Source organism: Thermotoga sp. SG1, assembly GCF_002865985.1.
Classification (GTDB): domain Bacteria; phylum Thermotogota; class Thermotogae; order Thermotogales; family Thermotogaceae; genus Thermotoga.
In genome coordinates, this window is record NZ_LNDD01000004.1 from 57,672 (window position 1) to 173,014 (window position 115,343).

Below are 115,343 nucleotides of genomic sequence, written 5' to 3' on the forward strand. Positions count from 1 at the left end.
TCACGAACGAAAAGGGAGTTCTGGAGTTTGGTGTGAAGACCCAAGAAGGTTTTCAGGGGGTCTACGTTCTGGAGGTCATCGTGGCAGACGTGAGTCAGAGGCAGATCGAAGAGAAAAAGAATGTGAAGGTATACGCTGATGACGTTTTAATCTCTCCACAGGACAGTTTCGTTTACACATCCCCTGGAAATCAGGTGAGGATGACTGTGAAGGTAACGGATCTGTCGGGAAACCCTCTGGAAGGTGTTCTCTACGTCTTGCACGATGATTCAACGAGCACGGCGGTTGTGGAAAACGGCGAAGCAACTTTCGACTTCGTTCCATATGAAGCCAGGTGCTATAAACTGGAACTGTCTTTCAAGAAGGCAAAAACGCATGTTTACGTGTGTGCCTACCATGGTGCAAGAACGAGCAATGAGTTCGTGATCATCACAGAGAGCGATACGGTGAAACCTGGTGATAGAATACCGATTCGTCTCCTTGCCCCTGGTAGTGTGAAGGGTGTTCTGGGAATTGCTTCGAAGAGGATCTACAAAACAATTCCCGTTGTCTTCACAGGTTCCACCGAACTTCTCGTTGAAATTCCTGAAGATATCCTGGAAAAGAACATTTTCTTTGTTTTTGTTGGATTCGACGAAAAAGGTAGCATCTACCTGACCAAAAAGTTGGATGTTTCTTTGAATACCAATTTTACCGCCATGGAGATAGTGTTCGACAAAGACAAGTACGAGCCTGGAGAAATCGCACAAATCACAGTAAAATCCAGTGTGGATGAGGTTTGTATCTCGGTGGTTGATGAGGCAATATACGATCTTGTGGAAATGGAGCCTCCCCTTCTCGAAGAGTTTCTGTACCCTTCTGTGAACTATCCACAGATAAGAAATGGTTTTGCATCCAGATGGAGTCTTTACGTTTCGAGGAATTCGATCCGAAACAAACTTGCCTCGTTGCCCGAAGAGAAAACCTTTGCTGATTTCAAACAGAATGCTTTTCCCAGTAGGGTGAATGTCAGAGAATACTTTCCTGACACGGTCCTGTGGATACCTGCGGTGAAACTCCACGATGGCACGGCGAGGATAAGTTTCAAGGTGCCAGACAGTATAACGTCGTTCAAAGCAACTGCCTATGGTTTTTCAAAGGACAGGTTTTCCCAGGGAGAAGAGCGGATCGTTGTTTCCAAGAAATTCTACATAACACCACACCTTCCCTCTTTCCTGAGAGAAGGAGACATCATGAGGCTATCTGCAACTGTTTTCAACAGAACGGAGAAGGAGTTTCCCGTCGAGATCAGAATAGAACTCCCTAGTAACATAAAACTCGTTGAAGGAAATCCGTCGAGACGTTTCTTGATGGGAGCGAACTCGTCTCACACGGAGACTTGGACCGTAAAGGCGATTTCTCCTTCCGAGGAAAGTTTCGTGAAATTCTTTGCCAGTGGAGGCGATCTGAGCGATGCGATTTCACTGAAAGTTCCCGTCAAAAGGTTTGCTTTTGAGAGGGAATTTTACAGGATAGTGTTCGTAGATGGGGAAGAAACGCTGACGCTTCCAGAAGGGCCGTTTGTTTTTTCGAAGATAAGATTTTTGAGCAGCATAACACCACTCATCGAAGACAGCTTAAGGCAGCTCATAGATTTTCCGTACGGATGTGTTGAACAGACCATGAGTCGGTTCTTCCCCGCGGTGGTTGCGGCCAACCTGGGGTTGAAGGTGGAAGATCTGGATGAAATCATACAGAGAGGGTTGTTCAGAATATACTACTATCAGCACGCTGACGGTGGATGGGGATGGTTCGATACAGATGAAACCAACAATTTCATGACATGTTATGTTATGGAAGGGCTGTATTTCACAATGAAAGCAGGCTACGATGTGGCAGAAAGTGTTGTAAATAGAGGAATAGAGTACCTCAAATCCCACCCATCTGCTTATGGTTCTTACGTTCTGAATCTGTACGGTGTCGAACACAAGCCGTTCGAACCCAAAACTCCCGCAGATCTGGTCTTCCTGAGCATGAAATCGAAAGAAGCGCTGACAGAGGTATTGAAGTACGTCGTTCAGGACGATCAAAAAGCCTATTTGAAGGTGACCTCTGAAGATCCCCTCATCAGTGAGATTCAACTCAACAGTGTCTTACTCAGAGCCCTTGTGAAATGGAAAGAGTTCCCTGAGCTCAGAAAAAAACTGATGAATTACCTTCTTTTGAAGAAAGAAGGATATTTCTGGACCTCCACGAAGGACACTTCTTTTGCGATCCTTGCACTCCTTGAAGCGATGCCAGTGTACGAATCCACCTCTTTGAAGGTTTTAAACTCTGGAAAAGTGTTCGTACTGGTGCCAGGGGAGGAGAGCCAACTTGTTCCTGGATCTCTGGTTGTCTCAGGTAATGGTTTGGTGGAGGTACACGTCATATATCCAGTGGTGCCGAAAGAGTCCGTGAGCGAGGGTATGAAGATAAAAAGGAAGTTCTACAAGAGGTATGAACTTTTCATAGAAGAGGAAAGAAAACTCGTGGATGTCTTTTTGCCTCTCGGAAAAGGTTACGTTCCACACTCAATACACACAGTTGAAAAGGAAGAAAATGAAGAACTCTTCATCCTGCCCTATGAACATCGGGATAAAACGTTTGAATATTTAGGAATTACCATAAGGGTGAAAGGAAATCAGGCGGAAATAAAAGAAGAGGCGTATCCGTTTTCCAAAATAAAAACCAGAGATGGCCTGATTCTCATAGTTTCCAAAGATGAAGTACTCGTTTATGACACAAGGAAGAACGTCATCACAAGGTATCTGGAAGTTATAGATGGTGATTTTGTTGGGGATAAAATCGTCCTTTTCAAAAAAGGAAAGGTGATAGCAGGTGAAGAAGAAATCCCCGTTCCAGAGGATGTAGCGAAGCTTTCCTGTTCAGGAAACGAACTGATTCTTAAAGGACAAAACAGAATGTACTGGTATACTGGGGGAAGGTTCGTCGAACTACCGTTTGTTGCTGAGAAAGTTTTATTGTGGGATGGTAAGAAACTTGTGGCACAGGACGTACGTTTCAGCGGTTCTTCAAATGTGCTGGAGGGAACATACAAAGTAACTTTCGATGTCGAAGATGTGAGCGTTCAGGTTGGAGACATCGTCAAAACAATAATAAGCATTGAAGGTGATGGTGAATACCTGATCGTAGAAGATTTCATACCCTCCTGTGCTCAGGTGATTCCAAACTATAAAGAAAAAGGTGTCGAGGAAAACAAATTCGTGTATGGCTGGTATGGTTTCTGGGACGAGTGGTACTCTGGCAGGGAATTTCACAAGGATAGAGTGGCATTTTTCGCTATCTGGAATTACGGGAAAAGTTTCGAATATTTCTGGAGAGTGACATCGGATGGAGAGTTTCATCTTCTTCCGGCAAGGGTTTATTCGATGTATTCTCGTGACGTTTACGCTCATTCAGATCCATTCGTTTTTCGCATCGGTAAACATCCTCTCGATGGAGGAGATAGTCAACCTTGAACTGGTCTCCCTGGAAAGGTTCGTGAAGATATGCGAATTCCTCGGGGTTGAACCGGCTACAGATGTGACGATCTTTGAATGCAGTACTCTTGAAGAATACAGCAGAATAACCGGCATGCCTTACTATATAGGAGCCATTTACCAGGATGGCATCATTTACACCCAACCTTTTGAGACGCTTCGAAGGAAAGGTTGCCTCGAGGATGTTTTCATCCATGAACTTCTCCATCATGTCCTTGAGAAGTACTTTGACCTTTCGGAGTGGATGGAAGAGGGTCTGATACTTTTCCTTCTTGGTGTGAAGCCTGAGAAGATCTATGGCTATCACAGAGATTGTCTTTTGAGGATCATGAAGGTGGTTCGATATGAAGAAATACCTGATTTTATTGATCGTTACAGGCGTCCTTCTGTGGAACATCGTTGAAATAATCACGTTCGATGTGAAGGTTTTGAAGGATACTTTTGTTCTGAAAGACGTTCAGGATGTTTTTGTTCCCCTGGAGTTTAAAGGAGCGAGTGTGAACTGTTCAAAGGATTTTGTTCTTAAAGAGGGCGGTGTTGTTATAAAGAACGCAAAACCAGGTGAGGTCATAAGCATGTCCTTCAGGAGTGGAGGAATTTTCAGGGTAAAAAAAGAGTGGAAGATCACGATGAAACCGAGTGAAGAAGATTCGGATGGCGATGGATACCCGGACTCTCTGGAACTGAACAGTGAGGACAGAGAAAGGTTCAGAAACTGGTTCATCTGGATAGCACTGTCTTCGTTTAAAAACGATCCTCCCCACTGGCCCAGAAACGAGAGGGACTGTTCAGGATTTGTCAGATACTGTGTGAGAGAGGCTTTGAAGAAACACACGGCGAACTGGTTTTCTCTCTCCGGGTACGATGGGCCCATCTGGGAAGATGTGGAAAAGTACAACTATCCTAATCTTCCTCTGGTTGGTACGAAGATATTCAGAATAAAGCCTGGTCCATACAACGGCCCAGACGAGTTTGCAAACTTTGCCATCGCAAGAATACTCGTGGAATGCAGCATGGATTTCATCACAAAGGATGTTTCTCAGGCACTTCCGGGTGATATAGCGGTTTTCTTTCACCCTCAAGACGTTCAAATGCCTTACCACCTCATGATCTTTGTGGGAAACCTGAACACAGCAGAACACGAGGGATGGTTTGTGTATCACACAGGACCACTCGGTGAAAATCAGGGAGAACTCAGATTTGTCAGATACTCGGAACTCGTGAATTATGATCCATCCTGGGCTCCACTGGAGATCAACCCGCACTTTCTGGGATTCTACAGGTTTAAATTTTTGAACTAATGAAGAACCTTTTCATATATTCCCTGTTTAAACTCTTTTGCATCATGGGACGGTGAAACACCGAAAAACCTTCTGTATTCTCTGCTGAACTGAGAAAGGCTTTCGTAACCCACTTGGTAGGCTGCCGTTGTGACATCGCTCCCTGCCATGAGAAGTCTTCTTGCCTCACACAGACGGAGTTTTTTCTGGTATTGAAGGGGTGTCATACCGGTCAGGGCTTTAAAATGCTGATAGAAAGAAGACACACTCATTCCAACAAGTTCGGCAAGTTCTTTCATGTTCACTTTTTCGTTGAAATGCTCTTTTAAATAGTTCACTGCTTTCATCACGTTGGTTTTTTCAGACATCGCCATTTGAAAGAGTTTTGATCCCTGCTCGCTTGTGAGGAGTCTGTACGTGATCTCCCTTTTGATCACAGGAAGAAGAACGGGAATGTTTTCTGGTTCGTCGAGAAGATCGAGCATCCTTCTGAAGGCATCCAGAATCTGGTGAGTCACCCTTCCAAGGGACATTCCCCGGGAAGGCCTGTCTTCACGCACGCAGAACCTGCTCTCGACGATGAGTTCTGTGAGGATGTCCATGTCTATTTCCCAGACCAGACCGATGTACGGCTTTTCTCTGGAGGCTTCTATCACTTGGGCTGTGACCGGAAGATCGAGGGAAGTGAGCAGAAAGTTGTTCACATCGTAGACGTAGTATTCTTCTCCAAGAAGAACACGTTTTGCACCCTGAATAGCGATGCAGATACCAGGCGGAAGCATGTAACTGTTTGGCTCTGTGGGGGACTCTCTTCTGCTCACCGTCAAACCTGGAAGAGGGCTCACCACGGGTTGTTTTTCTGTGAGATGTAAAATCCTTTCAATGAGTTTTTTTCTCACGTATTCGAATTCATCCATGTTATCTCATCCCCCTTCCATGTGAAATTCTACTCCGCTCTGGAAAATCAGGCAAAAATTTGAAAATATCTTTCTACCTCTTGATCTGGATGAAACAGTATACTCATATTGAACCTTTCATGAGGGGGGATACCATGGCGATTCCGAAAAGAAAACTGGGAGAAAGAGGTCCTGAAGTCTCTGCCATCGGACTTGGCTGTATGAAGATGAGTTTCGGCCAGAAGAAACTTCCAGACAGAAAAGAGATGATCAAACTCATCAGAACGGCCGTGGAACTTGGCATCAACTTCTTCGATACTGCAGAAGTTTACGGTCCTTACACAAACGAAGAACTCGTTGGGGAAGCGCTGGAGCCGTTCAAAGGTGAAGTTGTGATAGCAACAAAGTTCGGATTTGAACTCTACGAAGATGGAAGACCAGGCTGGAAAGGGTTGAACAGCAGGCCAGAACACATTAAAAAAGCTGTAGAAGGTTCATTGAAGAGACTCAGGGTGGAGGCCATAGACATTCTTTATCAGCACAGAGTGGACCCGAACATTCCAATAGAAGAAGTGGCAGGGACTGTGAAGGAGCTAATAGAAGAAGGTAAGGTAAAGCACTTTGGACTGTGTGAAGCTTCTGCAGAGACGATAAGAAGGGCTCACAGAGTGTGCCCAGTCGATGTAGTTCAGTACGAATACTCCATGTGGTGGAGGAAACCAGAAGAGGAGATAATTCCTACCTGCGAGGAACTGGGGATTGGTTTTGTGGCGTACAGTCCTCTCGGAAAGGGCTTCCTCACGGGGGCAATAAACGAAAACACCACGTTCGATGAAGTGGATCTTCGAAGCAGGATTCCACGCTTCCAGAAGGAGAATTTGAAGGAAAATCTCGCACTTGTAGAGCTTCTGAAGAAGATCGCAGAGCGCAAAGGAGCCACACCCTCACAGATCGCACTTGCATGGATCCTTGCTCAAAAACCATGGATCGTTCCCATCCCAGGCACAACGAAACTGAGTCATCTTCTGGAAAACATCGGAGGAGCTTTTGTCGAACTGACACCAGAGGAACTCCAGGAGATAAACGAAGCTCTCTCGAGGATAGAGATAAAAGGTGGAAGATATCCTGAGGATCTTGAGAGGATGACCTACTTGTGAGGTGTGAGATTATATGAAGAGAATGGGAATCCTTCTTGGAATATGTCTTGGTCTCACCAGCCTATCGATACTCCAAGGATCGGTGTTTGGAGCAGTCCTTCCATCCGTTGTAGAAGAGTTCGGTGTGGACTGGAGTGCCATGGGAGTTGCAATGAGTACCTGGGCGGTCATTTCCGCCTTCTCCCCCATGTTTTTTGGGAGGTTCGTTCACGGATTGTCTCCGATGAACTCTATTGCCCTGATCATGGTGATGCTTTCAGTTCCCACCATCCTCGTTGCTTTCGTGAAAGACTTTTTCTCCCTAAATATTGTGAGAATAGTAGAAAGTCTGGCTGTTCCCTTTTCCTATCCACTCGCTGCAAAAGTGGTTGAGATGTATGTGGATCCCAGAAAAAGAGGGATCGCAACAGCAATATACAACACAGGTTCAATGATAGGACTTGCACTCGGGTACGTTGTTGTCGCACTCGTGAATGGTTCCTGGAAGAGTTCCATGATCGCTGGTGGGCTTCTCGGTGTTATCTACGTTCCAGTTGCGTACCTCTTGTGGAACGGTTTTCTGGAGGCAAAAACGCAAAGAAGAACAGAGTGGAGCGGTTCTCAAAAGAAAGCACACGCTACTTTCAGGCATGTGTTCACCATCGTGCTGTGGCTTTCCCTTGGTCATTTCTCCGCCGTTTACACCTGGAACCTGATGTTCAACTGGCTATCCACCTTCCTTGTTCGCGAAGTTCAGCTGGACTATGGTTTCATCGCACTCGTTCTTGGAATCATGGCTGTTGTATCTGGCACTCTGGAGATCTTCATAGGTCTGTGGTCTGACAGGGTGAGAGGAATACGTGGAAGAGTGATACCACTGTACGCTGGCTTGCTTCCGTCAGCAGTTCTTCTGATACTTTCCACTCTCTCCGTGAGTCCCTTTTTAACGGCCATTATGATGGGACTTTCTATTCTCTTTTGGAGACTTTCAACACCTTCTTTCTGGGCGATATTTGGTGATCTCATTTCACCGGAACACTTTGAAAGGGCAAGCAACATCTACGTGGGAGCGGTTATTTTCTCCGGTATCGTTTCTTCTCTTGTGAACGGATACATAGTCTCACTGACTGGTTCGATGAAGTACGCCATACTCCTTTCTGCCTTCATACTGATTCTTTCGCCGATCTTTTTCACAGTGGGTGCCAGGATGGGTTTAAAGGAGGAAGAACATGAAAGTTGAAGTTATCAACTTAAGGGAAGACCGTCCGGTGACGCTAACCTCCTACATCGTAAATCGCTCGAAAGAAATTTCCTGGGAAAAGAGACCCGCCGTGGTGATCTGCCCGGGTGGTGCCTTTCTTTCCACATCGGACAGGGAGGCCGAACCTGTAGCTTTGAGATTTCTTTCAAGAGGTTACAACGCGTTCGTTCTGAGGTACACCACAGCCAGTATGGGGACAGAAAAGGTGTATCCGGATGTTCTGTACGATCTTGCCAGTGCCGTTGTCACAATCAGGAGGAGAGCAGAAGACTGGAACACCGATCCTGAGAAGGTCGTGATTGTCGGCTTTTCCGCTGGAGGAGCTCTGGCCTCTCTGTACAGTATCATGTGGCACAGAAAATGGTTTTCCGAAACGCTGGACGTTTCATCCAACGTCTTGAAACCATCAGCGGTCATTCTCGCCTATCCCGGGGTGGACTATGTAAAAATGTACGAGATTTTCAAAAAACAAAGTGGTCCGGCTTCGGAGATGTTTTTCAAATCGACCATCACGGTCCTCGGTACGGAGAGTTTCTCTGTAGAATCACTCGAAGAGATCTCCGCTACCTACCACGTTGACAAAAACGTTCCGCCCACGTTCATCTGGACCACATCAGACGATGAGTATGTTCCCGTGGAGAGTGTGATCACGTACGTTCAGGCTCTTGCACAGCATGGAGTTCCTTTTGAATTCCATGTTTTTGAAAAGGGTGGGCATGGTCTATCCCTTGCAGACAAAACAACTGCTAGAACGGACGATCAGATTAACCCACACGTGGCAAAGTGGATAGATCTTGCCTTTGAGTGGCTCGAGGAGCATCTCTGGGGGTGAAATCATGTTCAGCGATCTCTTTGAAAAGGGCACAAAGGCATCGAGCGATTTCTTCACCGGAACAGTCTGGGTGAAGATGCTTGTTACAGACGAGGATGGTATTTTTGACACTCAGGTATACAACGTTGTTTTCGAACCTTCTTCCAGAACTCACTGGCATTCTCATCCAGGTGGACAGATCCTGATCGTGACAAGAGGAAAAGGCTTTTACCAGGAGAAGGGAAAACCCGCTCGACCTCTTAAACCAGGAGACGTAGTGGAGATCCCACCGAATGTGGTTCACTGGCACGGTGCTGCACCGGATGAAGAATTCGCCCACATTGGTATGAGCACCAGGGTACACCTTGGTCCTACGAAGTGGTTCGGACCTGTTACAGATGAAGAGTATAAAAGCGCAGTTGAAGAAAAATAGGAAGTGTTAATCATGATGAGATTTGAATACTACAATCCAACAAGATTCATCTTTGGTGCAGGTTCACTTGAAAGACTTGAAGAAGTAGTAAGCAAGTACGGAAAAAGGCGTTGCTTGTCATAGGTAAAGGTAGAGACAAGCTAGAAGTGGTTATGGAAGTCATCGACAGGTTTGAGAAATTTCTGCGCTCGATTGGATGTCCAACGCGTCTATCCGAGTTAGGAATTGGAGAAATCACAGAAGATATGCTCTATCACTGGACTGAGAAAACTCTTGAGGTACTCTGTGACGAAAAAGGAAGACTGCCGGGAGTTCCACCGTTCAGTAAAGACGATATCGTGGAGATACTGAAGATGGCAATACGAACTGTACAGGGGGTGATGGTATGCAAATTCCAAAAGTTACTCTGAACAACGGTGTTGAAATGCCCATTCTTGGATACGGTGTTTTTCAAATACCTCCGGAACAGACCGAAGAATGTGTGTATGAAGCTATCAAGGTAGGCTACAGGCTCATCGATACTGCAGCGGCTTATATGAATGAAGAAGCGGTGGGCAGAGCTGTAAAGAGGGCAATCGAAGAAGGAATTACAACAAGAGAAGAACTTTTCATCACCACAAAACTCTGGATACAGGATGCAGGATATGAGTCTGCAAAGAGGGCTTTTGAAAAATCCCTGAAGAAGCTTCAGCTTGAATACATCGATCTTTACTTGATTCATCAACCCTTTGGAGATGTGCACTGTGCTTGGCGAGCCATGGAAGAGCTGTACAAAAGTGGACTTGTAAGAGCCATAGGTGTGAGCAATTTCTATCCTGATCGACTCATGGATCTGATGGTTCATCACGAGATAGTTCCGGCGGTGAACCAGATCGAGATACATCCGTTTTATCAGAGACAGGAGGAGATCGAATTTATGAGAAATTACAACATTCAACCTGAAGCGTGGGGACCCTTTGCAGAAGGAAGAAACAACATATTCGAAAACGAAGTTTTAAAATCGATCGCCCAAAAGCATGGAAAAACCGTTGCACAAGTGATTTTAAGATGGTGCATCCAGAATGGGATCGTGGTCATTCCAAAGACCGTTCGAAAAGAGAGGATGATCGAAAACATCAGTGTGTTTGATTTTGAATTAGATCAGGAGGACATGGAAAAGATCTCCTCGCTGGACACCGGAAAGAGTTTGTTCTTCTCGCACAGGGATCCCGAACAGGTAAAACGATTGAGTAGTTTCAAGCTGCCAGAATGAGTCGTTTCGACATCTCGTTTTGGAGGTGGGGGATGAAGAGAAGAGCAATTACGGTATTGATAATGTTTACGATATTTCTGGTCGTTGCCCACGGTAGAAATGTTATGATTCCAGAGAAACTAAAAGAAATTCCCGATGAGTATTTTAAACCTTCGAAACAACCTGGAACGCTGACAGAGTTATATTATGACACCTATGAATCTTTTTCTTATAGCGAAAAATCAAGACCAATTAGAAAACGCGCAATTGTGTATCTTCCGTATGGATACAACGAAAACCAAAAATACGATGTGTTCTATCTTATGCATGGTGGTTGGGGTGATGAGACCTCTATGCTTGGAACTCCTGAGAAACCATCTCCCTTAAAAAATGTCATTGATAATGCAATTGCCGCAGGTGAGATCAAACCGTTGATCATAGTATGCCCAACTTATAACAACACGAACGAGAATGGATTGGATTCTGCTAATTTTTCTCTTGCAATGCAATTGACGAGGAATTATCCTAATGAATTATTGAACGATTTGATCCCTGCAGTCGAAGGAACGTACAGCACTTACGCTGAAAGTACATCTAAAGAAAATTTGATCGCCTCCCGTGATCATCGTGGATTCGGTGGATTTTCTATGGGGGCGGTTGCAACGTGGAGGATATTCCGTTACGCTCTCGATTACTTTCGCTATTTCTTGCCAATGAGTTGTGGAACAACTCTGAACGATGAAGAAATTTTTGCTTCTGCCGAAGGACGTGATCCGAATGATTATTTTGTTTTTGTGATGACAGGAACCAACGACTTTGCGTATGCCTATGATAAAGCCAGAGTGGATCGTATGAGAAAATCCCCTTATTTCATTGATTTCGATGAAAGTCCTGATGGTAATTTTGCGTTTCGCGTTAAGGATGGATATTCTCATGATATGCGAGCTGCAATGGAATACATTTATAACGGATTGAAAGTATTCTGGGGAGGTGATGAAAAGACGCAGGAAAAACAAAGAGAAAATCGGCAAGTCTCGAAAAATGATCAATCCTTTAAACCTTTCACTACAGACACAAAAATTGAAGATGTGATAAAAGATCCGTCTTTTGGAAAGTTCGGAAGGCTTCTTTTCCCGACGGATAAAAGGTATTACAGTGGAGATACCCTTGGTGAGCTCTCCCTGACATGGTATGGCAAACTTAATCCGAATAAAACAGTGGAAATCGTTAATTACTTGAAAAAACGTGTCGAGTCAGGAGATACAATTTTCTACGACATTTATTCAGATGAAGAAAAAGTCCGGGATCCTGACAAAGAGAACACGGGGTTGTTCTTCTTTCGCGGCAACAAGGGTGCAAAAACGGCCATCATCGTTGCGGGTGGTGGATTTGCGTATGTTGGTGCGATGCAGGACAGTTTTCCACATGCTCTTGAGCTCAGCAAAATGGGGTACAACGCGTTCGCTTTAATTTATCGTCCAGATCCGCAGGCAGCCTGTGAAGATCTTGCTCGGGCGATTGCTTTTTTGCATGAAAACGCCGGCGAAATCGGAATAGATATGGAGGACTATTCTCTCTGGGGAGGATCTGCCGGAGCACGTGTGGTGGCGTGGGTAGGAAGTTACGGGACCGAAAGCTTTGGAGAAAAGAGATATCCGCACCCAGCGATTGTTGTTATGCAGTATACTGCTCTGTCGGAAGTGACGGGAAGAGAACCTCCTACATTTGCAGTTGTGGGAACGAATGATGCGATCGTGCCATATAAGACGATGGTAGATAGAATCAACAAGATTAAAGCAAATGGAACCGATGCGGAAATAACGATCTTTCCAGGACTTCCACATGGATTTGGTCTTGGGGAAGGAACTATCGCTGAAGGCTGGATATATGATGCTGTAAGGTTTTGGGAAAAACACATGACACGATGATCGTTCCAAACTGAAATGGGGAGATGAAAATATGAAAGCTCTTATAGTTTACTACAGCTGGTCTGGAAATACTCGCAAAATAGCAAGGTTAATCCAGGAAATAACAGGCGGAGACATCGTTGAACTAGTTCCTGAAAGGCCCTATCCTTCTTCTTACAGGGAAACTGTCGAGCAGGCAAAAGGAGAGATAAAAACAGGCTACAAACCTCCCTTGAAGACGAAAATTGAAGGTGTCGAAAAGTATGACGTCATCTTTCTTGGAACACCGAACTGGTGGGGAACGGTGGCACCACCTGTTGCCACGTTTCTTTCCCAGTACGATCTTTCTGGAAAGAAGATTGCTCCGTTCATCAGCCATGGAGGGGGAGGAAAACAGCGAATCGTGGAGGATATAAAGAGAATGTGCCCAGGTTCAAAGGTTCTGATGGAACTTGCTGTGTATTACGATGGGGGAAGAGATCTCGAAAGGGTAGTTTCAGACTGGGTCAGAAAGGTGCTAGAATCGAACTGATGAACGCACCTGGGGGAACAAAAATGATCAAAAGAACGTTTTTTCTGATGGCCTTTGTGCTTGTTGTTTCATCTTTTGCGGGTGTTCTTCACTTTGAACACGCCGACATCGTCTATCCGAAAGGATACTACGAGAATGCCGTTCTTGTTGGAAATATCTTTGAGACGATAAGACCGAAAGTGATAGAACTCGTCGGGAACGATCCCGGGCGGATAACGATCGTTCTCAAAGACAGGGGCACAGTCTCCAACGGCTACACGATGCCGTTTTTTCACAGAACGATCGTGATCTACCCGTGGCCACCAGAGGGCTGGAAGCACTTTCAACTTCCGCTCGAAGACTGGTACACCTACGTTCTGATCCACGAGTTCTCGCACATGTGCCATCTCACCTACCAGGGTGATCTGGAGAAAACTCTCACAGAGCTCACAGGACTTCCCCTTTATCCACAACTTTTCAGTGGGTTGATCGAAGGAGTTACTCTTTTCAACGAGAGCTATTTTTCTCCCTCTTCCGGAAGACTGAACAACCCTTTCTATTCGGATGGATTGTTTTATTACTCCCTTTCGAGTTTTCCCTCTCCTTCTTACAGTGAGATAGTACCAGAAGACGACTATCGGAGAGATCTTCTCTACTACAACTTCACCGGGGGGTTTTACGAGTACCTTGTAGAAACATATGGCCTTGAAAAGGTGAAGGAGTTCTTCCGTGAGTCGTCAAAGATAGCAAGTGGTGATGCCTATAGAAAGGTTTTCGGAAAGAGTTTGAACGAGATTTACACGGACTGGATCTTCTCCCTCACAGATCTCAGCTACGATCAGGGAGATCTGATTCACACAGCAGAGAACACAAGGCTTTACAAACTTGACCTCTTCGAAAACAACCTTGTGGTTTTGAGTGAAGAGTACGGTTCTTTCACCTCTTATACGGGAATGAAAAAAGAATCGCTCAGGTTCATCGATTTTGATGGAAAGAAAGCAAAGGAGATACCTCTGGAAAACGCAATCGATGTGAAGTACGACGATGGAAGGATCTACGCCCTCTGCAAAGAACGTTCTTTTGATCGATACGAAAACGTTCTCTGGAATGTGACAGAGAAAAAGATCATCGAAAAAGGAAACATAAGCGCTTTTGCCGTTCAAAATGGCAGAGTTTATCTTTCTTTCTACGATACAGAATCGATGAAAAGCAGAATAAAAGGACCACAGTTTGAGTACGTGTTCGATGGGTTCATCAGGTACATGGACGCCTCTGAAGACTACATCGCACTTTTGACGCTCGACAACAAAATCATCGTTCTGGACAGAAAAACAAAAAGGGAAGTTTCAAAAATCAACACACCGGAGATGAAGGGACCGTACGTTCGCTTCTGGAGAGACGGTGTGATCTTCGTTCAGGTAAAAGGTGACTATACTATACCGTGCTACTACGATCTGAAGGAAAAAAGGCTGTATTCTCTGGCAGAGAAAACTCTTCTCAGTGATTTCCTGGTTGAAGGTGACACTCTTTACTACATCAGCTATGTCCCGTATGGAAAAACAGGTGGAATGGGTGTGTACAGAAAGAGCCTGAAAATGAAACCCCTGAAAACAAGCAAAGAAGATTATCACTTTTCAAAGGAAGAGACTATCTTTACCGCCTCTGACGAAACTTCGTTCAGGATAAAGAAATTTCTCAGGCCCGTTCTACACGTGTCTCTGTACTTACCAGAAGTGAGAGAGAAAGAAGTGGTTCACAACTTTTCTTTTCTTCTCGGTTTTTCCAGCGTGGAAAACGATGTTCAGTTCTTTCTCATGCCGAACGTGAACTCGAAAGACGGATTCAGCAAGTACGTCGGATTTTCTATGGTGAAGGATTCTTTCACGGCCTATGGAAGTTATGTCTATCCACACGGAATCTACAGCCTTGGACTCTCTGTAAACGCTGGAAAGTTGATGCTTTCTCCATCTTCTGAACTGGAACTTGGTCTGGGAATGAGTTTTGACTCGATCGGCTCTGGTGTTTCAAACCCGCTGGACGTCATTCCAAACGTGAAATCAAAGAACGTAGGAGCTGGTCTTGGGTTAAAAACGTATCTTTTTGATCTTCCAGTTTCTCTGAGGACTTACCTTACGTTCAGCTCGGAAGATATCGAAAATCTCTTTACACTGGACAGCCTTTACTCTTTCAACGAGCTGAAAATCGCCCTGGGGAAAGAAAGCAGTCTTTCTGTGAGATTTAACCTTCAGCTGGCAGATCTGGACACTTTAAACTATGATATATCGCTGGCACAGACACTCTTTGAAGATCGTGCAGAACTCTTCAACGGACTTGTCCTTGTGAAAAACACCGGAAACACGATCGGTATAACATCTCTTGAACTGAATGGAGGCCAGAGAGTCAACGCTCTTTACGATCACATCTTTGTGGAGACCTACACGAAGGGCTTCAAATTCTATCTAACTGCCGGGGTGTTTCTCTCCTCTTCGATGAATCCAGCCTTCTACGTCGCTTTCAGTTTCAGCCCGAACGGATTTCCCTCCTTTCCGGTTTTCATCAATCTTAAGTGATAAAATATTTATTAGAAAAGACCCACAATGTCACAACGGAAAGGAGGCGGCAGGGATGGTCATAACAAAGAGACACGCCGTCGTTCTAAAGAGGCTCTACGAAAAGGGAGAGGAGTTCAGTGTGAGTGACTGGGAAGCTTTCGATAGAGGAACGCTGTGGCATCTTGAACTTGCCGGCCTGGTCAAACCCGTTGGTGTTAAGATGTACGATCTGACGTTCTCAGGAAACATCCTCGGGGAACTCCTCACGAACATGATCAAAGAAGGCGTTCTGAAAGATCCAGAGGAATGGGACGACTCGTTCAGATGGATCGGATCTGAAGTGATCTCCATGATCAGATACTCCAAACTTGCCCAGTCGAGGGTGAAGGGAGAGATTGCCGAGGCTCTGGAAGAGCGGGGATTTGTGAAGGAAGGAACCCTTACACCTCACGCTTATACGCTAGATGAGATCTACAACGCTTCCCAACCGAGGATCGTGGTGAATTCGCAAGTAGCGGAATATTTGAGAAAAATGGTGGAGGGACCTGGTGAGTCGAGTAAACTTCCAGTGGGCGAAAACGAACTCTTTCAACTTGAATCGATGAGGATGATCGCTTTTTCCGTTCCAAAATCTGATGTATACGCTCTCACCGGGCTCGGGCAGCAGATCAGAGCTGCTCTCAGGAAAGGACTCGTTGTGACAGATGAAGTGATCCTCGATGAACTCGTTCTGGACACAGTTGCAAAAGCCTGCGAAGGAAAAGAATTGAGCGATTTCGAGAAAAACGTTCTTCTGGAAAGAGGACTCATTGACTGGACGGGAAGCCTTCATCCGATGGCAGAACACCTCTATCTTGCCTGGAAGATATACAGAAAAGGACCCTATCTGATGACTCCAGCGTTCCAGATATCCGAAGATGAAGCACGACTGCTGATGTTGATCGAGAAGCTCTGGAAAAGGAACGAGCAAGACAGGGACGTGTTCCCGGAACCAAAACAGATAGAGGAAGAAGTGGACTGGGAATGGAAAAGAAAAGATCTCACGGTGAAACTTGCACTTTACAACCTGGAGGGCTTTGGTCTTTTGAGATCCAGAGAATACAGAGACGGTGCAAGAAGAACGCTCGTGTACGAGTTAACCAGTTACGGTGAAGAGGTACTCGAGGATCAGAAAAGGAAACTGAGGAGCATTTCCGCCACCGGTGTAAAATCCATAACCATGACGAGAAAAGAATTCGCCGCGCCGAACGTGGAATGGTACGAACAGGCAAAAAAGGAAGGACTCGTCAGCGACGCTGCACCAACGTCTTCTGGCCTTCTCTACGCGAGACTTTCTGTGGAGGTGGAAAGAAAACCCCTCATAACGAATGTGGAGATGAAAGTCCTCAGGAAGGTACCTTACAAAGCGGGCATATTCGTTGAGGATCTCGATCTGTCCGAGGAAGAAAGGATCGCACTCGACAGCCTTGAAGCGAAGAATCTGGTGGAGATTCTGCCCACCGGTCTTGTCACGCTTACAGACGCTGGTCAGCTTATGAAGAGAGCTCTGTCAGCCGCTTCTGATGACGTAGAAGCTCCTGTCACACCCCTTGTGATAAGACTTCTTCAGGCTATAAGAACGCACGGTGGTCTTCAGATGAGAGAAAAGAGGATCAGGATAAACCCGGAAAGCTGGAAGGCGGTGGAAGAAGAAGTCGGAGTTGATCCGGAAACCTTCGACGATGCGTTGAACCTTGCCAGGATATCCAGGTTCATCTCGGAAAATGCTCTGACTGAGGCAGGAGTAGCACTTCTTCAGGCGGTTGATGAACTCGCAAAGAAAGAATATCCCTGGGCTGAATTTTAAAGCCCCACCGTTCGGTGGGGCTTTTTTCACGGATAGATTCCCCTCTTCCTCGTGGCGTAGGCCACTCTGTCTATGGCGAGAATGTAAGCCGCTGTTCTCATGTCGGTGCTGTACTTGTTCTTTGTTTTCATGACCTCACTGAAAGCCTCTTTCATCATCTTTTCCAGTGCGGTTCTTATCTGATCAAGATCCCAGAAGAACTCCTGAAGGTCCTGGACCCACTCGAAGTAGGAAACGGTAACACCACCGGCGTTTGCAAGGATATCCGGAACAACGAGAACTCCTCGTCTGTTCAGAATTTCATCGGCCTCAGGTGTTGTGGGCCCGTTTGCTCCCTCCACCACGATTTTTGCTTTTATCTTCTCTGCGTTTCCTTCATGAATGGCGTTCTCCAGGGCTGCAGGAACGAGAACATCAACGTCCAACTCCAGAAGTTCTTCGTTTGAGATCTTCTCACCCTTTGGATAGGTGGAAACGGTGCCTTCCTCGAGTTTGTACCTGATCAACTCTTCCACGTCAAACCCTTCTGGATTGTAAACACCACCTTTGCTGTCACTCACCGCGACGACTTTTGAGCCAAGTTCTTGAGATATCAGGAGAGCAGCGTACTGTCCAACGTTTCCAAAACCCTGAACAGCAACGGTGGCTTTCTTTGGATCTATTCCCATAACATCCATTGAAAGTCCCGCACAAACCTTCACGCCACGTCCTGTTGCCTCTTCACGACCTTTTGAACCCCCAAGATCCACAGGTTTTCCTGTAACCACACCAAGGGCGGTGTAGCCAACGTTCATACTGTAGGTGTCCATGTACCAGGCCATCACATCTGCATTCGTGTTCACGTCTGGTGCGGGAATGTCGTTGTGCGGTCCTATGATGATCTGAATCTCGGAGAAGTACCTTCTTGAGAGTCTCTCTAGTTCGCCTCTTGAAAGTTTCTTCGGATCTACCCTAACGCCCCCTTTTCCACCTCCAAATGGAAGGTTCATCACGGCCGTTTTCCAGGTCATCCAGAACGCCAGAGCTTTAACTTCGTCTAGATTGGTGTCGGGATGGTATCTAATACCGCCTTTTGCCGGACCCCGTGCGATGTTGTGCTGCACTCGATATCCGGTAAAGACCTCAATGTGGCCATCGTCCATCCTCACAGGAAACTCGACGATCAGGACTCGTTTTGGCCTTCTCAAAACCTCTGCAATGTCTGGTTCTAGATCCATGAGGGAAGCAGCACGGTTGAACTGTTCAACTGCCATTTCGTAAAGGCTCTTTTTCGACATCCTTCTCCCCCTTTCATCTCAGTATGCGAGATACACCATATCGTTACCTATTGTATCACTTTTCGAAACAAAAGCAAAATATTTTTCGGGGGAGAAGGTTCAGACGGGTAAATTAATGTTCTGTACAGGATCTGGTCCTGGCCTTGCAAAAAGAAATCCCTACATCAACTCGATACCAATCTTTTGCAAAGTTTCGTACTCTTCGGTTGTTTCAACACCTTCTGCTATCACCTGTATACCAGATTTGCTGGCAGCGGAGAACAGTGCCTCGATCATATGACGTTTCAGCCAGTCTTTATGAACGTTTCCGATAAGACTCATATCGATTTTTATAATATCCGGCCTCAATTCTGCTAATCTTTTCAAAGAGGAAAAACCAGTGCCAAAATCGTCTATGACTATCTTGAATCTTTTCTTTTTCAAATGTTCAACAACGGAAGTCTCCAGATGCTCCATTTCGCTTTCTAATTCCAGTTTATCTGCTATTCTTCTGTAAAGGAAATCTGGATCGAGGAGGACACTGGGAGAGAGTTTTCTAGAGCTTTTTCAATAGCAAGTTCGCTCAATTCGAGAAGTACATCCAGTCTTTTTGCCAGTTCAACCAGACGAACAGATGGTACCACTTGTCCATTCTAATCCACCCCCCTAGAAAGACACTCGTAGCTATATATTTCACCAGTTGAGGTGTTTACAATAGGTTGGAAGTAGGTCACAAGAGATTCGTTTTCCAGGACAAATCTCAGAATGTCAGCTTTTCTCAGATCAAGCCAATATTGGAATGTTCGCATCTTTTTCAAAGAGCGCAACGAGATCGTTTCATCCAGTTCTAGAGGGAGTATCATTATTCTTTGTTTTTCTAGTTCTGTAAATTCTTCTGAGGAAAGGGCAAGATCAATGAATTCATCGAATTTCATTTCGAAAGAGATGTTGTCTTCTGAGAAAGAAATCTCTACGTCGTGTTTAAAAACTTCCTGGAACTTATGAAGGAGGTAATTGAGATAGTCGGCGTGAGGAACGAAAACGATGATTCTTTTCGCTGAAGAGGGGAAATTAGGGACAATTGATCCCATAATCAATCACCCCCTTCAAAAAGTTCAATATACGACCTACTCTGTCAGAATCTTCTTGAAAACTGGGTCCACTATCGTGTAACCATTCTGCGTTTTTTCCACAAAGGCCATCTTTTCCAGAGTCTCAAGAATAGAGTAGAGACGAGAATCGCTGATAAAGTCGCCCTTTGCATGGAAGATGTTTTTCAACGCTGACCAGGTGTTTATTCCCTTCGCAATCTGTCTTAAAACGAACGGATATCTCTCACTTCTTCGCTTCAGTTCATCGAGTTCTTTTTCAAAAAGAGCCTTCACAGTATGAAAAACTTCCTTTATGGCTTCATCTTTGTTTTTCTTCTCCAAATACTTTATGCCGAATAAAACCAGATACCCAACGATTCCATCTATTTCCCCCACCACTTCTTCTGGATCGAAGTTTATTTTTTCTTCTAATTCTTTGAAACCCTCTATGAGAAAATCCACGGATTGCTCGAAAGAAAAAGGCCTAACGGTGAGAAAACCGATTCCTCTTCCGTGTAACGGAGAGTCGTAGCTGTCGAGTTTCAGAAAATCGTGGAGTACACCAACCTCGGATCCTGTCACTATGAAACGTACTCTTTCCAGACTATCGTAACAATAAGCGAAGAGTGCCAGTATATCTTTCCCTCCACGCGAACCGTAATACCTGAAATACTGAGCTTCATCAAAGAAGATCACCGTTTTTGTTTTTCTTTTTTTCGAAATCTCATCGAGCTTTTCTAGCAGATCCGAAAGGCTGAACTCTTTTGGATTTATCTGAAGAGAGGTCCCGCTGATGGAAATCCCGCGGACTCTTTTCAGAAGATTCAGAAGTTTCTGAGATCGGGAGATCCTGGAGAGTTCCTCTGCGAGAAATCTTGAAAGGTGTAAAGAGGTAATGTTACCACCAGAACTCTCGTAAAGTTTTCTTCCATCTATCGTTATATGTGGAAGTTTTTTTTCGTTCAAAAAAACCTTCACGAGGGAGGACTTTCCCACTCGCCTCAAACCTGTTACCACAACGAGTGGGTAGGTTTCGACGAGCTTTTCAAGTTCTTTGAGTTCTCTTTCTCTGTCGAACAGGTCTTCCTTTCTGACCTTTGGTGTGAGAGAAAAAAGCAAAGAATCCCCCCTCTCTGGTTTATTTTATCACTTCTGGTACCAGAAGTTACTTCCGGGATCAGAAGTTCATTTTCCCTCATCGGATGATGCCTTTTTCCTGCGGACTGTTGAAACGAGTATAGAGACTATAATCAGCAACATTCCCAGCAATTGCTGGATTCCCACCCTTTCTCCTCTGAACAAAACACCCGCCATCACAGAGACCACGGTTGTGAAGTTGGAAAAGAGTGTGGTGATTATGGGAGAAACTCTCTTTATAGCGTAGTTGAGAAGAAAGAAGGCGAGTGTTGATGAGAGCACACCAAGATACAAAGCACCTGTTATCACATGGAAGTTAAAAACAGGTTTGAAATCTCCTGTTACAACGCTGAATATCGTAAAAAAGATTGCACCTGTCATCATCATGAAAAAGGTGATCTCGTTCGGTGTGAACTCTTTTGAGAGCTTTCTTGATAGAACACTGTACATTGCACCGGAAAGAACTGCGAGTAACATAAAGATCTTTCCAGAAACGTTTCCAGGTGTGATGTTGAACCCAACGATCAAGGAAACACCAAAAAAACCAAGGCCAACCAGAAGGTAGTGAGGCAGATCTCCTTTTTCTTTCAGAAGGAAGATCGCAAGTACGTTCACAACGACTGGAATCAGAGCGATGATCATTCCGGCTTCCGAGGAATTTATTCTCTGAACACCGTAGGTTTCAAACAGAAAGTAAAGCACAGGCTGAAACAGAACAAGTTTCCACAGTTTCCAGTAAGGTTTTCTTTGAAGCCTTATGAAGCCAAAAGACATTAAAAAGAGATAACTTAGAAAAGCCACGATAAAACGAAGAGAAAGAAACGTTAAAGGCGAGACATGATCGAGTGCGTTCTTTGTGAACAGAAAAGAAAATCCAAAGATAGTAGAATAGAGTAGCCCGGCTATGATGACCCTCAGTGGCATACAATTCCTCCTCGCATCGTTAATTCGATTTTTCTTTCCACACTCGAAGAGTGTTTCTCTACGATTTTCTGATGCCGATGGAACTGTTTTTTCACGCTCGCTGGAGCCACCGGGATGATCGTTTTTGAACATACTTTCTCAGATTCACGTCGAGTTCTCAGGTGTTCATGATCTTTATGATAGTAGTTTTTGTGATCCTTCAGCGTCTTCTCGGCTTTCTCACAGCTGTTGAGGGCTTTGTGATGTTGAAGAAGCTCTGGCAAGTTCCATCATAGCTTTCTGGAGTCTTTCCACATCCTTCGAGAAATAAAACACCAGAGCAAAGAGCAAAACGGCACAGATGAGCCAGAAATAAGCGGAGGTCTTCAAAGCAGTCCCAAGGGAGCCAAGGGCAACAGACATCATACCACCTGCGAACTTTCCAAAGCCCGTTCCCAACGAATCTGTGAGGTTGAATATGGAAAAAATCCTTCCTCTGTCCTGTGGTTCGTTCACGTTCAAAAGCATAAACTTCACGTTTGGGCCCGTAAGACTTGCCGTGAAAGAGGCAACAAATCCAAGAATCATCAGAACTGCAAGATTTCCAGTGTAGTCCAGGGTGAACACAGTGAAAAGAACACCAAGAGCGGTTGTTACTGAACAGAACAAAGGAAGTGAAGGTTTCGCCCTTGCGTACAGGTTAGCTCCCCACATACCCCCCAGGATGATCCCAACGATGTTTCCAAGACCAAACACCAGAAAAACAAGTGTTGCGGTTTCAACGGAGAGGGCTCTTTCTCTTCTGAAGAATTCCACCAGAAAGTACGGAATGGCACCCCAGGGAATGGTTCCGGCTATTCCTTGAAGGAAGAGAAGAAGGTTCGTCTTCACTTTTACGAGTTTCGCATAATCGGAGATCTTTGGTGCTTTTGGATAAGTGTATCCAGACTGAACAAGTTCTCCAATTCCCTTCTCAAAGGCACCTCTTTTTGGCTCTTTCAGAATGAAAATGGATAAGATAGCAAGAACGATGTTGGGAACAGAAACTGCGATAAACGGAACTCTCCAGCCATACTTTGGTCCCAAAAAACCTCCAACAATCATGCCAAGTACACTTCCTATGGAGATGGCAGAGGATATGAGTGCTACGACCTTTCCTCTTTTCACCTCGTCGAACATGTCTCCGATCATGGAATACACTATGGGAAAGGATGCTCCAACACCTATCCCTGTGAGCGCTTTCCAGAAAAACAACTCTCCGTAAGAACCAGAAAAAGCGCTCATGAGACACGGAATCTCTCCGACGAGTATGGAGTATATGAGAAGGTTTTTTCTGCTGTATTTGTCTGCTAGATACCCCCACACAAGACTCACAAGAGCACCTATTATCGTGAATGAAGATGCAACAAGTCCTATCTGTGCATCGGTGATGCCAAACTCTTTTTCTATTGCACCGATGTTTGGAGACATCACCATCTGGTCCGCGTTGAGAAGAACCATGAGGATGAGAATGAAAAACACAGCCATCATCATTCCCCCTTCAGCCAGTTTATGACTGCCTTTGTAACATCCTCTTTTTCCACATCGTTGCTCAGAACATGACCGGACCTTTCAAAAACGAGGAGTTTTCTTTTTTCTGATCTGATGTTGTTGTAGATAAATTCAGCCGCCTTCATGGGAACCATATTGTCGTTTCTTGCTGCAACAACGAGCGTATCGGATGTGATCTTTGCAACACTTTTTCTTGCAAGTTTCATGAGTTTGTAGAGTTCTGCTGCCTGTTTTGGCCAGTTGTAGGACCAGTATTCTTTCCTTAAGTACTCGATATCTGGATCGTCGTATTTTTCTGTGTTTTCCCTTGGCATCTTCTTTGAAAAGAATTTCAGAAGGGGTGTGAGGGCTATCTTTTTGTCAAAAACATGTGTTGCAGCAGCAAGTGTGACCAGTTTTGGAGGGCTCATCTGAGAAGCAAGGATCAGAGCGATCACACCACCCATCGAAAGCCCCACGACGTGTACCCTCTCGCAGATCGCACTAAGATCGTAATACGCATCGAACGCCCGTCTTAACCAGTCCTTTGCGGTCGATATGAGAAAGTCCTCACCGCACGTTCCGTGCCCTGGAAGCCTCGGTACGGAAACCGTGAAACCTGCTCTGTTCACCTCTTTTGCCATGTATTCAAAATCGTGGGGAGAGCCCGTGAAACCGTGGATGAAGAGAACCCCTTCACTTCCTCCTTCAAGGAAAATGGGAAGGGATTTTTTCACGGTTTTACAGCGAGGAAAGTCCACGAGGGACACCTCCTTCGATGTTTTTGAAGACAACAATATTTTAACATTTATTTATCAAAGATGGAAAGCGATGATAAAATCTCATACGAGGTGGTAGTGTGAGAAAGATCCTTCCGTTCCTTTTGATTTCGATCTGGGTAGGACTGGTTTTTTACTTTTCTTCTCAGTCTCCCGATGTTTCTGGAAGGCAATCCAGAAGCGTTTATTTGATTCTCAAAAGACTGGACAACGCTTTGGATTTCACTCAAACGGAATGGTACAGGAATTTGAGAAATTTCCTTGAAAGATAGTGGTTCCCCGAAAAGAAACCCTCTGGAGAGGATCTTGTGAGAAAGTTTGCCCATTTTGGTTTGTACTTCATCATGGGTGTGCTTTCTTTTGTGCTCAGTTACTCCTACATCGAAAAGTACGTGTTTTCTATATTGATGGGAGTTTCTTTTCCTACGCTGATAGCCGTTCTGGACGAGTACAATCAGAGTTTCCATAACAGGGGTTCTTCTCTTTATGATGTGATCATCGACATGAACGGGGCGATGTTCGGGGTGTTTTTTTCTCTTCTGGTGTGGTTTGTCATGAAGTTGACCGTAAAGAAATAACGGTAAGGGGGAGATAGTATGAAGATGGCCGGTGTTCTGATCATCCTTGTAATAGCTGTTGCCTGTTTTTCCCAAACAGATCTTTCGCTCCTTCTTCCAGGAGAATACCCTGTTCCTGAGTGGGTCAAACCTGGCCTGGTCGTGGTCTATCAGCACGAAGGTGGCATCAGTTCTGCTTTATATCGACTGGCCAGCTATCGAAGGCTTTCCCCCTGTTTCCCAGGAAAACCACACCTACAACATTTACGTTTCTGCATATGAAATGATCACTCCCGCAGGCAGTGTCAGCTACGAACTTTTGAACGCACAGGGAAGTATTTTGATCTACAGACTCATTCAGTATTCTTCCGGGATGTCCATGCCCGCTGAGATAATGGGAGTTCCTTCTTTTGGTCCTTTCTACATACATCCAAAACTTCTGGAAAAAGATGTGATCCTGGAAATCTCGGAGATTGATTTTGTCTGGCAAAACGAGCAGGGTGAGTACGGTGTAGATAGCGTTGTTTACTTCAACGGTCAGGAGTGTTTCAGAGCCACATTGAATGAAAGAGGACTGATGATTGGAGTGCAGTACCTTCAGGGAGGCTTTGTTATCATGACGGAACTTGTCGAATCAAAAAGGGGGTGACCCCCTTTTTGATTCATTCCACCTTCAATCTGCTTACAGATTCAACGAGTCTTTCGGCCATTTCATCGAGATTTTCGGCAGTTTTTGCTATGTTCACTATAGTTTCTGCTTGCTGCCTTACAGACTCTGTTACCTCGTTCATTTGATCGACGATGTTCAGCATGGACTTACTGGCACCGTCCATTGCGCTACTCATTTCCTCAGAAGCCGCACTCTGCTCCTGAGCGCTGGCAGCAAGGCTTTCTATCATATGAGACATGTTGGTGATACTTTCGAGGATCATATTGAACTTTTCGCTCACAATCTCAGACTGCTGAGAAGCCTGCTCAACTATTTGCACTGTCTCATCTGTTGCGGATTTTGCCTGTAAACTCTCATCCATTATACCTTTGAGTATCTCTGTTATGTTCTGGGTGGCATTCCTACTTTCTTCAGCAAGTTTTCTGATTTCATCTGCAACTACCGCAAAACCTCTTCCGGCTTCTCCTGCACGTGCTGCCTCTATTGCTGCGTTCAGAGCAAGGAGATTCGTCTGTTCTGCTATGGAATTTATTGTTTCGACTATTTCACCTATGTTCTTCGCGCTTTCAGAGAGCCTGTCAACTACACTTGAGGTTGTGTTGGCTTTTTCTCTGGTCTGGGATATGATGTTCGATATGTTCTCAATGGCCTTCTGTCCTTCTTTGATCAACTCATTCACTTTGCTTGCCTCTTCGTTGAGGCGCTGAGAGGAGTTGGCAACGTTCTGAGCACTCGCTGCCACTTCTTCCACACCGCTCGTCATTTCTTCTATTGCAGCAGAAGCGTTGTTCACGTTGGAGTTCACCGTGTCTATTTGGGCAGAAAGTTCTTCTACAGTTGCGCTTGTTTCTTCAGATGCAGCCGCAACTTGTGAGGCAGTGTCCTTTAGGAGTTTGGCTTCATCGTGAATTTGAGTTACAAGTCCCTTCAAAGCACCCACCATGTGGTTCAGAGAGTTGGCCAACTTTCCTAATTCATCACGACCTTTGTAATCGATCTGGACTGTGAGATCTCCAGACGCGATTTTTTCCGAAATTTTGGCCATCTGGGATATGGGATAGGCAATATATCTTCTTGAAATCGTTATAGCAAGGATCAGAACAACTATGATGATTCCGGCAACGACAACAGATGTTGTTAAAATATCTCTGTTCACACTGGACATCAGAATATTTTCAGATACGATGTTGAAAAAGATCCAGCCGTTTTCGAGTCTTCTGAAACCCGCCATCAAATAATCCGAACTGAATTTTTCATACCTGAACCTTGAAACACCACGTTCTCCTTTTGATAACCAGTTCTTGTAGAAATCTGTGCCAGAAACATCGAGCCCAACCAGCTCTGGATTTGAGTGGAGAACAACTATTCCTCTCTCGTTTATCACACCGCTTTCATAACCGAGTCTTTTTGAATTCGCAAAAATCGTTTCGGAGAGTTTTGAGATGTCAAAGTCGATTCCAACCACGCCGACAACGTTGCCATCTGTTTTAATGGCTTTGGCAACGGTTATTATTGTCTGGCCGGTGGCAGCATCTGCGTATGGATCGGTTATCACCACTCTATCAGGATTGGAAACAGCGCTTCTGTACCATGGTCTTTGAGTTGGATCGTACCCTGCCGGGAGTTCGGTTTCTGGTATGAGGTACATTCTTTTGTCCCTATACCCAGCGTAAACAAAAGTAATGTCAGGGTAGGACTTCACAACAGATCTGAACAACTTTATCATCCACTCTTCTTCGTTGTTTACATTTTCAAAAGCGCCCTTCACGTTTTCATTGTTTGCAATCAGGTTGGCAAGCTGCGTATAGCCACGTATGAAATTCCAAAATATATCGGCACTGTTCACAGCCTGTGACAGGAGGGTGTTTTCAGATGATTTCATGGTGCGTGCTCTTTTGTCGAGGATAAAATAGGTGGAAACACCTACCAGAACAACTATGATCAGGAGTATCGAGAGAAAAATCTTCCAGAAAACCGGCATGTTTTTCATAATCGAATCACACCTCCTCTGTTGATATGTATGCCGCGACAAAAAAACATCTTCTCAAAATTAGGAAAGAAAGACAAACGACAGAATGATCATTCTACGCATAAGAATCCCCCCTCGGATGTGAGTGACTGTATTCTACTCCTTTGATAACAAAAAACAAAAGATATGTTATAATTGACCAAACTAACAGGGGGGTGTTTCCCGTGCGAAAAAATTTGTTGATCACCGTTACGGCTTTTCTGATAGTCCTTGTTGGATGTACAGGTGTTGTAGGTATAATCGTGCAAGAAGGAATTAAACAGAAAGCACAAGAGCTAATTGATCAGGCTATGTACATTCTGGAAACTAGTTCTGTTGATTACTATCATTTGAGAGAGGTTATCTACGTTCCAGATAGCGATGAAACCGATTCAGAAGTAGTAAATACGGTCCTGGATAGCAGTATGATATTGCTCTGCGGTTTCATGGTACCTTCCACACTCACTAGTTGCAACGTAGTTTCTGTGAACGAACTGAACAGCAAAGCCATTCCCTGGGATTTGACTAACAAACCTGATTTCGTGGAGAATGTTTACGCGCTGACGATCGAAGGAACAACAGAAGATGGAAAAAAGACGTTCTTTTCTCTTCCAATGATAGAGGTTTCTGGACAGGAGTACTTCTGGTCAGTCTATATCTACATGGCAAAAGATGTCGTTATAGCGCCCGCTACTGAGGTCAGGATGTACCCGCAGTTTTTGTTTTACTGAACACTCCTTCACTGTTTTTGAGAGCAGGTCAATTTTCACTCTTGAGATTGACTCATCAGTCAATTTATGATACAATATGACTGACCAGTCAGTCAGGAGGTGTGAACGATGTCTGTCATTGAAACAGAAAATCTCACCAAGTACTACGGAAAATCTCGTGGTATTGAAGATGTGACGTTTTCGGTTGAAGAAGGAGAGATCTTCGGTTTTATCGGACCAAACGGTGCCGGGAAGACCACGACGATAAGGTTACTCCTTGGTTTGATCTTTCCAACCTCCGGTCGAGCACGCATATTTGGGAAAGACGTTTTGAAAGAAGGCAAAGAAATCAGAAAGAAAGTGGGTTACATCCCTGGAGAAGTGAGTTTTTATTCTGAGGTAACGGTGGAAGAGTTTCTCAGATATTCTTCGAATTTCTACGAAAAGGTGGATGAAAACTACGTGAGGAAGTTATGCAGTCTTTTCTCTCTTGATACGAAAAAACGTATCAGAGAACTCTCCATGGGGAACAAAAAGAAGGTAGCAATTGTTCAAGCCTTGATGCACAGACCAAAACTTCTCATTCTGGACGAGCCAACGAACGGGCTCGACCCTATTGTTCAGAACATGTTCTTTGAGATTTTGAAAAATGAAAAGGATAGGGGAACTACGATCTTCTTCTCTTCCCATATCCTGAGTGAGGTGGAAAGACTCTGCGATCGGGTTGCGATGATAAAGGACGGTAGGATACTCAGGGTGGAGAGTGTGGAAGGTCTAAAAAAAGAAAAGTACAAGATAGTGCGGGTCAGAGGGAAAAAGCTTGAAGCGTTGAAAAAGCTACCTGAAGTGAGTCGTTTGAAGTTCGAAAATGGAATGGCTGAGTTTCTCTTCTCTGGACCAACCGAAAGGCTCATTGAAATCCTTCACGAGCTGAAACCATCTGATTTCTGGGTGGAGGAACCTTCTCTTGAAGAGATCTTCATGTCCTATTACAGGGAGGGAGAAAAAATGAATGTCCTCAGATGGGATTTGAAGAGATACATAAAAAGTACACTCGCATGGACAATTGTCTTGATACTTCTTCAGTTCATGTACGCTGCGTTCTATCCAAGCATGGCAAAAGAAACAGAACTCATAACCAAGTGGATGAAAGTCATGCCGAAGGCCTTTGTGAAACTTTTCGGACTGGAGGATATGGACTTTTCCAACATCATGAACTATCTTGCGATGGTTTCCAGTATCTATGTGACACTCGTTGGAGGAGTTTTTGCATCTCTGACCGGGGTGAGAAGTATCTCAAGAGAGGAAAGCGAGAAAACCATTGAATTTCTGCTTTCAAAACCGGTCTCAAGATCTGAGGTTGTTTTTTCGAAATTTCTCTCGTCATTGATTCATGTTCTCATCTTCGACGCACTTTTGTTTGTGAGTTTATTCTTCTTTGCGAACGTCTACAGTTCATCTCCCATTGAAATGGATAAATTCATCGTGTTCGCTCTCAGTCAGACTGTCCTTCACATCACTCTCATGAACATTTCTTTTCTTGTGGGCACCCTGAGATCAGACAGTGCTCTCTCGTTTGGTCTTGGTACAACCTTCGTTCTGTATGTACTGAATATGATATCAAAACTCACAGATTCTGCGGAGTTTCTGAAGTACTTCACACCTTTTTCTTACACAGATCCTTCAAATATCATAAGGCACGGGTTTCCGGAGTACTCTGGACTTTTCTTTGTGTTGGTGAATGCATCACTTCTGATCGTCTCGATCGTTTCGTTCTCACGAAAAGACATTCTTGTTTGATGGAGGGATCGTGTTGACGAAAAAAGAAGCGATATTGAAAGCGGCGATAGAAGTGTTTGGGAAAAAAGGGTACGAAAGAGCCACAACGGATGAGATAGCAGAGAAGGCCAGGGTGGCTAAGGGATTGATCTTTCATTACTTCAGGAACAAAGAAGGACTTTACTACCAAGCCTACTGTAAGGTGGTGGAAAAACTTCAGAGAGAGTTTGAAAACTTCATGAGAAAGAACAAAAACAGAGATATCTTCGATTTCATGGAAAGGTGGTTGGAGAAAAAACTTGAGTATTCCATAAATCATCCTGAAGAAACTAGCTTTCTGGTGACGCTCGTTGGTGTAAAAGAGGACCTGAGAAGAAGGATCCTCACTGATCTTGAAAAGACACAGGGAAAATTTTTCAATTTTGTGAGAGAGAAGCTGAAGGAGCTGAAACTGGCAGAAGGTGTGAATGAGGAAACGGCACTGAAGTTTCTAATGTGGTTCTTCAAGGGGTTCGAAGAGATGTACATCAGAACCTATCAGGGAAGGCCGGATCAGTTGAAGAAGGATGCCCAAAACCTCGTTGAAGAAGTGAAGGTGATGCTGAAGATCGTAAAGAGGGGTATGTTGAAAGAGTGAAGCGGGGATGCCCCCGCTTCTTCAGGATATTCCAAGGAGTCTGTCGATCTTTGCTTTGTCGAATCCGATGACTATTTTGTTTCCAATTTCGATCACGGGAACTCCCATCTGTCCGGTCTTTTTCACCATTAGTTCTGCCTCTTTTGGATTTTTCGTCACATCTACCTCTTTGAATTTCAATCCCAGGGATCTGAAGTATTCTTTCGCCTTTCTGCAGTATGGACAGGTCGGTGTTGTGTAGATTTTGATTTTCAGGTGCTGCACCTTCTCACCTCCATTTTCTACCTATTTGGTCTAAATTTATTCTACTACAAACTGGAGATACTTTCAACTGTTTCTCACAGAATCGAAAGGTTCTGAATGCGAATTATCATGCTACAATCTTTCCTGTGCAAGGAGGGATTCTGTGAGATACAGACTCATGTCGATAGAATTTCTCGTGTACGGATCGATGGCGGTTTATTCGCTTTTGAGTCAATTTCTTGCAAGTGAGGGACTTACAAAATCCCAGATCGGTCTTTTGATGGCAATCATGCCCATCTCTTCTCTTTATGCAAACCATTTGAACTTCGAGATCGCCTCCGCTGCTGGAAGGGTGAACTGGTTGAAGAAGGTGGTTTTCTTTGCTGGATTTCTTCTGTGGGGGCTGTTTCTTTTCGAAGATTTCTATGTGAAACTTCTCTTCATGGCGGTTTTTGCCTTTTTCTTTTCAGCGACGGCACCTCTTGCAGAGTCTGTGATCGTGGACATCACACACCAGTCGAGGATGAACTACGGCAGGATCAGACTCTTTGGAACGTTTGGTTTTTCCTTCACGGCACTGTTGATGAGTGCCCTGATCAGGATTGGATACGTCATGATATTCATGGTCTTCACTTTGCTCATGATACTCACATTTTTCACCCTGAAGAAGGTAGATGAGGTTGAGCTGGGAGATGAGGAAAAGAGCAGGAGCAGAAAGCCCCTGCCGGTCTTCTTCTGGTTACTTCTTCCGGTGGTGATCTTTGGTATAGCTGTGAACAATTTCAACTTCGTTTTTCTGCCCGTTCTAATAGAAGAGAGAGGTTACGACATTTCTCTTGCGAGTCTGGCACTCTCTTTGATGGCTATCACAGAGACACCGTTTCTTCTCTGGGCCGATGAGATCGTGGGAAAATTCGGTGTGGGGGTTTTGCTTTCGTCGGGAGTGTTTGTTGTTGGCCTTAGAAATCTACTCGTGACCATGGCAGATTCTCCGTTTTCTCTTTTGCTGGTTCAGTTGCTTCAGGGCTGGACCTACATCGTGATCTATTACTCCATGATGTCGCTCATTCGTATGTTCGGCCCTGCAAGAATCAGAGCACAAAAATACTTCTGGGTCGCTATGGGAATAGGACCGTTCGTTGGATCGTCCATCGGTGGAATTTTTGCAGAGAGCCTCGGTCTCATCAACACTTACAGAATCTTTGGTCTGGTTCCGATGATCGTCTCTCTTTTCGTCTTTCTCTTTCTCAGGAGGTACGAAAGAGCTTCCTGACAACTTCTCTCACCTTCTGTGCGTGTTCTTCTTTGCAGATCAGTATCCCATTGGGAGAATCGATCACGATCACATCTGAAAGTCCCACGATGGCTACTGGTTTGTCGTGTATCTTCACAAAAACACGTTCACTGTCCACAAGTACCACATTCTCTGATTCTTCTGTGTAACCCTCTATCTCTCTCACCGAAGACCAGTTCCCAACGTCGGACCACTCAAAATTTGCTTTCACAACGCGAACCTTTCTTGACCTTTCCATGACCGCATAATCTACACTGATCGACGGGACTTTCTCGTAGGCTTTCTTCATCGCTTCGAAATCCCTCGGATCCACATCCTTCAGGTGTTCGTATATGGCAGGCTCACAAACCTTTACCTCCTCGATGAATTCTTTTGCCTTCCAGAGAAACATCCCACTGTTCCAGAGGAATCTTCCACTTTCCAGGAATCTCTTTGCAGTATTAAGATCGGGCTTTTCCCTGAACTGAACAACCTCGTGCACACCATCTTCCAGTTCTTCCCCAGCTTCTATGTATCCGTAACCTGTCTCTGGCCTTGTCGGAACGATACCGAACGTGAAAAGACCACCGTACTTTTCCAGAGCATTGAGAGCTTTCTTAACCGTGTTCCAGAATTCTTCCACATCTGGTATTCTGTGATCTGCCGGCAGGACCAGAACAGGCTCATCATCTTCGGCAAGTTTTGTTCCAACAAAGCACGCAGGGGCGGTGTTTTTCTTCTGTGGTTCTGCGATGATGTTCTCCGGTGGAAGTTCTGGAAGTTCTTCCTTTGTTCTTTCAACGTAATCTCTGTGGGTTACAACGATCACGTCTTTCGGGTTGAGCCTTTTCAAAACGCGCTCGAAGGTCCACCTTATGAGACTTTTGTCATCAAAGAGTTTGAGGAACTGTTTTGGAGTTTCCGGTGTGGAAAACGGCCAGAATCTTTCTCCAGATCCCCCAGCCAGGATCAGTGCTTTCATCGTTTCACCTCCTCGTGTACAATTTTAACAGGAGGTGTAGAATGTGATCAGAGTTCTCAGCATCTTCGGCACAAGACCCGAGGCAATAAAGATGGCCCCACTGGTGAAAAGACTCGAGGAAGAAACGAGCGTGGAGAGCGTGGTCTGTGTGACGGCCCAGCACAGAGAGATGCTCGATCAGGTGCTTGAGGTCTTCAACATAAAACCAGACTACGACCTGAACATCATGAAAGAAAGGCAGACCCTCTCCGATATAACGGTGAACGCTCTTTCTGGTCTCTACAATCTGATCGAAAAAGTAAAACCCGATATCGTTCTGGTTCAGGGAGACACAACGACCACGTTCGTTGGGGCGCTTGCAGCCTTCTACCACAGAATACCTGTTGGCCATGTCGAAGCAGGACTGAGAACGAACGACAGGTACTCACCTTTTCCGGAGGAGATCAACAGAAGGCTCACCGGTGTCCTCGCGACCCTTCATTTTGCTCCCACAAAGAGGAACAGAGAGAATCTTTTGAAGGAAAACGTTATGGGAAAGATCTACGTGACGGGAAACACGGTGATCGATGCCCTCAGATACACCGTGAAGAACGATTACGTCTTTGAAAATCCTGTTCTCAGAAATGAGGATTTCTCTTCCGCAAGGTACATTCTCCTTACCTCACACAGAAGAGAAAACATAGGAGAGCCCCTGAAAAACATATGCAAGGCGGTGAAGAGGATCGTTGAGAGGTTCGACGACGTGAAGGTGATCTATCTGGTTCACATGAACCCCGCCGTCAGGGAGATCGTGTTCCCAATCCTCGAAGACACGGAAAGGGTGCTTTTGATCGACCCGGTGAACGTGATAGACATGCATAACCTGATGGCAAGGTGCTATCTCATCATGACAGATTCTGGTGGAATACAGGAAGAAGCCCCGGCCCTTGGAAAGCCGGTCATCGTACTTCGAAGAGAGACAGAAAGGCCCGAAGCCATAGAGGCAGGTGTTGCCGTCCTCGGTGGTGTAGAAGAAGAAGGGATATTCGAAATCACAGAACAACTCCTCACCGATGAAAAACTCTACCAGAAGATGGCACGGGCGGTGAACCCTTTTGGGGACGGAAAAGCCTCAGATCGTATCGTGAAGGCGATTTTGCACGAGTTTGGACTTTCCGATCCTCCGGAAGAGTTCGGCTGATCACTTTCTTCTCTTTTCCAGTTCCTTCATCACATCCTGAACGGTGATCCCCGCCTCGACCATGAGGACTGTGAGATGATAGATCATATCGGCTATCTCCCAGACGAGATTTTCCCTGTCGTCTTGAAGATAGCCAGTTATCACCTCGACTGCTTCTTCTCCGAACTTTTTTGCGATCTTTCCCTTTCCTTCTTTAAAGAGTTTTGCGGTGTAGGATCCCTCTGGCATCTCTTCTTTTCTTTTTCTCACCAGCCTGTACAGTTCGAGCCAGAAGGTGGGAGAGCCTGTTTCTTCGAATCTGTGTTCCACCTTGAAGAAACAAGATCTGTTTCCCGTGTGACACGCCACCTTTTCTTTTGGAAAGTCGACGATATAAAGGTACGCATCGTCATCGCAGTCTCTCCTTATTTCCACAACCTTCATGGTGTTTCCCGAGGTTTCTCCCTTTTTCCAGATCTTTTGTCTTTCTCTGGAGAAAAAGTGAGCGTATCCCGTTTTCTTTGTGAGTTCCAGTGCTTCTTTGTTCGCGTAGGCCAGCATCAACACCTCGCCGGTTGTTCTCTCCTGAACCACCACGGGATAGAGCTCCATCACATTCCCTCCAATCTCACGTTCACACCCTTTTCTTTGAGAAATCTTTTGAGTTCCATCACATCGATCTCTCTGAAATGAAACACAGATGCCGCGAGGGCAGCATCTGCTCCAGCTTGGAACGCTTCAAGAAAGTGTTCCATCTTTCCTGCACCACCAGAGGCAATGATGGGAAGGTTCGTCAGCGGTCTTACGAATCTGATCATCTCCGTGTCGTATCCCATTTTCGTGCCGTCTCTGTCGATGCTGGTGAGAAGTATCTCTCCGGCTCCCCTCCTTTCCACCTCGTGAACCCAGTCCGAGAGGAGAATACCGGTGTTTTTCTTCCCTGAGTAGGTGAAGACGATAAATTCACCGTCCACCCTCTTTGCATCTATCGCCACAACGACCGCCTGACTTCCAAAGGTTTCGGCGATCCTGGTGATGAGATCTGGTTTTTCCACCGCAGCGGTGTTGATACTCACTTTGTCTGCGCCTCTGAGGATGAGTTCCGATGCCGTTTCGAAATCGTGTATTCCGCCACCCACGGTGAAGGGGATGTCGATCTGTTCTGCTACCTTCTCCACCAGTTCGAGCATCGTTTTTCTCTTTTCCACAGATGCGGTGATGTCCAGAAAAACGAGTTCGTCTATTCCTATCTCGGAGTAGAGCTTTCCGAGTTCGACGGGATCTCCACTGTCTCTGAGGTTTTCAAAGTTCGTACCCTTCACCACTCGACCGTCTTTCACATCAAGACACGCTATTATTCTTTTGGCAAGCATACCTTTTCATCACCTCGACTGTGAGGGTGCCTCCCAAAAACGCCCTTCCCACGATCACACCCTTCAAAAGACCGTTCGTTCTTCTGTGAACCTCAAGGGCCTCCTTCAGGGAACGCTCTGAAGAAATGCCACCCGCTGCTATTACCTTCACACCCGTTCCCAGGGCGATCCTTTCTGTCAGAGAAAAATCGTGCTCTTCGAGGGTGCCGTCCTTTTCTATCTCTGTATGGATGATCTCTTCAAGGCCAAACTCCTTCAGTTTGTTCACAAGAAAAACAGGATCGATATCTTTTTCATCCAGCCAGCCCCTGAACGCTACCTTTCCTTCTCTTGTGTCGAGACTGAAGACTGGGCTCACTCCGATTTCTTTTAAGCTCTTCAGGAAGGAGGGATCTTCCAGCACCTTTGAGCTCACGATCTGTCTTCTGAACCCCATTCCGAGGAGTCTTTTTGCATACTCCAGTGTCCTTATTCCACCGCCGATTTGAATGTGATCGGCGTAAGACGAGAGTTTCTCCAGAACCGCCAGGTTTTCATCGCTTTCTTCTATGGCTCTTGAAAGATCCACCACGTGGATGAGGGGAAAGCCTTCTTCGACGAGTTTTTTTACCAGCTCGAAAGGATCTTTTTCATAGAATATCGTGTTTTCCTTTTTGCCCTTGACCATCCTCACGACTTTTTTTCTGTACAGATCTATGGCAGGGATAACGAGCATTCAATCACCTTCCTGAGGAGTTTTTTTCCTACCTTCGAACTCTTTTCTGGGTGGAACTGAAAACCGAGTATCCTTCCTTTTCTGACGGATGAGGGGAAGATCTCCCCATCGTACTCTGTCGTTCCCAAAACGCAGTCCTCTTCACACACGACCCTGTAAGTGTGAACGAAGTAATAATATCCGCTCGGGAAGGTATCCTTGAAGATCACCTCGTTCCATCCCATGTGGGGAAGCCTTTTGCTTTTCAACTTCACAACGTTTCCTTCTATCAGGGAAAGACCTTTCACGCCCGGTGCCTCTTCGCTTTCTTCGAACAGAAGCTGCATTCCAAGACAAACTCCGACAACGTACTTTCCGCTTTCCACGTGTTCTTCTATGAAGTCGATCAGGCCACTTTCTTTCAGTCTTTTCATTCCCTCACCGAAGTGTCCCACACCGGGAATGAAAAGAAGATCATACAGGTCTTTCTGAGGGTTTTCTACCAGAACTATGGAGACGTTTTCAAGGCCCTCGGCCGCTCTTTTCACTCCACGGTAGAGGTTCATGATGTTGCCAGGACCAACGGCTATTATTCCGACCCTCAATCTATCACTCCCTTGGTGGTTTTGGTGTCCGATCTTTCCAGTGCACGGGCGATTGCAAGCCCGAAGGACTTCATGGCAGATTCAGAGATGTGGTGGTCGTTCTTTCCAAAGAACTTGAAGAAGTGAACGGTAATCCTTGCGTGGTTGACAAAGCCGTTCATGAACTCTTCGAAACCTTCAACTGGCATGTCCTCTATATTCTCCACGGAGAATTCGAAATTCTTCTGAAAGAAAGGCCTTCCAGAAAGATCCACATAGCATCCGATGAGCGCCTCGTTCATAGGAACGGTGGCCTCACCGAACCTTCTCACCTTCGTGTAGTCGAAGAGCTCCCTGAACGCCTGTCCCAGGGAGATTCCAAAGTCCTCTATCAGATGGTGAAGGATACCATCTTTGCTCTCACAGGTGCTTACCCTGAGGCCCAGTCCCGAGTAGTGACAGAAAGTGTTCAGGAGATGATCGAAGAAGTTCACACCGGTGCTTCCTTCGAGTTTTCCGTGAACCGTGTCCAGTGTTATGGAAATCTCTATCTCCTTCGTGTTTCTTTGAACGATAACGCCGTTTTCTATCCTTTCCACCGTCATCTGAACACCTCCAGTTCCTTCAGAATGGTTTCGTTCTCTTCTCTTTTTCCGATAGTGATTCTAACACCTTCTCTGAAACTTCGAACTGCTATGTTCTTCCATCGAAGTTGCTCTACCAGTCTGTCCCGTTCTCTTTTGTCCATGAAGATGAAAACGAAGTTTCCACGCGAGTCGGAAATGGAGTAGTTCAGCTCCTTCAGTGCTTTTTTCATTCTCTCTCTCTCCGAGACGATGTATTCTATCCGCTCTTTGAAAATACCGATGTGTTCCAGTGCCACCTTGGCAAAAGTCTGAGAAACGTAACTCACGTTGAACGGCAGTCTCACTCTGTTGTACGCGTCGATGAACTTTTCAGAGGAGATGACGTATCCGATTCTCTGAGCAGCGAGAGAAAACGCCTTGGAAAATGTCCTGATGATGGCAAGATTTTCGTACTCTTTCAAAAGATCGATGTAGCTTTCTCCGTGGAATTCGTAGTAGGCTTCGTCCAAAGCAACGAACGCCCCTTTTTTCAGGATTTTTTTGATCTCCTCTTTTTCGAAGATATGACCCGTCGGGTTGTTGGGATTTGGGATGAAGACAACGTCTCCTTCTCCAACTTCGATTTCGGGTATTTTCAGATCCTTTGTGAGAGGAACCTCGAGGTACTTTGCACCAACCGCCTTCGCGAAGATCCTATAGCAACTGTAGGTGGGGGGGAAGAAAACTGCTCGATCGAACATGATCATCATCACGTATATGATCTCGTCAGCACCGTTTCCGATCGACACGTTATTCTCTCTCAAAAAATCGGTGTCGAGATATTCAAGGATCTTTTCGATGAGTTCTTTGTCCGGAGAGTCGTAGTATATTCTCATCTTGTCGCCGTCAAGTCTTCTGAAGACTTCCTTTGTGAGTTCTTCCGGAAAAGGGAATGGATTTTCGTTCAGGGCGAGGTAGATCCTGTCTCTCTTCTCTGTTTCGTACGGGTAAGCCCTCCTTATGATCAGATCAACGGGATTCACAGCGACTCCCTCCTCACGTCCACGGCCCTCGCGTGCGCCTCAAAGCCTTCCCATCGTGCCATTTTGGAGTAGAGCACACCTTTCTTTTTGAAGTCTTCTTCAGAAAAGTGGGTGATGAAGATCTTCTTTGTGAAATCAGAAACCCTGAGTCCAGAGGAGAACCTTGCGGATCTGAACGTGGGAAGCACATGGTTCGGCCCCACACCGTAGTCTCCCACGGATTCGCAGGTGTATTTTCCAAGGAACACGGAACCTGCGTTCTTTACATAACCCAGAACTTCGAAGGGTTTTTCCACGAGTATTTCCAGGTGTTCGGGGGCAATGAGATTGGAGATCTCAAAGGCCCTCTTCAGATTCTCAATGAGTATGATGGTTCCGAAGTTGCTCGTGGATATCTCAGCGGTTTTCCGTCTCTCATCGGGAAGAGATCGAAGATGTTCTTCTATGACCTCCGGAAGTTTCTCGAAAACTTCTTTCGAGGTCGTTATGACCACGCTCATGGCGTTTTCATCGTGTTCTGCCTGAGACAGGAAATCCGCCGCCACAAAGTCCAAAGGAACGCTTCCGTCCGTGATTATCGTGATCTCACTTGGTCCCGCTATGGAATCGATCCCCACGTCTCCGTAAACGAGTTTCTTTGCGAGGGTAACAAAAACTCCACCCGGTCCCACGATCTTGTCAACAGGTCTCACCGTCTCTGTTCCGTAGGAGAGAGCGGCAATCGCATGTGCTCCTCCCATCTTGTAGATCTCTTTCAGACCAAGCATTTCACACACCTTCAGAATGTAGGGGGATACTTTTCCGTTCTCATCGGGTGGAGTGGTGACGACGATCCTTTCAACGCCTGCCACGATGGCTGGAACGGCACACATGAGAAGGGTGGAAAAGTACGGAACTTTTCCTCCAGGAACGTATATTCCAACGCTCTCAAGAGGGACCACCATCTCACCAAGAAAACTTCCACCATCGGTTGTGAAGAAAAAGGAAGTCTCTTTCTGCCTCTGATGGAACTCTTTTAGATCCTCTATCACGACTTTCACGGTTTCGATGAAATCCCTCTCTACGCTCGCTTGTGCTATTTCTTCTTCCGAAACAAGAAGATCTTTCACACTCAGGGGGTATTTTTCAAAGCGCTTCAGATACTCTTCAAGAGCCCTGTCCCCCTCACTTTTTACCCTTTTGATGATCTCCTTGACAGCCTCTTCCACTTTTGAGGCGGCCTTCATTCTTCTTTCAAGGAGTTTCAGAACGTCCTCATCGGCTGGATTTCTCATGATTATCATCTTTCATCACCTCCTGGAGTTTTTCCAGAAAGGAGATTACCTCTTCTCTTTTCGTTCTGTAACTCACGGGATTCACCACAACGTGGGTTCTTATGACGAATATCTCATCGAGGACTTCAAGATCGTTCTCCCGGAGAGTTCTTCCTGTTTCTGTGATATCGACGATGAGATCGGAAAGCCCGGCTATTGGTGCAAGTTCCACGGATCCCTTCAACGGTATGATCTTGCAGTGCCAACCCTTGGATTCGCAGTACCTTCTTGTGATGTTTGGAAACTTGGTGGCTATTCTCTTTTCTCCCTCTGGAATCTTCTTTCCTCTCGGCCCTGCCAGCACCATCCTGCTCACGTTCGTTGGGATGAAAAACGGCTGTATGAGGTTTGTTTCCTTCTCAAGGAGCACGTCTGTGCCACAAAACCCCACGTCCGCCACTCCGTAGACGAGATACGTTGGAACATCAAACGGTCTCACCATGAAGCAGGTTACGTCTTCTCCTTCACGAAGGATGGAGGACTCTTTTTTGAAGGTGTATCCTGCTTTTTTGAGTAACTCCATTACCTTTTCTTCAAGTCTCCCTTTTGGAATCACGAGTTTCAACATGTTTTCCCCTCCAGAAAGATGGATCCTCCCACACCCTTTTCTCCGTTTATCGAGTACTCACCACCAGCTGCTACGAGTTTGGAGTCTGACGTGTCGTAGATAGTGAAGATCACACCGCTGTACTCTTCTATGGTTCTTGCCAGAGTGAGGTCCACTTCAACAAGAACATCTGGAAATCTTCCCTGAAGGAAGGAAGAAACGGAAAGAAGATCTTCTTTCACAGAAGAGGGAAGATTCATTCCCTCTAGGTTTTCGGGAGATCGTCTGTATATGCTGTCCTCTATGATCTTTTCTATTCGAGAAAGATCGATCCCTTTCATTCGAGAGAGGAACTCTATCTCCGCAAGATTTTTCGTGTCGATCAGATTAAGCACCTTCTCATGGATATCCTTTGGGACGGATCTCAGCAGATCTTCGTAAACCTTCGTGTGGCCTATTTCCACTATCAGTGGTCCGGTGAACATCTCAAGCACACTTTCTGTTATGATCTCGAGCACCTCGAACGTATCGTTGAGGGATTCTCTTGGAATGTTTTCAAGGCCGAGTTGATACTCCGCCACCATCTCTTCTCCGAAATATCTGTAGACGAAGTCCGCATACCACACTTTCATTTTGGAAGTGAAGGCCTGCTTTTTTCTATGATTTAAAACAGATTTCGTGAAATCACTTCGCACACGATAGAGATTTCCTTTTCTGTCAAGGAAAAAATCTCTCTCACCGGACACATCTTCCATTTTTTCAAAAGCAGGAGAGAAAAAGGGTGTGTAACCAGCTTTTGATGCTCTTCTGTAGAAGGAAACTACCTTTTCGAAATCCAAGAAGTCCACCTCCTTCGAATAAACAAAAGGGCCACGTCTTTTCGACGTGGCCCGTACGATTTCTCACCGCCAAACTCCCGGTGGAGAAACCGCCGGGCCAAAGCGGTGATGATGGTGTATAGAAACAAACATTTTTATGATTCTCTTTTGAATCCTCATGCCTCTTCGCTCCCTTGAGTCTTATTCTACCATCTTTGTTAGGAAATTCACCGTTTTGAATAATTCTTTTAAAAAAACCGGTGCTAGAATAATCCCATGTCAAGGAGGCGAAGAAGATGAACGAAGCATTACTTGTGCTAATGTTCGCGATTCTTGCCTATTATTTCATCATATTCGGGAAAGTTGCCAGATCCGTTGTGACCTTCCTTATAGCGCTCGTTCTCATGGCCATACGCATTGTTGAGGGCCTGGATCTTCGAAACATAGGCGAAGTCGTCGATTTCAACACACTGGGACTCCTTCTTGGCATGATGATCATCGTTCACATCCTGAAAGGAACAGGATTTTTCGAGTACCTGGCCATCTCCGCCATCAGGATCTCGAGGGGAAGGTTCTGGCTTTTGTTTACCTTTCTCATGATACTCACCGCCCTGACATCCGCCTTCCTCGACAATCTGATCACCATCATCCTTCTTTCACCTGTTCTTTTCTTGATCCTCGACACGATGGAAGTGAACCCTGTTCCGTTCTTCCTCTTTGCGATATTCGTTGACAACATCGGTGGGATGTCCACGCTCATTGGTAGCCCACTGAACATCGTCCTTGGATCGATCAGTGGTTTGAGCTTCAACGATTTTCTGAAGAACATGGGGCCTGTTGCTGTCTTTGTTTTTGTGATCGTTTTCTTCCTGTTCAAAAGGTACACACACATCGATGAAAAGGCAAAAGAGAAACTGAAAAACCTCATGAACGTCGATCCAAAGAGGTCGATAACAGATCCTGCGGTTCTTAAAAAATCTTTGATCGTCTTTCTTGCAACTCTTGTTATGTTCGGACTACACTCCGTTGTAGAGGTGGAGCTTTCCCTGATCGCTCTCATCGCTGCCTGTGTCCTTCTTCTTCTACTTGGGAAGAATTTTGAAAAGGTATCTGAGGGTGTGGACTGGGATTCACTATTTTTCTACGTGGGACTTTTCATCATCTCTTACTCTCTGGAGAAGATAGGAGCCATGGAAGCGCTGGCCAATTTCTTCAAAATCTTTTCCTTCAACAAGTATCTCTTCGTTCTCGTTGCAGTCTGGCTTTCCATTTTCGCCAACGCTTTCTTGAGTGCCGTTCCCGCCACTCTGATCCTTGCCCCCACGTTGAAAATCCTCATCTCGCAGGGATTTCCCGCATCGCTTTGGTGGGTGTACGCCATTGCGGCAAACCTTGGAACGAACCTGACCCCCCTCGGAGCCGTCCAGAACATAGTCGGACTTTCTCTTCTAGAAAGGTACACGCACCATACTGTGGGTTTCAAGGAGTTTTTGAAGACGGCGTGGGGTTACATGTTCATACCTTTCATCGTTGCAACACTTTACTCATTCATCATCTTTTAAAAAGCGAACCACTTTCCTTGCGATGTATCGTCTGAAAAAGTAAGAACTCTTGTGACCTGCCGGCAGAAAGACGGTCCTCTTGTTTCTCAGAAGACTGTGAAGAGTCGCATAAGACCGATACGGTATCACACGATCAAACAGCGCCCAGAAAAAGAGAACTTTTTGGTCAACAAAGGGAGCGAAAGAAGCAGGATCGTAGAAGTAACAGGAAACGGGGGGCTTCCTCCTGATGTCTTCGATGGATTCAAAACTTTTTATCACTTCCAGGGCATTTCCCCTGTTTTTGATGCAGTCTTTCTCGGATCTGCAACCAAACTCGTTTCCCTTCCCTCTGTAAAGTTCTCTCAGTTTTTTCGTGTACGGAGAGTACCAGTTTATCCAGCGCCAGTCTCCGCCGGAGCAGCAGATGATACCTTTTTCTATGCGCTTTTCCCGTGCAAGGGCAATGGTTGCTATCATACCACCGAAACTGAATCCCATCGTTGATATGGGTCTGTCGTTTTCTTTCCTTATCAGGTTCACCAGATCGATTACATCCTGGACTGCCTCATCGAACCTCTCAACACAGTAGGCCGGTGATGGATGATAGAAAGGTTCACCACCGGTCCACTCCTTCGGTGCTCTCTTTTCGTGATAGGGAAGAACGAGGAACCAGGTCTTTATGCCGTGTTCCTTGAACCTTTCTCCAAACCAGAGAAGATACGGAATGTTTCCGTTTCCGATGCCGTGAAGAAAGATCAGGTTGTGATCTACCCTTTCTGGCTCGAAAACATAAACCCGCACGGTTTTGCTTTCTTCAACAACGGGATTGTAAGAAGCTTGGAACGTGACGAGTTTCACGTTTCAACACCTCCGATTAATATTTTAAACGTGATAGAATCTAAAGATGAGGTGAGAGCATGATAGATTTCAAGATGACGAAAGAAGGGCTCATCCTCCTGATCAGAGATTATCAGAATCTCGAAGAGGTACTGAACGAAATCACCTCGCGCGTCACCCAGATGGGGGGGTTCTTTGCGAAAGGAGACAGAATATCCCTCATGATCGAAAACCACAGCAAACACTCTCAGGACATACCGAAGATCGTTTCTTGCCTCAGAGAACTCGGCCTTGAGGTCTCACAAATACTGGTCGGAAGCACCGTTGAGGGAAAAGAGAACGATGTTAGGGTAGAGTCCAGGACCACCGTGGAGAGTACGGGAAAGGTGATAAAAAGAAACATCAGATCCGGCCAAACAGTTGTTCACTCCGGTGATGTGATCGTGTTCGGAAATGTCAACAAAGGAGCAGAGATCCTCGCCGGTGGCTCTGTGGTGGTCTTCGGAAAAGCTCAAGGTAACATAAGGGCCGGCCTGAACGAGGGAGAACAGGCGGTTGTTGCTGCTCTTGATCTTCAGACCTCTCTCATCCAGATAGCGGGTTTCATCACCCACTCAAAAGGTGAAGAAAACGTTCCATCTATCGCCCATGTGAAAGGAAACCGTATCGTGATTGAACCGTTCGATAGAGTGGATTTTGAAAGGAGTGAATGAGTTGACGACGAAGGAACTTTTGATGAAACTCTCGGATCTCGATGGTCCTTCGGGTTACGAAGACAGTGTTGTTTCCTACATCGAATCACTCATAAAACCCTTTGTGGATGAGACGAAAATCACAGGACATGGGAGTCTGGTTGGATACAAAAAGGGAGAAGGAAAGGGGAAACTTGCCTTTTTTGCACACGTCGATGAGATAGGTTTTGTTGTTTCGAAGGTAGAGGGAGAGTTTGCACGTCTTGAGCCGGTTGGTGGGATCGATCCAAAAGTGGTCTGTGCTTCGAGGGTGCGCGTTCATACCAGGGAAGGTGTTACTTTAGGTGTGATCGGAATGCTTGCACCACATCTTCAGTCACCAGATTCCAGAGGGAAGGTTCCATCCTTCGATGAACTTTTCCTCGATCTTTCCCTTTCCGATCGCGCCGTTCGAATCGGTGATGTAGCGGTGATAGACCAGAAATCCTTCGAAGCCGCTGGGAAAGTGGTCGGGAAAGCACTTGACAACAGGGCAAGCTGTGCTTCTTTGATAAAAACGCTGGAGTTTCTCAAAAGGTATTCCCATCCGTGGGATGTTTACTTTGTTTTCTCCGTTCAGGAGGAAACGGGATGTCTTGGGGCGCTCACGGAGGCTTACAGAATAAACCCGGATGTTGCCGTTGTGATGGACGTCACGTTCGCTTCAGAACCGCCCTCTCATGATCACATAGAACTCGGGAAGGGACCGGTAATTGGTCTTGGGCCAGTTGTGGACAAGAGCCTTGTTCAGAAGATTTTGCAGATCGCAAAGAAGCACAACGTTACTCTTCAGAATGAAGTAGTGGGAGGAAGATCGGGAACGGAAACAGACTTTGCTCAACTTGTGCGGGCAGGTGTGAGGACCGCTCTGATCTCGATTCCTCTTAAATACATGCACACACCGGTGGAGATGGTTGATCCAAGAGATGTCGAAGAACTGGCAAGATTGCTTTCCATCATCGCAGTCGAACTGGAGGTGTAGGTGATGTACCTCAGAGAACTTTCCACCATACCCGGAGTTTCCGGAGACGAAGAAAGAGTCAGAGAGTTCATAAGGTCAAAGATAGAAAACTTCGTGGACGATCTCTTCGGCGATAGGATGGGAAACCTCATCGCTTTCAAAAAAGGGAAGGATTCTTCCAGAAGACTTCTTGTTTCTGCCCACATGGACGAAGTGGGACTGATCGTGAGCAAGATAGAGAAAGATGGAAAAGCGGCGTTTCTACCCGTTGGTGGTGTGGATCCTCGAATCCTCCCAGGAAAGGTCGTTCAGGTGAAAGATCTGAAGGGAGTCATAGGCTACAAACCTGTACACCTTCAGGACAGGGAAGGAAAAACACCCCCCAAATTTGAGAATCTGAGGATCGATTTTGGATTTTCTTCGAAGGAAGAGGCAGAAAAACACATCTCTGTGGGAGATTACGTTTCTTTCGTGAGTGATTATGTGGAGGGAAACGGAAGGGTAGCGGGGAAGGCCTTCGATGACAGGGCAGGTTGTTCTCTTCTCATTGACGTTCTTGAAGAGGGAGTAGAACCTGCTTATGACACTTACTTTGCCTTCACTGTCCAGGAGGAGACGGGTCTTCGCGGAAGTGCCGTGGTGGTGGAACAGATAAATCCAAATTGTGCCTTGGTCGTGGAAACGACAACGGCTGGGGACAACCCGGAACTGGAAAAGCAAAGGTGGGCAACCCACCTGGGTGACGGTCCTGCGATCACCTTCTACCACAGAGGCTATGTGATACCGGGAAAGATCTTCCGGACCATCGTGGACACAGCGAAGGCAATGGGGATTCCATTCCAGATGAAGAGAAGAAGTGCCGGTGGAACGGATGCTGCTCGCTATGCAAGAACCGCCTATGGGGTTCCAGCCGGTGTCGTGTCCGTTCCGGCAAGGTACATTCACAGTCCACAGTCGGTTTTGGATCTGAACGATTACAGAAACACCATGAAACTCGTGAAGGTTCTTGTCGAAGAAGGAAAGATCGTGGAGGTGATTCGATGAAGGATCTGATCAAAAGGTTAACGGAGGCATTTGGACCAAGTGGACGAGAAGAAGAAGTGAAAAAGATCTTGCTGGAAGAACTCGAAGGGTACATAGATGGTTACAGGGAGGACGGACTTGGAAACCTCATCGTCTGGAAAGGATCAGGGGAGAAGAAGGTGATTCTTGACGCACACATCGATGAAATAGGTGTGGCAGTCACGAACATAGATGAGAAGGGCTTTCTGATGATAGAACCCGTTGGAGGCCTTTCTCCCTACATGCTTCTTGGAAAGAGGATCCGTTTCGAAAGCGGTGCCGTTGGTGTCGTTGGTATGGAAGGAGAGACTCTCGAGGAAAGACAGGAAAACGTGAAGAAGCTCTCTTTCGACAAACTCTTCGTGGACGTTGGAGCAAAATCTCGGGAGGATGCAGAGAGGATCTGTCCGATAGGTAGTTTTGGAGTCTATGACAGTGGATTTGCAGAAGTATCCGGAAAGTACGTCTCAAAAGCAATGGATGACAGGATAGGGTGTGCGGTTATCGTGGAGGTTTTCAGAAGGATCAAGCCGTCTGTTACCCTCTACGGGGTTTTCAGCGTCCAGGAAGAAGATGGTATCGTTGGTGCCTCCGTTGCCGGATACAACATACCAGCAAGCGAAGCCATCGTCGTAGACGTAACCGATTCTGCAGACACTCCAAAAGCGATGAAAAGACACGCCATGAAACTCTCTGGAGGACCTGCTCTGAAGGTGAAAGACAGAGCGTCCATAAGCAACAGAAAGATCCTTGAAAAACTCGTTGAGACCGCTGAAAGATTCAACATAAAATACCAGATGGAAGTTCTGACCTTTGGAGGAACGAACGCCATGGGATATCAGAGAACAAGAGAAGGTATCCCTTCAGTGACCGTATCCATTCCCACACGGTACGTTCATTCACCGAGCGAGATGGTCTGTCCAGAAGATGTGGAGGGGACGGTGGAACTTCTGATCAGATATCTGGGGGAGTGAAAGATGGCAAGGGTAACCCTCTCTGAGGGACAGTCCCGGTTTCTCTTCTGGCTCATAGTTGTGATATTTTCCGCCGTCATAGCCCTTATATCTTACAACCTGTATCTGAAGTGGCAACTCAAAAACGTGAAGGTGGAGATCGTAGAGATAAAGCCCGTTGAGGTGAACATACCGGAAGAACTCAAGGTACCGGTTGAAGTCACACCCCCACCCACTCCTCTTCTTGTGGAATTCGAAGAATTCGACTACGAGAAATTGAGAAACGAAATGGCCGATTTCGTCTCCGAGGACCAGACCGTTTCCTCCTTTGTTGTGAAGAAAGACGACGCCCTGAGGATAATCAGAAGGGCAAAACTTCCCTATCTGATCACTCCTGTGTCCACAGACACGTACTCTGTGGTTCTCCTCGGAGAGTTCGACGACTTTTCCCAGGTTGCCCAAAAATCCCTCTACGGAGTTTTTGTGATAACGACCGTATCAGAAAATCTCTCAAAGGAACTCGCCTACGACCTGAGAGTGGCGGGGTATCCCTCTTACGTTTATGCCTTCACGAAGGGCGGAAAGAACTATTACTCCGTCGTGATGGGGGCGTTTCCTACTCGCAGACTGGCAATGGAGTACTTTGAAAAACTCAACTGGGATGACATCATGAAAAGGATCGGGACAAACAGCCCTGGATACGCCGGGGGGTTGATCTCTCCTTGAAGATCAAACGAGAACACCAGAGGATGGCACTGCTTCTGACACTCGTGTTCTTCATCCTTCTGGGAATAGTCGTGGAACGAAACAGAGCACCAGAAGAAAAAGATGTTCCGCCTCAAAAGGTTACATCCTTTCCTATTGACCTGAACAGTGCGTCCATTGAGGATCTTATGAGCATTCCGGGGATAGGCCCTGTGAAAGCTCAAAGGATCGTTGAGTACAGAGAATCACATGGAAGATTTTCGACCGTCGAGGAATTAACAAACGTTTCCGGCATCGGTGAAAAGACGTTGGAGAAGATCTCAAAGTACGTGATCGTCGAGGGAGTTGAACAACCTTCCAGAAATGAAGTCACAAAACTGAATGTCAACACGGCGTCTCTGGAAGAACTGAAAACATTGCCCTACATCGGAGAGGTAAAGGCAAGAGCCATAATCGAATATCGCGAAGAACACGGCCCATTCTCTTCTCCCGAGGACCTTTTGAACGTTCCCGGAATCGGTGAGAAAACGCTGGAAAAAATCAGAGGAAAAATCACATTTTGAAAGGAGGAAAAGGTATGAAGAAGCTGTTTTTGCCTTTTGTCCTGGTGGGAGTTCTTCTTGCGACACTCCTTGTTTCCCAAAGTTCCACAGGATCTCTCAGAGTGGCGTACGTGGATATTGAAAAGGCAACCGAGAACTACCAGAAGTGGAAGGATCTGAACGAGAAATACAGGCGCGATTACTCTTTCTATCAGAATAAACTCAAGGAGATGGAAAGCGAACTGAAAAAGATGCAGGAAGAAGGAAGATCCCAGGAGGAAATCCAGGCGAAACAGAAAGAAATCCTCGCAAAAAAGACTGAGTACGAGAACCTCCTCAAGTCGGAGTACCAGCCAAAAATCCAGGAAATCATGAACGAAGTCGTCAAAAAGATCCAGGAGTACGCAAGCGTCATGGGGTATGACCTTGTCTTCACGAATCAGGTGGTCGTTTACGGAAATCCTGCCCTCGACATCACGGAACAGGTGATCGCTTACATAAACCAGCAATGATTTTGAGATGCGTGAATCTCACAAAGAGGTTTGGAAGAAGAGTTGTGGTCGATCGGGTGAACCTTGAGTTCAATCAGGGTGAGGTCACTGGTCTTCTCGGACCAAATGGTGCCGGGAAGACCACTATTTTCAACATGATACTCGGTGTTGTGGTCCCATCGTCTGGAAAGATCCTCTTTGAAGACACGGACATAACGAGATTTCCGGTCTACAAGAGAGCAAGACTTGGAATCACGTACCTTCAGCAGGAAACGTCTGTTTTCGGTGGGCTCACCGTCAGGGAGAACATAGAACTTGTACTTCGGTTCTTCGAAAAAGACAGTGAAAAGAGAGAAGAAAAGATCGAGCAGCTCCTCCACGAGTTCCATCTGAAACCCCTTGAAAACCAGCCGGCGAGTTTTCTTTCCGGTGGTGAAAAGAGAAAATTGGAACTTGCAAGGATGATGTGTCTGAACCCATCTTTTGTCCTTCTGGACGAGCCCTTCAGCGGGATAGATCCAAAGACCGTCAAGGAAATACAGAAGATGGTTCTTGAACTGAAACAAAGGAATTTTGGAGTGGTTGTCACCGATCACAACGTGGACGAACTTGCAGAGATCGCGGACAGGATATACGTCATCTACAAGGGAAAGATCCTCGCTGAGGGAAGACCGGAGGAGGTTCTGGAAGACGAAACTGTGAAGGAGGTGTACCTCGGATCGTGAAACGAGTCGGTGTGGTGGGATACTCCGGTCCTATCGACAGACCTCCCGTGTCGGATCTCAGAGAGCTCTGTCTTGACCTTGGAATGAAACTCGCTGAAAAGGGCTTTTTGATCTTCAACGGTGGAAGAGACGGTGTGATGGAACTGGTGTCTCAGGGTGCCAGAGAATCGGGCGGCACGGTGGTGGGAATACTTCCTGATGAAGAAACGGGAAATCCTCATCTGTCCGTTGCTGTAAAGACGGGGCTTGATTTTCAGATGAGGTCTTTCGTTCTTTTAAGAAACGTGGACGTTGTTGCTTCGATCGGTGGGGAAATAGGAACGGCGATAGAGATACTGGGTGCCTACGCCCTTGGAAAGCCTGTGATCCTGCTTAGGGGAACTGGTGGCTGGACGGACAGGATCGCTCAGGTGCTGATAGAAGGAAAATACCTGGACAACAGGAAAATCGTGGAGGTCCACCAGGCCTGGACGGTGGAGGAAGCCGTAAGGATCATCGAACAGATTCTGTAAGCCAGTTCAGATATTCGGGAAGAACGTTTTCTACCTTCAGTGTGAATATCGCTGGAACTTCATAAGGGTGAAGTTTTTTCAGTTCCTCGTAAACCTTTTTTTCGTTCTCCTCAGTGGTCTTGAAGAGGGCTGCCCATTCTCTGTCTTCAACGATCTCACCCTTCCACCAGTACCCTGATCTGATCTCAAACGCGTTGAAACAGGCGATCAGTTTCTTTTCAAGGAGTTTTCTTCCAATCTCAAGGGCTTTTTCTTCGCTTGGAAAGGTGGAGTACACGATCACCATGCTATCCCTCCTCGATCAGCTTGTGGAGTTTTTCAAAGTGATCGCTCTTTCCAACCACCATCAGTCTGTCTTCGGGAAGTATCCTCGTGTCTCCAGTTGGGTTGAAGATCACTTCTCCACCACGCCTTATCGCTATGACGATGGTGCCGGCTCTTTTTGAGAGGTTTATCTCTCCGAGCGTCTTGCCCGCTATGGGACTCTCAGGGGGAATCATCACTTCTTCTATTCTGAAAGACTCTTCACCGAACGAGAGAATGTCCAGAAAACTTATGGTGGTGGGATTGAGTGCCATCTGAGCAAGCCTCACTCCTGCAAGTTCCGAGGTGGCTATTACCTTGTCAGCTCCGGCGTAGACGAGCTTGCTGAGGGCCTTCATATCAGAAACCCTCGAGACGATCTCGAGGTTGGGATTCAGAGATTTTGCGGTGAGGACAACAAAAGTGCTCTTTGCATCGTCGGGAAGAGTGACGATAAGAGACCTTGCCCTCTCCACACCTGCTCTCATGAGCACCTCTTCTTCCACGGCATCTCCCACAACGTAGGGGAATTCTTCCCCAAGGAAATCTTCCAGCCTTTTGATTGCTTCTTCAGAAACGTCTATCACGACAAAAGGTCTTCTGGATTTCATTATCTCGAGGGTTGTGTGTCTTCCAGTTCTTCCTGCCCCCACCACTATGAAATGATCTCTCAGTTTGTCTATCATTTTCTTTATCCTCCTGTTTTTGAAGTATTCTCGGACATGCCCTTCGATTATCAAAGACGTGATCGAGGTGAATCCATAAAGTACGATCGTCACGCCAGCTCCTATGAGAATAGAGGCGATCACCTTCCCTACAGGAGAGATACCCTCTGGAAGAGAATATCCCACTGTGGAAATGGTGATCAGGGTGAAGAAAAACGAGTCAAAAAGATTCCATCCTTCTGTCAGATGAAACGCCACGGTCCCAAACACAAAGATAAAAGCTATTGCAGACACCAGAACGGTGATGTTCTTTCTTATCACTTCATACCACCTCAGGATAAATATTACACCATATTTCATCGTTTTTTATCAGTTGGTTTTTGATATAATAACCTATGAATATTCCATAAATAAGCATAAAAATACCTGACAAGGGGGGATTGTTGTGGGAAACCTGAGAAGGCCGAATGCAAACGAGGCAACCGGAACATTCAACCGTTCGAGGGATGTTGTTCCTGTATCTGGAATATGTTCCAGATGTATCGATGGCTGCACAGGAGGCTGTGAGATCTGGCTTGCGTCGTTCAGAGGAAGGGAAGTACTCTATCCGGGGCCGTTCGGTGAGATCACAGCGGGAGCAGTTAAGGATTATCCTGTAGATTACTCTCATCTGAACATTCTTGGATACGCCCACGGCGCAGAGGGCCTTCCCGAGGGTGTGGAACCGGGACCTGATACAGCGGTGTTCACAAACGTTGATACAACCACCGAGTACGGCTGGGACATCAAAGTGAAAATGAAAGTTCCTATCTTCACCGGTGCACTCGGATCAACAGAGATAGCCAGGAAAAACTGGGAACACATAGCTGTGGGAGCTGCCATCAGTGGGATAACGGTTGTCTGCGGAGAGAACGTGGCTGGAGTCGATCCGGATCTGGAACTGGACAGCAACGGAAAGGTGAAGAAATCTCCGGAACTGGACAGGAGGATAGAGATCTACAAAAGATATCACGATGGAGAATACGGCGAGATACTGATCCAGATGAACGTCGAGGACACCAGATTGGGAGTGGCTGAGTACGTGATAAACAAACACGGTATTGAAACGATAGAACTCAAGTGGGGCCAGGGTGCTAAGAGCATCGGTGGTGAAATAAAGGTGAGATCCCTTGAGGATGCTCTTGAGTTGAAGAGAAGAGGTTATATTGTCCTGCCAGATCCCGAGCTTCCTGAGGTTCAGCAGGCCTTCAAAGAAGGCGAGATCAGAGAATTCGAAAGGCACTCAAGACTTGGTTTCGTTTCAAAGGAATCTTTCCTGAAGGAAGTAGAGAGATTGAGAAGTCTTGGTTTCAAGAGGATCACATTGAAGACGGGTGCGTACTCTGCTGTGGATCTTGCGATGGCTCTCAGATACGGAGCCGAAGCGAAGGTGGATCTGATCACCGTGGATGGTGCACCGGGTGGAACGGGTATGAGCCCCTGGCCGATGATGAACGAGTGGGGCATTCCGACGTTCTATCTTGAATCTCTGACTTATCAATTCGCTGAAAAACTCAGCAAGAGAGGAATTCGGGTTCCCGATATTGCCATAGCCGGTGGTTTTTCCACGGAGGACGCCGTTCTCAAAGCATTGATGATGGGATCTCCTTATGTGAAGGCAGTTTGTATGGGAAGAGCTTTGATGATACCAGCGATGGTGGGAAAGAACATAGGAGAATGGCTCAAAAAGGGAGAACTTCCCAGAACGGTTTCAAAGTACGGAAAAACGGTGGAAGAGATCTTCATCACCTACGAAGAGCTGAAGAACAGATTCGGAGCAGAAGAGGTAAAGAAACTACCACTCGGTGCCATAGGTGTCTACACGTTCGTTCAGAAGTTCAAAACGGGTCTGCAACAACTCATGGCAGGTGCGAGAAAGTTCAGTCTGTCTGTTCTCTCCAGAAGAGATCTCATCGCACTCACGAAGGAAGCGGCGGAGATTTCTGGTATTCCATATGTTATGGAATCCTACAGAGAAGAAGCAGAGAAAATTCTCGAAGAATGAAGAACAAAGGGGAGCTCTTGCTCCCCTTCAGCTTTTTGGGAAGACAATGAACTTGATGGCGGTTCTCTTTTCGTTTTCGATCTCCACATCTGTGAAGGCAGGAACAAATACGAGGTCGATACCACTCGGTGCGAGATACCCCCGAGCGATGGCAATGGCCTTCACTGCCTGGTTCACTGCACCTGCTCCAATGGCCTGAATCTCCGCCCTTCCGTGTTCCCTCACCACACCAGCGATGGCTCCAGCAACTTTGTTGGGATCTGACTTCGACGATACCTTAAGTACTTCCATGTGACTTACCCCCTTCGTTGTATGATCTCAATCGTATTTTACCATGTATCAACGCTTCCTTTTGAAAATGTTCAGAGTGTTCAGCCTTTCTCTTAACCATGGAACAACACTCGTGAAGAAGGATTCCCTGACCATCTGAACCAGGCTGACTTTCTGAGGGGTTCCAAGATCCATTCTGGAAATCCTGTACGCTGCAAAAGCCCTCAGGAAGAAAGAAATGATCATTGTGAGCCTTATGGCAGATATTCCAAAGGGGAGGGTGATGTTTTCAAGAACGGAGACGATGACACCTGAAATCAGAGAACCTGCAAACAGCATGAGATTGGATAGACTATTGAACACGGAAAACGCCTCCGCACTGAGTGAAGAAGGAACGCTGTACATGAGCGTGTAGAAAATGAGTTGACTCGTTCCTGCTGTCACGAAGATACCGATGATAACCTGAAGGAAGAAAACGTACAAGAAGGATCTGGGAGTGAGTGCCCAGAGCAGGATGATAGCTGCATGAACCCACAGACAGACTTTGAGAAAGTACTGAAAACCGTACTTGTCACCCAGTTTTCCCCAGAACGGTTGAAAGAGCGTGCCTATAAACATCCCAACCGCGTTCAGAACACTTATCTGAAAGTAACTGAACTGAACCTCCTTCAGGAGCATGACGTTTATGTAGACAGTTCCAACACCAACAGCAAAGTTCCAGAGGGCAAAGCCCAGAAGAAGATTCTTATAATGTTCTTCTTTCAGCAAGATCCTAATCACTTTTGTTAACCCAAGAGAAGCCTCTCTTGGTTTGTAAGGAGGTTCGTACTGGATTTTCAAGAAGTATCCGTTTAGAAACCCTAGAGCACCTGCTATGAGAAACAGCGTGCTGAAACCTTTCCAGTTTTCCCCCAAAGAATCCAGAATCGCTCCCGCAGCGAACATGGCAGGTATCTGAACCACTCCGTGAATCAAATTTCTGAAACCAAAATAGCTTCCTATCATGTTTTTGGGTACAAGGTCTGACATCCAGCTTTGCCAGAGTGGAGCAGACAGAGCACCGGCGATCTGTATGTAAAAGTACAGAATGTACGCCAGAAACAGCCCGTGTTTGATGAGAGGAAACAGAGCAAACAGCATGATCGATGTTCTAGCAATCCACATCAAAGGAACTATCAGCTGTTTTCTGCTTTTCAGTCTGTTTGAGAAATAAACGGTAACGATCTGGAGGGCATTCGCCAGAAAGGGAATGGATCCAAAAAGTCCTATGAAGAAGCTGGAAGCTCCTATCCAGAGAAAGTATCCCGTCAGGTAAGGTCCTCCGAAGAACTGGTTGATGAGGACAGCGAGTGCTCCCTCTATTATGGAAATGTTCAGGGCTTTTTTTACCTTCGGATCCAACCACATTTCCTCCTTGTGATGTTTTCGACTTCAGACATAGTATCACTGAGAAATTAATGGATTTATTCTGTGGGTTTTAATGTGTGTTAATCTTCCAACGCCCTGTCCGAGTGTATATCCTCTCCTTCCCACACCTTTTTACTCGTCCACTTTTCACAGGGCTCTTTCCAAAAAGGATCAGAGGGTGGAAAGAGATGGCTGAGAGCCTATCAGTCCTATTCTCAATCAGCCGTTTTCGTTGAAAGTAGTGGGATATTCAAAGATTCTTTTGAGAACGGCAGTGAGGGCACATCTGACCTGGGCAGGAGAAAGCACTGGTGGAAGTAGGCGAAGAAGAGAAAGCTGGCTCAAGAGATGGAAAACTCCTGTCTTGTATAAGAATCCTCCCCGAATTTTCCAGTCGATCGGAGGCGCAAAGTTCTAGAGGTTTTTCACAGATCTTTTGAAGAAGCAAAATCCAGTAACGGCGAACATCGAACATTTCAAATTTCACCCCACAACTTCTTCAACACATGAGCGACCAGTTTTGGTTGTCTGTCTCTTGTGAAAACACCTTTGTAGTTGAGAATAGGTCTTCTCACATTCTGAGGAGTCTTGAAGTCTGCAAACGCCCAAACGTGCATTCCTACAATGTAATCTTTTTTCATCAAAAGTTTTATCGTTTTTTCGACGAGTTCAGCCTGGTACTCTTCGGAGAACATCTGGGGTGGATCGTAGTGGAGGCCTGCTATCGCATCCGCTCCAAACTCCGTAACGAAGATGGGTTTTCTGTGCCTTCTGTAGAGTTCCTCCAAGTCCTCTTCTAGCGCCTTCAATCCCTCGTCTATCCTTCCCTGGTAGATGTACCAGCCATAGTACCTGTTCACACAAACGATGTCGAAGTAATTCAAAGCCACATCTCTTGTCCTCTCGTCCGGCATGTCCATCATGCTCACCATGACAACAGGACGTGTTCTGTCCATCTTCTTTGCCGTCTCATAGAGGGCCTTGAAGAACCCTTCAGCATCGGGATGGTTGGATTCCGGTTCGTTCGCCACACTCCACATGATCACACTGGGATGGTTCTTGTCTCTGTCTATCATCTTTTTCACGTTTTCTTCAGCGATTTTCTGTGTCTGTGGATTGTAATGGTATTTTGTGATACCAACGTGGGGAGCTTCGTCTATCACAAGAATTCCCAATCGATCCGCAAGATCTAACCACTCTTCACTGTAGGGATAGTGTGAGGTTCTAAAAGAGTTCGCATTGATCCATTTCAGAAGGTTGAAGTCTTTCACCATCATGGGATAGAACGTTCCCTGTCCCAGAACAGGAAATTCCTCGTGCTTTCCAAAACCCTTCAGAAAGATCGGCTTTCCATTCAGATAAAGCTTTCTTTCGTCCCAATTGATCGTTCGAATTCCAACGTCCAGAGTGTACTCGTCCTTTTCGAGTTCTATTTTGAGAGTGTAAAGATACGGATCTTCCAGACTCCAAAATCTGGCATCTTCAAAGGTGAATTCTTCTTCGACAATTCTGTCTGTCACCTTGATCCTTTTTTCCTTTCCTCCAAGTTCGATCTTCATCTCTTCTCCTACTGCTTCTTCTGATACTTCAACCTTTACCTGCACCTTTCCAAGTCTCTTTTCCGGTTCAGACTTGCTTGTGTCCACCCAGATATCCAGGATCCTCGAGTGATCAGTGAACTCCACAAGAACCGGTCTTATGATTCCACCGTATGGAAAGAAGTCGAAATTTGCAGGTGGGAAACTTCCGAAAAATCCCACGGTGTGCGTGCCGCTGTCTGGAACCTTCGATGGAAAACCTCCTACTTTCAACTCGTTCTTCACAATCACTTTAAGTTCGTTCTTTCCTGCCCTCACCTTCCCTGTCACGTCTATCTCGAAGGGAAGATAGCCGATGTGGTTTTCCCCCACTTTCTCTTCGTTCAGATAGACTTCACAGTCTGTGTTCACCGCAGCAAAGTAAAGTCTGACGTGTTTTTGTGAAAGTTCCTTCGGAACGTAGAAGGTGGTTTTGTAGGTGAAGGGTCCTTCTTCGTAGCACAGATCCTGATACTGCTCGTTCCAGCTCCCGGGAACGGCTATCGGCCTTTTCTCTTTCCCCACTTCGAGAAACCAGAGACTAGACAAGTTTATAACAGTCCTTTTTGCATTTTGTTGAGATCTCAACACAATATCTACCTCCTTCGAATATCTGTTCACTTTACATGTGTTCCAGAATTTCACGGGATAAATTTGATCGTATGTTTGCCAGGTGACAGACCGGTGATTCTACAAAGCGTTCTCTTTGAACCATTATCAATCCCTTCCACGTCTATTCTTCTCGCTTTTCTACCATCAATAAAGATATCTGCTTTTACCTGACCATTTGGAATATTTCCCACAATGTTTATACCTGTACCTTCGAAGGTATATTCAAAAGAAGAAGTCCCATCACCATTTGTTTCGCTAGGGGTGCGTTGATAATCAGAATAAGAGGCTGAAATGTGGCTTCACTGGCCAACATACTTAATGGATGAATCTTTGTCGTCAATTTTTCGGACGTATACAGGAATATCGTTTCTACAGGCTCCACCAACACTTCATCAAATATAGCTTTATGGTATCCGCTACCTAAAACAACTAAGCCACTCGAGATACCCCCTACTTCATCATTGTAATAGCACAAATTCGTGTTATCCAAGAATACCTTAATCTCAGAGTACTTAAAACTTATTTTAATATGATGCCATTTCGTAGCATCAAAATCTTTGATATTTCCTTTAAGCAAAGTAGTTGTATGTCTCTTAAATTCTCAAAAACCATTGCCATGGATCTTCAAATAATAACCAACAGGAGGATTCTCATTACATGGAGAATCGATAACTCTTCCACCAATCATCACATAAGCAGTTTCAATATCCTGTCCTTTCAGATTTACCCAACAACTCACACTGTAATTTGCTCAATCGATATCGCCAAAAATAGTGTAAGGATCTGGTGTTCTTCTATATACCCAATCAATGGGTTTTATGTCTCTTGTTATCACTTGACATAATCCTTTTCCTTGAAATCCCCTTTCGCATACTTCAAACGCTCCTCCCTGGTCGCAAAAATACCTAGGTTGAGATCTATTTGTATATTCGTCGAAGGTTTCACGATAAGGTAGCTTCAGATGGCGAAAAGGAGGAGGTTCAAATTCTCCTTTCCTTTGCCCTGTAGTGGTTGTTATAGAATAAATAGAAAACGGTTCTATTTCTACAATGAAAACCCCATTCTCAGGTGTAATACTTTTGGAATATGCAAATTTCTCCCTCTCTGTCGATTTCCAAACGTGAACCCTCTTACTCGATGCTTCCCCATCGTTTACCACGAATTCATATACCAGCGATTTCTCCGAGGGATTTACAATAATTTTGAGAAGTAGGATCACATGCTGTCAGACAGTAGAAGGGTTTTGAAAACATACTTGCTTTGTCGAGGATTTTCCAACCTGGTTTTATGAATTGCGTAAAATGAGCTACAATCCAAACACCATTCGTTATTTCGCAATGACCACACCACGGAGTATTAGCAATTAGGCAACCTTTTGTGTTGTAAGGAACTACTGGATAGTACGCTTCCACGAAAGGATTCATTATGTATGCTTGCATTTTTGCTTTCACAAAGGTTTCAATGATAGTTTTTGCAAAATCGAGCCCTCCTGGAGGTACCTCTTTCCAACTTTTGCTCCACATAAGCGGCCATGCTTCACTATGCCATATTGGTTTCCCGCAATATAAAGCTTTCACTGGACTTTTCAGTGTATAATGAACTCCTACAACATCAATGATTTTTTGAAGTTCTTTATCGGAATTTAAAAGAGTGATAATACGCCATGGATTAGATACAGCATCTGCCGCAATAAACTTTACCTCATCAAATCTATTTTCGTTCAGTTTATTCCTAAAAAACTTCACCTATTTTCTATCGAATTCTCCTTCATTTTGATCAGGACCTAGATAGTCAAATTTGAGATCGAAAATTTCTTTATCTTATTAAAGATAATTTTTTATAGAAGAAATATTTATCTTCATAACTTCTAATCCAAGATGATGTTCCCCATCTTAAAGTACTCAACGTCAAATCTGGATTCACTCCTTTTGCCATTTTTGCGAATTTCAGCAGAAAAATTCTTGAAATATTATAATCATCTTTACTCCGCATGTGAGAAGGAATGGTTCCGGAAGAAGAATTTGCATCGGAACCAATTTCCAATTTCAGATGTTGAAGACTTGCCCCAAAATTTGGTTCAAACATTATTCGAAGAATTTGTTGGAGTATTTCCTTTGGATAATCCATTAACAATCGGATAGAGGTTTCTGCGGTTGTTCCTATTCCCATGAAAATTCTTCCTTCTTCAGAAAGATCGATTATTATCTTTTCATAGCAGTGCTGATGATTCATGGTAGCTCCTCCTGTTAGAAATATGAATGTGAGAGATACGAAAAATGATACCAAAAAAAGTGATTCTTTTATTTGAAGCCTCATTTAACACTCACTCCTTCCAAACTCAATGAATCTGCGAAATGACATGCGACGAGGTGAGGATTTTCATCAGTGCCGATGTTTCTAAGCTCGGGGTAGACCTCTTTACAGACAGCTTTTGCGTAAGGACATCTTGGGTGGAAGTAGCAACCAGAAGGTGGGTTCGATGGATCTGGAACCTCACCTGTGAGATGCACCTTCTTTCTCTTTCTCTTTGGATCGGGCTTTGGAACAGCAGAAAGGAGAGCCTCCGTGTAGGGGTGCTTTGGAGAAGAAAAGAGCTCTTCAGTCTCTGCAAGCTCCACGATCCTTCCCACGTACATCACGGCCACCCTGTTTGTGATGTGCTCCACCACACCGAGATCGTGAGAGATGAACAGATAGGTGAGGTGGTACTCTTTTTGAAGATCCTTGAGAAGATTTATGATCTGAGCCTGAACGGACACATCCAGAGCGGAAGTTGGCTCATCACACAGAACAAGCTTTGGCTTCAAAGCGATCGCACGTGCGATGGCAATTCTCTGTCTCTGCCCACCCGAGAAAGCATGGGGATATCTTTGCATGTACTCTGGCCTCAGACCAACAGCCCTCAAAAGATCTGAGACGATCTGATCTATCTCTTCCTTTGACTTCACCAGCCTGTTTACAACAAGGGGCTCTGCTATGATATCCCGCACAGTCATTCTTGGGTTCAAAGAAGAGTAAGGATCCTGGAAGATCATTTGAAGAAACCTTCTTACCCCTTTTTCCCTGAGCTCTCTCTCGGACAACCTGGTGATATCGATCTTTTCGTTCATGTTTAAAATGATCTCACCCTCTGTTGGCTCGATCCCTCTCATGATGAGCTTTGCTGTTGTGGTCTTACCACAACCACTCTCACCAACAAGACCCAAGGTCTCTCCTTCCTCTATGTGGAAAGAGATACCATCCACCGCCTTGAGATAGCCAACCACTTTCCTTCTAAAGCCACGCTTTACAATGGGAAAGTACTTCTTCAAGTTCTTCACCTCAAGAAGCGCCATCTTCTGTCCCTCCATAGAGAAAACAACTCACTTTGTGTTTTGATCCAACCTCAACCTCAACCAGCTCCCTCTCATCACAGACTCCCTTCATCCTGTAAGGACACCTTGGATGGAACCTGCAACCTTTTGGCATGTTCCTTGGATCTGGAACGTCTCCTTCTATCACCTCGAGCCTTTCTACTCTTTTTCCCACAACGGGAATGGACCTCAAAAGAAGCGACGTGTAAGGGTGTTTTGGATTGTAAAAAAGCTCTTCAACGGGTGCACTCTCCACCACCCTCCCAAGGTACATCACCACCACATGATCCGACATCTCCGCAACAACTCCCATGTTGTGTGTGATCATCATGATCGACATGTTGTACTCTGCCTGAAGCTCCCTCAAAAGATCAAGAACCTGAGCCTGTATCGTCACATCAAGAGCTGTAGTTGGCTCGTCTGCGATCAGAAGACGAGGATTACACGAAAGAGCCATTGCGATCATCGCACGCTGCCTCATACCACCCGAGTACTCGAACGGATAAGCGTCTATCATCTTCTCTGGCTTTGGAATACCAACTCTTCTTAAGAGTTCTATCGCACGCTCTCTTGCCTCTTCCCTTGACATCTTGAAGTGATAAACCATACCTTCTATGATCTGATCTCCCACCGTGTAGACAGGAGAAAAGGCAGCCATCGGCTCTTGGAAGATCATCGCTATGTGTCTTCCTCTGATCTTTCTGATCTCCTCTTTTGAGAACTTTGCAAGATCCACCACCTTCCCGTCCATGTTGTAGAGGATCTCTCCTGAGACTATCCTTCCTGTTGTGCCAAGAAGCTTTATGATTGACCTTGCTGTCACACTCTTTCCACAGCCACTCTCACCAACAACACCCAGTGTCTTTCCTTCCTCTATCTCAAAACTCACCCCATCGACCGCCTTCACAATGCCTTCATCTGTAAAAAAGTAGGTCTTCAGGTTCTTCACCTCAAGAAGTGCCATCTTCTTCCCTCCTACATGTTCGCATACGGATCTGCCGCATCCCTGAGTCCGTCCCCAACGAAGTTGAAGCACAGAACGGTTGTGATCACAAACGCAACGGGGATCAAAAGCCATGGATACAAAGCAACTACCGTCAAATTCTGTGCCTCCTGGAGTAACACTCCCCAGCTGATCACTGGTGGTCTCAGACCAAGCCCAAGAAAACTAAGACTCGTCTCACCAAGTATCATCCCGGGAATGGAAAGTGTGATGCTTGCTATCAGATGACTCATGAAAGAAGGAAGCATGTGCCGGAAGATGATCCTTGCCTCCGATGCTCCCATAAACCTTGCTGCCATAACAAAGTCTTCTTCCCTCAAGGACAAAAATCTGCTTCTTACTACTCTTGCCAAATCTGTCCATCCCGTCAATGAAAGAATAATCAATATAACAAAATAAACTCTAAGCGGAGGCCAGTTTTGCGGAAGAGCAGCACTTAGAGCTAACCATAATGGAATTGTAGGAATACTTTTTATAATCTCTATCGTTCTCTGGATGAAGTTGTCCACCGCTCCTCCAAAGTATCCCGAGATGCCCCCTATGGTGATACCAAGAACAAAGCTCAGAAAGACTCCTATCAGACCTATCGATGTGGAGATACGAGCACCGTAGATGATCCTGGAGAGCATGTCTCTTCCCAAACTGTCCGTTCCAAGAAGAAACATGTAGCCATCTTCTACTCCAATGAAGTGTATGTTCGTCTTCCAGATACCCCACAGTTTGTACTCGTCTCCTCGAACAAAAAACTTTATCCTGAAGATCTTGCTTTTGTCTTCTTTGTAGATCCTCCTCAAAGTCTCAAGGTCTACCGTGGAAGTGTAGCCGTACACGAACGGCCCAATGAACTTTCCCTCGTGGAAAAAGTGTATCCTCTGTGGCGGTGCGTAGGGAAACCTGTAGTTGTATTTGTTTGGATCGTACGGCGCAAAAAACTCACAAAAGATTGCAAGAATGTAGATTATTAAAAGCACCACCCCTCCTACCACGGCAAGTTTGTGCCTTTTGAACCTCCACCAGATGAGCTGCCACTGCGATGCGTAATAGAACTTCTCTTCCATCTGTTCTTTCTTCTTCATGCTTTCCCTCCTACTCGAACCTGATCCTCGGATCTACCCACGCAAGAAGTATGTCTGATATCAACGTCCCTATCACAGTGAAAAAGCTCAAAAACATCACCAAACTCCCAGCAAGGTACATGTCTTGATTCTTCAATGCGTTCAGAAGTAATGGTCCTACTGAGGGTAAATTCAAAACGATTGCAGTTATTGTAGCACCTGAAAAGATCCAAGGTAACGACCATCCCACCGTGCTGATGAACGGTATCATCGCTATCCTCAAAGGATACTTCCAGAACACTTTGTTCTCTGGAAGTCCTTTGGAGAGTGCCGCCTCTACATAGGGCTTGTGAAGCTCATCTAAAAGGTTTGCCCTCAGTGTCCTGATGAGCCCTGCCATACCCGAGGTTCCCAAAACCAACACAGGTATCCAGAGATGCTTCAGGATATCCAAAAATTTTTCGAAATTCATAGGAATGTTTAGATACTTTATGGAATACAAACCACTTAAATTTTCTTCTGTCAGTGTGTAAATTCCCCACAACAAAACAAGAGCTAAGAGGAAATTGGGAACTGCTAGACCAATGTATCCAAGAACAGTCGCTAAATAATCTCCTATGGAATAAGGGTGGACTGCTGAATACATACCAATGATGAATCCGAAACACCAGCTAAATATAAGTGATAATACGGCTACTAAAACCGTTATCCCTAATCTGTTCCAGAGTAATTCATTCACGGGTTTTTTCCATGAGAATGAGTATCCAAAATCTCCGTGCAATATTCCCCAGATCCATTTTAAATATTGAATATAAATGGGTTTATCTAATCCGTATTGTTTCCTCAATGCTTCCACAGTAGCTAAATCAATATCTTCACCGGAGACTCTCAATTGTGCAATATAAGATGTCAAAAAATCTCCAGGAGGAAGTTGAATAATAGCGAAAGAAATGACAGAGATGACAAATAATGTTATAAGTGCATTTATTAACCTCCTGATGATGTATATTATCATTAGATGTTCACCTCACCCACTGAGATTTATAAAAATGGTGGTTTTGACAAAAGGGGAGGATTCCCTCCCCTTTTTTTATTTTTCGAAATAGAATTGTTCTGGCCTGAGATTTTTTGGACTTCTTATAAGTGGGAAATCCCAAAGCAAACCTTGTGGAACATTTTTCATGTTATTCTTTACGACAATTGGTTGTGGGAGAGCTCCTACAAAACCAACCATCCAAATGTTCTTCTTATGGAGATTTATTACCTCTTTCATTAATTCATCGCGTTTTTTTGAGTCAACTTCTTTGACAAGCTGATCCCATATTTCGAAAAGTTTCCATAGATCTGTTCCCTCTTTGGGTGGCATGCCTGTCTTTTTGCCAGTGTTGTACCATTGCCATGTAAGAGGTGCCCATTGACTACCAAGGATATGAGCTGGATCTCCAACAGGATCTACATTTCTGTCGAATTCCCATACACCTATTTGTAGTTGCCCAGCCTCTAATCTTGTGACATACAGTGATCTGTCAATAGGTTTTAAAACAACGCTTATACCAACCTTTTCAAGATATGATTTAACCATTTCCATAGTTTTTTCTCTTGTTTGAGTTGGAGTTGTATATTCGATAACAATTTCAAGTTTTTTGCCATCAGGTCTTAGTCTATAGGAGTGTGAGGGATCCCATTTAAGACCCATCTCATCAAGGAGTTCGTTTGCTTTGTCAGGATTATATTCTGCAAACGCTTTTTCCCATTCAGGGTCATAATATTTGACGCCTTTTACAAAAGATGCTTGGCGCGGCTCTCCAAGTCCTTGGTAAACCAACTGCCAAATTTCTTCTCTGTTCACTGCTAGAGACAAGGCCTGTCTAAATTTGGGCTCTCTCAGAATTTCACCAATTACAGGATCATCTGTATAATTCTGATTTATCATGAGGGTATCAGCACTTCCTACAGCTTGTCTAGCAAGAATTATCTTGTAACCTCCCTTTTCTCTGTTGGAAGCAAGAATTGAATAGTCAGCAATTGTCAAATGCCTACCTTGCATATCAATTTCTCCTGATATTGCTTTCATCAGTAACATCTGTTGATTTTCAACATAATGAAATACTATTCTGTCAATGTAAGGAAGTTGATTCCCTTCAGGATCAATTTTGAAGTAAAACGGATTTCTTTCGAGTATGAGAGCTCTCTCTGAAGAATCCTTGGATAATTTCCATGGAAAAAGAACCGGTAGATCGGGATTGACAAGCCAAGAATTTGACTGAAGGCATTTGTCCTTTACAAATTGGTACCACGTATTATATCCGTTATTTTTTGCTATTTCATTTGCTCTTTCTAGACCAACGTATTTTGGATGGAATTTTTTTATGTAATGTGATGGGACAACGAATTCAAGACCAGCTCTTCCTCCATCTCCAGCCAGAGCAAATGGGAATAACGGATAAGGTTCTTTGAAGATTACTTTGAAAGTATAATCATCAATGATTTCCAGACTGAAAACTTCTCCACCCGGTTGGAAGACAGAAGGCACAGATGGGGTCAATTCTTTGTTTAGAAGAACATCATAGTACCAGAATCTTACGTCTTCTGCAGTTACTGGTTCACCATCAGACCACTTCAAACCCTCTCTGATTTTCATAACATATTCTCTGCCATCTTCCGAAACCTGTAGACTTTCAAGAATATCAGGCAACAGTTCCTTACCAGCTTTGTCTGAAATTAACATAAATTCATAACAAATACGACCCGCATTCCACTCGTCTGAAAGCCCATACCATGCTCTGTTCCAAGTACCGCCGTATTTTCCTACATCTTCGTATGGAACTACCACAACAGGATTCCTTGGCAGCCTCTCTTCAATCGGTGGTAACAATCCTTTCTCAACCATCTCTTTCAGCATAGGAGCTTCGTTGAATTTTGTGATCTTCTTTCCTGTCAGCCGCTCGTAATCGGTGAGATTGTAATACTCTCCAGGAACAATCTCGTTGAGTCCAATGGCAAGAATCTGAACCACAAAGATTGCAATGATAAAACCCCATAAAAACTTTCTCAGCATCGTACCACCTCCTCCCAGTTTTGAAATTGACATCGTCAAAAATCACAAAAAGCAAACTAAAATCATCCAAAGTATGTCAATATGGTATCAATAAATGAGCAATTAAGTCAAACAATTTTGATACTAAATAACCTTGATATCTATCAATTGGTACTAAATATTTACGATTACATTTGATTATTTTACGTTTTCTTTCCTTTACAACTTCTTACAACAAAAAAGCGCCCCCATAAAGGGGCGCCAGAGTTTTTCGAGAGAATAACTCATCCAGAATAATGCTTTTTCATTTCCTCGTTGAAGGGCAAGTTGAGGATATCATCGATGACAGCAACAGCCTGTTCGTAGGATTTTGTTCTCGGGTCTCTTATGAGAATCTCCTCAAGAACTCTCCTGTCACCACTGATGAACGCCTCAAACGCCCATTCCATCCTGAGTATCCTCGGAAGAAGATAGAACTTCTTGATCCTCTCTGTAAGATCAGGCTCTATCTTCTCTGGATGTATCCCCTCTTTGTCCACTATCACCGGCACCTCCACCACAACATCGTCTGGTATCCCTCTTATCACCCCTCTGTTCTCCACGTTCAACACTAACCTTACCCTCTTCCCATTCACCAGAGCGTTTATGAACGGTATGTGCTGCTCTACACTTTCACTTCCTGTTGTGAACACCTCAGGCCACACCTTCGTGAGTTCTAGACTCGGATCTTTCTCCACTTCCTTTGCAAGTTCCATCAGCCTCCTCCTTTGCTTCCTCAAACCCTCGTAGAACTTCGGCCTTTCCGCCTCGTTGTCTATTCCTCCATACTTTCCATACCATCTCTTCTTCGTCTCAAGATCGTAGTGGTACTTCCACGTCCCATTCCTCACCGTGTCCCCTATCGGATACATCCCATAAAACCTGTACATGTCTATCGCAGCAGGTGAAAAGTCCACGTCCCATGGACTCTTCGGCTCCCAACTCGATGCGTTCTTCTCTATCCACTCCTCAAGCCTGGGATAGAGGTCTTCTCCTTTCCACCTGAACCTGTTCAGCCATATTGCATGGTTTACCCCTGCTACCTGCCAGTCAAGTTCTTCTGGTTCTACCCCAACTACCTTTGCAAGGTGGAACACGTGTGCATATCCATGACAGAATCCTACTATCTTCGCCTTCGTCAGCCTCTTTACAAGCTGGGTGATCTCAAAAACGGGATTTGCCGTCTGCAGTATCCACGCATCCGGTGAGATCTTCTCCACAGCTTTTGCTATATCAAGGCTCATCTTCAGATGGTTGTAGTTGCTCAGGGTGTAGTAGTCAGATACCATGTTCAGCTCTTGGCTGTCTATCCCCCTGTAGTAGCCGTGCCTTTCTCCTACCTCCCTCATGATCTCGTAGTGCACGTATCCGTCTTCATGCCCAGGTGCCCTGTAGAGTGCTGTGTTGATCACAAAGTCTGCTCCTTCAAGTGCCTTCTCAAGGCTCGTCGTCTGTTCCACTTCGTACTCTGCCTTCAACTCCTTCAGGTACTTCGTGACGAGAATGTGCGTTGCCTTCAGCCTCTCTTCGTCGATGTCCATCAAAACCAGTCTTGACCCATAAAGCTCCTTCGTCTTTGCCAGGTCCCCTACCAACTTTATCGTGTACCTCACACTCCCTGCACCTACAAATACAATGTTGGACATGTTACTACCTCCTTTCAGTGAATATAATTTCCACACCTTTTTCCCTGAATATTTCGTATTGATTTTCAGGGGGTTTTCTCTCCGTGATCAGATAGTCAATCCTCTCTGTGGGTATCAGATGTGCCAGCGATCTTTTTCCTATCTTGCTGAAGTCGGCAAGAACGAAGATCTCTTCTGCTTTCTCAACGAAGATCCCCTTTATCCCCATCTCCATCGTGTTTATTTCGTAGGTTCCCTCTTCTGCGGTCACGCCTCTACATGAGACAAACGCTTTTTTCACAGAGAACTTCTTTCCACACTCTATCGTCAAAGAGCCTTCCACCGCTAAGTTCTCCGGATTCACCTTTCCTGTAAGCAGAACGACGCTTATACCGGGGTTTTTCGAGAGTTCCATGGCGGTGAGAAGGTTGTTCGTGATGACGTGAACTGACTTTTGAGATGAAGCCAGGTGTTTTGCGAAGATATGAGCGGTGGTGCTTGCGTCTAGGAAGATGATGTCGTTGTCCTCTACAAAGTCCAGAGCAAGCTGGGCGATCTTTTCTTTTGCCTCCCTGTTTATCGAGAGCCTTCTCATGAAATCTGTTTCCTTCTCGAAGTAGTTCACTTTTCTGATGCCACCGTGGACTTTTCTCACCAAATTTCTTTTCACCAGTTCTGCTACATCTCTTCTCACGGTGATCATCGAAACACCGAGTTTCTCCTGAAGATCTTTCATGCTGACAAAGCCGTTTTTGTCAACTATATCGAGGATTTCCTTCAATCTTTCCTCTTTCATATCATCACCCTCCTTTCCTTTCGAGAGATTTTATCACAAACATCGTTGACTTTTGTGATTAATTTATGATAAATTTATGTTTGAATTCATATCCACGAGGTGATGAAGAATGAACGGTGCAAGAAAGTGGTTCTTCCCCGATGGTTACATTCCACGTGGTAAGAGGGGCTATCTTGTCTCCCACGAGTCGCTGTGTATCATGAACGCGGGTGAGGAAGCAGCAAGGATAAAGATTTGGTTCTTCTTTGAAGATAGAGATCCCATTGTTCATGAGGTGGAAGTACCAGCGAGAAGAAGCCTTCATCTCAGGCTGGACAAACTCGGTATCCCACGATGCAAACCCTACAGTATCATGGCAGAGAGCACCACACCTGTTGTTATGCAACTTTCACGACTTGATGTCGGAAAGAATCATCATACCCTCATGACAACCATCGGTTATTGGGAGGAGTGATACATATGGAAAAGATCTTCAAAGAACTGGATGAATTGGAATTCGAACTTCCCTCCTGGGCGTTCAGCGATGCAGGAACGAGGTTTGCCGTCTTCCACGAAGAAGGAGCAGCCCGAAACGTTTTTGAAAGAATAGAAGATGCTGCGCTCGTTCATGAACTGACAGGTTGCTGTCCTTCCGTTGCCCTTCACATCCCGTGGGACAGAGTGGAAAACTGGGAAGAACTGAAGGAGTTTGTTGAAGAGAAAGGCTTGAGAATAGGTGCCATCAATCCGAATCTTTTCCAGGATCCAGATTACAAGTATGGAAGTCTCACCAATCCCAGCGAGAAGATCAGAAAAAAAGCGATCGCACACGTGATGGAATGTGTGGACATAGCGGTGAAAACGGGTTCGAAGATAATCAGTCTGTGGCTTGCAGACGGAACGGATTATCCGGGTCAGGACGATTTCCGTTCCAGAAAGAAAAGGCTCGAAGAGTCACTGAAGTACATTTACGAAAACATGCCAGAGGATATGTACCTTTTCATAGAGTACAAGTTCTTCGAGCCTACTTTCTACCACACGGACATACCGGACTGGGGGACGAGTTATCTTCTCTCAGAAAAGCTGGGAGAACGAGCCCTTGTACTTGTTGATCTTGGACATCACGCTCAGGGAGCAAACATAGAATACATCGTTGCGACACTGCTCTCTGAGAGGAAACTCGGAGGATTTCATCTGAACAACAGAAAGTACGCGGACGACGACCTCACGATCGCTTCCATAAACCCGTATGAGGTGTTTTTGATCTTCAAGGAGATCGCCTTTGCCTGGAAAGATCCTGAGCTTTCCGACTTTGCAAAGAAAGTGGTTCTCATGTTCGATCAAGCACATATCACAAAGCCGAAGATCCTTGCGATGATACAATCTGTTGTGATGGCTCAGGAGCTCTTTGTGAAGGCACTTCTCATAGACAGAAGGCGTCTGAGAGAAGCTCAAGAAAAGTGCGATGTGGTGGAGGCAGAAGAAATTCTGATGGATGCCTTCCGAACGGACGTGAGGCCTCTTCTGAGAGAGAACAGAAAACGAAAGAACCTTCCAGAAGATCCGATAAAGGTGTTCAGGGAAGGACACTACATGGAGAAAAGAAGGAGAGAGAGAAGATGAAGGAGATCGTGAAAGAAATCCAAAGAGTTGCTTACTGGCTCGCTGTAAAGGGCCTTTCTGAAGCAAATGCAGGAAACATCTCTGTTAGAATCGATGAGGTGCCATCCAGTTACGAAGTGAAAACCGTGGAAGCGTACGGCTTCGAGTACAATGGCCCCGAGATGTATCTTCTGATCACAACGACTGGGTCGAGAATGAGGGAGATCTTCGAAGATGAAAGTAAGATCTGTCTTCTTCACATCCTTCCTGGAAGGCACTATGAAATCCTGCACGGTGAAGGAAAACCCACCAGTGAGTTTCCAACACATCTTATGATCCATGCATGGTTCAAAGAGATGAACTCAGAAAAAAGAGCGATCGTTCACACACATCCTCTGAACCTTCTCACACTGATGAACCTGGAGGACTTCCAGGGCCTTCTTCCGAAGATGATGAAGATTCACCCTGAGGTTCTCATCTTCTTTCCCCAGGGAATTTCCGTCGTCGAGTTTGAAAAACCAGGGAGCGTGGAACTCGGTTTGAAGACCGTTGAAAAATCTCAGGGCAAAGATGCCGTCCTGTGGGACAAACATGGAGTCGTAGCGTTTGGAAAGGACGTCGCAGAAGCCTACGACAGGGTTGAGATTCTGGAGAAGGCAGCAGAGATCCTTTTGAGGGTGCTCAGCCTTGGAAGAGATCCAACGGGTGTTCCGGAGGGATGGTTGTGAACGTACTCGCTGTAGATCTTGGAGCAACGAACGGAAAGGTTTACGAGGTTGAACTGGAAGAAAAGTTGGCTGTGAGGGAAATCAAAAGATTCAGAACAGGTGGTATTTTCCTTCCAGGAAAAGATAGGGATCACTTCTTGTGGAACCTTCCCAAGTTTTACGAAGAGATACGTGATATCCTGGAGAACTCAGACGCACAGGCTGTTGGGGTCGATACCTGGGGTGTGGACTTTGCGCTGCTTGACAAGAGGGGAAGGCTCATCTCCCTTCCGTACCATTACAGAGACATAAGAACAGAGGGAGTTATGGAGAAAGTCTTCGATATCGTCTCGAAAAAGTACATATTCAAGCGAACGGGGATACAGTTCATGGAGATAAACACTCTCTATCAGCTCTACTCGATGGTTCTTTCAAAAGATCCTTTCCTGAAAGTGGCAAGGAAAATCCTGATGATACCAGACATGTTCAACTTCTGGTTCTCCGGGGAAATGGTGAGTGAGTACACGATCGCAAGCACTTCCCAGTGCTACAGCGTGCCAGAGAAGAGATGGGCGTTCGACCTTCTCGAAAAGCTCTCCATTCCTGCTGAGATCTTTCCGGAGGTGGTTCCGCCGGGTACCATCCTGGGAAAATGTAAGGTAAAAAGGGAAATGAACGTGATCGCCACCACCTGCCACGACACCGCCTCCGCCGTTGTGGCTGTTCCGTTCGAAGAGGAAGAGATCTACATCAGTTCTGGAACTTGGTTTCTTGTGGGAACGGAACTGGAGGAACCACTTCTGACGGAAGAGGTGATGGAAAGAAACTTCACAAACGAAGGTGGATACGGAAAGATCAGGTTTCTCAAGAACGCGACCGGTATGTGGCTCCTTGAAGAGTGCAACAGAGTGTGGAAAAAGAACTATTCGGAGATCGTGAAGATGGCAGAGAACGCACCTTCTTTCCAGGCGTTTCTTGACCCGGACAGGGAGGAGTTTCTTCACCCTGGAAACATGCTGGAGAGGATCAGATCTTATCTTGAAAAGACAGGCCAGAGAGTACTTGAGGAAATCGGCGAAGTTTCTCGTCTCATCTTCGAGTCCCTTGCGTTCAACAGCAGGTGGATTGTGGATCAGATCGAAGAACTCACCGGCAGAAGGTACGAGAAGATCCACATAGTGGGTGGAGCCGTGAAGAACGGTCTTTTGATGAGTTTCATTGCCGATGCAACGGGAAAGATCGTGGTGGCAGGTCCTGTGGATGCAACGCCCATCGGAAACGCTCTCGTTCAGTTCATCGCCATGGGCGAGATAAAAGATCTCGACGAGGCAAGAGAGGTTGTGAGAAAGTCCTTTGAGTTGAAGGTGTTCGAGCCGAAAAATCCGGAGTTGTGGAGCGAAAAATACGAAGAATGGAGAAGGTACAAGGAGATGGAAGTGTGAACCTGAAGGATCTGGAAAACCCCGGTGTGTGGTACAGGCCCGCACCTTTTTGGAGCTGGAACGACAAACTGTGTGAAGAAGAACTTTTGAGACAGATAGACGAGATGTACGAAAAAGGATACGGTGGCTTTTTCATACACTCAAGGGTAGGACTTGTTACAGAGTATCTCTCTGATGAGTGGATGGCACTCGTGAAAAGATGTGCTGAACACGCCAAAGAACTTGGAATGCTTGCCTGGCTTTACGATGAGGACAAATGGCCTTCTGGATTTGCCGGTGGAATCGTTCCTCTCGAAAATGATGAATACCGCCACAGGTTTCTTGTACTTTTGAAGAAAGAGCAGATCGAACCAGGCGACGAGATTTTGAAAAGGATAGAAAGAGGAAATGAAGAATTTTTCGTTGTGAAGCGCACGATGAAACTGGGAGCTCCCTGGTTCAACGGAACCTGCTACGTGGATCTTCTCTCGAAGAAGGTCACAGAAGCCTTCATCAAATCAACTCACGAGAAGTACAGAAAGGTGTGTGGTGAGTTCTTTGGCTCTTCGATCCCGGGGATCTTCACCGACGAGCCCACCTATCTGAGAGTACATTATCCGGAGAATCCCACACTCCCATGGACGGACCGCTTTCCAGAAGAGTTCCTAAAGAGAAAGGGATACGATATCAGAGAACACTTTGAAGAGCTCTTTTTTAATACGAAAGACTATATGAAAGTAAGATACGATTTCTTCGATGTTGCAACTGAACTCTTCATCGAAAACTTCACAATACCCTATGCAAAGTGGTGTGAAGAAAACGGTATCTTCATGACGGGTCACTATATGGCTGAAGATACGCTCAGGGGACAGGTTGAATGGATAGGATCTGCTATGCCACACTACGAATACATGCAGATACCAGGGGTTGATAAACTTGCACGTCATCTCGAACAGGTGATCACGATAAAGCAGGTGTCATCGGTGGCGGAACAGCTGGGAAAGAAATGGGTGCTCTGTGAAACGTTCGGGACCACAGGCCAGCACGTGAGCTTTCTTCACAGAAAATGGATCGCAGACTGGCAGGCAGTTCTTGGAATCACCTACATAAATCCACACCTCAGTCTCTACTCGATGAGAGGAGAAAGAAAAAGAGACTACCCACCGAACCTCTTCTATCAGCAGCCCTGGTGGAGGAACGAAAAACGCTTCTCCGATTATCTTGCCAGACTGAACTATCTGATGACACAGGGGAAAAGAGAAGTGAAGGTGCTGGTGATCCATCCGATCACCTCTGCTTGGTGTGTGTACTCGAAGTTTGACGACGAGATCGACAGACTCAACGAATCCTTCGACAGGACTGTGAAAGAACTCGTCTCAAGCAAAATAGATTTCCATTTCGGCGATGAGACGATCCTTTCAAAATACGGAAAGGTGAGCGGAGAAAAACTTGTGGTGGGAAACTGTGAGTACGATATCGTCCTGGTACCTCCTCTGCTGAACCTAAGACGCTCAACGGTGGATCTTTTGAACGAGTTTTCGAAAAACGGTGGAACGATCTTTGTCTTGAAAGATGGAAACTTCTTCCTGGAGAGGGTGGAGGGAAGAAAAGAAGAACCGGAGTTCCTCAAAAGAGCACGTGTTTTCGAAGACCTTCAGGATCTTATCGATTCACTCAGGGATGTGGCTGTCGTCGAGGTCATAGACAAAAAGACCGGAAGGAACGCAAAATCTGTGATTGCACAGAAGAGGTTGCTTGAGGACGGCTCGTACCTTATCTTTCTTGCAAACACGGACATCAACCGCGAAGTGCACTGTCATTTGAAGTTGAAAGAAGAAAAAGATCATGTGTACGTGATCGATATTCTTGACTTTGCTGCAGTGGAGCTGAACGAAAGGGAGTTCACCATGCATCCGGCATCGAGCCTTTTGATCTGGGTAACGGACGAGAAGATTCCATCTCAGAGAAAGAGTGTGATATCAACGGGGGTGGTTTTGAGAAGAAAATTCGAACTTGAAATGGCGTTTTCTGAGTTCGAAACGGAGATGAACGGTTTCAACGTACTGTCCGTGGACAGGGTAGATATGTTCGAAGCAGATGGGAAGACCTTCAGGGATGAGTACGTTTCGAAGATCTGGTACGAGTTCTACAGACTACCAGAAGGTACTCCGTTCAAAGTGGTGTATTCGTTCGAGGTCAGTGTAAAACCAGAGAAACTTTTTCTTGCTGTTGAGTGTGCAGAAAACCTCAACAGAATCACGGTGAACGGCCATGAAGTGGTGTTCAAAAGAAAAGGCTGTACTTTCACCGAGGAAGAATGTTTCCTGGATGTGAACTTCGGAAAGATGGATATCACAGAGCTTGTCCAGGTGGGAAAAAACATCGTCGTTTTGGAAGGAAGAAAGAGCAACAACATCACAGGACCAGGCTGTCACGAGAGGGTGAAAGATCCCGAAAATCACAGACCCACGGAAGTGGAAACGATCTATCTTGTTGGGAAATTCTCCCTTGTGAACGTAGATGGAACAAGATACGTGATCGACGAACCCAAAGTGCCAGATCACAGAGACATCACACAGAGTGGATACCCGTTTTATGTGGGTTCTTTCACCCTTAAGAAGACCTTCGAGATGAAAAAAGACCCGAAAAGAAAGTACTTTCTCAAACTGAACAACGTGAAGGCCGCATCCGTAGAGGTATTTTTGAACGGAAAGTTCATGGGAAGTCTCTTCTGGGAACCGTTCATGGTGGAGATCACAGACATTCTTCGCGACGGAAAGAACGAACTGAAACTTGTTCTCACCAACACACTTTTCAACCTGATAGAGGCGAACCACAAGGCCGATGTGCTCGAAGAAACGTTCAGAAGACCGTGGAGTTTCATAGACTTTGAGCATCACACTGACAGATACGTTCTTTTACCTTTTGGGCTGGAAAACGCTGTTTTACTCAGCTCTTCTTCACTATGAACTTCGGTTTTCTTCTGAGCCTGAAGATCTTTCTCAAAAAAAGAAGAAGGGGACACCTGAATGCCACAGTCTCACTCCTTTTCAAAATCTATCACTTGAAAGGTTCTCAGCCTGTTGTTTCTGGACTCTTTCCACTCCACCTCTATGGGGAAGGCAAACTCTGGCTGGAGCCTTCCCTCCTTTACCCATTTTCTTGACTCTTCGTTTCTGTAGATCGCAGGATTTGCAAGAACAAAAAGCTTCATGGGTCTGTCGACGATCACCACCTCGTCTATCACTTCTTCTTTTGAAAGTTTTTCAACGATCTCTTCAACGATTTCTCTCAGCGGAAGAGGTTTTACGTTCACCAAGGCGATGTTTCTGGAGAGGGGTCCCATGATCTTCACGTTTGCAAGTTCTGGAGTGAAACCATGCTTTTCCAGAACGTTCAGAAGGATCTCGTTTGCAACCGAAACAGCTCTTCCGTGGTAATCCGGATTTATGAGCATCTTCAAAAGATGCTTCAGTTTGCAGCCTTCTCTTCCTGCCGACTCTCCTATCTTTCTCACCTCTATTCCGAGGTGATCTATCATCGCGTTTATCTCGGCTTTTCCTACTCTGTAGAGAGGTGAGTAGACCCCGTCGAAGACTTTCAGTCCCGTTTTCCCCCAGCTATCTGAGGCGTTGGCACCGCTTGCGACAAGACAATCTTTGGCGTACTCTTTCACAAGGCGCGTTTTCACGTCTCTGGTACAGGCGTTGCAAGAAGGCCCGTATCTCCAGACCTTCTCCTGAAGTCCGTTGGATGGGATGAAGGTGTGCTTCAGTCCATACTTTTCCGCAAATCTTCGAACGATCTTTCTTGATTTTTCGTAGGTATAAGGTCCCCAGTCGATGGTGACGAGTTCCACCCTCTCTTTTCCGAGGGCCATCTTCGCAAGGATCGCAACAAGAGAGCTATCCTTCCCTCCAGAGAAGGCAACGTATAGTTTTCCATCTTTCACTGTTTCTTTTATGTCTTCAACGATTTCTCTTACAATTTCTTCAACTCGAATCTCACTTCACCTCCATCGAGAGTCAAAACAGCGTAGGATCCCTCTGCGAGGCTTCCAGGATTCAAAAACCTCACTCCCGCTTTCGTGGTGTCTTCGGGTTCATGCGTGTGTCCGAACAGGATCACATTTGGTTTTTCGTTGAACACCCTGAGAAGGCGGTCTTTCAAATCCCAGGGGGCACCCCAGCCGTGACACATTCCGATGTTCACACCTTCCAAAAGGAGCACCTTGGAAAACGGAAGATGCTCCTTCACATCCGGATAGTCCATGTTTCCATGGACTCCGTAGAATTCTTTGGAAGATTTTTCCAGAAGGATCACCGTGTCAAGATTCACGTAGTCTCCGAGCCCTATCACCCCGTCGTACTCTTTCAGAGCGTTCACAATTTCATCGGGAAGATCCGGCATTCGTACAGGAACGTGTGAATCGGAGATTACGAGAAATCGTTTCATGACGGATCACCCCAGTATCATGTTATCTATCAGTCTTGCCTTTCCCACCCAGGCAGCGACCGCGACGATCACTTTCCGATCGATTTTTTCAACAGGCTCCAGCGTTTCCTCATCGACGATTTCCACATAGTCTATCTTCACTCTGTCGAATCTGGACAGATGATTGATCATCGCCTCCTTCATCTTCACAGCATCCCTCTCACCGTTCAAAAAGAGGTTTTCAGCGAGTTTCAACGACTGGTACAGGGCAAGAGCCTGTTTTCTTTCTTCAGACGTGAGATAGACGTTTCTCGAGCTCATCGCAAGACCGTCTGGTTCTCTCACTATGGGACACTCGATCATCTCAACGTCCATGTTCAGATCTCTCACCATTCTCCTGAGCACTCTGAACTGCTGTGCATCTTTTTGACCGAAGTATGCCCTGTGTGGTTTCACGATGTTGAAGAGCTTTGTGACCACGGTACAAACCCCTCGAAAGTGTCCGGGCCTGGATCTACCACAGAGCGGTTTTGAAAGCTTTGTCTCCTCAACGAACGTGGAGAAATCGGGTGGATACATCTCCTCCACGGATGGATGAAAAACGCAGTCCACGTTCTCTTTCTCAAGAAGTTTCCTGTCCCTCTCGAAGTCCCTCGGGTATCTCTCATAATCTTCGTTTGGACCAAACTGAGTGGGATTCACGAAGATGCTCACCACGACCACATCGTTCTCTGCCCTTGCTCTTCTCACGAGTGAAAGATGACCTTCGTGAAGGTATCCCATGGTGGGAACGAAACCGATTGTTTTCCTCTTTTCCCTCATTTCTTCGGAGAATTTCTTCATCTCTTCGATGGTTTCTATGATTCTCATTCTCTCTCCTCCCCCGCTCTGCAAAGGTTCTCTTCGCAGAACTTTCTCTCCACAAGATCCCACACCATCTCCCCTATGGGGTTTTTCACTCCGGCCAGATAGTCCGCGAGATGAAGGTGGAGACATTTCAGTTTGGTGAAGTCTCTGATACCACCGGTTCCAACTTTTGAAAGAATCTCCCGGAAGGGATGATCTTCTGGCAAGAGTTCTGCTCTTTTCTTTATGATCTCAACGTGAGCTTTTTTCATCTTTTCTCGAAGTATGTCTTCTCTTTTCAGCTTTTCCTCAAACTCTTTTATGTATCCCTGCGATTCGAGTTTTGAGACTTCCTTTCTCAGATGAGGGCAGGTGAGCCAGTAAAGTGTGGGAAAAGGCTTTCCATCTTTGATGGGAAAGCTTTCTATGACGACGGGGTATCCATGGGGACATCGAAAGACAACGCGCCTCATGTTCGTGATTTTCCTTCCAAGTTGCCATTCTACGACCTTTTCATCACGAGGGTCACCCATTCTCTTTCCTGCTTCCTTTCCAAAAGGTTCCATCCTTTCTTTCTGGCCTTTTCTCTGACCATGTTTTCTTTCGTATCCACGATTCCGGAGAGGATCAAAATGGACCTTTCGTGGGTGATTCTGTCCACGTCTTCGAGGAGCCTTAGATGGATCTCCGCGAGGATGTTGGATACGACTATATCGAAAACACCATCAACTTCCGAAAGAAGATCGGACCGTTTCACGATGACATCCACGTTGTTTTTTTGAACGTTCTCTTTTGCGACCTCAACCGCCTGCTCATCCACATCCACCGCCAGCACGTACGATGCTCCGAGTTTTTTTGCCACTATGGCAAGGATTCCGGTTCCACATCCCACATCCACTACCCTGTCTCCTGCTTTCAGGTACTTTTTCAGGAAAAACACGCTCATCTGAGTGGTGGGATGAAGTCCCGTTCCGAAAGCGACTCCCGGGGAAAGTTTCACCACGATCTTGTCCGTCCTTGTCACTTTCTCTGTGGGATCGGCCACCACGCCCTCTACGATCTCGAAGGGTTCCAGTTCAACCATCCAGTCTTTCGGTGTTGTTAGTCTCTCATCTAAAGGCTTCCAGCCACTCAAAAAAGAAGGAAGAGTTTCCCCTTCCCGAAGATACACCTTGAGAAGCCTGTTTCCTTCCCTGTTTTCTTCTATAGCAAAATTGGAAAAGCCTTCCTCGTAAAGTTTTTCCAGAAGTTCTTCCTCGTCTATTTTCAAAGGGAACACCAGTTCTTTAAATCTCATCGATCTTTCTTATTCTCCTTTCGTGTCTTCCTCCATCGAATGGGGTCGAAAGAAAGGTATCAACTATCCAGAAAGCAAGTTCTGAACCGATCAGTCTTCCAGGAAGAACGAGCACGTTCGCGTTGTTGTGCGACCTTGCAAGCCTCGCCATGTCCGGAAAGAGACAGAGGGCAGCCCTTATTCCTCTGTATCTGTTCGCGGCGATCGACATGCCGAGCCCAGTCCCGCAGAGTAGTATCCCGTAGTCCACTTCGTTGGACAGGACGGATTGTACAACCTTCTTTGCGTAGTCTGGATAATCAACGGACTCTTCGGAATGTGTGCCGTGATCGAGGACTTCGATGCCTTTGTTCAGAAGGTAGTTTTTCACCTTCTCTTTCAACTCAAACGCAGCGTGATCCGATGCTATGGCGATCTTCACCTTCTCTGCACCTCCTCCATCGCCTCCGATATTGTGTCGTAGATCTTCACGATCCGATCCAGGTTCGTTATTGAAAGCACCCTTTCCACCCTCTCATTCGGAGACACCAGTGCGAAAAAGCCTCCCACACTGCTCACGCTCTTCAATATGTTCACAATGACTCCCAGGCTGAAACTATCGATACTTTCCACGTCGGAAAGCACAAGAAGGATTTTGTTGTATCCTTTGTTCAAAAACTCGTCGAACACCCACCTTTTGAACAGGTGTGCATTCTCTATGTTGAGTTCCTTGTTCGGCATGAGTATAACAACGTCTTCTACTATTTTGTAAGGAAACATGTCCTTCCCCCCTCATATTTTTCTGAACACCCCGACCACTTTTCCGAGTATCTTCACCCTGTCTGCTCTGAAGAACATTGCTGGCATTTCTTTGTTCGCCGGTCTCAACTCGACCATCTCACCTTTCTGGAAGAACTTTTTGAGGGTGACCTCTCCCTCAACCATCGCCGCCACGATGTCTCCGTTCTGAGCCCAGTTCTGTCTTCTGATGAGGACAAGATCCCCGTCACAGATGTGTTCTTCTATCATGCTTTCGCCCTTTACCCTCAAAAGGAAGTGATCGTATCCACTCGAAAGAAAACTACTGGGCACTTCTATGTAATCTTCCAGATACTCGATCGCTTCTTTCTTTTCTCCAGCTCGAATCTCCCCAATCAGCGGTACTCTGTTTTTCACACTCTTTATCACTCTCATTGCACGGGGTTTCCCGCTCTTTCTTTCGATGTAGCCTTTCTTTTCCAAGGCCAGAAGGTGAAGCAGTGCTCCTCGGGGTGTGATTCTGAAGCGTCGTGCTATTTCCCTCACCGAGGGGGGGTATCCGTTTTTCTCTATGAACTCTTCTATGAAAATCAGAACACTCCTCTGTTTTGCGGTAAGGTCCTTCAAGTGTCGAACACCACCTTCGTTCTCAGCTCACCATCTTTTCGCTCAAACTTCAGAAGGTGGTAGGTGAGAGCCTTTATCTCCGTTCCTTCCTTCTTTTTTATCTTTCTGAACGTCACCGTTAATTTACCTTCTTTGTTTTCGATGGTGTGTGGAGCCCATCCCTTTGAGATCTCGAGTATCCAGTCGTTCACCGTGTCGAAGAAGTTGTCCTCTGTTTCTTCGCACGGGTACATCTTCTTCCTTTCCTCACCCTCGCTGAAAACGATCCCTTCCTCCTCAAGGAGGATGTTCTTTGCCTCTTCGAGAAGCTCCAGATAAGACCGCCCTGAGATCTCGTAAGCAACATCTGCGGTGTGTTCTATCGGCCTTCTCAATCTTTCACCACCGCCATCTTGGATATGGCGTCGTCTCCGAGTTCGATGAGTTTCACACCCTTTGTCACACGACCGATGACTCCGATCTCCGACACGGGCATTCTTATCATCATACCGTTTCGTGTGACCACAACTATTTCCTCGTCTCCTTTCACATACCTCACAGCCACCACGTGTCCCGTTTTGTTCACATCGGAGATGTTCCTCAGACCCGTTCCGCCCCTTTTCTGAACCCTGTAAAGCTGAACGGGAGTTCTTTTGCCAAATCCCTTTTCGGTCACCGTGAGGATTTCCCCTTCCTCCGATGGAACAACGTCCATGCTCACAACTTCATCTCCCGGCTGAAGCTTTATAGCTTGAACACCCGCTGCGTTTCTTCCCATCCTTCTCACATCGCTCACAGGAAACCTTATGATCATGCCGAGTTTTGTCGCCACAACGAGAGTTTCTTTTTCACTGGTACACACTCTTGCGCTCACGATTTCGTCTCCCGGCTCTATCCTGATCGCCCTGACTCCACGGTTGCTCGTTGCGTTTTCAAATTCTTCAAGGGATGTCCTTTTGATCTTTCCCGATTTTGTGACGATCACAAGATCTTTTCCTTTGCCGTTCAGAGGAACGAGCGCTACGATCCTTTCTGTGTCTTCCAGATTCAGGAAAGCGGAGATATGTTTTCCACGAGTGTTTCGCCCTGTTGTCTCGATTTGATAGTTCTTCAAAACGTATGCTTTTCCGAAGTTGGTGATGAAAAGGGTCGAAGAAGTGTTTTTCGTTACAGCCACGAACTCTACTTCGTCGTCTTCTGATAGTTTTGACACGGTGATACCCTTTCCTCCCCGCTTCTGTGATCTGTAGCTGTTCAGTGGAGTGCTCTTCAGATATCCTTTGTGGCTCAGGGTGATCACTACGTCCTCTTCCACTATGAGCTCTTCCACGTCGTACCTGAGTTCTTCGTCCGTTATCTCCGTCCTTCTTGGATCACCGTATCGTTCTTTCAAATAGAGAAATTCCTTCTTCATTATTTCCCTTACTCTCTCGTCCTTTTCGAGGATTTCCTTCACCTCTGAGATCTTCTTCACCAGATCCGAGTACTCGTTTTGCAGGTTTTCTATCTCAAGGGAGGTGAGTCTTGAGAGCCTCATATCAAGAATCGCTTTTGCCTGTTCTTCGGATATCTCAAGGGTTTCCATCAAAGAGTGTCTGGCCGATTCGACATCTTTGCTGTTTCTGACGATGTCTACGACCACCCCTATCGCCCTTGCCGCCTTCAGCAAGCCTTCCACAACGTGGGCACGTCTGGTGTACTTTTCGTACTCGTACTCGGCTCTCCTTCTGATGACCTCGAAACGGTGTTCCAGAAAGGCCTCAAGCAGTCCTTTCAGATTCATCAATCTTGGCCTTTTGTTTTTGTCTATGACCAGCATCTGTACGTTGAAATAATCCTGGAGGGCGGTTCGCTTGTAGAGGTTGTTTATTATGATGTCCTCGTTGGTATCCTTCGGTATCTCTATGACGACCCTCAACCCACGCTTGTCGGATTCATCCCTTATGTTTCTCACGGGAAGGGAGTCGTCGTCCTTCACGAGTTTTGCTATTTGCTCTATGAGACCTGCCTTGCTGACACCGTAGGGGATCTCGGTGATCACGATCCTCTTCAGTCTTTTTCCTTCTTCAACGTGTACCTTTCCCCTTACTACTATCCTTCCTCTTCCTTCTTCGTACACGTTTTTGAGATCAGAACCGTTCACCACGATGCCACCTGTAGGAAAGTCCGGTCCTTTGATGAACTGCATGAGTTCTTCAACGCTGGCATCCGGGTGGTCTATCAGGTACACCAGAGCGTCCACAGTTTCCGACAGGTTGTGTGGAGGTATGCTGGTGGCCATTCCAACGGCTATACCGGAGGCACCGTTTATTATGAGGTTCGGCACCTTCGAGGGGAGTACTTCTGGTTCCTTCAAGGTACCGTCGAAGTTGTCGACCATGTTCACCGTGTTCTTGTCTATGTCTTCGAGCATCTCCTCTGCGAGTCGGGTGAGTTTTGCTTCTGTGTACCTCATGGCAGCAGGGGGGTCCCTGTCGATGGAGCCGAAGTTTCCCTGTCCCTCTATGAGGGGATACCTCATCGTGAAGGGCTGAGCCATCCTCACGAGGGCATCGTAGACTGGAGCGTCTCCGTGGGGATGGTACTTACCCATCACTTCACCGACGATCCTTGCACTCTTTTTCGTCGGCGAGTTGTGGGTGAGGCCGAGTTCGTACATTCCGTACAGAATACGCCTCTGAACCGGCTTGAGGCCATCTCTCACATCGGGGATGGCCCTTCCCACTATGACGCTCATGGAGTAGAGAAGATACGAGTCAACGAGTTCGTCTTCGATTGGTCTGTTTATCAGAATCTCTGGCATTCACATCCCTCCGTTATGATACTTTGGCACCCGGTGCGATATCCCCATCAACGGTCAAGAGTCTCAGTGTGTCACCCGATTTTGCAGCAAGAAGCATCCCCTGAGACTCTATACCCATGAGTTTTGCAGGCTTCAGGTTCGCAACGACGATGATGATTTTTCCTACAAGGTCTTCCGGCTCGTAATATTCGGCCACTCCGGCAACGATCTGTCTTTTCTCCGTTCCAAGGTCAACGATCAGTTTGATGAGTTTTCTGGAATTTGGTACCCTTTCGGCTTCGAGAACCCTGGCGGTGCGAAGATCCACCTTCGCAAAATCGTCTATGGTGATCAGGTTCTGTTCAACCGACACCGTCTCCACCACCTTTTTGAACGTTTTCGTGTCTATTTTCCTGAAAAGTGGCTCTCCATGGTGTACACTTCTTCCCGCTCTCAAAACTCCCCAGGTTTCAAGATGATCTTTGTGAGGATCCTCATCGAAGGAGACCCTGCGGAAGACCTCCTGTGAGGTGTCGGGCATCACGGGTAATGTCATCAGAGCCACCTTGAAAACTGCCTCGAGCGAATTATAGAGTACCGTTCCCAATCTTTCTGATCTTCCTTCCTTTGCCAGCACCCACGGTTTTGTGTCGTTGAAGTATTTGTTCGCATCCGCTATGAACTCCCATATCCTGTCGAGTGCTTCCGTTAGTTTGTAGGAATCCATGAGATCGTAGTACGCGTTCTTCGTTTTGAAGAACCTCTCCTTCAGCCAGCTGTCAGGTCCTTCCTCGTTCGCTGGAGAGGGAATTTTTCCGTCGAAGTACTTGTTTATCATCGCCGTGATCCTGTGAAGGAGATTCCCATAGTCGTTTGCAAGGTCCGAATTCAACCTGTGAACCAATCTTTCCTCTGAAAAATCACCATCTTTACCGAACGCGATGTCTCTTATCAGGTAGTACCTGACCACATCGTTCCCATACTGCTTCACAAAGAACCTCGGATCTATTGCGTTTCCAAGGGATTTGCTGATTTTCTGGCCGTTCACGGTGAGCCAGCCGTGGGCAAAGACCTTTTCAGGTAAAGGCAGTCCAACGGACATGAGCATGGCAGGCCAGATGATGGAGTGGAACCGGTTTATTTCTTTTCCTATCAGGTGTAGGTCTGCTGGCCACCATTTGTTGAACATTTCCTCGTTCCAGCCATACCCTATGGCAGAGACGTAGTTTATAAGTGCATCCACCCACACGTAAATCACGTGTTCGGGATCGTCCTTCATTGGAACGCCCCATTTGAAGGAGGTTCTGGTGATACTGAGATCTTTGAGTCCTCCTTCCAGGATCTTGAGCATTTCGTTCCTTCTGAAGTCTGGCTCCACGAAGTCTGGATGCTCTTCGTAGTGTTTCAAAAGTGCGTCCCTGTACTTCGAAAGCCTGAAGAAGTAGTTCTCCTCTTCCACCCATTTGACCGGCCTTCTGCACTCAGGACAGAATCGCTCATCCCCTTCTTTTACGACCTCATCCTCGTTCCAGAAGGTCTCACAGGGAACACAGTACCATCCCTTGTACACTCCCTTGTACACATCGCCATTTTCCTTCATCCTCGCAACGAATTCCTGAACGGTTTTCATGTGCATTTCGTCGGTGGTACGGATGAAGTGATCGTTGGTGATCTTGAGTTCTTTCCAGAGTTGTTTGAATTTTTCTGCAAGCTCGTCACAGAACTTCTGCGGGTCCTTGCCCGTCTGCTGGGCTGCCTGAAGGACTTTCTGGCCGTGTTCATCCGTTCCGGTGAGGAAGAACACATCGTATCCCATGAAGCGTTTGTAACGGGCAATGATATCCGCTACAATAGTGGTATAGGCGCTTCCAATGTGTGGTTCTGAGTTCACGTAATATATCGGGGTGGTGATGTAAAATTTCAAAATGTCACCTCCTAACATGCCTTTTCTATTCAATGATATCACATTCTGGAGGTGAAGTTCGTGAGGACGAACAGAGACAGACTGGTTCTCATATCGGTCGCAGGAGAGGTTGCCCCCGCCAAGATGAGGTCACCGTACAGTGTGACGACTGAGGGAAAGGTGAAGGTCATACCGGTCCTCGGGGGGATCACCTACAACGTGAAAGTGGGAGACAGTGCCTATGGATGGGAAGGGGATCATGTGGAGCCGGGAGTTTCCGTGATGGCAAGAAAGAAAGAAGAGGAGATACCCTTCATGACACTGCCCTGTATAGGAAACGAAGTGATCGTGATGTCCGGGGATGCGAAGGGAAGCAGGGGAGTGGTGACAGGAAAACACGGTGGCGTGAACCACGTACTCGTTCACTTCGATGACGAAGTTCTGGAAAAACTCATGGTGGGAGACAAAGTTTTGATAAAGGCGTGGGGGCAGGGACTGAAACTTCTGGATCATCCCGATGTGAAAGTGATGAACATCGATCCAGACCTCTTTGAAAAGATCGGAATCGTTGAAAAAGACGGAAAGCTTCACGTTCCAGTTGTGGCGAAAGTTCCCGCCCATTTGATGGGCTCTGGTATCGGTGCGTCAAGCAGTGCCTCGACAGATTACGATATAATGGCTCTGGATCCCCGTGAGGTGGGAGTGGAAGATCTCAGACTCGGTGATATCGTGGCAATAATGGACCACGACAACTCCTACGGAGTTGGAAAGTACAGAAAGGGTATGATTTCAATAGGTATCGTGGTGCATTCTGCATGCGTTTCGTCAGGGCACGGCCCCGGTGTGGTCGTGATCATGACGGGAGAAGAATCGGTGCTGGTTCCTGAGGTTGTGGAAAGATCGAACATATCTGACCATTTGAGGTGATAGGATGTTTCCCCTCTACGATGTCCTTCCAAGCAGAAAAAGCCCTTACATTACGATCGCATTGATCGTGGTGAACGTTATCGTTTTTATCTATGAACTCATTTTGAACGACAGAGAACTCCTCGTTTTCATGTACAGATACGGACTCGTTCCCGCCCGGTACACTGTGGAACGGGTGCGGGAGGCCCTGGGGTTTTCTCTCTTTCCATTCATAAGCCACATGTTCCTTCACGGTGGGTTCTGGCATTTACTTGGAAACATGTGGTTTCTCTGGATCTTCGGTGACAACACGGAAGATGAGATGGGACATGTGGGATACCTGCTCTTCTATCTGTCCGCCGGTGTGTTTGCGGCCCTCACTCAGTTTGTGTTCACCTTTCATTCAACAACACCCATGGTCGGAGCTTCCGGTGCTGTTTCAGGGGTCATGGGGGCGTATTTCGTTCTTTTTCCGTACTCACGGATCGTAACACTCTTTCCCTTTTTCTTCTTCCTGACACTGGTTGAGATTCCAGCCTTCTACTATCTCATGATTTGGTTCTTCATACAGGTGATGAACAGTCTTGTCGGATCTTACGGCGTAGCCTGGTGGGCACACATAGGAGGATTTGTCTACGGCATGCTGTGGGGGTATATTTTAAGGATGAGAAGATATCGTAGGTACAGATATTGATTGGGAGGAGTCGTCATGACCAGAGGAAAGAGTAAATACATCGTAGTCTTTGGATGTGGAAGACTCGGTGCATCGATAGCGAATCTTGCTTCATCACTGGGGCACAGTGTGGTGGTTGTGGACAGGAACGAATATGCCTTCCACAGGCTCAATTCTGAATTTTCAGGATTCACGATAGTTGGGGACGCTGCAGAGTACGAAACCCTCAAAGAGAGCGGCATGGAAAAAGCGGATATGGTTTTTGCCTTCACAAACGACGACAGCACAAACTTTTTCGTTTCCATGAACGCCCGTCACATGTTCGGAGTTAAGAAGGTGATCGCGAGGGTTTACGATCCCGAGAAGATAAAGATCTTTGAGGAGCATGGAATAGACACGATATGCCCTGCCATTCTGATGATGGAGAAAGTGAAAGGATACGTTGTGGGGAGTGACCAGGATTGAAGGTGATTATAATTGGAGGAGAAACAACAGCGTACTATCTGGCGCGTTCCATGACATCCCGAAGGTACGGTGTGGTGTTGATAAACAAGGACAGAGAACTCTGTGAAGAGTTCGCTAAAAAGTTGAAGGCAACGGTGATACACGGAGACGGAAGTCAGAAAGAGGTGCTCAGAGATGCAGAGCCTTCGAAAAACGATGTGGTGGTGATCCTCACTCCCAGAGATGAGGTGAACCTCTTCATAGCCCAGCTGGCGATGAAAGAGTTCGGAGTAAGGCGTGTGGTGAGTCTGGTGAACGATCCCGGAAATATAGAGATTTTCAAAAGAATGGGTATTACAACCGTTCTGAACCTCACCACGCTGATAACAAACACTGTGGAGGCCTTGATCTTTCCTGAAGAGTTTTCCAGCATTGTTCCACTGGAGCAGGGAATAGAGTTTCTGAACGTGACCGTGGATGAAGAAAACCCGGTGACCGGTAAAAAGTTGAAAGACCTGAATCTGCCCAGGGACTGCATTGTGGCAGCCATCGTTCGAGGGGGAGTTCTTGTTGTCCCCAGAGGAGATACGGAAATACTTCCCGGTGATAAACTGTACGTGATAGCGAACAGAGAAACCAAAGAAAAAGTGGAAGAAGTTCTGCTTGGAAGGTGACCGAAGTTGGAAGACATCCTGACGAGCACGAAGCACAGGTTGAAGGTGGTCTTCTGGTACGTGGGCCAGCTTCTCGTGTGGTTTCCGGTTATTTTGCTTTCACCGGCGATCTTCGTGTTCTTTTATCCCGACGAATGGTACTACATAACCTCGTTTCTTGTACCTTCTATCGCTTCTTTTATCCTGGGAATGCTTCTCAAAAAGACCTCCAGGCTGAAAGAAACGCACGTGGTAGGATACCAAGAGGGAGCCGTCATCGTCGTCACAACGTGGGTGGCCGCGGTGATTCTCTCAGCTATACCCTTTGTTGTAGCGGGTTTTCTGGACTTTTATCAGGCGCTTTTTGAGGCAACGAGTGGCTGGACAACAACCGGACTCACCATGTTCCCGGATGTTGAAAGTCTTCCACACATTTTCCTTGCCTGGAGAAGCATCATGCAGTTCATCGGAGGGGCGGGATTTGCGGTCATCATGCTCGCCACCCTCATAGGCCCTCTGGGGGCTTCCCTCTATGGTTCAGAGGGTAGAGTTGACAACATTCTTCCCAACGTGACACAGTCCACCAAGGTGATAATGGTCATATACGTGACCTACGCTGCAGCCGGTATGCTGGCACTTCATTTTGCGGGCATGCCGTGGTTTGACGCCTTCAATCACTCGCTCACCGCCCTCGCAACGGGGGGATTTTCTGTGAGAAACACCAGCATAGGCTACTACAACAGCGTACCGATAGAGGTGATAACAATCGTTCTGATGATCCTTGGAGGAACGGGTTTTGGAATACACTACACCCTCTGGAAGGGAAACCTCAAGGCCTTTCTGAAAAACGGTGAACCCTGGCTCATGGGTTCCACCGTTGTCATCACGTCACTGTTTCTGCTTCCCCAAGCAAAGAAGGTGTTTCAAGAAAAAGCGTTGAGATATGTTGTGTTTCAGGTGGTGTCTGCTATAACGGGTACTGGGTTTTCGAACACCGACCTTTCACCGTGGGTGGGTCTGTTTCCCATCGGGATCTTTCTGCTCACGGTCATCATGATGCTCGGAGGCATGATGGATTCAACAGCAGGTGGATTGAAACAGTTCAGGGTGTTCGTGATGTTGAAAATGATATACCAGTCAATACGGGGATTCATTGGTCCAAGGAGACGGGTGGAAAAGATCATCGTCTGGAAAGGGGAATCTCGAAGAACGATCGACAACGGCATCATCAAAGACATGTTCGTTTTCTTCGGGATTTACGCCCTGACCTACCTGATCGGTGCTCTGATTCTCATGAGTTATGGGTACGATCCTCTTGTTTCTATGTTCGAATTTTCTTCCGCTATGAACGGAGTGGGACTTTCGGTGGGGCTCACAAGGCCAGAGCTTCCCAGAGGCGTACTTTGGACCATGATCGTGGGAATGTTCCTTGGCAGGCTGGAATTTCTGGTGGTCTTCTACGCGATAGCGAGGATCATAAGAGATGTGAAGATCCTCTTTGAGGAGTGTGGAGGTGAGAACAGTTGAAATACAGGAGAATAAAAGGAACAAACGATGTCTTTGGAGAGGAAATATGGTACTGGAGGTTCGTGGAGGAGACCTTCAGAGAAGTCTGTGAAAGTTTCGGGATGGAGGAAATCAGAACCCCCATCTTTGAGCAGACGGAGCTCTTCGTGAGAAGCGTTGGAGAAGAGTCGGACATCGTTCAAAAAGAAATGTACACCTTCGAAGACAAGGGTGGCAGAAGCATCACACTGAGACCGGAAGGAACAGCCCCCATCGTGAGGGCCTTTCTTGAGAACTCTTTTGTAAACAGGGGTTTCCAGCAGAGGTACTACTACATAGGTCCGATGTTTCGCTACGAGAAACCTCAATCCGGCAGGTTGAGGCAGTTCCACCAGGTGGGGTTCGAGATCTTCGGATCTGAGTCTCCCGGAGCAGACCTCGAAACGATCCTGGCGGTCGACAGTTTTCTGAAGAGACTCGGTCTCACAAAGTACACCATTCATCTGAACTCCATAGGGTGTCCAGAGTGCAGGAAAAATTACCGTGAAGCTCTGAGAGAATACTACGGAAAGCATCTGAACGATCTCTGTGACGATTGCAAAAGGCGCTACGAGACGAACATCTTGAGGTTGCTCGATTGCAAAATAGATCACGAACTTGCTCTGAACGCACCGAAGAGTACCGACTACCTCTGCGAACCATGCAGAGAACATTACGAAAAACTGAAAGACTATCTGAACGAATTCGAAATAAAGTACGTGGAAGATCACACGCTCGTGAGAGGACTGGACTACTACACAAGAACTGTTTTTGAAGTAAGGCACGAGGGACTCGGTGCACAGAACGCCATAGCCGGCGGTGGCAGGTACGATGGATTGTTCTCCGATCTCGGTGGTGGCACCGTTCCTGCGCTGGGTTTTGCTGGAGGAATAGAGAGGATCGTTCTCGCCTTGAAGGCGGAAGGAATAGAGGTTCCCAGGAAAAACGTTCACTACCTCTACGTTGCAACCGTGGGTGAGGACGCCTTCAAAGAAGGTATGAAACTCGCCATGGAGTTGAGAAAGAAAAAGAAAGGGTTGAACGTGGATGTGGATATCATGAACAGGAAGTTGTCGGGGCAATTGAAGCACGCAGACCGACTCGGTGCAAAGTACGTGGTCATAGTTGGAGATGAAGAGTTGAAGAAAGGTGTGGTCGTACTCCGGAACCTTGAAACGGGAGACCAGGTGGAGATAGATAAGGAATTCGCCATCGAATACATCTTCGAAAAGGCTTCAAAAGAATGATGCTATACTTAAAATTGGGTGGATCGAATTGAAAATCCTGGTGGGTTCACCGGTGTCTCTGGAGGAATTCGAATCTGTAGATCTTTTCGTGTCGTGGCTGGACGTGATACCGGACAACGCCACGTTTTCCGTTGTGGGCACTGAGAAGTTCTTCATTGTTGGAAGGAACGGAAAAGAGTGGAAGAAAGGCTACGAATTTGGAATCGTGGACATCGGTGTAAGGGCACTTGTGGTGGGAGGGGAACTCGCCCTCTATCCGGAAGCGTTCTATATAGCGAAGGAAAACGGTGCAAAACTCGTCATTGGCTTCAGTGAGGCTCACAGCTTCGCGGATTTCAACTTCATCAAAGCAAAATTCTGGGCACACACGCAGGAAACGGAACTCATTTCCATCTCGCTCCTGAACTTTCAGGGAAGGGTCTACAACAACATCTACTTTCCACTGGAGAAAACAAAAAACAAAACGGGTGTTGTGGCGGAAGGAATAGCCCCTGTTTTTCTTGAGTTTGGAAGTGATTAGCTTTGGGAGAATCCGAGAATGTTTGAAGGATTGCTATGGAGTCTGGCAAAGAAGAAACTGATTCCAAAAAGAAAGATCTCACGGGTGCACCGAAAAAGGAAGGGTGTAAAGAGGGTTGTGTGCGTGCTTTTTCCGCTGAGTCAGACCTTCAGATCTGCGGACGAATTCATCGATGGCCTTATGGAAGTTGTTCGTGAGGATCTTTCCTTTGCCGATATGCTGATATTCCCAAGACTGACCGGAAATCTACTGATGGGGGTATCTCCTCTCAAAATCGAAAGGTTTGAAAAACTGGAACCTTTCTACGTGGATCTGCTCAGGTACATATCGAAGAATCTGGTCATTCCTGTGATCTCGCCCGGCGTGGAAACCTTCAGATCGGTCCCGGATGTTCTGGTGGTGAAGAACGGGGAGGTCCAGCAACGTCACGCGCCCGATGGTGGTCATCTCGTCGTTGATCTGGATGACTGGCGCGTGGCAATCCTGAAAAAAGAGGAAACATTTTCCTCAAAGAGTCTGCGACCTCTTGTGGAGAAAGATGTGTTCACCTTCATACATTTTGAACTGGAAACGGAGGAAAAGGACTGGTGGAATGAGAAGAGAGGTCTGTGGGCCAGATCTCAGAGCCTCGAGGTGTTTGGAATAAAGCTCTCTCCAAAGGGGACTTTTCGAAACAGATCCTACAAAGGGAAAAGTTACATCAGCGCTCCCATTCCCCTCACGCCGAATCTTACGGGCTTCCTGAGGCAAGACGGTGGCGTGAAAATGTCAGCCGATCTTGAACTGGAACTCCTGAAGGAAAGAAGGCACAGGATAGATACGGTAAAACACATCCTTTTCAGAGGATGAGATCCTGCAGACGTGGAGGTGCAGAAAGTGCTGGTAAACATGGTCAGCGAAAGGGTTGAAAGGGTTGTTTCCAAGCAGTACGGCACGACCGTGGACTTCGAAATCGAGGTGCCCCCCAGGAAGGAGTTTGGAGACCTTTCCACCAACGTTGCCATGAAACTGGCAAAACACCTGAAGAAGAATCCATGGGAGATCGCACAGGAGATCGCCGGCTTGCTCAGTGAGGACAGTATGTTCGACAGAATAGAGGTTATGGGACCTGGCTTTATAAACTTCTTTCTCTCGAACAAAATTCTTCAGGAAGTTGTGAAAACGATCCTTGAGCAGGGAGAAGAGTACGGAAGAGAGAACGTGGGAAAGGGATTGAAGGTACAGTTCGAATATGGGAGCGCAAATCCCACGGGTCCCTTTACGGTGGGGCATGGAAGGCAGATCGTGATCGGAGATGTGCTCTCGGAGGTTTTCAAAGAACTCGGCTACGACGTTACGAGGGAGATGTACATAAACGATGCGGGAAAACAAATAAAACTCCTTGCACAGTCACTCTGGGTAAGGTACAACGAACTTCTTGGGGTGAAGATGGAAATACCAGAGGGTGGTTATCGCGGTGAGTACCTTGTGGATATAGCGAAAGAGCTGGTAAATGAAATAGGAGACAGATACAAAAACGTGTGGAACGAAGAGGTGGAAGAGTTCTTCAAAAACGCCGCACTCGATCGGATCCTTTCTTCCATGAAGAACACACTGGAGAGGATGGGATCGTCGTTCGATGTCTATTATTCCGAGAAGAGTCTCATAGAGGATGGCACCGTCGAGGAGGTTCTGAGGATACTGAAGGAGAAGGATCTGGTTTACGAAAAAGACGGTGCTCTGTGGCTCAAGGTGTCGAAGTTTGTAGAAGAAGATGACAAGGTGCTTGTGAGGAGTGATGGAACTTACACGTACTTCATGACCGACATCGCCTATCATTACAAAAAGTACAGGAGGGGCTTTAAGAGGGTCTACGACATCTGGGGAAGTGACCATCACGGACACATCCCGCGAATGAAGGCGGCGATGAAAGCACTCGACATACCGGATGATTTCTTCAACGTCATTCTCCATCAGTTCGTCACACTGAAGCGCGGTGGAGAAATCGTCCGCATGTCCACAAGAGCGGGAGAGTTCATCACTCTGGACGAACTTCTGGATGAAGTGGGAAAAGACGCAGCGCGTTACTTCTTCGCCATGGTGGACCCGAACAACCACATGGTTTTCGACATAGATCTTGCCAAAGCAAAGACCATGGACAATCCCGTTTATTACGTTCAGTACGCACACGCGAGAATATCGAATCTTTTCCTGAACGCAGAGAAAAAAGGTGTTGAGTTCGAACGGGGCAAAGATCTTGAACTTCTTGGAAACGAGGAAGAGAGGGTTCTGATGAGAAACCTCGGCATGTTCAGCAGCGCCTTGAAAGAAGTGGCAAAGATGTTTTCCCCCAACAGACTCACCAACTACCTTCAGATTCTTTCGGAATCTTTCCACGTGTTCTACACAAAGCACGTGATCGTCGATCCTGAAAACAGAGCGCTCTCGAACGCCAGGTTGAATCTTGCTCTTGCAACCAAGATCGTACTGAAAAAGGGCCTGAAACTCCTTGGAGTCTCAGCACCAGAAAGGATGTGACAGATGCTGGAGCACGTCAGAATAGACAAAATGGTCAACGGAGGATACGGACTTGCCCGCCTCCAGAATGGAAAGATCGTCCTTGTGGAAGGAGCATATCCCGGGGAAGAGGCATTGATCAAAACGTTCCGAGAAAAGAAGGACTTTGCGTTCGCAAAGGTAGTGTCCCTGATAAAAGAATCGGAGGATCGAGTTAAACCTCCCTGTAGGCACTTTGGTCGTTGTGGTGGCTGTCACTGGATGGACATCAGATACGAAAAACAGCTCCTTTACAAAAAAGAAATCGTCGAAGATCTCTTCGAAAGAATGAAACTGGACGTTGAAGTGGAGGACGTGGAACCGAGTGATCTTGTGTTTCATTACAGAACGAAAATGGAATTCCATCTTCAAGAAAGAAGGCTCGGTCTGAAACGGCGAGGTTCCGATTTTGTGATAGATATCAGATCCTGTGAGGTTGCTCCGGAAGGGACCGGTGAAATACTGGAGATCGTCAGAAAGGCAGTTCAGGTGCTGAACATACCGGTTTACAATCGTCTGACCAGGAAAGGCGTGCTGAAACACGTTGTCATCAGATACGCTTTCAGCACGGACCAGTTCATGGTCATCTTCGTGACCAAAACGGAGTCCTTCCCATGGGGAAAGAGCCTGGTTCAGGCCATTTTGAAGGATATTCCGAAAGTACACTCGATCATACATGTGATGAATTCGAAAGATTCCGTTGTCCTGAGAGGCCCCTACAGGACCCTCTACGGAGAAGGGGTGATAGTGGAAGAGTTCGACTGGGAAAAATTCCAGATTCCACCCACTGCTTTCTTTCAGAGTAACTATTCGGTTACCTCTAAACTTATAGACCACGTCTACAGGGAACTGGACCTGCAGGGGAACGAAGTGGTGCTCGATCTTTACGCAGGAATTGGAACGTTTTCGATGAGGACATCTTACTCTTCGGCAAAAGTAGTTGCTGTTGAATCAAGCAGAGTAGCTGTGAAGGCGGGAAAAGCCAACGCGAACGTGAACGGTCGAAGGAACATAGAGTACGTGGAAAGCGACGTGCTGGAGTTCCTGAAGTCTTACCAGGGCAGAGCGGACAAAGTGATCCTGGACCCTCCTAGATCAGGAGCGGGGCTGAATGTGATGAAAGAGATCCTGAGGCTTTCTCCTGAAAGAGTTGTCTACGTCTCCTGCGAGCCTTCCACACTGGTAAGGGATGTTCAGTTTCTCCAGAATGAGGGCTACTCCGTTGTACGTGTAAAACCCTTTGACATGTTTCCTCAGACCTACCACGTGGAGACGGTCGTGACACTGGTGAAGGGGGAACGTTGATGTTTGGACTTGCGCTTTCTCTGATCTTTTCCATCCTTTCGTGGAAGGAGAGCTTTTTGCTTTCGATCCTTGTTCTTGTGATCTCCCTGTTTTTTCTTTCGGACAAAAGGGAAAAAAACAGGAACATCTTCTATGTAAGCCTCGTGTTCCTTTTGATTTTAGAAGTGTTCGAATACTTGAAGGGTGTGAGTTACGATCTGGCAGAGACGTACCTTGTGGTCTCCTTCATCTTTCTCGTCGTCTCTGATTTTATGAAGAAAAGGGTGGAAAATTTGATTTTCATGGCGATCTTCTGGTTTTTCGTTTCGCTATCACTCTGGAGGGTGGCAAGCGTAAGATATCCCGGTGCCTCTTATCTTGTTTTCCCTGCCGTGGCACTCATATTTTTGAGAGATGTCTTCAGGAGGGAGAGAGATGGTAGAAAGATACGCATTGTCTCCGATGAAGGAGCTGTGGACGGAGGAGGCGAAGTACAGAAGGTGGCTGGAAGTGGAACTGGCGGTGATGAAAGCCTACGAAGAACTGGGAACGATTCCGAAAGGAGTGACGGAAAGGGTAAAAAATAAGGCCAGAATAGATGTGGAACTCTTCAAGAAGATAGAAGAGAGGACTAACCACGATGTCGTGGCTTTTGTTGAAGGAATCGGAACGATGATCGGAGAAGATTCCAGGTTTTTCCACTACGGTCTCACCTCCTCGGATGTTCTCGACACTGCTAACTCTCTGGCGCTCGTCGAAGCTGGAAAGATCCTGCTTGATGCTCTGAAAAGGCTCTGCGACGCACTCTGGAATACGGCGAACAGGTACAAGTACACTCCAACGATTGGTAGAACGCACGGCGTACACGCAGAACCCACTTCCTTCGGACTGAAAGTACTCGGCTGGTATTCAGAGATGAAAAGGAACGTTCTTCGACTGGAAAGGGCGATCGAGGAAGTATCCTACGGAAAAATAAGCGGAGCCGTCGGGAATTATGCGAACGTGCCCCCCGAAGTCGAAGAGAGGGCTCTCTCCTACCTTGGACTCAAGCCAGAGCCCGTTTCGACCCAGGTGGTCCCGCGCGACCGACACGCTCATTATCTTGCCACGCTGGGAATCATCGCGGCCGGAATTGAAAGAATCGCCGTTGAGATAAGACACCTTCAAAAAACGGAAGTACTCGAGGTAGAAGAACCTTTCAAAGAAGGCCAGAGAGGTTCAAGCGCTATGCCCCACAAGAAGAATCCCATCATTTGTGAACGATTGACAGGACTTTCCAGAATGATGCGAACCTTCGTGGGACCTGGCCTGGAGAACATTGCTCTCTGGCATGAAAGGGACATCTCTCACTCCTCGGTTGAAAGATACATCTTCCCGGACGCAACTCAAACGCTTTACTACATGATAGTCACTGCAACGAAAGTGATCAAAGATATGAAGGTGAACGAGGAAAGAATGAAGAAGAACCTGAATCTCACGAAAGGGCTCGTGTTTTCCCAGAGGGTTCTTCTGAAACTCATAGAGAAGGGACTGACGAGAAAGGAAGCGTACGATATCGTTCAGAGAAACGCCCTGAAAACATGGGAATCTGAAAAACACTTCCTCGAACACCTGCTCGAGGACGAAGATGTGAAAAGACTCGTTACCGAGGAGGAACTGAGAGAACTCTTCGATGCATCCTATTATCTGAGGTACGTGGACAGGATCTTCGAACGTTTTGAAAAGGAGTGAAGTGAATGAACCGCGTTGTTGTGGGACTTCAGTGGGGAGACGAAGGAAAGGGAAAAGTTGTGACGTACCTTTCCAGGTATCACGATATCGTGGTAAGGTACTCAGGTGGAGCAAACGCCGGTCATACGGTGAATTACGGAACGTTCAAAGTGGTCCACCACCTTCTTCCATCCGCAGACTTCACCAAAAATGTAGGAGTGGCCATAGGAAACGGTGTTCTTTTGGACCCTCAGGTGTTTACGAAGGAACTGATCGAGCTGAAGGAAAGGTTTCCTGAATACTCGGGAGATATTTTCATTTCCGAGAACGCACACGTGGTTCTTCCCGTGCACAAGGAAGTGGATCAGAGGGTGGACGAGGTTCTGAAAATAGGTACCACAAAAAGAGGAATCGGTCCTGCGTGCGCTGACCGGGTCATGAGAGCAAATGTGAGGATCACCGAACTCTACGATGAAAAAAAGGCCAGGACCCTTCTTGAGAAAAACCTTTCCCTGAAAAGCCTCTACAACCTCACCTTCGATGTTGAAAAGATACTGGATGACCTTCTGAACTTTTATAACGTCATAAAGGATTTTGTCGTCTCTTCGATCCAGATGAAAAGAATTCTCGAAGAAAAAAGCGTTCTTTTCGAGGGTACTCAAGGGGTCCTTCTTGATCTCGATGTGGGAACGTACCCGTACGTTACGAGTATGAACTGTTCTTCGTCGGGTGTGAGCGCAGGTATAGGGTTCCCGGTGAAGATAGACGAAACGATCGGTGTCTTCAAGGCGTACACAACGAGGGTGGGGGAAGGACCGTTTCCGACAGAGCTTTTTGGAGAAGAGGGGGAAGCGCTGAGAAGGGCCGGACACGAATACGGATCCACCACGGGTCGTCCAAGAAGGTGTGGATGGCTCGATCTTCCACTCCTCAACTACGCAATAGAAATAGCCGGTGTTGACACACTCGTCATGACGAAGGCAGACGTTATGAACGGTTTTGATAAAGTGAAAGTCTGTGTGAGATACAAAGACGGCAAAGAACTGCTTTCTCTCAAAGACCTGGAGAAAAAAGAGCCCGTTTATGAAACCTTCAATGGATGGAAATCACTTGAAAGCAAAGAGTTCGATCGTTTTGTGAACTTCATAGAAAGAGAAACGGGAAGACCGATAAAATACATATCCACGGGCGAAAAAATAGAGGACATCGTGGAGGTGTAAAGAATGCCTTTCAATTTGAAGGGAAGGTCGCTTCTGACGCTTCTTGATTTCTCTCCTGAAGAGATCAGATACTTGCTTGACGTAGCAAAACAGGTGAAAAGGGAAAGCAGATCCAGATTGAGAACGGAAAGGTTCAGGGGTATGACGCTCGCCATGATATTCGAAAAGCGTTCTACAAGGACGAGGCTTGCCTTCGAAACCGCCTTCGCGGAGGAAGGCGGACATCCCATTTTCCTGTCACCGAACGATATACACCTCGGTGCGAAGGAATCCCTCGAAGACACCGCCCGCGTCCTTGGAAGAATGGTAGATGCCATCATGTTCAGAGGTTACAAACAAGAGACGGTGGAAACACTGATGAAATACTCTGGTGTACCCGTTTACAACGGCCTCACGGATGAATTTCATCCCACCCAGGCGCTCGCCGATCTGATGACGATAGAAGAAAACTTCGGAGGACTCAAGGGAATAAAGGTTGTCTTCATGGGTGATACCAGAAACAACGTGGCGACATCGCTTATGATCGCCTGCTCGAAGATGGGGATGAACTTTGTGGCCTGTGGCCCTGAAGAACTGAAACCAAGGCCGGAGATATACAAAAAGTGCGAAGAGATAGTGAGAGAAACAGGAGGAAGCGTATCGTTCACACCCGTTTTGGAAGAAGCTCTGAAGGACGCGGATGTGGTCTATACGGACGTGTGGGCATCCATGGGAGAAGAAGACAAAGAAAAGGAAAAAATCGTACTCTTGAAACCGTATCAGGTGAACAAAAAGGTCATGGAGATGACGGGAAAATCAGAGACGATCTTCATGCACTGTCTGCCTGCCGTGAAAGGGCAAGAAGTGACTTATGAGGTGATAGAAGGAAAACAGAGCAGAGTCTGGGACGAAGCAGAGAACAGAAAGCACACCATAAAAGCCATCATGATAGCGACCTTACTGTGAGGTGAACGAATGAATTTTCTGTACTCCATCATCGCCCTTGCGATATATCTGTTGTTCATGTTCTCAATAAATCTTTTCAGAATAAGGCGCTTTGAAAGGGCCATCTTCTTTCAATCGGTGCTTGGTTTGACCGGCGCCGTTGTAGCGTGTGTGGCGTTTCGATACGCACCGTCTTTCAAAGTGAGTTTTGCCGATCTTCACTGGTTTCTCCTCCTTCTTTTTGTGAACGTGTTCTTCATGAAAAACGGTGGGGCGAGGTTCCCTTCGTTCATGAACTGGTTCACCGTGATGATCTCTGTGGCTTTCATATCACCACTTTCTGAGGAACTCTTCTTCAGGGGAGTTCTTCTGAAACTGAATGGATACAACATATGGGTGAACGCATTCATCTTCTCGTTTCTCCACCTTTTCAACGTAATCGTTGGATTTGAGAGGTTCTTTCTGGTGAACCTCATCTACAGGTTCATCGTGGCCCTCATATTCGCTCACAGTGTTGTCGTCAGTGGATCACTGTTTCCGGCTGTTCTCTACCACGTGACCAACAATCTTGTGGCTTTCATCCTGATGACCAGGAGGGGAAGGAATGCTCGTGAGTTTCGAGGGGATAGACGGATGTGGGAAGAGCACACAGGCGAATCTGCTGGTACGGTACCTGGAGGAGAAGAAACAGAAGGTGATCCTGAGGAGGGAACCGGGGGGAACGAAGATAGGGGAGAAGATAAGAGAGATTCTGATGAAAGAGGAGATAACGCCGAAGGCTGAACTCTTTCTGTTTCTTGCTTCGAGGAACCTTCTCGTGGAGGACATCAAACACTACCTTTTCAGAGGGTACTTCGTTGTACTCGACCGATACGTGGACTCCAGCGTTGCGTACCAGGGTTTTGGAAGAAACCTCGGAAAGGAAGTCGTCGAAGAGTTGAACACCTTCGCAACGGATGGACTGATACCCGATGTGACCTTCTACATCGACATAGATGTGGAAACGGCCCTCAGAAGGAAAGGTGAACTGAATCGCTTTGAAAAAAGAGATTTCCTGGAACGAGTGAGAAAGGGCTATCTTCTCCTGGCAGAAGAGTACCCGGAGAGGATCGTTGTACTCGATGGAAAAAAAGCTGTGGAAGAGATACACAGGATGGTGGTGGAAGAGATCGAAAGAAGGTGGAAATTTGACAGTTAAACTGGCGCTGGTCGAACTGAAGAGGATCTTCAAAAGAAAGATGTCCCTCATAACGATCGTCATCACACCGGTGCTGGTGGTGTTGATTTCCCTTTTCTTCATGCAGGGGTACAACCTTCAATCCATGAAGCTCGGGATATACAACGAAGACAACAGTGTCTGGTCTTCCCTCATCTTGAGGTTCATCGGTACCATTCTGAGACAGGAAAACATCGTCAAAGTCGGAGAGGATTACGAAGATCTCCTGAAAGAAGGAAGACTCAACGCTGTTATCATCATACCCAGAGGGTTCGCGGCGAAACTCTACGCCAAACAGCCAACTCAGATGATTTTCATACCGAGTCCTGTGGATCTTCATCTGGCCGCCGCCATCTACAACGTTCTGGATTCCATCCTCGAGGACTTTCAGGGAAGTGCCTTCTTCGATCCGAATGTTCTGAGATACATTTTCACCAGTTCGGATTACCCTGTTCCCAGGCTGACACTGAAGGATTCGAGTCTCAGATTCTCCGATCTCGTCTCGCCGTTCATCATATTCTTCACTGGAATCCTGATAACCGTTTCTCTTGCGTGTGTATCTACCTTTCTAGACAGGGAAAAGAACCTCCATGAGATGTTCCTCGTCTACAACCTTTCCTGGTGGGAGTACGCCCTTGGAAAGGTCGTCGCCTACACGACCCTTGGTGTATCCGTCTCGATGGCAGCGTACGTTCTCACACGACTTCTCACCGAAAGCAGCATGAGCTTTACACTCGTTTTCTTGCTGATCGCCCTCAACTCTCTTCTTCATACTTCAGTTGGATTCATAGTTTCTTCCGTGTCTTCTGACAAGAGCCTTGCAAACATTCTGGGAGTCTCTGTGATAGGAGTTTCTCTCTTTTCGAGTGGGTTTGCCATTCCTATCAGCAATCTTCCAGAGTATCTGAAACGAATCGCCATGGCTACTCCCGTGTTCAAAACCATGTACGCCCTCAGGATCTACCAGTTAGAACACATCGTGGACATACACTCGATATCCTATGTCGGAATCTGGACGGCTGTCTTTCTTGCCCTATCGGTTTTCTCCGGAAAGTTCGTTATAAGGAGGGGTTGAGGTTGAAAATTCTCGTTGTCTCGGACACCCATGGAGCCTTTTCTCCTGTGGAAAAGATCCTGAAAATCGCCGGCACTTTCGATGAGATATGGCACCTTGGGGACGTTCTCTACCACGGACCGAGAAACCCTCTGCCGGTCGATTACAATCCGAAGGAACTTGCCTCTCTTTTGAAAAAATACCGTGTCAGGTACATCCGTGGAAACTGTGATGCGGATGTGGACGTACGGTTTCTGGAGATACCAGAAATGCCACGAATAGGGATAGAGTACCTCGGTGATGTGAAGATCCTTCTTGTCCACGGTGATCAGTTCGAGTACGAGGAAGGAGATCCCGTCTTGCTTGCAAAAGCCCACAACTGCAGCGCGATCCTGTTTGGACACTCGCATGTTCCCCTAGTTGAGAAAAGAGAGGGAATACTCCTGATAAATCCCGGATCACCTGCACTGCCCAAGTCAGAGATCGGACCAACATTTGGTATCATCGATACGGAGAGGAAGAAATTTCAACTTCGTTCCCTGGAAGGAGAACTTTTGGAAGAGGTGAGCTTTGTTGACGGAGAGTGAGAGAAAAGCAGTGGAGGAGCTGCAGAAAGAACTGGGAGTTTTTTTCAACGATGAAGAGATTCTCTTTCGCGCCCTCTGTCACAGTTCCTATGCGAACGAGCAAAAACAAGCTGGAAGAGAAGATGTGGAATCTAACGAAAAACTGGAGTTTCTAGGTGACGCCGTTCTGGAACTTTTTGTCTGTGAGATCCTGTACCGGAAATATCCCGAAGCGGAAGTGGGTGATCTGGCCCGCGTGAAATCTGCCGTTGCGAGTGAAGAAGTCCTCGCGAGGATCTCCAGAAAACTGGAACTTGGAAAGTTTCTGTTTCTTGGAAAAGGAGAGGAAAAGACGGGAGGAAGAAAGCGAGACTCCATTCTGGCGGATGCCTTCGAGGCACTACTTGCTGCACTCTATCTGGACCAGGGATACCAGAAGATCAAAGATCTCTTCGAGGGTGAGTTCGAGTTCTACATAGAGAAGATCATGAAGGGAGAAATGCTCTTTGATTACAAGACCGCGCTTCAGGAGATCGTGCAGAGAGAACACAAGATACCACCAGAATATGTACTTGTGGGAACGGAGAAAAACGGCAGTGAGAAACTGTTCATCGTTGAAGTCCGAATAAACGATGAAACACTTGCCGTTGGCAAGGGAAGAACGAAGAAAGAAGCAGAGAAAGAAGCGGCAAGAAAAGCCTACGAAAAACTGGTGATGGGAAAGCCATGAAAATCATCCCGGTGTTTCTTCCATACGCTGGTTGTAAGAAAAGATGTGTCTTTTGTGACCAGGTAAAAGCAACGGGACAGGAGAAGGTCCCGTCTCTTGATGACATCGCACGACTCATAGAGGAGTATTCAAAGACGTCCGAAGAGTACGAGGTGGGATTCTACGGAGGAACGTTCACCGGTCTTTCCGAGCAGAAGATGGAGGAGTACCTGAGCTTCGTCAGAAAGTTCTCTGTGGTGAGATCGATCAGGGTCTCCACCCGTCCAGACGAGGTGACAAAGGAGAAACTCGAGATTCTGAAAAGATACGATGTTGAAACGATCGAAGTTGGGGTTCAGTCTTTCTCAGACGAGGTGCTGAAGGCTTCAAAGAGGGGTTACACCTCCGATGAGGTAGAAAGGGCCTGTAAGCTCATTAAAAAGATGGGGTTCAGGTTGAGCGTACATCTGATGGTGGGACTGCCAAAGAGTGACAGGAAAGATGAGATACTTTCTGCGCTGAGAACGATAGAATGTGGTGCTGATCTGGTGAGGATACATCCCACTCTGGTCTTTGAAGGGACGGAACTTCACAGGATGATGGAAACTTTTCAATACAGTCCGCTCGACCTGGAGGAAGCGATAGACATCTGTTCTGATCTTGTGTGCATTCTGGAAGGATGGGGGGTTCGGGTGATCAGGATAGGGTACCACGTCCCTGTTGAACTCAGAAGATACGTGGTAGCAGGTCCTCTGGATCCTGCCCTTGGAGACAAGGTGAGGAAGACGGTCATGAAGAAGGTGATAAAAAGATTGCGTCCGACCAGAGTGGTTGCTCCGAAAAATTACCTCGTGTGGTTTGAATCGGAAGAAGTGAAGGTGGGGGATGAATTTCTGTTCGACGAACTGGCTTACACCGATGCCCTCTTTCTTGTGGGAAAAGAGGTGATAGAGGGATGCTTGAACGGCTCTCTCTGATGGTGGTCCTGGTAGGTCTTCTTGGCGTTCTTGTGAACAGAGACCTCATCAAGAAGATCATCTCACTCGACATCATGGGAACCGGGGTTGTCAGCTTCTTCGTGATCGTGTCGAGAAAACAGGGAAAAGACGTTCCGATACCATTTCACCCAGGAGCGGCTGATCCTGTTCCTCAGGCTCTGATCATCACCTCGATTGTGATTGGCTTTGCAACCGTTGCCCTTCTCGTCACCGTAGCGAGCGTTATTTCTTCAAAGTACTCTTCTATTTCTTCCGAAAAACTTGACAGGGATCGAGGGGGAGAGAAAGAGTGATTTTCCTTTCTTACAATTTCTTTCTTGTGGCACTCGGTATTGCTCTCCTTTCTTTAAAAAGAAAGACTCCGGTGTGGATGGTGTGGATCAACTTTTTCTTCATTCTCGGAGTTGTTTTCGGCAACTACAGATTCGATCTCACACTGACAGGGGAGTTCGGCGTACACCTTCTGCTAGATCACATATCACATTATTTCCTCCTGCTCACCGCCTTGGTCTTTCTTGCCGTCTTCACCAGGAAGATGAGTGTGAATCTTTCTAATCTTCTCCTTGTCCTTCTTGGGGTTCTCAATCTCACTTTCGTGAGTGCCGACCTGTTCAACCTCTATGTGACGATCGAAGCGGTCTCTCTTCTCACTTTTCTACTGGTTGTAGAAGGAAGAAAGAAAGTTCAGTACTGGTCTGCTTTCAAATATCTAATTCTTGGAACGATCGGCATGAACGTGTACCTCGTAGGTGTTGCCATTCTGTACGCAGAAAACGGTACTCTCTCCATTTCCGGATTATCTGAAAATCCCTTTGCCACTTCCCTGATCACGTCCGGACTTCTTCTGAGAGCGGGCGTGTTTCTGTTCAGCATATGGCTTCCACAGCTTCACTCCGAAGCCGAAACGGTGATCTCTGCTGTTCTCTCTGGCGTGGTTGTAAAGAGTGCGGTCTACGGTCTTTTGAGGATGGAAGAAATTGTGAACTGGGAAGTGATAGAGTATTTTGCGATACTTTCTGCTCTTTCTGGAGCTGTCCTTGCTTTTCTTTCCAAGGATTACAAAAGAACGCTTGCCTACAGCACGCTCTCGCAGATCGGAATAGTCCTTGTGTCTTCCATAACCGCCCCTGTGTACTCGCTGGCACACGGTGTTTCCAAGTCGTGGCTCTTTCTTCTGAAAGACGAACTTCCCGGCAGGAACACAGAAGAATGGAAAAGGCTCGATTTCTGGACGTGGTTTTCACTTGCACTGGCCAGTCTCTCAATCATGGGTTTTCCCGGACTTGCAGGTTTTTCAAAAAACATGGTCCTGGACCAACTTCACGGTTGGGAAAAGATTCTCATGGAAATCGTCTTCGTTGGAACCGCCGCCACGTTCTGGCGGTTTCTGATGAAGCCGTTTGCCCTTTCGGGTCAGGGAAGAATGAAACTCTACAGCGTAATACTTGCCGCTTCATCCGTTGTGATCGGAGTTTCCTTTGCAAACTGGAAATCATCGCTTGAGAGCGTTCTTCTGATAGGAGCAGGTCTTCTGATTCATTTCCTCTTCAGAGAATACAGGATCGAAAGTTACCCTCTGGAGGATTTCGACTCCATGCTGGGGATCTACCTTCTTGGGACGGTGATAATGTGTCTGTTTTCGCTGCAGTGGTGACAGGAACCGTTTTCTTTGTAATTCTTTCTCAAAAAATCACCATTCTGACCGTTGTCATGGGGGTTCTCATGAGCCTTGCTGCTTATCTGTTCACAAGGCCTTCACATTTCGAGAAATTTCCAATTCTCATTTTCAAACTCGTCTACCACATACCGAAGGCGATCTTCGAGTCGATAATGGTGATGCTGTCTTCCAGAGAGAGGAGTGCCTATGAGGTTTCTGTGGAGAATGAATGGGAAGAACTCGAAAAAACCCTCACGATCACTCTCACTCCAAAAACGCTGGTTGTCGTTTCCGATGAAGGGTACATAGTGGTTCATCGGGTGGGGAGAAGATGATCTGGATACTCACCGTTCCTCTTGTTCTGAGTGTTATCCTGGCTGTGATGGGTAGAAACCGGTGGGAAAAGCTACTCGGGATCTCTTCGCTTTCCACCAAAACGGGTGTTCTGATATACGCACTGTCGTATCTTGTTCCGGGGCTTTCTCAAGTGCGGGATGTTGCTATCTTCTATCTATTAGCCGGTGGAAGTGGTATAATCCTCTTCTCTTACTTTTTGAGGGGGAGAAAGGAATGATCTACATCGGTGTGGCACTGATGTGCCTTGGCACCTTCTTTGCCCTCATAAAGAGGGATTTTTATCTGAAGATACACTTCATAGGGATATCCGACACGGTGGGATCACTCTTTGTGGTTCTCAACTTCTGGGAGGATATTTCTAGGACAGTTCTCATGTTGGTGATTCTGCTCGTGTGGGGACCGTTCATCTCCCACGTGATAGCGCGCATGTACACGGAGGGATCCTCTTGATAGAGTACATCGTTCTTTTTTCGATGATAGCAATCTCTTTCTACACGATTTTCACGCCTGTGAGGATGTTTTCGGTCATTGGAAGGACTGCTATCAGCGTTCTGGCAACACTGCTTTACACCATTCTTGCCGCACCAGACGTTGCCATAGCCGAGGCACTCCTGGGGGCCCTTCTCACAACCCTTGTTTATCTGATAGCCCTCAAATCTAGAAACAAGATAAGGATTGGATTCACACCCGTGAGACTGCTCTTTGAGAAAATCGGAGAAGCCTTCACAGGATTCGAATACGAACTCATGAAGATCTTCTGTGAAAAGTACGACTATGGAGTGGAGTTTGTGGAATACGACTCTCTTGAAGAGCTGATGAGGGCGCTGAATGGGGGAAGGATAGACATCGGGTGCGGTGGTGTTTTCAGGGAGGACAGAAAGGGATACCTGGAAACGAAGATCTTTTATCTTGAAGACGAAAAGCTCGATCTTCTGAGATATATGGATAGAACCTATCGAGGAGAAGAACTGAACCATATCTTTCAGAAGGAGGGAAGTTACCATATCCTCTTTGCCGACGAAGAATTGAGAAGCCGCTTCAAACACTTTCTTAAAGTAGAAAAGAACCTTGTAGAAAGACTCAAGAGAAAGTATTTTGGGGAGGAGAGCAAATGAGATGGATCTGGATAGCGGTGCTTACGGTTTTTGGGGCAATGCTGGTTGCAAGCGGAGGTTTCGAAAAGATTCTTATAGACCTCAGAGATACCGTGGTGGAAAATCCCATAACGCAGATATACCTTCTGAACAGGGTGTACGATACGGTGTTTGAGGTGCTCATCTTTTCCCTTGCGGTTCTGGGGGTTTCCTTCCACATGTCCTACCTTCCCGCGCCTGAAGAGATAAAGAGCATATCGGACGTTTCCATCAGGATCTTCACACGTTTCATCGCGTTCTTTCTTCTGGTTGGATCTCTCTACCTTGCGGTCGAGGGCCATGTGAGTCCCGGTGGGGGGTTTTCGGCTGGGGTTGCGGGTGGAACGGCTCTGGCATTGATCGCTCTGGTGGAAGATTTCGAGAATTTTGAGAGGAAATTTGAGAGGACAAAGGCGTATTTTCTGGAGAAATTTGTCATGATCGTTTTTCTCTTCCTTGTGATGTTGATATTGCCAGGAAGGAATCTCATCGTTCCGGCCAACGTGATCGTGTATCTGAAGGTGATGCTGGGAAGCTGGATAGTGGTGTACTACTTCATAAAACACAGAGGACTACTCTGAAATTTCAAGATCGTAGATTGTGTCTCCTATCTTCACAGAGAACACCTTTCCATCCTGAAGAAAAACTATCTTCTTTTTCGTTTCGAGCAGATAGTTGTTTCCCTCACCGCTCAATCCCTTCCGAATGAGTTTGTACACTCCATCATCGAAAACCACGATGTAGGAAATTCTGCCGCTTTTTCCCTTGTGATCCGCGTTGAAACTCATACAGGATGGAGTAACGGAGGAAGAAGGGGTTTCTGCCCTTTTCACCTCGTACTCGTGTCTCATGAAATCCACGGCGTAGAGTTCATCGAGAGTTCTGTCCAGATCGTTCACAAGACGGGCCTTTGTTTCTAGGGCAAGGGAGAGAGCGAGAAATCCGATCATTGCGATCGTAAAGAAACAGAGAAGCAAACTGAGAACTTCGACGATTGTGTAGCCAAATAAAAGATGCACCACGCACCCACCGTCGACTTCCCCAGACCGGGGCGTGCGTGGTCGGAGAGCTCCGATCGGGCACCCCCACGGCACACGGAGACACCTGCTTATGGCTGCTCCCTCCCGGGCCTGACCAGGTTCACAGGGCTCCGTTGCGTGGGACCCGATCTTCATCGCTTCCGAACCACACCGTTTCCCGACCCGAGGAGCCTCGGGTGGGAGTTCGGCCCCGCGTATGGCGGATTTCGGGTACAGGGGACCGCCAACCCCCCGCCTAGCGTGGTGCACCACTATTCTACGACACTTTTCGGGGTATTTCAAGTTCAAAACAGATTGTAGTGTTTTCTCACGGGCTCTAGAACCTTCCATCTGCACCTCAAGCCCTTGGGAAATGTGACGAGATCTCCCTTTTCGATCACGTACTTTTTTCCGTCTCCCGTCGTTACCTCCACTTTCCCCTCCAGGATGTAACAGGTCTCGTTCGTGTCGTAGTACCAGTCGAACTCGCTGACTTCCTTTTCCCAGATGGGCCACTTTTCCACGCCGAGTTCCTTTAGTTTTTCCGGTGTAGGTTTTTCTATCTTCACTTCCATGTTCATCACCCCCGAACAAAGTGTACCAATCTTTATTGTTTTTTCATTAAAGACTCATTGAAGTTTTCCTTGCCTTTCTTCGCAATTTGATGACCGTGAGTAAGGTTCAAATAGTAGGAGGCGGAACCTATGAGGAAATGGGGATTGGGGGTATTCATCGTTGTTCTTTTCAGTCTGTCTTTTTCCATCACAACCTACAGATACGACAGTGAAACCGGGAGGTGGGAAAAAGAGGTTCGAGAGGACATACTCATCTTTCCAGCCACCCCAAAGCAGGCCGGAAGTGTCGTAACGACAGAGTCCTTCCGGGGAAAGGCGCAATGGTATTACTACATGGAGTACACACTGGGAGATGGGGAGCAGATCTTCAGCTTTTGGATGGGACAGAGCACAGACGTAGGAACGGTTACCATCTGGAACGATTCTGATTTCTTCTACGTTAAGGTCGAACTGGACGAGGGATGGTTTTTGAAAGAAACACATCTCAACGTCCTGATGGATGAACCGGAAGGAAACCAGTCTCCAGGTCAGTTTCCTTTCAAGGAAGAGTTCGATCCCCTCGTGACAGACTACACCTACAAAGTACCGCTCTCCTTTCTTTTTCAGAAGAGTGTCAGCAAGTTGAAAAAGGCAAGCACCAAGTACTACGTTCTTCTTCACGGTGTGGTGAGTGATGGTAATGAAGAAGAGACTGCGTGGGGTGGAAGGCGCTCGAACTGTGTTGAGATTTATCTCAGTGGAACGAAGGTCACCTGGTTTGTGAAAAAGCCTGGTGTGTACGTCTCGAAAGTGCTGGAAGTCAGTGCAAGCAGGGGTCTACACGTCTTCATTTCTCTACCGGATCCTGCAAGTGGCTCAGAAGTTCTGGAGTTGAAGCTGGGAACGGGGGAACAGATTCCTTCGGAGTGGTTCGACGAACTTGACTTTGTAGAAAACAGATTCTTCCTGTGGCAGAAAATAACCGTTTCAAGAAATTCCACAGCAGACACCTATACCAGCGAGGGTGTGATAACCTTCACCATCAACAACTCTAAACTGTACGTCGATACCTCACCATAAGGTGAGTAGAAGGAGGGGTTTGTATGAGAAAGTTACTCTGGTTAGTTCTGATGGGAGCGCTGTTTTCTTTTGTACTGGCACAGACACCACTCGAGGTTTGGAAGTACGAGGATGGTCAGTACATCAGTCTTCCTGCAACGAACGATCTGGCAAGGGCATTCAGTGCGTTTCCAGAGGATGGATCCTGTAACAAACCTGAATGGCAGATTGTATTCACAACAGAGGTTCAGGTTGCCCAGTGGCTCGAGTGGAGTCTGAACGCAACGAAGTGGACCTGGTTTGTGAGAAAACCTGGAGACTACTATGCGAACGCTATCGTGGGAACCGTTGCAAGCAACGGAGACGTTCTGGTGACCTTCAGTGACTTTGATGACCCAACCTACACAGGAACAAGCAGTGTCAACCCGACGATCGAAGCGTACTACACCGTCATGACCTCCGAAGGAATGCCAGATCCTGAAAGTTGGGTAAGAGCACCCGACGTGAACGATCTCTCCTACACACTGACAGACAGCCAGGAACTCCATGAAGGAATGTCTTTCTATCTGTGGAACAGGATCAAAGTGGTGGAATGTAACAGTGCATCCACCTACAGAGACACTGGATACATCTTGCTCACGCTTCAAAACCAGAAACCGTGGATCGACGAAGAAGGAAACTACGTGGAAGATCTGGCAAATTACGTGACCAACGAAAGATGATTCGGAAAGTGTTACATCACGAACAATTGAGGAGGGGATTGGTATGAGAAGACTTTTGTTGATAATGTTGGCTTTGATAGTGGGTTCTCTGTTCTTTGCACAAGAAGAAGTGCCGGTTTACGCATACGAAGGAGATGAAGATAACGCAAGAGCGTTCATCAGCGAACCAATGAGTGGAAGCTGTAACAGACACCAGTGGGAAATTCCCATGACGCTTGAAGTTCAGGTCGCCCAGTGGGTGAAATGGAGCCTCACAGGAACGAAATGGACTTGGTTTGTGAGAAAGCCTGGAACCTACGTTGCCAACTGTATAACAGCAACCCTTCAAAGCAACAGTGATCTTGAGATCAGATTCAGTGGTTTTGACCACTTGAAGTACGCAACAGGTACGAGCGTTGACGACACGATCGAAGTGGATTATGCGTTCGGACCACAGCTTCCCATAGATATCTGGACACCCGCTCCAGATCTCAACAACGTGACTCTGCTGGTACCTGACAGCGAAATTCTCCACAACGGTGCAACCTACAAACTCTGGAACAGAATATACGTTGAAAGGTGCAACAGTGCATCCACCTACAGAAATACCGGCACGATCATACTCACCCTCAAAAACCAGAAACCATGGATCGACGATGAAGGAAACTACGTGGAAGATCTGGAGGAATACGTGAACAGCCAGAGATGAGTTTCTTTAAAAAAAGAAGGCGAGGGACCTTCCCTCGCCTTTTATTTTGTTTGGGAGAGTGATGGGGATGAGAAGGGTAGTTTTGATGACCGTGATTTTTGTGAGTGCTGTTTTCTTTGCCCAGGGAATATCCGTTCGAATGGATCCCATAGTAGTGAGCAAAACCGTAAGTCCGGGAACCAGTTTCAGTTATGAGATCTTTCTGGAGAACGACAGCGAGTTCGATCCCATCACCTTGAAAGCGATGGTGATGGATGTGACAGAAACGGTGGATGGAGCGTACGATCTGAGAGATCCGGGGAGTACGAAGTACTCGATCGCAAGATGGGTTCGGGTTGAACCAGACACCATCACCGTACAGCCAAAGGAAACAAAGACCGTCATCGTGACAGTGAACGTACCAAGGGGTGTCTCTGGAGGGCTCTACGGTGCGATCGCGTTCGAGATCCAGGGACCTCAAACACCGGAGACCCAAAGACCCGCTGAAGAGGGAGCTTACGGTGAAGTTGAGTTCAAGTACCGAATGGCGAGTTTTTTAGAGGTTGTTCTCTCCGGTACAAGACAGAGAGTGGAAGCGTTTCCAGCGTATTTCAAGGTAGAGAGATCTGATGACATTCCCTCCATAAGAATGCAAATAGGAGATGGCGCTCTCGTTTTCACGCTCGGTGTTCTGAACAGAAGTAACGTTCACATAGTGACGAAGGGAACTCTCACGATAAAGACAAAGGAAGGAAGAACGATAGCGAAGATGCCTCTTGGTGGCGGAAGGGGTGTGATACTTCCAGAAAGCACCGTCAACATGAGAACGATCACAAGAAGGTTTTTTCCTCCAGGAGAGTACGTTGCGAGGGCAGTCGTTGACTACGGTGGGAGAAGACCCATAGTGGCAGAAACGCTGTTCACGATCACAACCGAAAGGGTAGAAACAGGGGAGGAAGAAAGGGAAACAGGTCCAGTTATGATCACAGTGGACCCAGTCAACATTGAGATAAAGGCAGTTCCAGGATCTTACAGGTCCGAGATAGTGAAGATATCGAATCTCGGAGAGGAAACCCTTCAGGTGAAGGGAAAAATTCTGCCGCTGGCCTACGACCTCTACGGTGATCTCCTCCCAGAGGAAGAAAGAGGCACACCACCCGACTGGATCAAACTCACACCATCTTCCTTCACCCTGAAGCCCGGGCAATCTAGAAACGTGCGTATTGCCGTGAGGATACCGAAAGATTTCACGGGAGGATACTACGCCGATGTGCTCTTCAGAACGGGTGGTTCTCTTCAGGCGGAAACGGGTACAAACCTTCTTGTGTTCTCAGGAAAAGACGAAGATATCACCAGAGAGGCAAGTGCAGATATTGTGTACGAGATAAAAGAAGATGGCATCTACGCCGACATCGTTTTCGAAAACACGGGAAACTATCATCTCATGCCTACGGTGACGTTCGGCTTGAACAGGATCACACCCCAGCAGGTGACCGACGAGGGACTCATAATACCGGAGAAGGTGGAAAGTCTCATTCAAGAGGAAATCAGTTCCACTGCCCCCGTTTTGCCCAGAACAAAGAGAATCTTCAGCGTCTTCATACCTGTCATTTTGGAAGAGGGTGAATACGAGTTACTAGCAAGATGTGACTATGGAAGAAGTCCGATTGTTCTGAAAAAGTCCTTTCATATAGAAGGGAGGAATGGGGAATGAGAAAACTGCTTTTTATCTCTCTTGCCCTGATGACGATTTTGATCTTTTCACAGGAGGAACCTCTTGTGAGTAACATATTCCAGGACACCTACATCCTGGATGCCCTGGCGGACATCTCCGCGCAGACCGGAGTTCCGATCATAGCCGATACCACCGTAACAGGTTTCATCACGATGGAACTGAACGAAGTTCCCCTGGAACAAGCACTGAAAATGATCCTCATGCCTGGGGGCTATGTATACAGGAAAATGGACGGATTTTATTTTGTGGGTTCACCCGATCCAACGAATCCCGCCTTCAGATACTTGGTGGAGACAAAAACATACAAGTTGAAGTACATAACGAGTGCCGATGCAGAGGAACTGCTACCACCACTGTACAAAAATTACGTGAAGTTCAACGAAAAGAACAACATGATAACCATCACCGCACCTCAGGAGATCATACAGGCGTTCGAAAAGGATCTTAAAAAGATAGACATACCGATACCTCAGGTGAAGGTCAGTGTGATCGTCACAGAAGTTTCAAAGGACTATTCGAACGAACTGGGACTGAACAGTCTGGATTACTCCTTTGGAGCCGGACAGGAGTTCAACGAAAACTGGTCGGCTACCCTCGGTCTGGTAACAGGGGTGCTGAACCTCGAAACAGACGTCTTCGGACAGATTCTGGCCCAATTGAAGCTTCTTGAAGAAGAACAGAAGGCAAAAATCACAGCCGATCCCTGGATCATCGTAAAAAGCGGGGAAAAAGCCTCTTTGTTTCTGGGAGAAAGGCAGGTGGTTCTTCTCCAGGCTGAAGGGGCAGTGAGCAGGATCGAATCCATAGATGTTGGAGTGAGCATCGATATTCAGCCTCGCGTGATGGATGAAGAAGAACTGGAACTTACACTCTCTCCCAGAGTCAGCCACTTTGCAGGAGAAAAACTCGGCACCTTCGCAGTGAAGCAGAACGAACTTTCCACAACGCTCTTTTTGAAAAACGGTCAGACCGTTGTGATCTCCGGAGCCACCGTAGAAGATAACTCGCAGACCAGTTCCGGCATACCGATACTGAACAAGATACCACTCATAAGATACCTCTTTGGAGGAACCACGAAAAAAGAGACAGAAAAAGAACTTTACATATTCATAAAGGCAGAAATCCAGGGAAGTGAATGACCATGAAGTGGTTGTTGTTCCTTCTTACATTTCTTGTCACCACACTGATGGCGGAACCCATGGTCGTTTATCAGTTCATCGCCGCAGAAGTGAAGATGGCAGAAAGTCAAGACGTTCTGCTGAAAGAACTCCTCGTCACCACCGATGATTCTGGTGAAAAGAAAGTTTCTTACTCTGACAACTCGATCGAACTGAAGCTTTTTCCTTTCTCCATAAAAGTGGAACTTCCGGTGATATACGATTCCTACAGGATCCTCTCCAAACCGTGGATCATCACCACCTTCGGAAAGAACGCAACAATGAGAATAGGAAGGGAAGAGCTCCTCACGGCACAGGGTTTCACCACCACGCAGGAAATCTTGTTCTCTCTGACACCGAATCAGGTGGATGAGAAAGGAAACGTTCTCTCGGACATAAAAGTAAGATTGAACGATTCTCAACTTCAAACAACCCTGTGGCTTTCTCAGGAAAAGTTCCAGCCGATCTTCTACTGTAGATTCAAGACTAATGGTAAGGAGCAAAAAATGATCGTGTTTGCCAGAGCCATAGTCGTTGAGGAACCGCCGAAGGAGAAGGTGTTCGTGGTAGGAGATGTTTCTGGCCTGAAAGAATTTTTGCCGGAAAAAGAAGAGAAAGAGAAAAATTTCATTTTCCTTTCCTCGTCTCCAGACATCAGAATCAGTCTCTGGATCAGAAACATTGTTCACATTGACGTCTCCTCTTCGGAGGGAGCTCTTCTGGAGACGAGAATCTTTGGAGAGCAGTTGAGGTTCGGTACCATCTTCTGGCGTTACAGATGGTGGGGAGTGGGTTTCTCCGATTATTCAAAAGTAGAACCTATGACCCTGTCGGCAGGGGTGTACGCTCTCTTCGACCTTACAAAGTTCTCTGGAATTCTCTGGTGGGGTAGGGGGGATCTGAGACTCGGCAAGTTCTCTGTGAGTCTCTCTTTCAGGAGTCACTGGACACTCGGGGAAACGTCACAGGATTTGATCCTCAGCGGTGGCTACGACATCAATGAACACGTAACGATCGTGCTGGGGGTAACTTACGATTTCTCAAAGTACAAAGTGTTCATCGGGGTAGAGCTTTTGTTTTAGAGAACGGTGTAGTGATCCTTCTCTATCCCCATTTCTCCCAATACATTCTTTACACGACTTTCTACAGTTGGACGCTGCTGTTCCGGGCAGTGAACAAGAATGCGAATTGACTCGTTCGAGAAGGTAATCACATCTCCCCTCCGGAACAGCGGCGCTATTTTTTGAGCGATCGTTTCAGGATCGACATCTTTTCGTTTGAACACCACCTCAAGAAGAACAAAGGTTTTCTTCCTCTTCCTGGACTCAAGGAAGAGTATTTTCTCAAACAGCTTCTCATCTATAACTACTGCCTTGTTTCCGTTCATCAGAAAATCTGAGCCTTTGTTCGAAATAAGATCACTGAATTTCAAGCGAGGTTTGGTTCCTATCTCTTCAAGATGATTCGACAGTTTGTCATACATGCGCTTTGCCCTTGTGATATCTCCTTTCTTCAGGAGGATCTCCACCGCTTTGTAGTACATACTTTCATCGTAAGGTTCCCTCTGAACGTAGGATGTCACCATTTCGAAAGCAGATTCGTAGTCTTTTCTCGACAAGTACAGCTCAAACAGTTCTTTCAAAACATCCGAATACCATGATTCGTATATTTCCCTGGTCTCCTGGACCCATTCTTCAAGGGCATCTTCAACTAGAAAAGGCCCTGCATAGATCTCGAACATCTTCTTCAGAAGTTTTTCTCGTTCATCGGCCGATATTTTTCCCATCAATTTTCTGTGGCATTCTTCGAAGATATCTGCATCCACAACGATATCGTCGCCGGGCACAAAACAGCATATGTTCCCTCTGACAAAGAGGTGTTCATTCGTTATACCGACTGTCTTTCTGATCAGATGGAGTGTGGTGTTCAGGTTAGATTTTGCGAATTTTTCTTCCATCCCTTCCCAGAAAAGACTGTAGAGCTCTTCAACGGGTACTTCTTCGTTTCTCCTAAAAACCAGATATCTGAACAGTGAGAACGCTTTCTGCGAAGGCCAATCCTTGTTGTTTATAACATCGCCTTCTCTGACGATTTTCGTCCCACCAAAGGTTTTCACGAAAATACTCATAATCCCCATCTCCCATCGCCTTCGAATTTTAAAAAAATTTGAATCTTTTTAGTATTATAGCACTATTTTTTTATGAAAATAGACTGAAAATTGAGTGAAAAAATAGAGAAAAATCATAACAATAATTTGTTAATGTATCCTTGACATTTATACCCTCTCTGTTGTAGAATACTGGCGGAAGAATAGGGAGAGAGTCAAGAGAGGCAACCCTAATGGGGTTGCCTCGCTATTTTTCTTGAAGGTTTTAAAACTTCACTTGATCGAACTATTGTTCAATCACGTCGAAAGGGGGGATTGTTATGAGGAGATTTTTGGTGTTTGTCCTGATACTTGCTTCCATACTCTCACTCGCCAAGGTTAAGATTCAGTTCTGGCACGCAATGGGTGGATGGAGGATCGAACTTCTCCAGAGCATGGCAGAAGATTTCATGAAAACACATCCAAACATCGAGGTGGAAGTTCAGTACACAGGAAGCTACAGAGATACACTGAACAAATTGATCGCAGCTGTAAAGGGGGGAATCCCTCCTCACGTCGTCCAGGTTTACGAAATAGGTACTCAGTTCATGATCGATGGAGGTATAGCCATACCCATCGACGATCTGATCAAAGAGGATCCTTCGTTCGATGTTGGGAAATTCCTCCCACAAGTCTTGGATTATTACAGAGTAAACGGAAAGTTGTACTCCATGCCTTTCAATTCCTCGAATCCCATTCTTTACTATAACAAAACGCTGTTCAAAGAAGCAG

At 46.4% G+C, this 115,343-nt stretch carries 122 protein-coding genes, 1 other RNA gene and 1 pseudogene (2 of these 124 cut by a window edge); 71 read left to right on the plus strand and 53 right to left on the minus strand.

Features of this window, described 5'->3' with window-relative positions; translation table 11 throughout:
- The 3 genes in view from AS006_RS05685 to AS006_RS05695 are tightly spaced (each overlapping or abutting the next) and all read left to right on the plus strand, a layout consistent with a single transcriptional unit that may run on beyond the window.
- On the plus strand, positions 1-3,500 hold the 3' portion of the coding sequence (locus AS006_RS05685) for an MG2 domain-containing protein (protein WP_101513397.1). Its footprint begins 1,108 nt before the window's first position; 3,500 of the gene's 4,608 nt are visible here — the last part of the coding sequence; its start codon lies beyond the left edge, outside the window; its stop codon occupies positions 3,498-3,500.
- Positions 3,478-3,924, plus strand: coding sequence for a hypothetical protein (locus tag AS006_RS05690; RefSeq protein ID WP_199167428.1), 447 nt, complete (start codon positions 3,478-3,480; stop codon positions 3,922-3,924). The genes AS006_RS05685 and AS006_RS05690 overlap by 23 nt, the downstream gene beginning before the upstream one ends.
- Positions 3,866-4,822, plus strand: a complete 957-nt coding sequence (locus tag AS006_RS05695) for a DUF1175 domain-containing protein (protein ID WP_101513398.1) — start codon at positions 3,866-3,868, stop codon at positions 4,820-4,822. Before AS006_RS05690 ends, AS006_RS05695 begins: the two co-directional genes overlap by 59 nt.
- Here the strand turns inward: AS006_RS05695 and AS006_RS05700 are convergent.
- Positions 4,819-5,718: an AraC family transcriptional regulator gene (locus AS006_RS05700; RefSeq protein ID WP_101513399.1), complete on the minus strand. Its 900-nt coding sequence runs from the start codon at positions 5,716-5,718 to the stop codon at positions 4,819-4,821. The genes AS006_RS05695 and AS006_RS05700 overlap by 4 nt on opposite strands.
- A 134-nt stretch (positions 5,719-5,852) precedes the next feature.
- Here AS006_RS05700 and AS006_RS05705 point away from each other — a divergent pair, with 134 nt between their 5' ends.
- From AS006_RS05705 to AS006_RS05750, 10 genes are all read left to right on the plus strand, one after another.
- On the plus strand, positions 5,853-6,854 hold the full coding sequence (locus AS006_RS05705) for an aldo/keto reductase (protein ID WP_101513400.1): 1,002 nt from the start codon (positions 5,853-5,855) through the stop codon (positions 6,852-6,854).
- 13 nt (positions 6,855-6,867) lie between these two features.
- On the plus strand, positions 6,868-8,073 hold the full coding sequence (locus AS006_RS05710) for an MFS transporter (RefSeq protein WP_101513401.1): 1,206 nt from the start codon (positions 6,868-6,870) through the stop codon (positions 8,071-8,073).
- On the plus strand, positions 8,063-8,926 hold the full coding sequence (locus AS006_RS05715) for an alpha/beta hydrolase (RefSeq protein ID WP_101513402.1): 864 nt from the start codon (positions 8,063-8,065) through the stop codon (positions 8,924-8,926). Before AS006_RS05710 ends, AS006_RS05715 begins: the two co-directional genes overlap by 11 nt.
- A gap of 4 nt (positions 8,927-8,930) precedes the next feature.
- Entirely contained in the window at positions 8,931-9,338 is a 408-nt protein-coding gene (locus tag AS006_RS05720) for a cupin domain-containing protein (protein WP_101513403.1), read from the plus strand.
- A gap of 110 nt (positions 9,339-9,448) precedes the next feature.
- Complete coding sequence (locus tag AS006_RS05725) at positions 9,449-9,748, plus strand: hypothetical protein (RefSeq protein ID WP_199167430.1); 300 nt, start codon at positions 9,449-9,451, stop codon at positions 9,746-9,748.
- Positions 9,724-10,590 carry an aldo/keto reductase gene (locus AS006_RS05730; protein WP_101513404.1) on the plus strand — a complete coding sequence of 289 codons (867 nt, stop codon included), beginning with the start codon at positions 9,724-9,726 and terminating at the stop codon, positions 10,588-10,590. Before AS006_RS05725 ends, AS006_RS05730 begins: the two co-directional genes overlap by 25 nt.
- Before the next feature lie 32 nt (positions 10,591-10,622).
- Complete coding sequence (locus tag AS006_RS05735) at positions 10,623-12,497, plus strand: alpha/beta hydrolase-fold protein (RefSeq protein ID WP_101513405.1); 1,875 nt, start codon at positions 10,623-10,625, stop codon at positions 12,495-12,497.
- Positions 12,498-12,528: 31 nt separating this feature from the next.
- On the plus strand, positions 12,529-13,008 hold the full coding sequence (locus AS006_RS05740; protein WP_101513406.1) for a flavodoxin: 480 nt from the start codon (positions 12,529-12,531) through the stop codon (positions 13,006-13,008).
- A 23-nt stretch (positions 13,009-13,031) separates the two neighbouring features.
- Complete coding sequence (locus AS006_RS05745) at positions 13,032-15,557, plus strand: hypothetical protein (RefSeq protein WP_101513407.1); 2,526 nt, start codon at positions 13,032-13,034, stop codon at positions 15,555-15,557.
- A 55-nt stretch (positions 15,558-15,612) separates the two neighbouring features.
- The gene (locus AS006_RS05750) at positions 15,613-17,385 is read left to right on the plus strand and encodes a DUF505 domain-containing protein (RefSeq protein ID WP_101513408.1); all 1,773 of its coding nucleotides are present in this window, start codon (positions 15,613-15,615) and stop codon (positions 17,383-17,385) included.
- A 26-nt stretch (positions 17,386-17,411) separates the two neighbouring features.
- Here AS006_RS05750 and AS006_RS05755 read toward each other — a convergent pair whose 3' ends face one another.
- From AS006_RS05755 to AS006_RS05785, 7 genes are all read right to left on the minus strand, one after another.
- Positions 17,412-18,662, minus strand: a complete 1,251-nt coding sequence (locus tag AS006_RS05755) for a Glu/Leu/Phe/Val dehydrogenase (protein WP_101513409.1) — start codon at positions 18,660-18,662, stop codon at positions 17,412-17,414.
- Between the two features lie 159 nt (positions 18,663-18,821).
- Positions 18,822-19,118: an EAL domain-containing protein gene (locus AS006_RS05760; RefSeq protein WP_101513410.1), complete on the minus strand. Its 297-nt coding sequence runs from the start codon at positions 19,116-19,118 to the stop codon at positions 18,822-18,824.
- A gap of 176 nt (positions 19,119-19,294) precedes the next feature.
- Complete coding sequence (locus tag AS006_RS05765) at positions 19,295-19,732, minus strand: EAL domain-containing protein (RefSeq protein ID WP_101513411.1); 438 nt, start codon at positions 19,730-19,732, stop codon at positions 19,295-19,297.
- A 36-nt stretch (positions 19,733-19,768) separates the two neighbouring features.
- Positions 19,769-20,851, minus strand: coding sequence for an ATP-binding protein (locus AS006_RS05770; RefSeq protein ID WP_101513412.1), 1,083 nt, complete (start codon positions 20,849-20,851; stop codon positions 19,769-19,771).
- Between the two features lie 66 nt (positions 20,852-20,917).
- A complete protein-coding gene (locus tag AS006_RS05775) occupies positions 20,918-21,793 on the minus strand; it encodes a DMT family transporter (RefSeq protein ID WP_101513413.1) in 876 nt (291 codons plus the stop codon).
- 219 nt (positions 21,794-22,012) lie between these two features.
- Positions 22,013-23,299, minus strand: a complete 1,287-nt coding sequence (locus AS006_RS05780; RefSeq protein ID WP_101513414.1) for an MFS transporter — start codon at positions 23,297-23,299, stop codon at positions 22,013-22,015.
- Positions 23,300-23,301: 2 nt separating this feature from the next.
- The gene (locus tag AS006_RS05785; RefSeq protein WP_101513415.1) at positions 23,302-24,063 is read right to left on the minus strand and encodes a carboxylesterase; all 762 of its coding nucleotides are present in this window, start codon (positions 24,061-24,063) and stop codon (positions 23,302-23,304) included.
- A 98-nt stretch (positions 24,064-24,161) separates the two neighbouring features.
- On the opposite strand from AS006_RS05785, the gene AS006_RS09605 reads away from it, so the two are divergent.
- The 3 genes from AS006_RS09605 to AS006_RS05795 all read left to right on the plus strand — a co-directional run bounded on the left by AS006_RS09605 (position 24,162) and on the right by AS006_RS05795 (position 25,287).
- Positions 24,162-24,353: a hypothetical protein gene (locus tag AS006_RS09605; RefSeq protein WP_233185661.1), complete on the plus strand. Its 192-nt coding sequence runs from the start codon at positions 24,162-24,164 to the stop codon at positions 24,351-24,353.
- 36 nt (positions 24,354-24,389) lie between these two features.
- On the plus strand, positions 24,390-24,659 hold the full coding sequence (locus tag AS006_RS09610; protein WP_233185662.1) for a VanZ family protein: 270 nt from the start codon (positions 24,390-24,392) through the stop codon (positions 24,657-24,659).
- Between the two features lie 160 nt (positions 24,660-24,819).
- On the plus strand, positions 24,820-25,287 hold the full coding sequence (locus AS006_RS05795) for a hypothetical protein (RefSeq protein WP_233185663.1): 468 nt from the start codon (positions 24,820-24,822) through the stop codon (positions 25,285-25,287).
- A gap of 13 nt (positions 25,288-25,300) precedes the next feature.
- On the opposite strand, the gene AS006_RS05800 is transcribed toward AS006_RS05795, so the two are convergent.
- A complete protein-coding gene (locus tag AS006_RS05800) occupies positions 25,301-27,298 on the minus strand; it encodes a methyl-accepting chemotaxis protein (RefSeq protein WP_233185664.1) in 1,998 nt (665 codons plus the stop codon).
- A gap of 203 nt (positions 27,299-27,501) precedes the next feature.
- Between AS006_RS05800 and AS006_RS09615 the strand changes: the two genes are divergently transcribed.
- The 3 genes from AS006_RS09615 to AS006_RS05820 all read left to right on the plus strand — a co-directional run bounded on the left by AS006_RS09615 (position 27,502) and on the right by AS006_RS05820 (position 30,442).
- Positions 27,502-28,047: a hypothetical protein gene (locus AS006_RS09615; protein WP_233185665.1), complete on the plus strand. Its 546-nt coding sequence runs from the start codon at positions 27,502-27,504 to the stop codon at positions 28,045-28,047.
- Between the two features lie 108 nt (positions 28,048-28,155).
- Positions 28,156-29,826, plus strand: a complete 1,671-nt coding sequence (locus AS006_RS09620; RefSeq protein ID WP_233185666.1) for an ATP-binding cassette domain-containing protein — start codon at positions 28,156-28,158, stop codon at positions 29,824-29,826.
- Positions 29,827-29,836: 10 nt separating this feature from the next.
- On the plus strand, positions 29,837-30,442 hold the full coding sequence (locus tag AS006_RS05820; RefSeq protein ID WP_101513417.1) for a TetR/AcrR family transcriptional regulator: 606 nt from the start codon (positions 29,837-29,839) through the stop codon (positions 30,440-30,442).
- A gap of 21 nt (positions 30,443-30,463) precedes the next feature.
- Here AS006_RS05820 and AS006_RS05825 read toward each other — a convergent pair whose 3' ends face one another.
- Entirely contained in the window at positions 30,464-30,706 is a 243-nt protein-coding gene (locus AS006_RS05825) for a glutaredoxin family protein (protein WP_101513418.1), read from the minus strand.
- Between the two features lie 142 nt (positions 30,707-30,848).
- Between AS006_RS05825 and AS006_RS05830 the strand changes: the two genes are divergently transcribed.
- On the plus strand, positions 30,849-31,958 hold the full coding sequence (locus AS006_RS05830; protein WP_101513419.1) for an MFS transporter: 1,110 nt from the start codon (positions 30,849-30,851) through the stop codon (positions 31,956-31,958).
- Here the strand turns inward: AS006_RS05830 and AS006_RS05835 are convergent.
- Entirely contained in the window at positions 31,933-32,940 is a 1,008-nt protein-coding gene (locus tag AS006_RS05835; RefSeq protein ID WP_101513420.1) for a mannose-1-phosphate guanylyltransferase, read from the minus strand. The two genes, AS006_RS05830 and AS006_RS05835, sit on opposite strands and share 26 nt — an antisense overlap.
- Before the next feature lie 43 nt (positions 32,941-32,983).
- On the opposite strand from AS006_RS05835, the gene wecB reads away from it, so the two are divergent.
- On the plus strand, positions 32,984-34,120 hold the full coding sequence (wecB, locus tag AS006_RS05840; protein WP_101513421.1) for a non-hydrolyzing UDP-N-acetylglucosamine 2-epimerase: 1,137 nt from the start codon (positions 32,984-32,986) through the stop codon (positions 34,118-34,120).
- Here wecB and hisIE read toward each other — a convergent pair whose 3' ends face one another.
- Genes hisIE through AS006_RS05885 form a run of 9 tightly spaced genes read right to left on the minus strand, consistent with a single transcriptional unit; the run spans position 34,121 to position 41,067 of the window.
- Positions 34,121-34,711, minus strand: a complete 591-nt coding sequence (hisIE, locus tag AS006_RS05845) for a bifunctional phosphoribosyl-AMP cyclohydrolase/phosphoribosyl-ATP diphosphatase HisIE (RefSeq protein WP_233185667.1) — start codon at positions 34,709-34,711, stop codon at positions 34,121-34,123.
- Positions 34,711-35,472, minus strand: a complete 762-nt coding sequence (gene hisF, locus AS006_RS05850) for an imidazole glycerol phosphate synthase subunit HisF (protein WP_101513423.1) — start codon at positions 35,470-35,472, stop codon at positions 34,711-34,713. The genes hisIE and hisF overlap by 1 nt, the downstream gene beginning before the upstream one ends.
- The gene (gene hisA / locus AS006_RS05855) at positions 35,441-36,187 is read right to left on the minus strand and encodes a 1-(5-phosphoribosyl)-5-((5-phosphoribosylamino)methylideneamino)imidazole-4-carboxamide isomerase (protein ID WP_101513424.1); all 747 of its coding nucleotides are present in this window, start codon (positions 36,185-36,187) and stop codon (positions 35,441-35,443) included. The genes hisF and hisA overlap by 32 nt, the downstream gene beginning before the upstream one ends.
- Positions 36,166-36,771, minus strand: a complete 606-nt coding sequence (gene hisH, locus AS006_RS05860; protein WP_101513425.1) for an imidazole glycerol phosphate synthase subunit HisH — start codon at positions 36,769-36,771, stop codon at positions 36,166-36,168. Before hisH ends, hisA begins: the two co-directional genes overlap by 22 nt.
- Positions 36,768-37,355, minus strand: coding sequence for an imidazoleglycerol-phosphate dehydratase (gene hisB, locus AS006_RS05865; protein ID WP_101513426.1), 588 nt, complete (start codon positions 37,353-37,355; stop codon positions 36,768-36,770). Before hisB ends, hisH begins: the two co-directional genes overlap by 4 nt.
- The gene (gene hisC / locus AS006_RS05870) at positions 37,352-38,359 is read right to left on the minus strand and encodes a histidinol-phosphate transaminase (RefSeq protein WP_101513427.1); all 1,008 of its coding nucleotides are present in this window, start codon (positions 38,357-38,359) and stop codon (positions 37,352-37,354) included. The genes hisB and hisC overlap by 4 nt, the downstream gene beginning before the upstream one ends.
- A complete protein-coding gene (gene hisD, locus AS006_RS05875) occupies positions 38,356-39,642 on the minus strand; it encodes a histidinol dehydrogenase (RefSeq protein WP_101513428.1) in 1,287 nt (428 codons plus the stop codon). The genes hisC and hisD overlap by 4 nt, the downstream gene beginning before the upstream one ends.
- A complete protein-coding gene (gene hisG, locus AS006_RS05880) occupies positions 39,614-40,240 on the minus strand; it encodes an ATP phosphoribosyltransferase (protein ID WP_101513429.1) in 627 nt (208 codons plus the stop codon). The genes hisD and hisG overlap by 29 nt, the downstream gene beginning before the upstream one ends.
- On the minus strand, positions 40,234-41,067 hold the full coding sequence (locus AS006_RS05885) for an ATP phosphoribosyltransferase regulatory subunit (protein ID WP_101513430.1): 834 nt from the start codon (positions 41,065-41,067) through the stop codon (positions 40,234-40,236). The genes hisG and AS006_RS05885 overlap by 7 nt, the downstream gene beginning before the upstream one ends.
- Before the next feature lie 266 nt (positions 41,068-41,333).
- Here AS006_RS05885 and AS006_RS05890 point away from each other — a divergent pair, with 266 nt between their 5' ends.
- Complete coding sequence (locus tag AS006_RS05890; RefSeq protein ID WP_101513431.1) at positions 41,334-42,599, plus strand: ArsB/NhaD family transporter; 1,266 nt, start codon at positions 41,334-41,336, stop codon at positions 42,597-42,599.
- On the opposite strand, the gene AS006_RS05895 is transcribed toward AS006_RS05890, so the two are convergent.
- A complete protein-coding gene (locus AS006_RS05895; RefSeq protein WP_101513432.1) occupies positions 42,582-43,439 on the minus strand; it encodes an alpha/beta fold hydrolase in 858 nt (285 codons plus the stop codon). The two genes, AS006_RS05890 and AS006_RS05895, sit on opposite strands and share 18 nt — an antisense overlap.
- A gap of 59 nt (positions 43,440-43,498) precedes the next feature.
- On the opposite strand from AS006_RS05895, the gene minC reads away from it, so the two are divergent.
- From minC to AS006_RS05940, 9 genes are read left to right on the plus strand one after another with little or no spacing between them, the layout of a single operon-like run.
- Positions 43,499-44,131 carry a septum site-determining protein MinC gene (minC, locus tag AS006_RS05900; RefSeq protein WP_101513433.1) on the plus strand — a complete coding sequence of 211 codons (633 nt, stop codon included), beginning with the start codon at positions 43,499-43,501 and terminating at the stop codon, positions 44,129-44,131.
- 1 nt (position 44,132) lies between these two features.
- Positions 44,133-45,131 (plus strand): M42 family metallopeptidase, encoded by a 999-nt coding sequence (locus AS006_RS05905; protein ID WP_199167436.1) that lies wholly within the window; start codon positions 44,133-44,135, stop codon positions 45,129-45,131.
- Positions 45,132-45,134: 3 nt separating this feature from the next.
- Positions 45,135-46,154: a M42 family metallopeptidase gene (locus AS006_RS05910; RefSeq protein WP_101513434.1), complete on the plus strand. Its 1,020-nt coding sequence runs from the start codon at positions 45,135-45,137 to the stop codon at positions 46,152-46,154.
- Positions 46,151-47,146, plus strand: a complete 996-nt coding sequence (locus tag AS006_RS05915; RefSeq protein ID WP_101513435.1) for a M42 family metallopeptidase — start codon at positions 46,151-46,153, stop codon at positions 47,144-47,146. Before AS006_RS05910 ends, AS006_RS05915 begins: the two co-directional genes overlap by 4 nt.
- Positions 47,147-47,149: 3 nt before the next feature.
- On the plus strand, positions 47,150-47,851 hold the full coding sequence (locus AS006_RS05920) for an SPOR domain-containing protein (protein WP_101513436.1): 702 nt from the start codon (positions 47,150-47,152) through the stop codon (positions 47,849-47,851).
- Positions 47,848-48,393: a ComEA family DNA-binding protein gene (locus AS006_RS05925; RefSeq protein WP_101513437.1), complete on the plus strand. Its 546-nt coding sequence runs from the start codon at positions 47,848-47,850 to the stop codon at positions 48,391-48,393. Before AS006_RS05920 ends, AS006_RS05925 begins: the two co-directional genes overlap by 4 nt.
- A 14-nt stretch (positions 48,394-48,407) precedes the next feature.
- On the plus strand, positions 48,408-48,884 hold the full coding sequence (locus AS006_RS05930; RefSeq protein ID WP_101513438.1) for an OmpH family outer membrane protein: 477 nt from the start codon (positions 48,408-48,410) through the stop codon (positions 48,882-48,884).
- Positions 48,881-49,588, plus strand: a complete 708-nt coding sequence (lptB, locus tag AS006_RS05935) for an LPS export ABC transporter ATP-binding protein (RefSeq protein ID WP_101513439.1) — start codon at positions 48,881-48,883, stop codon at positions 49,586-49,588. The genes AS006_RS05930 and lptB overlap by 4 nt, the downstream gene beginning before the upstream one ends.
- Positions 49,585-50,100: a TIGR00725 family protein gene (locus AS006_RS05940; RefSeq protein ID WP_101513440.1), complete on the plus strand. Its 516-nt coding sequence runs from the start codon at positions 49,585-49,587 to the stop codon at positions 50,098-50,100. Before lptB ends, AS006_RS05940 begins: the two co-directional genes overlap by 4 nt.
- Here the strand turns inward: AS006_RS05940 and cutA are convergent.
- Both cutA and AS006_RS05950 read right to left on the minus strand, forming a co-directional pair.
- Complete coding sequence (gene cutA / locus AS006_RS05945) at positions 50,081-50,386, minus strand: divalent-cation tolerance protein CutA (protein ID WP_101513441.1); 306 nt, start codon at positions 50,384-50,386, stop codon at positions 50,081-50,083. The genes AS006_RS05940 and cutA overlap by 20 nt on opposite strands.
- Position 50,387: 1 nt before the next feature.
- Positions 50,388-51,404, minus strand: a complete 1,017-nt coding sequence (locus AS006_RS05950) for a TrkA family potassium uptake protein (RefSeq protein ID WP_369819747.1) — start codon at positions 51,402-51,404, stop codon at positions 50,388-50,390.
- Between the two features lie 109 nt (positions 51,405-51,513).
- Here AS006_RS05950 and AS006_RS05955 point away from each other — a divergent pair, with 109 nt between their 5' ends.
- Positions 51,514-53,112, plus strand: a complete 1,599-nt coding sequence (locus tag AS006_RS05955) for an FMN-binding glutamate synthase family protein (RefSeq protein WP_199167438.1) — start codon at positions 51,514-51,516, stop codon at positions 53,110-53,112.
- A gap of 27 nt (positions 53,113-53,139) precedes the next feature.
- Here AS006_RS05955 and AS006_RS05960 read toward each other — a convergent pair whose 3' ends face one another.
- The 15 genes from AS006_RS05960 to AS006_RS06030 all read right to left on the minus strand — a co-directional run bounded on the left by AS006_RS05960 (position 53,140) and on the right by AS006_RS06030 (position 67,886).
- Positions 53,140-53,403, minus strand: coding sequence for a stage V sporulation protein S (locus AS006_RS05960; RefSeq protein ID WP_015919973.1), 264 nt, complete (start codon positions 53,401-53,403; stop codon positions 53,140-53,142).
- A 48-nt stretch (positions 53,404-53,451) separates the two neighbouring features.
- Complete coding sequence (locus tag AS006_RS05965) at positions 53,452-54,783, minus strand: MFS transporter (protein WP_199167440.1); 1,332 nt, start codon at positions 54,781-54,783, stop codon at positions 53,452-53,454.
- A 225-nt stretch (positions 54,784-55,008) separates the two neighbouring features.
- Positions 55,009-55,134 (minus strand): hypothetical protein, encoded by a 126-nt coding sequence (locus AS006_RS09625; protein WP_233185670.1) that lies wholly within the window; start codon positions 55,132-55,134, stop codon positions 55,009-55,011.
- Positions 55,135-55,265: 131 nt separating this feature from the next.
- A complete protein-coding gene (locus tag AS006_RS05975; protein WP_101513442.1) occupies positions 55,266-56,957 on the minus strand; it encodes a glycoside hydrolase family 2 TIM barrel-domain containing protein in 1,692 nt (563 codons plus the stop codon).
- A 50-nt stretch (positions 56,958-57,007) separates the two neighbouring features.
- Positions 57,008-57,271 carry a hypothetical protein gene (locus AS006_RS09720; RefSeq protein ID WP_158241072.1) on the minus strand — a complete coding sequence of 88 codons (264 nt, stop codon included), beginning with the start codon at positions 57,269-57,271 and terminating at the stop codon, positions 57,008-57,010.
- A gap of 458 nt (positions 57,272-57,729) precedes the next feature.
- A complete protein-coding gene (locus AS006_RS05985) occupies positions 57,730-58,137 on the minus strand; it encodes a hypothetical protein (protein ID WP_101513444.1) in 408 nt (135 codons plus the stop codon).
- A 4-nt stretch (positions 58,138-58,141) separates the two neighbouring features.
- Complete coding sequence (locus AS006_RS09695; RefSeq protein ID WP_101513445.1) at positions 58,142-58,723, minus strand: hypothetical protein; 582 nt, start codon at positions 58,721-58,723, stop codon at positions 58,142-58,144.
- A gap of 70 nt (positions 58,724-58,793) precedes the next feature.
- A complete protein-coding gene (locus AS006_RS09700; RefSeq protein WP_101513446.1) occupies positions 58,794-59,294 on the minus strand; it encodes a hypothetical protein in 501 nt (166 codons plus the stop codon).
- Complete coding sequence (locus AS006_RS06000) at positions 59,291-60,313, minus strand: ABC transporter ATP-binding protein (RefSeq protein WP_101513447.1); 1,023 nt, start codon at positions 60,311-60,313, stop codon at positions 59,291-59,293. The genes AS006_RS09700 and AS006_RS06000 overlap by 4 nt, the downstream gene beginning before the upstream one ends.
- On the minus strand, positions 60,300-61,295 hold the full coding sequence (locus AS006_RS06005; RefSeq protein WP_101513448.1) for an ABC transporter ATP-binding protein: 996 nt from the start codon (positions 61,293-61,295) through the stop codon (positions 60,300-60,302). The genes AS006_RS06000 and AS006_RS06005 overlap by 14 nt, the downstream gene beginning before the upstream one ends.
- A gap of 11 nt (positions 61,296-61,306) precedes the next feature.
- Positions 61,307-62,410, minus strand: coding sequence for an ABC transporter permease (locus tag AS006_RS06010; RefSeq protein ID WP_101513449.1), 1,104 nt, complete (start codon positions 62,408-62,410; stop codon positions 61,307-61,309).
- A gap of 10 nt (positions 62,411-62,420) precedes the next feature.
- Positions 62,421-63,404 (minus strand): ABC transporter permease, encoded by a 984-nt coding sequence (locus AS006_RS06015; protein ID WP_101513450.1) that lies wholly within the window; start codon positions 63,402-63,404, stop codon positions 62,421-62,423.
- 75 nt (positions 63,405-63,479) lie between these two features.
- The gene (locus AS006_RS06020) at positions 63,480-65,447 is read right to left on the minus strand and encodes an ABC transporter substrate-binding protein (RefSeq protein ID WP_101513451.1); all 1,968 of its coding nucleotides are present in this window, start codon (positions 65,445-65,447) and stop codon (positions 63,480-63,482) included.
- A 263-nt stretch (positions 65,448-65,710) separates the two neighbouring features.
- Positions 65,711-67,111 carry an alpha-glucosidase AglA gene (gene aglA, locus AS006_RS06025; protein ID WP_101513452.1) on the minus strand — a complete coding sequence of 467 codons (1,401 nt, stop codon included), beginning with the start codon at positions 67,109-67,111 and terminating at the stop codon, positions 65,711-65,713.
- A gap of 4 nt (positions 67,112-67,115) precedes the next feature.
- Positions 67,116-67,886, minus strand: a complete 771-nt coding sequence (locus AS006_RS06030) for a DeoR/GlpR family DNA-binding transcription regulator (RefSeq protein WP_101513453.1) — start codon at positions 67,884-67,886, stop codon at positions 67,116-67,118.
- Between the two features lie 109 nt (positions 67,887-67,995).
- Here AS006_RS06030 and AS006_RS06035 point away from each other — a divergent pair, with 109 nt between their 5' ends.
- From AS006_RS06035 to AS006_RS06055, 5 genes are read left to right on the plus strand one after another with little or no spacing between them, the layout of a single operon-like run.
- A complete protein-coding gene (locus AS006_RS06035) occupies positions 67,996-68,340 on the plus strand; it encodes a sensory rhodopsin transducer (protein WP_101513454.1) in 345 nt (114 codons plus the stop codon).
- Between the two features lie 5 nt (positions 68,341-68,345).
- A complete protein-coding gene (gene rhaI / locus AS006_RS06040) occupies positions 68,346-69,488 on the plus strand; it encodes an L-rhamnose isomerase (RefSeq protein WP_199167442.1) in 1,143 nt (380 codons plus the stop codon).
- Positions 69,485-70,195, plus strand: coding sequence for a rhamnulose-1-phosphate aldolase (gene rhaD / locus AS006_RS06045; protein ID WP_101513456.1), 711 nt, complete (start codon positions 69,485-69,487; stop codon positions 70,193-70,195). The genes rhaI and rhaD overlap by 4 nt, the downstream gene beginning before the upstream one ends.
- On the plus strand, positions 70,186-71,616 hold the full coding sequence (locus AS006_RS06050; protein WP_101513457.1) for a rhamnulokinase family protein: 1,431 nt from the start codon (positions 70,186-70,188) through the stop codon (positions 71,614-71,616). Before rhaD ends, AS006_RS06050 begins: the two co-directional genes overlap by 10 nt.
- A complete protein-coding gene (locus tag AS006_RS06055; RefSeq protein ID WP_101513458.1) occupies positions 71,613-74,564 on the plus strand; it encodes an alpha-L-rhamnosidase in 2,952 nt (983 codons plus the stop codon). The genes AS006_RS06050 and AS006_RS06055 overlap by 4 nt, the downstream gene beginning before the upstream one ends.
- A 71-nt stretch (positions 74,565-74,635) precedes the next feature.
- Here AS006_RS06055 and AS006_RS06060 read toward each other — a convergent pair whose 3' ends face one another.
- Genes AS006_RS06060 through metG form a run of 11 tightly spaced genes read right to left on the minus strand, consistent with a single transcriptional unit; the run spans position 74,636 to position 84,222 of the window.
- A complete protein-coding gene (locus AS006_RS06060) occupies positions 74,636-75,547 on the minus strand; it encodes an asparagine synthase-related protein (protein ID WP_233185671.1) in 912 nt (303 codons plus the stop codon).
- 29 nt (positions 75,548-75,576) lie between these two features.
- Positions 75,577-76,050 carry a metallophosphoesterase family protein gene (locus AS006_RS06065; RefSeq protein ID WP_101513460.1) on the minus strand — a complete coding sequence of 158 codons (474 nt, stop codon included), beginning with the start codon at positions 76,048-76,050 and terminating at the stop codon, positions 75,577-75,579.
- Positions 76,051-76,056: 6 nt separating this feature from the next.
- The gene (gene panC, locus AS006_RS06070; RefSeq protein ID WP_101513461.1) at positions 76,057-76,899 is read right to left on the minus strand and encodes a pantoate--beta-alanine ligase; all 843 of its coding nucleotides are present in this window, start codon (positions 76,897-76,899) and stop codon (positions 76,057-76,059) included.
- Positions 76,896-77,408 carry a DUF501 domain-containing protein gene (locus tag AS006_RS06075; protein WP_101513462.1) on the minus strand — a complete coding sequence of 171 codons (513 nt, stop codon included), beginning with the start codon at positions 77,406-77,408 and terminating at the stop codon, positions 76,896-76,898. Before AS006_RS06075 ends, panC begins: the two co-directional genes overlap by 4 nt.
- Complete coding sequence (locus AS006_RS06080) at positions 77,378-78,172, minus strand: 50S ribosomal protein L11 methyltransferase (protein WP_101513463.1); 795 nt, start codon at positions 78,170-78,172, stop codon at positions 77,378-77,380. The genes AS006_RS06075 and AS006_RS06080 overlap by 31 nt, the downstream gene beginning before the upstream one ends.
- Positions 78,162-78,593 (minus strand): ribose 5-phosphate isomerase B, encoded by a 432-nt coding sequence (gene rpiB, locus AS006_RS06085; RefSeq protein WP_101513464.1) that lies wholly within the window; start codon positions 78,591-78,593, stop codon positions 78,162-78,164. The genes AS006_RS06080 and rpiB overlap by 11 nt, the downstream gene beginning before the upstream one ends.
- Positions 78,590-78,931 carry an anti-sigma factor antagonist gene (locus AS006_RS06090; RefSeq protein WP_101513465.1) on the minus strand — a complete coding sequence of 114 codons (342 nt, stop codon included), beginning with the start codon at positions 78,929-78,931 and terminating at the stop codon, positions 78,590-78,592. The genes rpiB and AS006_RS06090 overlap by 4 nt, the downstream gene beginning before the upstream one ends.
- 12 nt (positions 78,932-78,943) lie before the next feature.
- Positions 78,944-79,537 carry a transcriptional repressor LexA gene (lexA, locus tag AS006_RS06095; RefSeq protein WP_101513466.1) on the minus strand — a complete coding sequence of 198 codons (594 nt, stop codon included), beginning with the start codon at positions 79,535-79,537 and terminating at the stop codon, positions 78,944-78,946.
- Positions 79,534-79,911 (minus strand): archease, encoded by a 378-nt coding sequence (locus AS006_RS06100; protein WP_101513467.1) that lies wholly within the window; start codon positions 79,909-79,911, stop codon positions 79,534-79,536. The genes lexA and AS006_RS06100 overlap by 4 nt, the downstream gene beginning before the upstream one ends.
- Complete coding sequence (gene gyrA, locus AS006_RS06105; protein ID WP_101513468.1) at positions 79,908-82,319, minus strand: DNA gyrase subunit A; 2,412 nt, start codon at positions 82,317-82,319, stop codon at positions 79,908-79,910. The genes AS006_RS06100 and gyrA overlap by 4 nt, the downstream gene beginning before the upstream one ends.
- 13 nt (positions 82,320-82,332) lie before the next feature.
- Positions 82,333-84,222: a methionine--tRNA ligase gene (gene metG / locus AS006_RS06110; RefSeq protein ID WP_101513469.1), complete on the minus strand. Its 1,890-nt coding sequence runs from the start codon at positions 84,220-84,222 to the stop codon at positions 82,333-82,335.
- A 60-nt stretch (positions 84,223-84,282) separates the two neighbouring features.
- On the opposite strand from metG, the gene AS006_RS06115 reads away from it, so the two are divergent.
- The 27 genes and pseudogenes from AS006_RS06115 to AS006_RS06240 all read left to right on the plus strand — a co-directional run bounded on the left by AS006_RS06115 (position 84,283) and on the right by AS006_RS06240 (position 106,133).
- Positions 84,283-85,128: a DUF4438 domain-containing protein gene (locus AS006_RS06115; protein ID WP_101513470.1), complete on the plus strand. Its 846-nt coding sequence runs from the start codon at positions 84,283-84,285 to the stop codon at positions 85,126-85,128.
- A gap of 4 nt (positions 85,129-85,132) precedes the next feature.
- Positions 85,133-85,801: a rhomboid family intramembrane serine protease gene (locus tag AS006_RS06120; RefSeq protein WP_101513471.1), complete on the plus strand. Its 669-nt coding sequence runs from the start codon at positions 85,133-85,135 to the stop codon at positions 85,799-85,801.
- 15 nt (positions 85,802-85,816) lie between these two features.
- Positions 85,817-86,245, plus strand: coding sequence for a TrkA family potassium uptake protein (locus tag AS006_RS06125; protein WP_101513472.1), 429 nt, complete (start codon positions 85,817-85,819; stop codon positions 86,243-86,245).
- Between the two features lie 2 nt (positions 86,246-86,247).
- Positions 86,248-86,898 carry a TrkA family potassium uptake protein gene (locus AS006_RS06130; RefSeq protein ID WP_233185689.1) on the plus strand — a complete coding sequence of 217 codons (651 nt, stop codon included), beginning with the start codon at positions 86,248-86,250 and terminating at the stop codon, positions 86,896-86,898.
- Positions 86,899-86,904: 6 nt separating this feature from the next.
- Positions 86,905-88,404: a TrkH family potassium uptake protein gene (locus AS006_RS06135; protein WP_199167444.1), complete on the plus strand. Its 1,500-nt coding sequence runs from the start codon at positions 86,905-86,907 to the stop codon at positions 88,402-88,404.
- A complete protein-coding gene (gene hisS / locus AS006_RS06140; protein WP_101513474.1) occupies positions 88,401-89,669 on the plus strand; it encodes a histidine--tRNA ligase in 1,269 nt (422 codons plus the stop codon). Before AS006_RS06135 ends, hisS begins: the two co-directional genes overlap by 4 nt.
- 28 nt (positions 89,670-89,697) lie before the next feature.
- On the plus strand, positions 89,698-90,189 hold the full coding sequence (locus AS006_RS06145) for a hypothetical protein (RefSeq protein WP_101513475.1): 492 nt from the start codon (positions 89,698-89,700) through the stop codon (positions 90,187-90,189).
- An 18-nt stretch (positions 90,190-90,207) separates the two neighbouring features.
- Positions 90,208-91,038: a hypothetical protein gene (locus AS006_RS06150; protein ID WP_101513476.1), complete on the plus strand. Its 831-nt coding sequence runs from the start codon at positions 90,208-90,210 to the stop codon at positions 91,036-91,038.
- Between the two features lie 39 nt (positions 91,039-91,077).
- Positions 91,078-92,706, plus strand: coding sequence for an arginine--tRNA ligase (gene argS, locus AS006_RS06155; protein ID WP_369819748.1), 1,629 nt, complete (start codon positions 91,078-91,080; stop codon positions 92,704-92,706).
- 3 nt (positions 92,707-92,709) lie between these two features.
- Complete coding sequence (gene rlmD, locus AS006_RS06160; protein ID WP_101513478.1) at positions 92,710-94,029, plus strand: 23S rRNA (uracil(1939)-C(5))-methyltransferase RlmD; 1,320 nt, start codon at positions 92,710-92,712, stop codon at positions 94,027-94,029.
- Positions 94,029-94,595 (plus strand): hypothetical protein, encoded by a 567-nt coding sequence (locus tag AS006_RS09635; RefSeq protein WP_233185672.1) that lies wholly within the window; start codon positions 94,029-94,031, stop codon positions 94,593-94,595. The genes rlmD and AS006_RS09635 overlap by 1 nt, the downstream gene beginning before the upstream one ends.
- Positions 94,480-95,739, plus strand: a complete 1,260-nt coding sequence (gene purB / locus AS006_RS06165; protein WP_233185690.1) for an adenylosuccinate lyase — start codon at positions 94,480-94,482, stop codon at positions 95,737-95,739. Before AS006_RS09635 ends, purB begins: the two co-directional genes overlap by 116 nt.
- A 5-nt stretch (positions 95,740-95,744) precedes the next feature.
- Positions 95,745-96,938: an adenylosuccinate synthase gene (locus AS006_RS06170; RefSeq protein ID WP_101513480.1), complete on the plus strand. Its 1,194-nt coding sequence runs from the start codon at positions 95,745-95,747 to the stop codon at positions 96,936-96,938.
- Positions 96,939-96,941: 3 nt separating this feature from the next.
- Positions 96,942-97,883 carry an ornithine carbamoyltransferase gene (gene argF, locus AS006_RS06175; RefSeq protein ID WP_101513481.1) on the plus strand — a complete coding sequence of 314 codons (942 nt, stop codon included), beginning with the start codon at positions 96,942-96,944 and terminating at the stop codon, positions 97,881-97,883.
- A gap of 288 nt (positions 97,884-98,171) precedes the next feature.
- Positions 98,172-98,423 (plus strand): annotated as a pseudogene (locus tag AS006_RS09640) (type II CAAX prenyl endopeptidase Rce1 family protein); the annotation flags it as partial.
- A gap of 43 nt (positions 98,424-98,466) precedes the next feature.
- Positions 98,467-99,060, plus strand: a complete 594-nt coding sequence (gene tmk, locus AS006_RS06185) for a dTMP kinase (protein WP_101513483.1) — start codon at positions 98,467-98,469, stop codon at positions 99,058-99,060.
- The gene (locus tag AS006_RS06190; RefSeq protein ID WP_233185673.1) at positions 98,984-100,153 is read left to right on the plus strand and encodes an ABC transporter permease; all 1,170 of its coding nucleotides are present in this window, start codon (positions 98,984-98,986) and stop codon (positions 100,151-100,153) included. Before tmk ends, AS006_RS06190 begins: the two co-directional genes overlap by 77 nt.
- Before the next feature lie 2 nt (positions 100,154-100,155).
- Positions 100,156-100,719 carry a phosphodiesterase gene (yfcE, locus tag AS006_RS06195; protein WP_199167446.1) on the plus strand — a complete coding sequence of 188 codons (564 nt, stop codon included), beginning with the start codon at positions 100,156-100,158 and terminating at the stop codon, positions 100,717-100,719.
- The gene (gene rnc / locus AS006_RS06200) at positions 100,706-101,428 is read left to right on the plus strand and encodes a ribonuclease III (RefSeq protein ID WP_101513485.1); all 723 of its coding nucleotides are present in this window, start codon (positions 100,706-100,708) and stop codon (positions 101,426-101,428) included. Before yfcE ends, rnc begins: the two co-directional genes overlap by 14 nt.
- On the plus strand, positions 101,425-102,384 hold the full coding sequence (locus AS006_RS06205) for an elongator complex protein 3 (RefSeq protein WP_101513486.1): 960 nt from the start codon (positions 101,425-101,427) through the stop codon (positions 102,382-102,384). The genes rnc and AS006_RS06205 overlap by 4 nt, the downstream gene beginning before the upstream one ends.
- Positions 102,363-102,698: a sodium:proton antiporter gene (locus AS006_RS06210; protein WP_101513487.1), complete on the plus strand. Its 336-nt coding sequence runs from the start codon at positions 102,363-102,365 to the stop codon at positions 102,696-102,698. The genes AS006_RS06205 and AS006_RS06210 overlap by 22 nt, the downstream gene beginning before the upstream one ends.
- The gene (locus AS006_RS06215; RefSeq protein ID WP_101513488.1) at positions 102,695-104,059 is read left to right on the plus strand and encodes a cation:proton antiporter; all 1,365 of its coding nucleotides are present in this window, start codon (positions 102,695-102,697) and stop codon (positions 104,057-104,059) included. The genes AS006_RS06210 and AS006_RS06215 overlap by 4 nt, the downstream gene beginning before the upstream one ends.
- A complete protein-coding gene (locus AS006_RS06220; protein ID WP_101513489.1) occupies positions 104,035-104,397 on the plus strand; it encodes a Na+/H+ antiporter subunit E in 363 nt (120 codons plus the stop codon). Before AS006_RS06215 ends, AS006_RS06220 begins: the two co-directional genes overlap by 25 nt.
- The gene (locus AS006_RS06225) at positions 104,394-104,636 is read left to right on the plus strand and encodes a hypothetical protein (protein ID WP_101513490.1); all 243 of its coding nucleotides are present in this window, start codon (positions 104,394-104,396) and stop codon (positions 104,634-104,636) included. The genes AS006_RS06220 and AS006_RS06225 overlap by 4 nt, the downstream gene beginning before the upstream one ends.
- A complete protein-coding gene (locus AS006_RS06230; RefSeq protein WP_101513491.1) occupies positions 104,633-104,869 on the plus strand; it encodes a monovalent cation/H(+) antiporter subunit G in 237 nt (78 codons plus the stop codon). The genes AS006_RS06225 and AS006_RS06230 overlap by 4 nt, the downstream gene beginning before the upstream one ends.
- Entirely contained in the window at positions 104,866-105,534 is a 669-nt protein-coding gene (locus AS006_RS06235; protein ID WP_101513492.1) for a hydrogenase subunit MbhD domain-containing protein, read from the plus strand. Before AS006_RS06230 ends, AS006_RS06235 begins: the two co-directional genes overlap by 4 nt.
- Positions 105,531-106,133 carry a Na(+)/H(+) antiporter subunit B gene (locus AS006_RS06240; protein ID WP_101513493.1) on the plus strand — a complete coding sequence of 201 codons (603 nt, stop codon included), beginning with the start codon at positions 105,531-105,533 and terminating at the stop codon, positions 106,131-106,133. Before AS006_RS06235 ends, AS006_RS06240 begins: the two co-directional genes overlap by 4 nt.
- Here the strand turns inward: AS006_RS06240 and AS006_RS06245 are convergent.
- The 3 genes from AS006_RS06245 to AS006_RS06255 all read right to left on the minus strand — a co-directional run bounded on the left by AS006_RS06245 (position 106,125) and on the right by AS006_RS06255 (position 107,146).
- Positions 106,125-106,571, minus strand: a complete 447-nt coding sequence (locus tag AS006_RS06245) for a hypothetical protein (protein ID WP_199167447.1) — start codon at positions 106,569-106,571, stop codon at positions 106,125-106,127. The genes AS006_RS06240 and AS006_RS06245 overlap by 9 nt on opposite strands.
- Positions 106,571-106,836, minus strand: an RNA gene (gene ffs, locus AS006_RS06250) — signal recognition particle sRNA large type. The genes AS006_RS06245 and ffs overlap by 1 nt, the downstream gene beginning before the upstream one ends.
- A 40-nt stretch (positions 106,837-106,876) precedes the next feature.
- A complete protein-coding gene (locus AS006_RS06255) occupies positions 106,877-107,146 on the minus strand; it encodes a cupin domain-containing protein (RefSeq protein WP_101513494.1) in 270 nt (89 codons plus the stop codon).
- Positions 107,147-107,275: 129 nt separating this feature from the next.
- On the opposite strand from AS006_RS06255, the gene AS006_RS06260 reads away from it, so the two are divergent.
- The 6 genes from AS006_RS06260 (at position 107,276) to AS006_RS06285 (ending at position 113,547) form a co-directional block, all read left to right on the plus strand.
- Positions 107,276-108,205 (plus strand): hypothetical protein, encoded by a 930-nt coding sequence (locus AS006_RS06260; RefSeq protein WP_101513495.1) that lies wholly within the window; start codon positions 107,276-107,278, stop codon positions 108,203-108,205.
- 23 nt (positions 108,206-108,228) lie between these two features.
- A complete protein-coding gene (locus AS006_RS06265) occupies positions 108,229-108,906 on the plus strand; it encodes a hypothetical protein (RefSeq protein ID WP_101513496.1) in 678 nt (225 codons plus the stop codon).
- Between the two features lie 43 nt (positions 108,907-108,949).
- Positions 108,950-109,594 (plus strand): hypothetical protein, encoded by a 645-nt coding sequence (locus AS006_RS06270; protein WP_101513497.1) that lies wholly within the window; start codon positions 108,950-108,952, stop codon positions 109,592-109,594.
- A 61-nt stretch (positions 109,595-109,655) separates the two neighbouring features.
- The gene (locus tag AS006_RS06275; RefSeq protein ID WP_101513741.1) at positions 109,656-111,287 is read left to right on the plus strand and encodes a DUF916 domain-containing protein; all 1,632 of its coding nucleotides are present in this window, start codon (positions 109,656-109,658) and stop codon (positions 111,285-111,287) included.
- Complete coding sequence (locus AS006_RS06280) at positions 111,284-112,447, plus strand: type II secretion system protein GspD (protein ID WP_101513498.1); 1,164 nt, start codon at positions 111,284-111,286, stop codon at positions 112,445-112,447. The genes AS006_RS06275 and AS006_RS06280 overlap by 4 nt, the downstream gene beginning before the upstream one ends.
- A gap of 2 nt (positions 112,448-112,449) precedes the next feature.
- Positions 112,450-113,547, plus strand: coding sequence for a hypothetical protein (locus AS006_RS06285; RefSeq protein WP_101513499.1), 1,098 nt, complete (start codon positions 112,450-112,452; stop codon positions 113,545-113,547).
- Here the strand turns inward: AS006_RS06285 and AS006_RS06290 are convergent.
- Positions 113,544-114,593, minus strand: coding sequence for a BTAD domain-containing putative transcriptional regulator (locus AS006_RS06290; protein ID WP_101513500.1), 1,050 nt, complete (start codon positions 114,591-114,593; stop codon positions 113,544-113,546). The two genes, AS006_RS06285 and AS006_RS06290, sit on opposite strands and share 4 nt — an antisense overlap.
- Positions 114,594-114,892: 299 nt before the next feature.
- On the opposite strand from AS006_RS06290, the gene AS006_RS06295 reads away from it, so the two are divergent.
- On the plus strand, positions 114,893-115,343 hold the beginning of the coding sequence (locus tag AS006_RS06295; RefSeq protein ID WP_101513501.1) for an ABC transporter substrate-binding protein. The gene runs 860 nt beyond the window's last position; only the first 451 of its 1,311 coding nucleotides appear in the window; the start codon lies at positions 114,893-114,895; the stop codon falls past the right edge of the window.

Coding starts and splice junctions, on each gene's coding strand:
- AS006_RS05690 (WP_199167428.1), top strand. CDS start 3,478: ATGGAGGAGATAGTCAACCTTGAACTGGTCTCCCTGGAAAGGTTCGTG.
- AS006_RS05695 (WP_101513398.1), top strand. CDS start 3,866: ATGAAGAAATACCTGATTTTATTGATCGTTACAGGCGTCCTTCTGTGG.
- AS006_RS05700 (WP_101513399.1), bottom strand. CDS start 5,718: ATGGATGAATTCGAATACGTGAGAAAAAAACTCATTGAAAGGATTTTA.
- AS006_RS05705 (WP_101513400.1), top strand. CDS start 5,853: ATGGCGATTCCGAAAAGAAAACTGGGAGAAAGAGGTCCTGAAGTCTCT.
- AS006_RS05710 (WP_101513401.1), top strand. CDS start 6,868: ATGAAGAGAATGGGAATCCTTCTTGGAATATGTCTTGGTCTCACCAGC.
- AS006_RS05715 (WP_101513402.1), top strand. CDS start 8,063: ATGAAAGTTGAAGTTATCAACTTAAGGGAAGACCGTCCGGTGACGCTA.
- AS006_RS05720 (WP_101513403.1), top strand. CDS start 8,931: ATGTTCAGCGATCTCTTTGAAAAGGGCACAAAGGCATCGAGCGATTTC.
- AS006_RS05730 (WP_101513404.1), top strand. CDS start 9,724: ATGCAAATTCCAAAAGTTACTCTGAACAACGGTGTTGAAATGCCCATT.
- AS006_RS05735 (WP_101513405.1), top strand. CDS start 10,623: ATGAAGAGAAGAGCAATTACGGTATTGATAATGTTTACGATATTTCTG.
- AS006_RS05740 (WP_101513406.1), top strand. CDS start 12,529: ATGAAAGCTCTTATAGTTTACTACAGCTGGTCTGGAAATACTCGCAAA.
- AS006_RS05745 (WP_101513407.1), top strand. CDS start 13,032: ATGATCAAAAGAACGTTTTTTCTGATGGCCTTTGTGCTTGTTGTTTCA.
- AS006_RS05750 (WP_101513408.1), top strand. CDS start 15,613: ATGGTCATAACAAAGAGACACGCCGTCGTTCTAAAGAGGCTCTACGAA.
- AS006_RS05755 (WP_101513409.1), bottom strand. CDS start 18,662: ATGTCGAAAAAGAGCCTTTACGAAATGGCAGTTGAACAGTTCAACCGT.
- AS006_RS05760 (WP_101513410.1), bottom strand. CDS start 19,118: ATGGAGCATCTGGAGACTTCCGTTGTTGAACATTTGAAAAAGAAAAGA.
- AS006_RS05765 (WP_101513411.1), bottom strand. CDS start 19,732: ATGGGATCAATTGTCCCTAATTTCCCCTCTTCAGCGAAAAGAATCATC.
- AS006_RS05775 (WP_101513413.1), bottom strand. CDS start 21,793: ATGCCACTGAGGGTCATCATAGCCGGGCTACTCTATTCTACTATCTTT.
- AS006_RS05780 (WP_101513414.1), bottom strand. CDS start 23,299: ATGGCTGTGTTTTTCATTCTCATCCTCATGGTTCTTCTCAACGCGGAC.
- AS006_RS05800 (WP_233185664.1), bottom strand. CDS start 27,298: ATGAAAAACATGCCGGTTTTCTGGAAGATTTTTCTCTCGATACTCCTG.
- AS006_RS09620 (WP_233185666.1), top strand. CDS start 28,156: ATGTCTGTCATTGAAACAGAAAATCTCACCAAGTACTACGGAAAATCT.
- AS006_RS05835 (WP_101513420.1), bottom strand. CDS start 32,940: ATGAAAGCACTGATCCTGGCTGGGGGATCTGGAGAAAGATTCTGGCCG.
- hisIE (WP_233185667.1), bottom strand. CDS start 34,711: ATGGAGCTCTATCCCGTGGTGGTTCAGGAGAGAACAACCGGCGAGGTG.
- hisF (WP_101513423.1), bottom strand. CDS start 35,472: ATGCTTGCCAAAAGAATAATAGCGTGTCTTGATGTGAAAGACGGTCGA.
- hisA (WP_101513424.1), bottom strand. CDS start 36,187: ATGCTCGTTATCCCTGCCATAGATCTGTACAGAAAAAAAGTCGTGAGG.
- hisB (WP_101513426.1), bottom strand. CDS start 37,355: ATGACGGTGGAAAGGATAGAAAACGGCGTTATCGTTCAAAGAAACACG.
- hisD (WP_101513428.1), bottom strand. CDS start 39,642: ATGATAATCATGAGAAATCCAGCCGATGAGGACGTTCTGAAACTCCTT.
- hisG (WP_101513429.1), bottom strand. CDS start 40,240: ATGTTGAAACTCGTGATTCCAAAAGGGAGACTTGAAGAAAAGGTAATG.
- AS006_RS05890 (WP_101513431.1), top strand. CDS start 41,334: ATGAACGAAGCATTACTTGTGCTAATGTTCGCGATTCTTGCCTATTAT.
- minC (WP_101513433.1), top strand. CDS start 43,499: ATGATAGATTTCAAGATGACGAAAGAAGGGCTCATCCTCCTGATCAGA.
- AS006_RS05910 (WP_101513434.1), top strand. CDS start 45,135: ATGTACCTCAGAGAACTTTCCACCATACCCGGAGTTTCCGGAGACGAA.
- AS006_RS05915 (WP_101513435.1), top strand. CDS start 46,151: ATGAAGGATCTGATCAAAAGGTTAACGGAGGCATTTGGACCAAGTGGA.
- AS006_RS05920 (WP_101513436.1), top strand. CDS start 47,150: ATGGCAAGGGTAACCCTCTCTGAGGGACAGTCCCGGTTTCTCTTCTGG.
- AS006_RS05930 (WP_101513438.1), top strand. CDS start 48,408: ATGAAGAAGCTGTTTTTGCCTTTTGTCCTGGTGGGAGTTCTTCTTGCG.
- lptB (WP_101513439.1), top strand. CDS start 48,881: ATGATTTTGAGATGCGTGAATCTCACAAAGAGGTTTGGAAGAAGAGTT.
- cutA (WP_101513441.1), bottom strand. CDS start 50,386: ATGGTGATCGTGTACTCCACCTTTCCAAGCGAAGAAAAAGCCCTTGAG.
- AS006_RS05960 (WP_015919973.1), bottom strand. CDS start 53,403: ATGGAAGTACTTAAGGTATCGTCGAAGTCAGATCCCAACAAAGTTGCT.
- AS006_RS09700 (WP_101513446.1), bottom strand. CDS start 59,294: ATGAGGCTTCAAATAAAAGAATCACTTTTTTTGGTATCATTTTTCGTA.
- AS006_RS06000 (WP_101513447.1), bottom strand. CDS start 60,313: ATGGCGCTTCTTGAGGTGAAGAACTTGAAGAAGTACTTTCCCATTGTA.
- AS006_RS06005 (WP_101513448.1), bottom strand. CDS start 61,295: ATGGCACTTCTTGAGGTGAAGAACCTGAAGACCTACTTTTTTACAGAT.
- AS006_RS06010 (WP_101513449.1), bottom strand. CDS start 62,410: ATGAAGAAGAAAGAACAGATGGAAGAGAAGTTCTATTACGCATCGCAG.
- AS006_RS06015 (WP_101513450.1), bottom strand. CDS start 63,404: ATGATAATATACATCATCAGGAGGTTAATAAATGCACTTATAACATTA.
- AS006_RS06020 (WP_101513451.1), bottom strand. CDS start 65,447: ATGCTGAGAAAGTTTTTATGGGGTTTTATCATTGCAATCTTTGTGGTT.
- aglA (WP_101513452.1), bottom strand. CDS start 67,111: ATGTCCAACATTGTATTTGTAGGTGCAGGGAGTGTGAGGTACACGATA.
- AS006_RS06030 (WP_101513453.1), bottom strand. CDS start 67,886: ATGAAAGAGGAAAGATTGAAGGAAATCCTCGATATAGTTGACAAAAAC.
- AS006_RS06035 (WP_101513454.1), top strand. CDS start 67,996: ATGAACGGTGCAAGAAAGTGGTTCTTCCCCGATGGTTACATTCCACGT.
- rhaI (WP_199167442.1), top strand. CDS start 68,346: ATGGAAAAGATCTTCAAAGAACTGGATGAATTGGAATTCGAACTTCCC.
- rhaD (WP_101513456.1), top strand. CDS start 69,485: ATGAAGGAGATCGTGAAAGAAATCCAAAGAGTTGCTTACTGGCTCGCT.
- AS006_RS06050 (WP_101513457.1), top strand. CDS start 70,186: ATGGTTGTGAACGTACTCGCTGTAGATCTTGGAGCAACGAACGGAAAG.
- AS006_RS06065 (WP_101513460.1), bottom strand. CDS start 76,050: ATGAAACGATTTCTCGTAATCTCCGATTCACACGTTCCTGTACGAATG.
- panC (WP_101513461.1), bottom strand. CDS start 76,899: ATGAGAATCATAGAAACCATCGAAGAGATGAAGAAATTCTCCGAAGAA.
- AS006_RS06075 (WP_101513462.1), bottom strand. CDS start 77,408: ATGGGTGACCCTCGTGATGAAAAGGTCGTAGAATGGCAACTTGGAAGG.
- AS006_RS06080 (WP_101513463.1), bottom strand. CDS start 78,172: ATGAGATTTAAAGAACTGGTGTTCCCTTTGAAAATAGACGAGGAAGAA.
- AS006_RS06090 (WP_101513465.1), bottom strand. CDS start 78,931: ATGTTTCCTTACAAAATAGTAGAAGACGTTGTTATACTCATGCCGAAC.
- gyrA (WP_101513468.1), bottom strand. CDS start 82,319: ATGCCAGAGATTCTGATAAACAGACCAATCGAAGACGAACTCGTTGAC.
- AS006_RS06120 (WP_101513471.1), top strand. CDS start 85,133: ATGTTTCCCCTCTACGATGTCCTTCCAAGCAGAAAAAGCCCTTACATT.
- AS006_RS06125 (WP_101513472.1), top strand. CDS start 85,817: ATGACCAGAGGAAAGAGTAAATACATCGTAGTCTTTGGATGTGGAAGA.
- AS006_RS06150 (WP_101513476.1), top strand. CDS start 90,208: ATGTTTGAAGGATTGCTATGGAGTCTGGCAAAGAAGAAACTGATTCCA.
- argS (WP_369819748.1), top strand. CDS start 91,078: ATGGTCAGCGAAAGGGTTGAAAGGGTTGTTTCCAAGCAGTACGGCACG.
- rlmD (WP_101513478.1), top strand. CDS start 92,710: ATGCTGGAGCACGTCAGAATAGACAAAATGGTCAACGGAGGATACGGA.
- AS006_RS09635 (WP_233185672.1), top strand. CDS start 94,029: ATGTTTGGACTTGCGCTTTCTCTGATCTTTTCCATCCTTTCGTGGAAG.
- AS006_RS06170 (WP_101513480.1), top strand. CDS start 95,745: ATGAACCGCGTTGTTGTGGGACTTCAGTGGGGAGACGAAGGAAAGGGA.
- argF (WP_101513481.1), top strand. CDS start 96,942: ATGCCTTTCAATTTGAAGGGAAGGTCGCTTCTGACGCTTCTTGATTTC.
- tmk (WP_101513483.1), top strand. CDS start 98,467: ATGCTCGTGAGTTTCGAGGGGATAGACGGATGTGGGAAGAGCACACAG.
- AS006_RS06190 (WP_233185673.1), top strand. CDS start 98,984: ATGGAAAAAAAGCTGTGGAAGAGATACACAGGATGGTGGTGGAAGAGA.
- AS006_RS06205 (WP_101513486.1), top strand. CDS start 101,425: ATGAAAATCATCCCGGTGTTTCTTCCATACGCTGGTTGTAAGAAAAGA.
- AS006_RS06210 (WP_101513487.1), top strand. CDS start 102,363: ATGCTTGAACGGCTCTCTCTGATGGTGGTCCTGGTAGGTCTTCTTGGC.
- AS006_RS06225 (WP_101513490.1), top strand. CDS start 104,394: ATGATCTGGATACTCACCGTTCCTCTTGTTCTGAGTGTTATCCTGGCT.
- AS006_RS06230 (WP_101513491.1), top strand. CDS start 104,633: ATGATCTACATCGGTGTGGCACTGATGTGCCTTGGCACCTTCTTTGCC.
- AS006_RS06240 (WP_101513493.1), top strand. CDS start 105,531: ATGAGATGGATCTGGATAGCGGTGCTTACGGTTTTTGGGGCAATGCTG.
- AS006_RS06255 (WP_101513494.1), bottom strand. CDS start 107,146: ATGGAAGTGAAGATAGAAAAACCTACACCGGAAAAACTAAAGGAACTC.
- AS006_RS06260 (WP_101513495.1), top strand. CDS start 107,276: ATGAGGAAATGGGGATTGGGGGTATTCATCGTTGTTCTTTTCAGTCTG.
- AS006_RS06265 (WP_101513496.1), top strand. CDS start 108,229: ATGAGAAAGTTACTCTGGTTAGTTCTGATGGGAGCGCTGTTTTCTTTT.
- AS006_RS06270 (WP_101513497.1), top strand. CDS start 108,950: ATGAGAAGACTTTTGTTGATAATGTTGGCTTTGATAGTGGGTTCTCTG.
- AS006_RS06275 (WP_101513741.1), top strand. CDS start 109,656: ATGGGGATGAGAAGGGTAGTTTTGATGACCGTGATTTTTGTGAGTGCT.
- AS006_RS06280 (WP_101513498.1), top strand. CDS start 111,284: ATGAGAAAACTGCTTTTTATCTCTCTTGCCCTGATGACGATTTTGATC.
- AS006_RS06285 (WP_101513499.1), top strand. CDS start 112,450: ATGAAGTGGTTGTTGTTCCTTCTTACATTTCTTGTCACCACACTGATG.
- AS006_RS06290 (WP_101513500.1), bottom strand. CDS start 114,593: ATGAGTATTTTCGTGAAAACCTTTGGTGGGACGAAAATCGTCAGAGAA.